The following is a 93,551-nucleotide window of genomic DNA, read 5'->3' as shown; positions in this document are numbered from 1 at the left end:
CGCCATGGTGTCACGCGGCGGCGACGCGCCGCCAGGTACGTCGCCGCCGCGTGACCCCATGGCGCGGTGTGTGGTGCTGTCCAGGCGGGTCATGCCCCGCCGACCGGTCCGGACCAGCCGGCGCCCGGCCGACCTTGGCAGCACTGGCTGGTGGTCGCCACGGTCGCGTGGGCGGTGCTGCTCGCCGGGCTGACCTGGTGGTCGGTGCGGCACGACCCGCCGACCGTCCGCGAGCAGCGCCCCCTGGACCAGGCCGGGCCGGTGGTCGACCGGGCGGTGGGCGAACTGGTGGCCGCGGTCGGCGACGGCGGGGTGCTGGCGCTCGTGCCGGACCGGATCGCGCGGGGCTGCCGGATCACCCCGATGGAGGACGGCGCCGCGCTGGAACGCGCGGTCGAGGTGCTCATCTCCGGTGACGACGTGCGCGGGCTGCTCCAACGGGTGGCCGACGGGCTGCCGGCAAACTGGCGGGCCGGGGTCCGGGTGACCGGCGACGGGCCGGTGCTGCGCGCCGACGCCGGCGAGTTCGTCGCCGTGGAGGGTCATTCCACCGGGTCGGGCCGGGTCCGGCTCACCGCCGGCACCGGCTGCCGGCCGGTCGGCGCCGGCTACCGGGCACCCACCGCCGGGAGCGGCCCGGAGGCGGCGGCACTGGCCGAGGCGCGCCGGGCGCTGGGCCTGCCGGTGGCGCCGACGCCCGGGCTCACGGCTGCCCCCTGCCCCGGCGGCGACGGTCGGACCGCGCGCACCCTGCGTACCACCGACGCCGTCCCGCCCGTGGCGCTCGGCGCCGCGCTCGCCCGGCTCGCCGCCCCGGCCGTGGTGGACACCCCGGAGGTGTACGCCTATCGGAGCGCCGGGGCCGACGTCGTCGTCCAGCGTGCGGGCGACGGGATCCGGATCACCGCCTTCGGTGGCTGCGCGACCTGACGACGCCCGGCGGCGGGACGGGGCGTACCCCGACCCGTCCGGTGCCGTCGCCCGTCAGTGACCCCGGCTGTTGTCGTGCGGGGAACGGCTGCGGCCGAGGGCGTCCACCCGGCCCCAGCGACCGGGGATGTCGAGCAGCTCCACCCGTCCCATCCCCTCGGGGACGGCCGGGTCGATGATCAGGTGCTCACCCTGGGGTTCGAGGCCGAGCATCACCCGGAGCAGCAGCAGCGGAGTGCCGGCGGACCAGGCCTGCGGACTGCACGCGGTCGGGTACTGCACCGGATAGTCGGTGAGGTCCCGCTCGTACCCGGCGAACGCCTCCGGCAGCCGGCCGTCGAAGAACCGGGACGCGCCCAGCATCGCGTTGCAGATCCGGCTGGCCTCCTCCCGGAAGCCATACTTCCACAGCCCCCAGGCGATGATCGAGTTGTCGAACGGCCAGACCGTGCCGACGTGGTAGCCGATCGGGTTGTACCGTCCCTGGTCGTCGGCGAGGGTACGCACCCCCCAGCCCGAGAAGAGGCGCGGTCCGAGCAGATGGCGGGTGACCGCCTCCGCCCGTGGCTCGTCGACGATGCCGCTCCACAGCAGGTGCCCGATGTTGGAGGAGAGGGCGTCGACGTGCCGGCCCTCGGGGTCCAGGGCCTGCGCGTAGTACTCCCGCTCCGGGATCCAGAAGTCCCGGTTGAACCGCTCCTTGAGCGCCGCCGCCTCGCGTTCCAGCCGGTCGGCGTACCCGGGGTCGTTCCAGAACTGCCGGGCCAGTCGGGCGCCGCGCAGCTTGGCGTCGTACGCGTACCCCTGGAGTTCGCAGGTGGCCCGGGGGAACTCCGGCAGCCGGCCGTCGCGGTAGGAGATCGAGTCCGGGGAGTCCTTCCAGCACTGGTTCGGCAACCCGGTCTCCGGGTTACGGGTCATGTACCAGATGTAGCCGGTGCCGAGCAGATCGCCGTACGTGTCGATCCAGTTCAGCGCCGCCCGGGTCGGGGCCTCCAGCTGCCGGACCAGGTTGGCGTCCCCGGTCCACCGCTCGTACTCGTCGAGCAGGATCACGAAGAGCGGGGTGGAGTCGGCCGAGCCGTAGTAGGGGGTGTGCGGCTGCTCCTCGAAGCCGGCCGTCTCCCCGTACCGGAGCTCGTGCAGGACCTTGCCCGGCTCCTCGTCCCGGAAGTCGTCCAGCCGGCTGCCCTGCAGGCCGGCCAGCATCAGAATGGTGGGCGGGACCAGTTCCGGCAGGAAGGGCAGCACCTGCAGCGAGGTGAAGATGCTGTCCCGCCCGAAGAGGGTCATGAACCACGGCAGGCCGGCGGCGAGCAGCCGTACGCCGAGCGCGATCGACTCGTACCGGAGCGCGGCGAGGTCGTTCAGGCTGCGCCGGTACGCCCCGGCCAGCGGCTGGCAGTCGCAGCCGAGCTTCGGCGCCCGGGCGATCAGATCGTTCTGCTCGGCATGGATCGCCGCGGCGGTGCGGTGCCCGCCCAGCGGCAGGGTGGCCCGGATGTCCTCGCCCCGGGCGCCGTAGATGACCGTCGCGATCTGCAGCTGGGTGGTCCACTCGCCGTGCGGGCCGATCCGGGTCCGGAAGGTCATGCCGGACTCGTCGATCTCGCCGGGCGCGGTCGTCCTGATCACCGCCTCCCGGTGGAACCGCTCCCGGTGGTACGCGAGCCGCAGTTCGTTCGCCGCCACCGACGGGGTGGTCCGACCCTTCTTCTGCCGCTTGTGCTTGATCTCGAACAGGTCGGCGAAGTCGGAGCCGATGTCGAGCCGCAGGGTGAACTCGACCTCCTGACCCGAGTGGTTCAGCACGGTCAGTTCCTCGTCGAAGCTGCCGCCGATCGAGCGGCTGCGGATCATCGAGACCTTGGTGTCCAGGTAGTGCGTCGGCTCGCCGGGGACCAGGAAGAACCGGGTCTGGTACGACTGCGCGTCGTCGATGGAGAGGGCGTGCAGCCGTTGCCCGTCCAGGGTCAGCAGCCAGGTGGAGATGAAGCGGGTGTCGAAGGAGAAGAGGCCGGTGGGGAAGTCGAAGGAGGGCTCGATGTCCCCCTGCCCGTCGCAGACCAGGAAGGTGTTGCCGTCGAGGATGCTGACCCGTTCCTTCATGCTGACCGTCCGACCTGCTCGCGGGCGATCATCCTGGGGTCCCGGGTGCCCGGCGGATCGGGGAAGAAGGCCCGGAAGGCGAGGAAGAGCACCACGTTGCCGCTGAACGTGGCCTCGTTGCGGAACGTAGCGGCGATGGCCTGGGCGCGGCCGGTGACCAGCCGTTCGAAGAGGTCTGCGCTGCTGCTCCAGACCGCGTCGGCCGGGCCGCGGCCTTGGGTGACCCGGGCCGAGCCGGGCTTCAGCTCGACCAGCCAGTGGTCGGTGCGGTTGCCGGTGGCCAGGTCGACCTGGAGGATTCCGCTGATCGAACCGCGCAGCACCATCCGGGCGCGCGCGGGCAGTGACGCGAAGAACTGTTCGGTCGCCTCACCCACACCCGAATCGTAGGCAGCAGTCGGACATGTCGGGCCAGTATCGGTCAGCCACCCGGAACGGACATCCGCCGGGTCGGCGCGGCGTCAGTAGACCAGCGCCTGCGCGCCCTCGGCCATCGCTTCCTCGACGAAGACCGCCGCCCCGGCGATCCGTACGCCGGGTATGACGTCACCGGGCCCGATGTCCCGGCGGGCGGCGCACTGGGTGCAGGCGGTGACCTTCCCGGTGGTCAGGATCACGTGCAGCAGCTCGGCCAGAGGCGCCGAGTGCGGCAGGTCGAAGTCCTGCGCCCGCCCGGGCAGCGCGAACCAGGTCGATTCGCCGGTCAGCCAGAGCGACACGTCCACACCGGCGGCTGCCGCCGTGGCGGCGACCGTGAATGCCTGGGCGCACCGCTCCGGGGCGTCCCCGCCGGCGGTGGCCTTGACGACAAGAGTGCGGGCCATGCCGCCAGCATAGGATGGCCGGGATGGTTACCGAGATCGGGTTCGTCAGCCTGCTGGTCGCCGGCCTGGGCGCGCTCGCCGGTGGCCTGGTCTACCTTGCCGTACGCATCTCGAGAGGTAATTGGTGAGCGCGAACCCGTCGGATGAGAACCCGCTGCAGCCGCCGTGGCTGAACGCGCCGCCGGTCGACCCGTACCCGTACGAGGAGAGCCACGACCTGCGCGTCGGCCCCAAGCTGCACCCGAGCCTGGACGGTCTGCTGCCGTATATCGGCGTGTGGCGCGGCCGTGGTCGGGGCGGTTACCCCACCATCGAGGACTTCGACTTCGCGCAGGAGATCCGGATCAGCCACGACGGCCGGCCGTTCCTGTGCTACGAGTCCCGGGCGTGGATCCTCGACGAGCAGAGCCGCCCGGTGCGCCCGGCCGGTCGTGAGGTCGGCTGGTGGCGGCCGGTGCTGGACGGCGATCGGGTGACCGACGAGCTGGAGGCTCTGATGACCGTGCCGACCGGTGTGATGGAGCTGCACATCGGCAAGCGCAAGGGCACCCAGATCGAGTTCGCGACCGACGCGGTGGTCCGCACGGCGACGGCCAAGGATGTCACCGCCGGCGCCCGCCTCTTCGGCATTGTCGACGGTGCGCTGCTCTATGCCCAGGAGATGGCCGCCCTGGGCCACCCCCTCAGCCCGCACCTCTCCGCCCGCCTCCTCCGCGTAGCCGGCTGACCCCCACCCCCACTCAAGTCGATCAAGAAGTTTGCGTCCGGAACCGGGTCCCCGGAAGGCGCAGACTTCTTGATCGACGCGCCCTCAGGGGAAGGCGAGGAGGGTGTGGAGGGTCGCGGTGTGGGGGGAGCGGGGGAGGGGGACGTGGTCGAGGGTTCGGATCTCGGCGAGGCCGCGGACGGACGAGGTGAGCCAGACGCCGTCGGCCTCCCGCAGCTGCGGTGCGGTGGTCATCCGCTCCTCGCCGGTGAGGCCCAGCTCGCCGGCGTGGTCGAGCAGCCAGCGGGCGGTCACGCCGGGCAGGATGCCGGTCGCCGCCGCCGGGACCGTGCACAGCGTCCCGCCGGCCAGCCACACCACGTTCGCGCTCGGCCCCTCCAGCACGTACCCCTCGGTGGAGAGCCAGAGCACGTCGTCCACCCCGGCCCGGGCCGCCCAGCGGCGGGCCGCGGTGCTCACGCCGTACGACGTGGATTTGATCCCGGCCGGCAGCCACCCCAGGCCGGGTCGGGCCTCGGCCGGCACCCCGAGGGGGAGGGTGGCCACGGTCACCCCGTCCCGGCGGGCCCGCTTCGCCGCCGCCGGCACCTCGCCGAGGGTGGCCCAGACGGTCGGCGGCCCGCCACCCTCCGGGCCCCGGGTGCAGACCAGTCGCAGCGCCCCCTCCGCCTCGGGCGGCCAGCCCGCGCGAACCCCGTCGAGCAGCTCGACCAGAGCGCCGTCGGGTGGCAGCGGCAGCTCGACGGCCGCCGCGCCGGCCCGGAGCCGGGCCAGGTGGGCTTCGAGGAGCCAGGGCCGCCCGTCGCGCAGGTGCATCGTCTCGAAGAGCCCGTCGCCGTGCAGCGCGCCCCGGTCGTCGCCGCGCAGCACCGGCTCCCCGGCCGGTACGACGCCCCGCCCGAGCACGGCCACCCGCGATGTCACCACGAGCGCCGAGCCTAGTGGCGTACGACATCGGCGGCCGGTCCGGCGCGGCGGCCGAACTATGATCGGACGGTGTCCGAATCCTCCCTCGCGGAACTGCTCCGCTCCCGCGGGCTGCGGCTGACGGCGCAGCGGCAGCTGGTCCTGCAGGCGGTGCTGGAGCTGGGCCACGCCACGCCGGAGCAGGTGCACACGGCGGTCCGGGAGGTCGCCGCCGGGGTCAACATCACCACCATCTACCGCACACTTGAGCTGCTGGAACGGCTCGGTCTGGTGACCCACACCCACCTCTCGCACGGCTCGCCGACGTACCATGCGGCCGGCGAGCACCAGCACGTCCACCTGGTCTGCCGGGAGTGCGGCGCGATCGACGAGATCGATCCGGAGCTGCTGCGCCCGCTCGCCGACCAGTTGGCCGCGCAGCGGGGATTCCAGGTCGACATCGGGCACGTGGCGCTCTTCGGCGTCTGCGGCCACTGCGAGGACGGGGAACAGAAATGATCGACATCGCGGGAACGGTGGCCGCCGAGGCGATCGACGAGGAGACCCGGGATCAGCCCGAGCCCGCCCACCGGGCGGCCGGCGTGCGGGGCGTCGCCGCCCACTACGGCGACCCGATGCGCGAGCAGCGCACCCTGGCCACCGCCGTCGGCCTGGTCGACCGGTCGCACCGGGGCGTCATCGCGGTGCCCGGCGCGGAGCGGACCAGCTGGCTGCACACCCTGACCAGCCAGCACCTCGCCACGCTGAGCGCCGGCCAGGGCACCGAGCTGCTGGTGCTCTCCCCGCACGGCCACGTCGAGCAGCACGCCATGGTCGCCGAGGACGGCGAGACCACCTGGCTGGACACCGAGCCGGGCGCCACCGAGGGCCTCCTGTCATACCTTGAGCGGATGCGGTTCTTCAGCAAGGTCGATCCGCGCGACGCCACCGCCGACCACGCGCTGCTCTCGCTGGTCGGGCCGGCGGCCGTCGGCGCGCTCGACACCCTCGGCGTCGCCGGGCTCGCCGAGCCCGACCTGGTCGCGGTGCCGGGCCCGAAGTTCCGCTCCGGCGAGCTGCCACCGCGGCCGACCGTCGTGTACGACGTCAAGCCCCTGCCGATCGGCGGCTGGGCCCGGCGGGTGGCGCTCGGCGTGGACCTGCTGGTGCCCCGGGACGCGATGACCCAGGTGGTGGACGAGCTGCGCGGCGCCGGGGTGCCGGTGGCGGGGCTGTGGGCGTACGAGGCGGTGCGGGTGGCCGCCCGGCGGGCCCGGGTCGGGGTGGACACCGACCACCGGACCATCCCGGCCGAGGTCGGGCTGATCGGTCCGGCCGTCCACCTGGAGAAGGGCTGCTACCGGGGGCAGGAGACGGTGGCCCGGGTGCACAACATGGGGAAGCCGCCGCGTCGCCTCGTCCTGCTGCACCTGGACGGGGTGACCACCGACCAGCCGCCGACCGCCGGCACACCGGTGACCCTGGACGGCCGGGCGGTCGGCTTCGTCGGCACCGCCGTGCACCACTACGAGCTGGGCCAGGTCGCCCTCGCGGTGGTCAAGCGCAACGTGCCCGACGACGCCAGCCTCATGATCGGTGAGACCGCCGCCGCGATCGACCCGGCCTGAGCCGGGGCCGTCCCGCCCGCCCGGCTCGGCGCGTCGACCGGGGCTGGGCTGGGCGTCTAGGATCGCCGGCATGACGACAGGGACGTTGATCACGGTTGCCCCCACCGGCGCGGAGTCGGCCAAGGCGGAGGTGCCGGCGCTGCCGGTGACCCTCGACGAGCTGCTGTTGACCGCCAAGGAATGCGAGGCGCTCGGCGCCGCCGTGATCCACGTCCACATCCGGGACGACGAGGCGAAGCCCACCCTGGACCAGGGGCGGCTCCGGGCGACGGTGGCCGCGCTGCGGGAAAGCACCGACCTGATCGTGCAGCTCTCCTCCGGCGGTGCGGTGACCGACCCGGAGGCGGCCCGGCTCGCCGTGCTGGACGCCGGGCCCGACATGGCCTCCTGCACCATGGGCACGCTCAACTTCGGTGACGACGTCTTCCTCAACCGCTGGGAGTTCATCGTCGACCTGCACACCCGGATGCAGGAGAAGGGCATCGTCCCCGAGTACGAGATCTTCGAGCTCGGCCACCTGACCGCCCTCCAGCGCCTGCTCGGCAAGTACGGCCTGCCGCACGGTGGGCACGTGCACGTCGACTTCGTGATGGGCGTGCCGGGCGGGATGCCGGGCACCACCGCGACGCTGGTCGCCGCCCAGCAGATGCTCCGTGACCTCCCGGAGGGGACCACCTTCTCGGCGGCCGGCATCGGGCGCAGCACCATCCCGGTGATGCTCGCCTCGCTGTCGGCCGGCGGGCACCTGCGGGTCGGCATGGAGGACACCGTCACGTACGCCAAGGGCCGGCCGGTGGAGTCCAACATGCAACTGGTCGCCCGGGCGGTCGGCTTCGCCCAGCTCGCCCAGCGGCCGCCGCTGACCACCGCCGAGGCCCGGCAGCTGCTCGGACTGTAAGCCCGCCCCGGCCCGGCACCCCTGTACGCCCGCGGGTGACGTCGCTGGTCACCCCGGTGCCGGGCCCGCCGGGCCCGTCGGTACCGTCCACCTCGTGGTGAAGACGTACGAGGGCGGCGCGCCGCTCGCCGAGGTGGTCCGCTCCGGTTTCGTGGAGGGGCTGCACCGCGGCTCAGTGGTGGTGCTGGACGCGACCGGTGAGGCGGTGGCCGGCGTCGGCGACCCGGTCTCCCCGGTCTTTCCGCGCTCGTCCAGCAAGCCGATGCAGGCGATCGGGATGCTCCGCGCCGGCCTGCCGCTGACCGACCCGGCCGACGTGGCGTTGGTCTCGGCCAGTCACGCCGGCGAGGAGTTCCACCTGGAACGGGTCGCCGCCCTGCTCCGTCGCGCCGGGCTCGACGAGTCGGCGCTGCACTGCCCGCCCGACCTGCCGGTGGGCGACACGGCCCGGGAGGCCGTGCTGCGGGCCGGCGGCGGGCCGACACGGATTCAGATGAACTGCTCCGGCAAGCACACCGGGATGCTGCTGACCTGCCTCGCGGCCGGCTGGCCGCTGGACGGGTACTGGCGGCCCGAGCACCCGCTGCAGCGGCGGCTGACCGCCACGATCGAGGAGTTCACCGGCGAGGAGGCGGCGGCTGTCGGGGTCGACGGCTGCGGCGCGCCGGTGCTCGCCGTCTCGCTGACCGGGCTGGCCCGGGCGTACCTGCGGCTGGTCGCGGCGGAGCCGGGCACGGTCGAGCGGACGGTGGCCGACGCGATGCGGGCGTACCCGGAACTGGTGGGCGGCACCCAGGCCGACGACACCCGGTTGATGCGCGGCGTACCCGGCATCCTGACCAAGGTCGGCGCCGAGGGCGTCATCGCGGCGGCCGTTCCCGGGGTCGGCGCGGTCGCCCTCAAGATCGACGACGGCGCCGCCCGCGCCCGGATGCCCGTGCTGGTCTCCGCGCTGCGCCGGCTCGGCGTCGACGCTCCGGTGTTGACCGAGTACGCCGAGGTGCCGTTGCTCGGTGGCGGCCTCCCGGTCGGCGAGGTCCGCGCCGTCTGGTGAGCCGTGGCGCCGGCGGACGGCCGTCCCGATCGCGCGGAACCGGCCGGGGTGGGTCAGGGCAGGAAGCCGAGCAGGGCGGCGTTGACCGGTTCGGGGCGTTCCAGCGGCAGCAGGTGCGCGGCGTCCGGGACGTCCGGCAGGCGTACCGCGCCGGGCGCCTCCGCCGCGATGCGGTCGGCCAGCCGGCTGATGTCCGGTACGTCCGCCGCGCCGGCCCCGACCAGCACCGGCATTCGCAGCTCACCCAGCCGGTCGATCGCCGGCGGGTCGAGCTCGTCGACCTCGACGGCGCTCAACGCCAGCTCGGCGGCGAGCGCCCGCTGGTCCATCTCCTCGGCGAACCGGATCAGCTCCGGGTCCACGTCCTCCGGCCTGCGGGCCGGGCCGACCACCCAGAACCGCACCTCGCCGGCGGCGGACGCGGCGAAGTCCTCCGGGTCCACCTCGCCGACCAGGGTCTCCCAGAGCTGCTCGGTCTCCTCCGACCACTCGTTGCCGGAGACCGCGGCGCCGAACAGGGCCAGCGCGGAGACCCGCTCCGGGTGGGCAAGGGCGGTGTCCACCGCGATCTTGCCGCCGAACGAGCAGCCGACCAGGGCGGCCCGGTCGATGCCGAGCGCGTCGAGCAGGGCGACCACGTCCTCGTGGTGGGCGAAGGGGGCCGGCGGCAGCTCGGAGTCGCCGTAGCCGCGTAGGTCGGGCGCGATGACCCGGTGCCGGGCGGCGAGCGCGGGGACCTGCGCCCGCCACATCCGCCGGTCGGCGATGCCGGCGTGCAGCAGCAGCACCGGCGTCCCGGTGCCGGTCTCGTCGTACGCCAGCAGTGCGCCGTTCACTTCGGTCTTGATCACGCCAGGACGGTACGTACGGGACACCGGGCGCGCAACAGTCGATCTGAGACCTTGCTAACTCTGGTTAGCGCTTTGCTTGCAGTAGCTAGCACCACGGGTTAGCGTCGAACCATGGCCACCAGCAAGGACCTTCCCGACGTCGGCGGGTTCATTCGCGATCTGCGCCGCAACGCGAAGTTCTCGCTGCGGCAGCTCGCCGAGCAGGCCGGCGTCAGCAACCCTTACCTCAGCCAGATCGAGCGCGGCCTGCGCAAGCCCAGCGCCGAGGTGCTGCAGCAACTGGCCAGCGCCCTGCGCGTCTCCACCCCGGCGATGTACCTGCGGGCCGGGCTGCTCGACGAGAAGGAGGGTCAGGGGGTGCTCGCGGCGATCGCCGTCGACCCCGAGCTGACCATGGCCCAGAAGCAGTCGCTCACCCAGATCTACGAGACGTTCCGCCGGGAGAACGCGCGGCTCGCCGAGGCGACCGCCGCCGCGAACGCCAGCGCCGAGCCGGCGGTGCCGTCCGGCACCGGGCCCGCCGAGCCACCGGAGGCTCCGGCCACCGCCACGCCGGCCGCCACCGGCCCCACGACGCCGGGCGGCACCCCGACCGAGGCGGTACTCGAGTCGGTCGCCGTCACCGAGGCGGGCCCCGCCCCCGCCCCGACCACCACCGCCCCCCAGAAGAAGACCGCACCGAAGGCCGCCGGTGCGGCCGAGGAGGAGAAGTCATGACCCAGCCGAAGACCAACCGCATCCCCGCGCCGCTCTACGCCGCCGCCGGCGCCGGCGAGCTGGCACTGCAGCAGCTGCGCAAGCTCCCCACCGTGGTCACCGACCTCGGCAACAAGGTCGTCGCCGAACTCGGCGGCAAGGCCGTCGTAACCGGCTTCGAGCTGCGCCAGAAGGCCACCGAGACGCTGAAGACCGCGAACCTGACCGCGACCGGGCTGCGCGAGAAGGCCGTCCCGGCCGACCTCGACCTGGACAAGCTCCGCGAGGCCGCCACCCGGAACGTCGCCGCCGTAATGGCCGGCGCCCAGGAGCGGGCCCTGTCCGGCGCGCAGGCCGCGCAGGTGCGGGCCCTCGCCGCGTACGCCGAGCTGGTCGCCCGCGGTGAGCGGGTCGTCGGCGCCGGCGTGCTGGAGGCCGCCGACACGGTGAACGCGGACATCGAGGCGACGGAGGCCGACGTGACCACGCCGGCCGTCGGGACCCCCGCCGCCGCCCCGGTCGACGTCCCGTCCCCGGCCGACGTGGCCGAGGTCATCGAGGCAAAGCCGGCCGCCGCGAAGACCCCGCGGACCCGCGCCACCAAGGCCACCGCCACCAAGGCTGCGACCGCCACCCCGTCGGCGAAGCTGCCGAAGGCCACCAAGCGGACCCGCCCGGCCGCCGAGTAGCCGATCCTGGACCGACGGCCCCGGAGGCGTCCTGCGGGACGTTTCCGGGGCCGTCGGCATAAGCTTGCCGACATGGCCTATGCCGCGCCGATCTTCGTGTATGACGTCCGCCTTGTGATCGAGCTGATCCTGCTCGTCTTCGCCCTGGTCATCGAGGGCGTGGCCCTGGTGCACGCCATCACCCAGCGCTCCGACGCGTTCCCTGCCATCGGCACGCTGCCCAAGGGCGGCTGGATCGCCATCCTGGCGGTGTGTCTGCTGCTGACCCTGCCGTTCTTCGGTTTCGGTGGTGTGCTCAGCATCTTCGGTCTGGTCGGGATCGCGGCGGCCCTCATCTACCTGCTGGACGTCCGGGTCGGCCTGCGCGACCTGCACGACGGCAAGGGCTTCTGGTGAGGGGTTTCCGCTGGCCCCCGCCGCCGGACGGTGGCCCGCGCACCTGGGGCCCCGGCCCCGGCGGGCCGCGCACCGGCCGACCCGCGCTGCCGGAACCGGAGACCGAGCTGGTCACCACCCCGCACGGCGTACGGCTGGAGCGGCTGGTCACCGGCACCGGTGACCCGGTGACGGTGTTCGCCCACGGGCTGGGCAACGGCATCGCCACCACCCGTCCGTTCGGCAGCGCGGTCGCCGGCCGCAAGGTCTTCTTCCAGTTCCGCGGGCACGGCCGCTCCGACTCGCCGCCCGGCCCGTGGACCTACCTGGACCTGGCCCGCGACCTGCGGGCCGTCGCCGACCTCGGGGGCGCCTCCCGGGCCTTCGGCGCCAGCCTGGGCGCCGGCGCGCTCTGCCGGCTGCTGGTGGAGAGCCCGGAACGCTTCGAGAAGCTGGTCTTCTTCCTGCCCGCCGTGCTCGACAAGCCGCGTGGCGAGGTGGCCCAGGCCCGGCTGACCGACCTGCTCGACGCGGTGGAGAACGGCGACGCCTCCGCCCTCGCCGACGTGGTGTCGACGGAACTGCCGCCGTCCGTGCGGAACACCCCGGCCGGGTGGGCGTACCTGCGGCAGCGGCTGGACCAGCTGCTCCGGGACGGGCTCGCCCCCGGGCTGGCCAGCCTGCCGGAGCAGGCGCCGCTGCGGGACGCGGGCGTGCTCGCCCAGGTCACCGCGCCGGCGCTGGTGATCGGCTGCGTCGGCGACGACCTGCATCCGGTGGCGGTCGCCGAGGAGCTGGCCGCCGCGCTGCCGCAGGCCACCCTGCACGTGTACGACCGCCCAGGGGTGTTCTGGTCGGAACGCGCCGACCTGCGGGAGCGGATCTCGGGGTTCCTCAACGGGTAACGTCGCCGGTCATGGGCGTCACACATCACGGCCGCACCCACCGACTCGACCTCGCCGACCCCACGCTGCGCGAGTGGGCGTGCACGGTGCTGGCGGCCGACCCCGAGCAGGGCATCGTGCTGGACCGGTCGGCCTTCTACCCTGGCGGCGGCGGGCAGCCGCCGGACCTCGGTGTACTGCTCTGGCAGGGCGCGCAGACCCGGATCGTCGGCACCCGCAAGGGCGACGACCTCTGGCTGATCCCGGCCGAGGGGGATCCGCTGCCGCCGCCGGGGACCGCGGTGACCGGTGCCGTGGAGGACGACCGCCGGACCATGCTGATGCGTACCCACTCGGGGCTGCACGTGCTCTGCGGGGTGGTGTTCCGCGACTTCGGCGCGCTGGTCACCGGCGGCAACATGGAACCCGGTGAGGCCCGGATGGACTTCAACCTCCCCGAGGTGCCGCCGGACTTCAAGAGCCGGATCGAGGAGCTGGTCAACGCCGAGGTGGCCGCCGACCGGTCGGTCGCCGTCCGGGTGCTGCCCCGGGCCGAGGCGCTGGCCCTGCCGGACATCATCCGTACCCAGTCGAACCTGATCCCGCCGGACGAGCAGGAGGTCCGGATCGTCGACATCGTCGGCCTGGACGTCCAGGCCGACGGCGGCACCCACGTCGCGTCGACCGCCCAGATCGGCAAGGTCCAGGTGGTCAAGGTGGAGAGCAAGGGCCGCGCCAACCGCCGGGTCCGGGTCCGCCTCGCGGACTGAGCGGGCTGGGCCGGGCGGTGTCCCCGGCACCGGTGGTCCGGTGCCGGGGACCGGTGCGTCACACCAGGTCGACGCGTTCCCGCTCGACCGGGTAGCCCGCCCGGGCGAAGACGGCGGCCATCGGGTGGTTGGTCTGGTCCGTGGCGGCCACGATCTCCGTCGCGCCGCCCTCGACCAGCAGGTGCGTGCCTTCGACCAGCAGGTCGTACGCGTAGCCGTGGCCGCGCTGCTCGGGGACCACGCCGACGAAGGCGACGATCGGATCGCGGTGGTTGCGGGCCGGCGCGATGATGCCGACCAGCGTGCCGCTCGCGGTCCGGGCCAGTCGCCACCAGTCACGGGGACTCGGCAGCCAGCGCAACAGGTCCAGTTCCTTCTGGGCCGACGCCTCCGGCCCGGAGGTGGCGATGGTGTGGCGGGTGTGGGCGTCCAGGCTGCCCTCGCCGACGCGGCGGAGGACGTCGAGGATGACGGCGTCGTCCGGTTCGGGGCGGAACTGCAGGCGGCCCGGTCGGGCCGGCAGCCCGCAGTCGGCCGTCCAGCGGTACCGGTACCGCTCGACCAGCACCGACATGCCGGCCTTCGTCGCAGCGTCGATCCGGGCCTCGCCCTGCGCCCGGACGGCCGGGTCGTCGCGCCAGCCGGGTGGCAGTGAGATGGAGTACTCCGCCGTGAACGGCGCGGTCCGCAGCAGCTCGACCGCCGCGCCGGCGTCGGTGAAGTCGAACCAGTCGAGCGCCAGCGGCGCGGTGTCGCCGGGGCCGCCCCACCAGGCGGCGCGGGCCACGACGGTGTCGTCGCGAAGGGCGACCCAGGTCCATTCGGGGCGGTACTGACCGGCGGCGGCCATGTCGAGGTAGCTCTCGCCGAAGGCGGCGCGGCCGACGAGAGCGGGGTCGGGCAGGGAGTCGAAGAGGTGTTCCTCGCCCGCGGTGATCGGGCGGATGACCAGGTCGGTCATGGGGTCCTTCCGGGTGGTGACGTGCTCCCGGTTCAGGACCTCGGCGTCCTCGCCGTCGGGTGGGAGCACATGACTGTCGTGGTGGACATCGCGCTCACCTCCCTTTCGCTGATCGAGGACGCGGCCGCAGCCTAACGGCAGGGTCGGTGCCGGGCCAAGTGGGTTTTCGGCCGTGAGCCGGAGGGCCGGGTGCTCCTCTCGGTGGCTACGGCCGGGCCAGCTCCGGCGGCAGGTGGGCGGCCCGGACGTCGAGGAGCCACCGCTCGACGGTCTCCTCGTCGGGCCGCTTCGGCAGCGGGGTGCGGATCCGGTCGAAGTCCCGCTCGGCCGCGGCGACCAGGGCCTCCGCCTCGTCCAGCGCCCCGCCGGCGACCCGTTCGCCGAACGCCCGGAACCAGTCCGGATCGGCCAGCCGGATCTCCAGCACGCCGGTCGCGTAGAGCACCCGCCCCTGGTGCAGCAGCCGGGCCAGGTGCCGGGCGTGCTTCGCCGAGCGCCGCCGGCCGCCCACCGACGAGTCCCGGGTGGTGAGCCTGCGGAACTGCTGGGTGGCGTACCCGAGGTAGGCGTCCCGGACCCGGGGTGCGCTGAGAAACGCCGACCGGACGGCGATCAGCCGGTCGCCGAACTCCGTCCGGGTCTCGTAGCAGTCGTCCGGCAGCCACATCAGCTCGGTGGCCGTCGGGTTGCCGCTCAGCGCGAGGCGGCAGTATTTGGTCGCCTCGTGCAGGGTGACGTCCGGTTCGGTGGTGACCACCGACTCCCGGGGCGGGTGCAGGCCGTGGAAGGCCACCGTCGGCGCGGCGAAGATGCCGAGCCGGTCCACGTCCGAGCCCGGGCCGGCCAGCCCGTAGGCGACCGAGCCGACGATCCCGGAGAGCAGCAGGTGCATGCCGGCCATCATGGCGGATCCGGATCACCCGGGAAACCGGACTTCGGCTGTCAGGTATTGGTGACACCGTCGACCGCATGACGACACCGCTGACAGGAAAGATCGCGCTCGTCGCCGGGGCGACCCGGGGCGCCGGCCGGCAGATCGCGGTCCAGCTCGGCGCGGCCGGGGCCACCGTCTACGTCACCGGCCGCACCACCCGCGAGCGCCGGTCCGAGATGGACCGACCGGAGACCATCGAGGAGACCGCCGAGCTGGTCACCGCCGCCGGCGGCACCGGCGTCGCGGTGGCCGTCGACCACCTCGACCCCGACCAGGTACGCCGGCTGGTCGAGCGGATCGACGCCGAGCAGGGCCGCCTCGACCTGCTGGTCAACGACATCTGGGGCGCCGACCCGCTGATCACCTGGGAGAAACCGGTCTGGGAGCAGCCCCTCGACGCGGGCTTCCGCACCCTGCGGCTGGCCGTGGACACCCACATCATCACCAGCCACTTCGCCCTGCCGCTGCTGATCCGCAACCCGGGCGGCCTGGTCGTCGAGATCGGCGACGGCACCAAGGAGTACAACGACGCTACGTACCGGCTCTCGGTCTTCTACGACCTGGCCAAGGTGTCGGTCAACCGGCTCGCCTTCACCCAGGCGCACGAGCTGGCGCCGCACGCCTGCACGGCGGTGGCGCTGACCCCCGGCTGGCTGCGTTCCGAGGCGATGCTGGAGCACTTCGGGGTCACCGAGTCCAACTGGCGCGACGGCGCGGCCAAGGACCCGCATTTCGTCATGTCGGAGACGCCGGCCTTCGTCGGTCGGGCGGTGGCCGCCCTCGCCGCCGACCCGGACCGGGCCCGCTGGAACGGCCAGTCCGTGGACAGCGGCGGGCTGGCCCAGGTGTACGGCTTCACCGACCTCGACGGCACGAGGCCGCACTGGTCGCGCTATCACGACGAGGTGGTGGCCGCCGGGAAGCCGGCCGGCGACACCGGCTACCGCTGACCGGCGTCCGGCCCGTCCGACACGTCGGCGTAGAGCGCCGCCGACCGGCGGGCCGCCTCGGCGAAGCGTGCCCGTAGCTCGGGCGGGTCGAGCACCTCCACCTCCGGACCGAGCCGGAGCAGCACGTCGTACGCCACCGGCACGGACTCGACGGGCAGTCGGGTGACCACCCAGCCCTGCCCGTCGGGTTCGCCCGCGCCGGCCACCGCCTCGTCGTACGCGAAGGGGGCCTCCGCGACGTGCCGCAACGCCCGCAGGCCGGCGGGGCTGAGCCGGACGGCGACCTCGGCCCGCAGCATGCCCCGCAGGAACGCCTCGGCCTGCTCCCGCCAGTACGCCCCCAGGTCGAAGCCGACGTCCCGGGCGAAGGTCTCCTCGCCCACCTCGACGTCGACCACCCGGTCCACCCGGTACGTCCGGTGCCCGTCGCCGACCCGGCCCACCAGGTACCAGACGCCGCTCTTCAACACCAGCCCGTACGGCTGCACCGTGCGGCTGACCTCCCGGTCGCCGCGCCGGTAGCGCAGCTCGACCACCCGGTCCCGCCACACCGCCCGGGCCAGCTCGGCCAGCCACGGCGGCGGCTCCGCCTCCCGGAACCAGCCCGGCACGTCGAGGTGGAACCGCTGGCCGGTCCGGGCGGGCGCGTCCCGCAGGCTCGGCGGCAGGGCGGCCTGCACCTTCAGCTCGGCGGCGGCCAGCGCGTCGGCGAGACCCATCTCCCCGGCCGGTCCGGGCAGCCCGGAGAGGAAGAGCGCCTCCGCCTCGTCCCGGGTCAGCCCGGTCAGCCGGGTCCGGTAGCCGCCGAGCAGCCGGTAGCCGCCGGCCCGACCCCGGTCGGCGTAGACCGGCACCCCGGCGGCGGAGAGCGCCAGCACGTCCCGGTAGACCGTCCGCTCTGAGACCTCCAGTTCCCGGGCCAGCTCGGTCGCGGTCATCGCCTCCCGCGACTGGAGCAGCAGGACCAGCGAGATCAGCCGGGACGCGCGCATCCGTCCATCCTGCCCGCGTCGCGTACCCGGGCGCGGATGCGGGGGACCGTTAGGCTCTGCGGTCGTGAACGCACCCCGCCTCGCCGCCCCGGTCACCGGCGCCGTCGGCCGGTTCTTTTCCGGTGCCGGACTGCTGCTGCGCGGCCTCGGCCTCTACGTCCGCAGCCCCGGGCTGATGCTGCTCGGCGTCATCCCGGCGCTGATCTCCGGCGCGCTCTTCATCGCCGCCTTCGCCACCCTGGTCTACTTCGTGGACGACCTCGCGGCGCTGGTCACCCCGTTCGCGGACGACTGGTCGGCGACCCCACGTGGCCTGATCCGGGTGATCTCCGGGCTGGCCTTCCTCGGGCTGGGCGGACTGCTGGCGGTGGTCACCTTCACCGCGGTCACCCTGGTCATCGGCGACCCGTTCTACGAGAAGATCTCCGAGCGGGTCGAGGAGCGGTGCGGCGGCACCCCCGGCGGGGTCGACGTGCCGTTCTGGGCGTCGCTGCGCCGAAGCGTCGTCGACTCGCTGCGGCTGGTGGCGATCTCGGCGCTGGTCGGCGTACCGCTCTTCGCGGCCGGTTTCATCCCGGTGGTGGGGCAGACCGTCGTCCCGGTGATCGGGGCGGCGGTGGGCGGCTGGTTCCTCGCCCTGGAGCTGGTCGGCGCGCCCTTCTACCGGCGCGGAATGCGGTTGCCGGACCGCCGCTCCCGGTTGAAGGCGGACCGGCCCACCGCGCTCGGCTTCGGCGTGGCGGTCTTCGTCTGCTTCCTGATTCCGCTCGGCGCGGTGCTGGTCATGCCGGCCGCCGTGGCCGGGGCAACCCTGCTCGCCCGCCGGTCGCTCGGCCAGCCCATCGAGGAGCACTGACATGGAGATCACCCTGGTGGAGGGGGACATCACCGCCCAGCGGGTCGACGCGATCGTCAACGCGGCCAACTCCTCGCTGCTCGGCGGCGGGGGAGTGGACGGGGCGATCCACCGCAAGGGCGGGCCGGCGATCCTCGCGGAGTGCCGGGCGCTGCGCGCCTCCCGGTACGGCCGTGGCCTGCCGACCGGCCAGGCGGTCGCCACCACCGCCGGCAACCTGTCGGCCCGCTGGGTGGTGCACACCGTCGGGCCGGTCTTCTCGGCCGGCGAGGACCGGTCGGCGCTGCTGCGGGACTGTTACGCCAACAGCCTGGCGGTCGCCGACGAGTGCGGCGCGGCGACGGTGGCCTTCCCGCTGATCTCGGCCGGCATCTACGGCTGGCCGGTGGACGACGCGGTACGCCAGGCGCTCACCGTGCTCCGCGCGGCGACCCCGGCGCACGTCACCGAGGCGCGCCTGGTGCTCTTCGACCCGGACACGTACGCCGCCGCCGAGCGGGTCGCCACCGCAAACTGACTCAGCGCAGCTCGCCCGGCGCGTCCTCGGGGCGGGCGGGACGGATCACCACTCGCTCATCTCCGCCCGTAGGGGCGGCGACCGCCTCGACCTCGACGAGCTGGTCGGGGTAGCCGAGCACGGTCACCCCGAGCAGCGTGCTTGGCGGGTCGTGGTCGCCGAAGGCGTCCCGGACCACCTGCCACACGGCCACCAGGTCGGCCCGGTCGGTCGTGGCGACGTACACGGTGGTCTTGACGACGTCGGAGAGCGTTGCCCCGGCGGCGGCCAGCGCGGTCTCCAAGTTGGCCATCACCTGCCGTGTCTGGGCGGCCGGATCACCCGGAGCGACGGTGCGGCCCGCGGCGTCCAGCGGGCAGGCCCCGGCGGTGAGGACCAGCCGGGCCGGCGGGGTGACCCCGGCCGCGTAGGCGTACTCGGCGACGTCGGAGAGTCCGGGGGCGCGGATGAGGGTCACGGCGGCGGTCACCGGGCGACCGTAGCTCCGGCCGCACCACATCGCGACGGGATATCGGCGGGGCCCCGTGCACCGGGGCCCGGTCCGCTCGCTCAGGCGGAGTCGCGGGCGATGAGCTCGGTCGGCAGGATGACGACCTGCTCGACGTCCTCACCGGCCGCGATCCGCAGCAACTGCCGGGTCATCGCCCGACCCAGTTCCATTATCGGCTGCCGGATGGTGGTCAGCGGCGGCTCGGTGTACGCCGCGGTCTCGATGTCGTCGAAGCCGATTACCGCCACGTCGTCCGGCACCCGCCGCCCGGCTTCCCGCAGGGTACGCATCGCGGCGTGCGCCATCAGGTCGGAGGCGGCGAAGACCGCGTCCAGATCCGGGTGCTCGGCGAGCAGCTGACGCATGGCGGCCGCGCCGGACTCCCGGGTGAAGTCGCCGAACCCGACCAGCTCCGGCAGCGCGGCTTCGGCCATCGTCTCCCGGTATCCGATGAGCCGCTCGATGCCGGCGACCATGTCCTGCGGCCCGGCGATGGTGGCGATCCGCCGCCGGCCGCTCTCGATCAGGTACCGCACCGCCCGGGTCACCCCGCCGACGTGATCCACGTCGACGTACGGCAGCTGCGCGCCGTCCAGGGGGCGACCGCTGCACACCACCGGGATGCCGAGCCGGGCCAGCCTGCCCGGCAGCGGGTCCTCGCCGTGCAGCGAGGCGAAGAGCACCCCGTCCACGTGCCGGCCGGTGGTGTAGCGCTCGACCCGCTGGTGCCCGGCCGGCGAACCGGCGAGCATCAGCACGAGCTGCTTGTCGGCCGCCTCCAGCTCCTGGCTGACGCCGCGGATGATGCCCGGGAAGACCTGGTCGTCGGAGAAGACCCGGGTGGCCTCCTCGGGCATGACCAGGGCGACCGAGTCGGTCCGCTGGGTGACCAGGCTGCGGGCGGCCAGGTTCGGCACGTACCCGAGCTCCTCGACCGCCTGGCGGACCGCCTCCCGGATCGACTCGGCGACGGTGGTGGAGCCGTTGACCACCCGCGAGACCGTGGCCCGGGACACACCGGCCCGTCGGGCCACCGCCTCCAGGGTCGGTCGTTGTGCCGTCGTCATCCCCGCTACCACCACCTCGTCACAGCCCGTTCCGGGAGATCACCTCCTGGTACCACCGGGCACTTTCCTTCGGTGTGCGCCGCTGGGTCAGGTAGTCGACGTGCACGATCCCGAACCGCTTCCGGTAGCCCTCGGCCCATTCGAAGTTGTCCAGCAACGACCATACGAGATAACCGCGCACGTCCACGCCTCGGGCGATCGCCCGGTGCGCGGCGCGCAGGTGTCCGTCGAGGTACGCCACCCGGTCGGTGTCGGCCACCCAGCCGGTCCCGTCCGGGTTCTCCGCGCCGGTCTTGTCCGGGAATGCCCCACCGTTCTCGGTGATCATCAACGGCAGCCCCGGGCGGCCGGTGCCGGGGCCGTCGGCTCACCCGACCCGCAGGCCGTCGAGCAGGCCGCGGTCGCCGGCCACCCCGAGGGTGTCGAAGCTGATCCGGCCCCAGAGGGCGAGGAGCAGATCGCTGGCGCTCGCGGTGACCTGCGCCCGGGCGTGGTGGTCGTCGTGGCCGAAGACGGTGGCGGTGTCCAGCAGCGCCACCCCCTCGCCGCGCAGCCGCAGGTACCAGTCCTGGGCGGCGTCGGTGGCGCTCAGCTGCACCACCCCGTGCCACTGGCCGGGCGTCCGCCGCCGGCCCGCCGGCAGCCAGGTGTCCAGCACCTCGCTCACCCCGTCGGCGGCGAGCTTCGCCTCGATCGGCCCGCCCGCGGCGATGGCGAGCTGCGCGTCCCAGCGGTGCACCGCCGTCTCGTGCGCCATCCGGCGCGGCCAGAATCCGGCCCGCTTCGGCTGCGGCGCCCAGTTCCAGGCCGGCGCCTCCGGGTCCAGGCTCTCGAAGAGGGTCATCAGCTGGTCGTAGCCGTGCTGCCAGAACTGGAGCGGGGTGACCCCGGCGGGCAGCTCACCGGTCGGCCGGGCGGGCTGGCTGGTCGAGCCGGAGGCGACGAAGGAGTGCACCCAGTGGTAGATGCCGGCGAGGTGGAGGGTCAGGTCGGAAACCGTCCAGCCAGGACAGGAGAGCACCGGTGTCTCCGGCGGCGCCTCGGCGACGGCGGTGGCGAAGGCGGGGCCGTCGGTCCGCAGCGCGCCGATCCAGAAGTCCTTGGTGCCGTGCAGTCTGCTCATCGCAATCCTCCCGGGGGTGACCGGGCCACCAGTGGGTGCCGCGGCTACCCCTCAGCCTAGGGTGAAGGGCGTGTCAGACGTCTACGCCGATCCGACGACCGGAGCCGACCCGACCGACCCGGCCACCCTGGCGAGATACACCACGCTCCGCCTCGGTGGCACCGCCAGCCGGTTGGAGATCGCCACCAGCGCCGATGAAATCGTACATAAGGTGCAAGAGGCGGAACAACGGGACGAGCCGATCCTCATCCTCGCCGGTGGCAGCAATGTGGTGATCGGCGACGAGGGCTTCCCCGGCACCGTGGTCCTGGTCCGCTCCCGGGGCCTCCGGGTGGTCGCGGAGGACGCCGACACGGTCACCGTACGCGTCGAGTCCGGCGAGCCCTGGGACGACCTCGTCGCCGCCACCGTCGCCAACGGCTGGTCGGGGCTGGAGTGCCTCTCCGGCATCCCCGGCTCGGCCGGCGCGACCCCGATCCAGAACGTCGGCGCGTACGGCCAGGAGGTCGCGGAAACCATCACCGGCGTCCAGGTGTACGACCGCACCGACGGCAGCGTCGGCCGCATCGACGCCGCGAACTGCGGGTTCGCGTACCGGGGGAGCATCTTCAAGTACAGCGACCGCTGGGTGGTGCTCTCGGTCGACTTCCGGCTGACCCGCTCGCCGCTCTCCGGCCCGGTGCGCTACGCCGAGCTGGCCCGGGCGCTCGGCGTCGAGGTGGCCGACCGGGTGCCGCTGGCCGACGCCCGGGCGACCGTGCTGCGGCTGCGCGCCGGCAAGGGCATGGTGCTCGACCCCGCCGACCCGGACACCTGGTCGGTCGGCTCGTTCTTCACCAACCCGGTGCTGGAGCGGGAGGCGTACGAGCTGCTCCGGGAGCGGGCCGCCTACCTCGGTGAGCCGCCCTCCTGGCCGGGCGCCGGCGACGTGGTCAAGGTCAGCGCCGCCTGGCTGATCGACAAGGCCGGCTTCGCCAAGGGCCACCCCGGCCCGGAGGGCGTCGCCATCTCCCGCAAGCACACCCTCGCCCTCACCAACCGCAGCGGCGCAGCCAGCACCGCCGCCCTGGTGGCCCTGGCACGCGAGATCCGCGACGCCGTCCACGACCGATTCGGCGTCGCCCTCCACCCCGAACCCGTCCTCATCAACTGCACGATCTGACCCTCCCGGGCCCCCGGGGTTAGTTCGGGGTTACGGCGGGCCAGGGGAGGGTTAGTTCGCCCTGGCGCCAGCGGCGGGGGCGGTCGAGGACGGGCCAGCCGGACGCGCGGACCGCCAGGACTGTCTCGACCCAGCGGTGGCGGGGGCCGAAGGGGGCGTAGCCGGCGGCGGCCTGCCAGGCGTCGTCGAGGGCGCGGATCAGGTCGTGGATCCGCTCGCCGGGGACGTTGCGGTGGATCAGCGCCTTGGGCAGGCGTTCGGCGAGCTGGGCGGGGCTCTCCAAGGTCGCCAGGCGAGCCGCCAGGGTCAGGGTGCGGGGGCCGGCCGCGTCGAGCAGCACCCAGCTGCCGAGTCGGCCCAGCTCGTCGCAGGTCCCCTCGACCAGCAGCCCGCCCGGCGCTAGCCGGTCGGTGACCGTACGCCAGGCGGCGGCGACCTCAGCCTCGTCGTACTGGCGCAGCACGTTGAACGCACGGACCAGGGCGGGGCGGAGCCCGGCCAGCTCGAACCCGCCCCGGGCGAAGGTCAACCCGGGCGGGTCGGCGGCCGGCTGGGCGGCGGCGACGCGTACCGGATCGATCTCCAACCCGACCACCCGGACGTCGGCGCGGACCCCGGCCATGAGCCGGGCCCGCAGCTCGACGGCCGTGACCGGGGTGGTGCCGTAACCGAGGTCGACCACCAGCGGGTCGGCCGCCGCGCGCAGGGCCTCGCCGCAGGTCTCGACGATCCAGTTGTCCACCCGCCGGAGCCGGTTCGGATTCGTCGTGCCCCGGGTGATCGCGCCCAGCGGCCGGCGCCGCGTCACGTCAGCCACGCCGGATCACTGCCCCCTCCGTTCGCGACTGCGGGGCCGCAGACCCGGCTCACTCCGCGCGCTTCACTGACCGACCCGGTGCACCTTGTGCTGGGCGGCCTGGGCCAGCGGGCGGACCACCAGCCGGTCCACGTTGACGTGGTGCGGGCGGGTGGCGGACCAGGCGACGCAGTCGGCGACGTCCTCGGCGACCAGCGGCTCGGCCACCCCGGCGTAGACCGCGGCGGCCTTGTCCGCGTCGCCGTCGAAGCGCACCAGGCCGAACTCGTCGGTCTTCACCATGCCGGGGTCGATCTCGATTACCCGCACCGGCCGGCCGCTGAGCTCCAGCCGGAGGGTGCCGGCGATCGCGGTCTGGGCGTGCTTCGCGGCGGCGTAGCCGCCCCCGCCCTCGTAGACGGTGAAGCCGGCGGTGGAGCTGACGATCACGATGGTGCCGGCGCCGGAGGCCTCCAGCGCGGGCAGCAGCGCCTGGGTGACCCGGAGCGTGCCGAGCACGTTCACGTCGTACATCCACTGCCAGTCGCCGACCGAGCCGGACTCCACCGGGTCCAGGCCGCGGGCCCCGCCAGCGTTGTTGACCAGCAGGGTGACCGGCCCGGGCGCGGCGGCCGCGGCGGCGGCCAGCCCGGCCACCGACTCGTCGGAGGTGACGTCGCAGGCCACCGCGGTGGCCGCCCCGCCGGCCGCCTCGACCTCGGCGACCAGGTCGGCCAGCCGGTCGGTACGCCGCGCGGCGGCGAGCACGTGGAACCCCTCGGCGGCCAGCCGGCGGGCGGTGGCCGCACCGATCCCGCTGGACGCCCCGGTGACGATCGCGACTGAGGTCATCCGGTCATTCTGCCCCCGGCCGTGGCGCCCCGCGGTGATGAGCTCCGTCACGCCGGGGACCCGGCGGCACGAATTTCCGAAGCTTGATGGGGAAGATGACATCCGGCGTGGAGGTTGACCGAGAAGCGCCGGTCGTGCGGACGGCATCAACCGTGACAGAGGGAGCGGACGTGGCGGAGTTGCACACCGGTGTCGGTCGTCAGCGAGGTGCCCTGCCGTGGCCCCGGCCCCGCCGCATCGCCACCCTCTCCGTGCACACGTCCCCCCTGGACCAGCCCGGCACGGGCGACGCGGGGGGCATGAACGTCTACATCCTGGAGGTCGCCCGCCGGCTGGCCGAGGCCGACGTCGAGGTGGAGATCTTCACCCGGGCCACCTCCGGCGACCTGCCGCCGGTGGTCGAGATGGCGCCCGGCGTGCACGTCCGGCACGTCACCTCCGGCCCCCTCGAGGGTCTCACCAAGGAGGAGTTGCCGGGGCAGCTCTGCGCGTTCACCGCCGGGGTGCTCCGCGCCGAGGCGGCCCGCCCGCCCGGCCACTACGACCTGATCCACTCGCACTACTGGCTCTCCGGGCAGGTCGGCTGGCTGGCCAAGGAGCGCTGGGGGGTGCCGCTGGTGCACACCGCGCACACCCTGGCGAAGGTGAAGAACGCCCAGCTCGCGGCCGGCGACCGGCCCGAGCCGAAGGCGCGCGTCATCGGCGAGGAGCAGGTGGTCGCGGAGGCCGACCGGCTGGTCGCCAACACCCGGGTCGAGGCCCGCGACCTGCTCGACCGGTACGACGCCGATCCGGGCCGGGTCGCCGTGGTCGAGCCCGGCGTCGACCTGGACCGGTTCCGCCCGGCCGTCGGGGACCGGGACGCGGCGCGGCTCGCCGCCCGCCGCCGGCTGGGGCTGCCCACCCAGGGGTACGTGGTGGCCTTCGTCGGTCGGATCCAGCCGCTGAAGGCGCCGGACGTGCTGATTCGGGCGGTGGCCGCGCTGCGCGACCGGGATCCCGCGATCGCCGACGAGCTGACCGTGGTGATCTGCGGCGGTCCCAGCGGCAGCGGCCTGGACCGGCCGGCCGCCCTGATCGAGCTGGCCGCCTCGCTCGGCGTCGCCGACCGGGTGTGCTTCCTGCCGCCGCAGACCGGTGCGAACCTGCCCGCCCTCTACCGGGCCGCCGACCTGGTGGCGGTGCCGTCGTACAACGAGTCGTTCGGGTTGGTCGCGCTGGAGGCGCAGGCGTGCGGTACGCCGGTGCTGGCCGCCGCCGTGGGCGGCCTGGTCACCGCGGTGCGGGACGGGGTTAGCGGGGTGCTGATCGATGGCCACGACCCGGTCGACTGGGCCCGTGTGCTCGCCCGGCTGTTGCCGGACCGGCTCTGCCGGGCCGCTCTGAGCCGGGGTGCCGAGCGGCACGCCCGCAACTTCTCCTGGCAGCGGACGGTGTCCGGCCTGCTGACGGTCTACGGCGAGGCAATGGCCGAGCACCGCGTCCGGCTCGCCGACCGGTTGGCCGCCGACCCCGCGCTCTCCTGCTCCTGGTGAGGCGTCCGGCGTCCGATGGACGGGCCGGTGCGGCCGTAGAGTGGGTCCGATGAGCAGTAGGAGCGACGTCGCCGCCCTGATCCAGTCCGTCTGCGCCGAGCGTGAGCTGGACTGGGAGTCGACCGGCGAGACGTCGTACGCGGTCACCCTGCCGGGTACGCACAAGCTCAAGACGATCTGCAACCTGATCGTCGGTGAGCACGCGCTGCGGGTCGAGGCGTTCGTGATGCGCCAGCCGGACGAGCGCCGTGAGGAGCTGTGGGCCTGGCTGCTGCAGCGCAACGCCCGGATGTACGGCGTCTCCTTCTCCATCGACACGGTCGGCGACGTCTACCTCACCGGTCGGGTCAATCTGGCCGGGGTCGACGAGGACGAGCTGGACCGGCTGCTGGGCGCGGTGCTGACCTACGCCGACGAGTCGTTCGACAGCATGCTGGAGATCGGCTTCGGCGCGGCGATCCGCCGCGAGTGGGAGTGGCGGGTCAAGCGGGGCGAGTCGACGGCGAACCTGGCCGCGTTCGCCCACCTCTTCGAGGCGTCCGGCGGTGCCGACCGGGCGCCGGCGGACAGCGTCGGCTCGACCACCGGTGGTTCGGACCCGTCCTGACGGGTATGCCGCACCGCGCGGTGCGGCACTGGGACCCACCGCGGGCCGAGGACGGACTGTCGAGGAGCGTGTGTCCCATGGCTCAGCGCAACAGCTCAGGTCGCGGCGCGACTGCGACCAAGCGGCAACCCGGCAACCAGACCCCGGGCACCCCGGGCGTCTCCGAATCCGAGATTTCCCGAATGAAGGTCGACGATATCCGCGGGCAGCTCCGCCGGCGCGGGGTGGCGGGGATTTCCGCCCTGCGCAAGCCGGAGCTGGTGAAGACGCTGGCCCGTACCCTCCGGTCGGAGGCGCGTGCCGGCGGTGCGGCGCGGCGGAGCACCGGGCCGGCGGGTCGGGCCGCCGCCACGAAGAAGTCCGCCGCCAAGAAGGCCCCGGCGAAGAAGACCTCCGCGGCCCGGGCCAAGGCGGCGCCCGCCGCGAAGGCCGCGGGGGCACGGGCGAAGGCCGCACCGGCCCGGAAGGCCACCGCGGCCCGGAAGGTGGCTCCGGTCCGGAAGGCCGCCGCGGCCCGGAAGGTGGCCCCCGCCAGGAAGGCGGCGCCGTCCCGGGCCCGCGGGACCGCCGCGAAGGCGGCAAGCGGTGCGGGTGCGCGGGCGGCGCCATCCCGGGCCGGCGGTGGTACGACGGCGGCCAAGGCTGCCGTCCGCACCGGCCGATCCTCGTCCCGTTCGGTGCGGTCGTCCCAGCAGATCACGTCGCTGGACGATCGTCCGGAGCGTCCCGGTCGGAGCCTGGTGACCGCCAACCACGAGGTGATCCAGCGCTGGGCGGGGGCCCGCAACGCCAAGCCGGCCACCATCGCCGGCACCGAGCGGGACGGCCGGCCCGGGGTGCTGACGTTCAACATTCCGGGCTACCGGGAGAGCAGCCGGATCCGGGAGATCACCTGGGACGACTGGTTCCGGACATTCGACCTACGAGGGCTGAACCTGATCCACCAGGAGCAGATGCGGGACGGCCGGCAGAGCAACTTCTTCCGTACGGAGAATCCGAACCGGGAGGACGGCTGAGGTTTACGGGAATGGCCGGCGGGAACCCGCCGTTGACACATCCAAGGCCCGGAGCACGGACAGCCGGATTTCCGACACGAGTGTTGTGACCGGCGAGACAGTGATCTGAGTTGAATCCAGAATCTGGGCGATCTAACTTTATTGCACCGCGCCACGCTTGGAATCGTTCGGGGGAGCGGCGGATCGATCAGATCCGCGCAAGCGAGGCGCGAGGAAACAGGTGGAGCACGCCGTTGGGGGACGGTGCCACCTGTGGAACCGGCGGCGCGAGCGGGCGGCGCTTACGGGGGTGAGTGTCGCCCGCCGCCGCCGGGCGTACGGTGCGGGCGTCCACCACGACGGGGGTCGAGGTGGACGCCCAGCGCCGTTTCTCGGCCCGGCTCAGTGGCCGGCGGCCACGACAGCCACCCGGCGGTCCCGGTCGCGCAGGGCGGCCACCCGGCGTTCCCGGGGCGGACCGGCCAGCAGGTGGCCGACCGCGGCCACCAGGCCCAGCCCGCCCACGACGAGCCAGTGCCGGTCGCCCAGATATTGCAGGCTGAGCCCGCCCAGCGCGGGCGCCACGAACGACGCCGCCGGGAAGGTCAGGTAGAAGACCGACTGGTAGCGGGCGCGTAGCTGCGGCGGCGCCAGGTCGGCGTTGATCTGCGCGTTCGGCGGTGCGGCGAGCATCGAGCCGACCGTCCAGACCACCGCCGCGCCCAGGTAGAACGGCAGCTCGTCGGCGACGGCCAGTGCGCCGAAGCCGAGCGCCATCAGCCCGGTGGAGACCGACAACACGGTCGCCTTCCGGTACGGCTCGATCAGCCGGGGCACGAAGAGCTGCCCGAGTACGATCAGCGCGCCGCCGAGCGCCACCACCACGCCGTACGCCGACGGGCCGAGGCCGTCCGCGCGCATCGCCAGCGGCATGATCGTCGAGGTCTGCATGGTGAGCACGGCCAGCACGAAGGTCAGCCCGACGAAGGCCAGGAAGGTCCGGTCGGTCAACGCCGTGACCAGCCCCGGCCGCCGGGCGCCCCGGCCCGTTTCGTGTGCCGCGCCCGGACCCGCCTCGGGCGCCGCCCCGGCACGTCCGGAGAGCGTCTCGGGGACCTTCCAGGCGATGATCGCGGCGGCGGCCAGGGTGGCGGTGGCGTCCACCAGGAAGAGCGCGACGAAGCTCGCCTCGGCGAGCACGCCGGCCAGCAGCGAGGCGACCGCCATGCCCAGGTTGAACGCCCAGAACTGCAGGTTGAACGCACGCGATCGGCGGTCCTCGGGCACCACGTCGACGATCGCCGCCACGAATGCGGGGCTGGGCATCGAGTGCAGCACGCCGACCAGCGCGGCGAGTGCCGCGATCACCGCCAGGTGCCGGCTGAACGCCAGCGCCACCATCAGCCCGGCGGCGCCGACGTGCGCGGCGAGCAGGGTGGCCCGCCGGCCCCAGCGGTCGGCCAGCACCCCGCCGAGCAGCACACCGACCGCCCCGCCGGCCCCGTACGCCCCGACCACCGCCCCGGTCAGCGCCTCGGACGCGCCCCGCGCCCCGGTGAGGTAGAGCGAGAGGAAGAGCATCGCGAACGCGCCGGCCCGGTTGATCAGCACGCCGGACCAGAGGTACCAGAAGGTGGCGGGCAGCCCGCCGGCCATGTCGTGCCACCAGCGCCGAAGCCCCCGCACCCGTCCTCCATGAGGTTTGTCAACCGGTCCGTACTCGACCGTATGGAGGGGCGGGCCGGGCCGCCAGGGTGACCGCGATCACCCGCGGCCGGCCGGGCGTACTCAGGAGCGGGCCGCGACGGGCGCGGCCGGCGCGGTCGCGGCGGCCTCGGCCGCCTCGGGGGCCGGGGGCTGGATGGCGGTGACCGGCCGGACCGGCGTCGCGGGCGTCCGGAACTGGGCGGCCCGCCGCTCCCGGGCCGGACCGGAGACCAGGTGGCCCACCGCCATGACCGCGCCGATCGCGGCGCAGCCGAGCCAGAGCGCGCTGTTGCCGACGTGCTCCCGGACCAGGCCGCCGAGGATCGGGGCGGCCGCCCCGGCGATCTGCCAGGAGAGCGAGAAGACGCCCTGGTAGCGCCCGCGCAGCGCGGCCGGCGACAGCTCGGCGATGAGCGTGGCGTTGGACGGCGAGTTGAGCATCTCGCCGAGCGTCCAGATCAGCACCGTGATCCCGTAGAACCAGGCCGCGTCGGCGAACGCGGTCAGGCCGAAGCCCACGCCCATCACCAGCGAGGCGAGCGCGAGGACGTGCGACCGGCTCCGCCCCTTGATCAGCCGGGGTACGAAGAGCTGCCCGGCCACGATCAGCACCCCGTTGAGCGCGATCACCGAGCCGTACGTGGCCGGGGTGAGGCCCGCGTCGCCCATCGCGATTGGCAGCATCGAGATGTGCTGGAGGAAGACCAGCGCGGCGAACAGGTTCAGGGCCACGAAACCCAGGTAGACCCGGTCGGTGAGGATGGTGCGCAGCGCCCCCGGGGGTGCGGTGTCGCCCTTGGCGACGGGCGCGGCCGGGGCGCCGCGGGTCTCCTTCACCCGGGTGAAGATGATCAGCGCGGTGATCACCGTGGTGGCCGCGTCGACCACGAAGAGCAGCAGGTAGCCGGCCTGGGCGGCGAGGCCGGCGAGCACCGCGGCGCAGGCGAACCCGAGGTTGATGGCCCAGTAGTTCAGCGAGAAGGCGCGCAGCCGTTCCTTCTCCGGCACCACGTCGATCATCATCGCGCCGAACGCCGGCCGGGCCGCCTCGGCGAAGGTGCCCAGCAGCAGCGCGCCCAGGCCGACCGCCCAGAGCGGCCGGGCCAGGCCGAGCGCGAGCATCATGGTGGCTGCGCCCAGGTGCGCGGTGAGCAGGGTGGGCCGCCGGCCCCACCGGTCGGCGAGGGTGCCGCCGACGGTGGTGCCGACCGCGCCGCCGACGCCCCAGAGGCCGAGCACCAGGCCGGCCTGCGACGCCGAGAAGCCGCGCTCCTGGGTCAGGTAGATGGCGAGGAAGACCAGGACGAAGGAGCCGAGTCGGTTGATCAGGGTGCCGGTCCAGAGGTACCAGAAGGGCCTCGGCAGTCCGCCTGTCGTGTCCCGGAACCAGCCCCGTACCGTCCGCACCCCGCCCGCCCCCGCTGTGGTAATGACCGATGTATCGCAAGCGCCTTACAACCTAGTCCCGCCCGGGAACGCCGGTCACCAGCTTTTCCACGTGGTGCTCGTCACGACTGGTCCCTGCGTGTCCGCCGACCACGTACGGCAGGATGATCGGCATGACTGCGAGCGAGGGGCCCACCGTCGGGACGCTGGTCCTGCTGCGGCACGGCGAGAGCGACTGGAACGCGAAGAACCTCTTCACCGGCTGGGTCGACGTCGACCTGACCGCCAAGGGCGAGGCGGAGGCGCGCCGCGGCGGCGAGCTGATGCGCGAGCACAGCCTGCTGCCGGACGTGGTGCACACCAGCGTGATGCGCCGGGCGACCCGCACCGCCGAGCTGGCGTTGAACGCCGCCGACCGGCACTGGATCGCGGTGCGCCGGTCGTGGCGGCTCAACGAGCGGCACTACGGCGCCCTCCAGGGCAAGAACAAGAAGCAGACCCTCGACGAGTACGGCGAGGAGCAGTTCATGCTCTGGCGCCGGTCGTACGACACGCCGCCGCCGCCGATCGACGACAACGACGAGTGGTCCCAGGTCGGCGACCCCCGCTACGCGCTCCTGCCGACCGAGCTGATGCCGCGCACCGAGTGCCTCAAGGACGTCGTCGACCGGATGCTGCCGTACTGGTACGACTCGATCGTGCCGGACATCCTGGCCGGCCGGACGGTGCTGGTGGCGGCGCACGGCAACTCGCTGCGCGCCCTGGTCAAGCACCTCGACCAGATCTCCGACGAGGCGATCGCCAAGCTGAACATCCCGACCGGGATCCCGCTGCGCTACGACCTCGACCCGCAGCTGCGCCCGCTGACGCTGGGCGGGACGTACCTCGACCCGACCGCCGCCAAGGATGCCGCCGCCGCGGTCGCCAACCAGGGCCGCTGACGAACCCGGACGGCCCCGGTCCGCCGTGCGGACCGGGGCCTTCGTCGTGCGGGGGTCAGCTCGCCGAGGGCGAGGTCTGCCCGGTGATCAGGTAGACCACATGCTCGCCGGCGTTCACCGCGTGGTCGGCGAACCGCTCGTAGAAGCGGCCGAGCAGGGTGGCGTCGATCGCCGTCTCCACCCCGTACGGCCAGTCGTCGCCGAGCAGCACGCCGAAGAGGCTCTTGTGCAGGTCGTCCATGGCGTCGTCGTCGCGGTCCAGCTCGGCGGCGAGGTCGGCGTCCGGCTTGGCCAGCACCGAGCCGATCTTCTCGGCCATCCGGTCGGCGATGGCGGCCATGTCGGTGAAGACCGGCCGCAGTTCGGCCGGCACCGCCGGGGAGGGGTGCCGGCGCAGCGCGGTCTTGGCGACGTGGTCGGCCAGGTCGCCCATCCGCTCGAGGTCGGCGGCCACATGCAGGGCGGTGATCATGGCGCGCAGGTCGGAGGCGACCGGCGCCTGCCGGGCGAGCAGGTCGCAGACCCGCTCCTCGACGTTCCGGTACAGCTCGTCGATCTCGGCGTCCCGCGCGATCACGGTCTCCGACGCCTCGCGGTCGGCGGTGAGCAGGCCGCGGGTGGCCTGGCGCATCGCGGCGCGCACCCCCTCCGCCATGTCCACCAGCAGTTGGCTGACAATCTGCAGGTCGGCCCGGAATTCGTCGCGCATCGTCACGTCCTGGGGTCGGTGGCCGCGGCCGGCCCGGGGTTCCGGTGCCGGTACGGCTTGAGCAGGTGCGCGACCCACGGTAGGCCGGGGGAGCGGACCCGAGGTGAACGCGGGTGAACGGTACGGGGCCCGCGAGTGAACTTTCCCGGAAGTGAGAGTGATTCATCCCGTTCTGGGCGATCCCCAGGTTAACAATGACCCTACGATCGCCGGGTGGAGTGGGCGGTGGCGGCCGTGGTGGCCCTGGCTCTGGTGACCGGACTGGTCGCCGGGCTGCTGCTGTCCCGATCCCTCGGGGACTGGTGGCGCCGCGCGCGGGTGTCCGGGGGCGGGGATTCCCGCTCAAGTGCAGGGAGGCCGGCGATTCCCGACGACCAGCAGGGCCGGCTCTCCGGGCTCGGCCGCAAGACGATCGATTCGCTCCGGGCCGGCGTGGTGGTCCTGGACCCGGACGACGTACCGGTCCTGGTGAACCCCGCGGCGCGGGCCATGGGGCTGCTCCGGACCGGCGCCACACCCGGCTCCATCGCCGCCCACCCGCTGATCCGTACCATCGCCGGACAGGTCCGCCGCACCGGCGTCCGGCGGGAGATCGAGCTGGACCTGCCGCGCGGCCGGGACAACGCGGGGGACAACCCGCTCGGCGTGCACCTGCGGGCGATGGGGCTCGGCGCCGGGTACATCTCGGTGGAGGCCGCCGACGTCACCGAATCGCACCGGCTGGCCCGGGTGCGCCGGGACTTCGTGGCCAACGTCAGCCACGAGCTGAAGACCCCGATCGGCGCGCTCCAGCTGCTCGCCGAGGCGCTGGTGGACGCCACCGAGCCGGCCGGCGACGGGGCGCCGGACCTCTCCGAGGACCTGATCGCCGCCCGGCGGTTCGCCGAGCGGATCCAGCACGAGTCGACCCGGCTCGGCCGGCTGGTGCAGGAGCTGCTGGAGCTGACCCGGCTCCAGGGCGCCGAGCCGCAGCCACCGGCGGAGCCGGTGTCGGTGGACTGGGTGATCGCCGAGGTGGTCGACCGGACCCGCACCGCGGCCGCGGCCGGCCGGGTGGACGTCGTGGTCGGCGGCGCGCGCGGCCTGACCGTGTACGGCAGCGACACCCAGATGGCCACCGCGGTGGCCAACCTGGTTGAGAACGCCATCAACTACTCGGGCGAGGACACCGTCGTCCGGGTCACCGCCCGGACCACCGACGAGCACGTCGAGATCGCCGTCGCCGACCAGGGCATCGGCATCGCCCCGAACGAGGTCGACCGGATCTTCGAGCGGTTCTACCGGGCGGACCAGGCCCGGTCGCGCTCCACCGGTGGCACCGGCCTCGGCCTGGCCATCGTCAAACACATCGCCAGCAACCATGGCGGTCGGGTGGAGGTGTCGAGCACTCTTGGTGGGGGGTCGACGTTCACCCTCCGGCTGCCCGCCAGCCCCCCGGACGACCTGGAGGCGACACTCTCCTCGGCTGGGATCGAGACCGACCCGGAGTTCCGGCAGGTCTGACCACAGGAAAGGAAACACCCGTTGAGCCGCGTACTGGTGGTCGAGGACGAGGAATCGTTCTCCGACGCCCTGTCCTACATGCTCCGTAAGGAGGGTTTCGAGGTCTCCGTCGCCGCGACGGGTCCCTCCGCCCTCACCGAGTTCGACCGGACCGGCGCCGACATCGTGCTGCTCGACCTGATGTTGCCGGAGATGTCGGGCACCGAGGTCTGCCGGCAGCTCCGGCAGCGTTCGCACGTGCCGATCATCATGGTCACCGCGCGGGACAGTGAGATCGACAAGGTGGTGGGCCTGGAGATCGGGGCCGACGACTACGTGACCAAGCCGTACTCGCCGCGCGAGCTGGTGGCGCGGATCCGGGCGGTGCTACGCCGGCAGATTGCCGAGGTGGCCGAGTCCGGCGCTCCCACGCTCGCCGCCGGCCCGGTCCGGATGGACATCGAGCGGCACGTGGTGACCGTCGACGGGGCCGCCGTCCAGCTGCCGCTGAAGGAGTTCGAGCTGCTGGAGCTGCTGCTGCGCAACGCCGGCCGGGTGCTCACCCGGGGCCAGCTGATCGACCGGGTCTGGGGCGCCGACTACGTGGGCGACACCAAGACGCTGGACGTGCACGTCAAGCGGCTGCGCTCCAAGGTCGAGCCGGAGCCGTCCACGCCGCGCTACATCGTCACCGTCCGCGGCCTGGGCTACAAGTTCGAGCCGTGATCGGCGTACGCGGGAACGGGCCCGCGCCTTCCGCGCGGCCCCGTTCCCGTCGGTGTCAGCGGACGATCTTGACGTTGAAGAGGCCGGTGCCGAGCTTCCCGTAGAGGCGCAGCCAGATCGGCAGCAGCATCTCGGTGCCCCGGGCGGTGGTGATGTCGCCCAGGTCGATCACGTCGGTGTGCCCGAAGCTGGTGAGCAGCTCGGTGACGACCTGCTTCGCCTCCGCGTCGTCGCCGGAGACGAAGACGCTGTGGTCGCCGTCGGCGAGCTGCCGGGGATGCGTCATCAGGTCGGCGGTGAGCGTGTTGAGCGCCTTCACCACCCGGGTGCGCGGGAAGGCCCGCTGGATCCGCTCGCCCAGCGAGTCGTCGTTGAGGACCGACAGGGTGGGCGGGAAGCCCTTGCTGAAGTCCAGCGGGTTGGCGATGTCGAGCAGGACCTTGCCCGCCAGCCGCTCCTCGCCGGCCGCGGCCAGCGCGGGCAGCGAGCCGTCGCCGCTGGTCGCGTTGACCACCAGCTCCGCGTCCGCCGTCGCGTCGGCATGGCCGGCCAGGCCGACCTCCGGGTGGGCGGCCGCCCACTCCGACCAGTCGCCGGCCCGCGTGGCCGCGACGTCGCGGGTGGCGGCGGTGACCCCGTGGCCCAGCTCGGCCGCCCGGCCGGCGATCGCCCGGCCGACCATGCCGGTGCCCAGTACTGCGATGCGCATGTCGATTCCGTCCTCCGGTGATCGCGCGACGCCGGTGCCCCGCACTCGTCGACGCCGAGACTAACAGACAGGTCTGTCTACTGCGCCGGGTGAGGCGTCCGGTGACCGTTGTCACCCTGGGCTGGACGGCCCGGACGGACCGGTCTGTAGACTTCAGCGGACCACCCGCAGGAGAGGAATGCCGATGCCCGCGCCGCGTGCCCCCGCCGGCTCCGCCCGGGAGCGCATCCTGAACACCGCGTTCCGGCTCTTCTACGCGCACGGCCCGCGCGGCGTCGGGGTGGACACGGTGATCGCCGAGTCGGGGGTCGCCAAGGCCACCCTCTACAAGCACTTCCCCCGCAAGGACGACCTCGTCCTGGCGTACCTGGACAAGGTCGACCAGGCCTGGTTCGGGTCGCTGCGGGCCGCCGCCCGGGACGCCGGTGACGACCCGCGCGAGCAGCTCGTCGGCATGTTCGACGCGCTCGCCGGCGCCTGCCGCCGGGAGGGATACCACGGTTGCGCGTTCATCAACACCGCCGCCGAGTCGCCCGCGGGCAGCCCCGTGCACGCCCGTACCGTCGAGCACAAGAACGTCGTCCGGGCCTGGGTGACCGACCTGGCCCGGCGGGCCGGGGCGGATCAGCCGGAGCTGCTCGCCCGCCAGCTCACCCTGCTGCTCGACGGCGGGCTGGCCGGCGGGGTGCTCGACGGGGACCCGGCCATCGCCGAGGCGGCCAGGCGCAGCGCCCGCGCCCTCGTCGACGCCGCCCTGGGTCAGCCCACCCAGCAGTAGCGGCGTTCCGGCCGGCCGGCCGCGCCGTAGCGCAGGCTCACCTCGGCCCGGCCGGTACCGGAGAAGTGCTCCAGGTAGCGACGGGCGCTGACCCGGGAGATGCCCACCCGGCTGGCGCACTCGGCGGCCGAGAGGGTGCCGGAGTGTTCGCGGAGCGCGCGTTCGACCAGCTCGGCGGTCTCCGTGCTGAGCCCGCGGGGCAGGGCCTGGCTGGCGACCGAGCCACTGCGGGAGAGCACCCGGTCGACGTCTGCCTGATCGCTGACCACCGTGGCGCGCGGCGCGCTGCGCCGGGCCGCGTACTGCTCCAGCCGGGTCCGCAGCTCGTCGAAGCCGAACGGCTTGAGCAGGTAGTTGACCGCGCCGTAGCGGACCGCCCGGCGGACCGCCTCGGCCTCCCGGGCGGCGCTGATCACCAGGACGTCGCAGTCGTGCCGGGCGGCCCGCAGCCGGGTCACCACGTCCAGGCCGAACATGTCCGGCAGGTAGAGGTCGAGCAGCACCAGGTCGGGGCGGAACTCGTCGACCGCGGCGATGGCCTGCTCGCCGGTGCTGGCGGTGCCCACCACCCGGAATCCCTCGATCCGCTCGACGAACCCTCGGTGGATCCGGGCCACCATGAAGTCGTCGTCGACGACGAGCACGTCGATCATCGAGCCTCCTCCAGCGCGCGGGATACCGACATCCGGGCGGTGAACATCGCCCCCTCCTCGGTGTTCGTCACCGCGATCTCACCGCCGTGACGGTTGCAGACCAGCCGGGTGAGCGCCAACCCGATGCCCCGCTCGCCGCCCTGGGCCGCCTTGGTGGTGAAGCCGTGCGTGAACACCTCCTGGGCCAGCTCCGGCGCCACGCCGGGGCCGGAGTCCCGGACGACGATCTCCACCGACGAGGCGTCCTGCCGCAGCTCGACCTCCACCCAGGCGGGCCGCTCCGACGGGCCGCCCGGGCCCGCCTCCCGGCCGCCGGCGACCGCCTCGACCGCGTTGTCGACCAGGTTGCCGAGAACCGTCGCGACGTCGACGGAGACCTCCGGCTCCAGCCGGTCGAGCCCGGTCCGCTCGGAGATCCGCAGCTCCACCCGGCGCTCCGCCGCCACCGCCGACTTCGCCATCAGCAGCGCCGCCACCGCAGTGTCGTGGATCCGGCTGGTGACCGTGAGGTCGAGCGAGGCCCGGTGCCGGCTGAGACCGTCGACGTACCGGACCACCTCGTCGTGCTCGCCGATCTGGATCAGCCCGGAGATGGTGTGCAGCTGGTTGGCGAACTCGTGGGTCTGCGCCCGGAGCAGCTCGGCGGTGCTCCGGAACGAGCCGATCTCCCGCTCCAGCCGGGCCAGCTCGGTGCGGTCCCGCAGGGTGGTCACCGAGCCGAGCCGCCGGCCGTCCTTGCGGACCGTCATCCGGTTCATCACCAGCACCCGGCCGCCCCGGACCACGACCTGGTCGCGAGCCTCGGGACCGTCGCCGGCACCGGCCAGCACGTCCCGCAGCCGCCCCGATATCCGCAGCTCGGCGAGGCTGCGGCCGAGGCAGTTTTCGGGCAGGTCGAGCAGCCGCCGGCCGACGGCGTTCACCAGCGTCACCCGCAGCTGCGGGTCCAGCGCGATCACCCCCTCGGCGATACCGTGCAGCAGCGCCTCCCGGTGCTCGGCCAGCCCGGCGATCTCCCGCGGCTCCAGGCCCAGGGTCTGCCGCTTGATCCGCCGGGCCAGCAGCCACGACCCGACCACCCCGAGGCCGCTGGCGATGCCCAGGTAGGTGAAGAGGTACGACGAGGCCCCCACCAGCCGCTCCGACAAGGTCGGCGACGCCACGCCGACCACCACGACTCCCAGGTACCGACCGAGGTTCGTCTTCTTGTCGCCGAGCACCGGCACCTGGGCGACCAGCTCCCGCGAGCCGTCGACCGCCAGCTCGCCGAACCAGCTCCGGCCCCGCGCCACCTCGGGGTCGCCGAGCACCACCGGACTGCCGACCAATGTCGGGTTCGTCGAGCTGACCACCCGGCCCCGATCGTCCGCCACGGTCACCGAGGTCACCCGGTACTGGGTCCGCGTGTTCTGCACCAGCGGGGCGATCGCCTCGGCGGGTGCCGGCTGGTTGAGCTGGTCGCGCAGCAGCGGGCTGCCGGCGAGCTGCTCGCCGAGGTCGGCGACCCGGCGCCCCTCGACGCGGTTGAAGGTGGCCGCCGACTGGGCCAGCGAGACAGCGGCGACGGCCATCAGCACCACGACGATGATCGCGAGCTGGAGGACGAGCAGCTGCCCGGCGAGCGTACGCCGCCGGGACGTGACCGCGACCACAAAGACCTCAACTTCCGCTGGTGACACAACGCAGACGGGGAGTCCGTCCAGAGGCCATCATCTTGCCGCTGGACTCATTCGAAACGGAAGAGAAACAAGATGGCAACTAGAAGAAACATGCTGGTCATGGGCGTCGCCGCCGCCACGGCGCTCGCCCTGGGTGCCTGTGGCGCCACGGCCGACAAGAGCGACGGCGGCTCCGGCGGCGACGGCAAGCCGGCCACCGGACTGCGGATCATGGTGCCGAACACCCCCGGCGGCGGGTACGACACCACCGCCCGCACCGCCGCCAAGGTGATGGAGGACGCCAAGATCGCCACCGGTGTGCAGGTCTTCAACCTCCCCGGCGCGGGCGGCACGGTCGGCCTCCAGCGGACCGTGAACGAGAAGGGCAACGGCAAGCTCGCCATGCAGATGGGGCTCGGCGTGGTCGGTGCCTCCTACACCTCGAAGTCCTCAGCGACGCTCACCCAGACCACCCCGCTGGCCAAGCTGATCGAGGAAGCCGGCGCGATCGTGGTGCCGAAGAACTCGCCGTACAAGACCATCGGTGACCTGGTCACGGCGTGGAAGGCCAACCCCAAGGGCATCGCCGTCGGCGGCGGCTCATCGCCCGGCGGCCCGGACCACCTGCTGCCGATGCAGCTCGCGAAGACCGTCGGCATCGACCCCAAGCAGGTCAACTTCGTCTCCTACGACGGCGGCGGCGAGCTGCTGCCGGCCGTGCTCGGCGGCAAGGTGGCCTTCGGCGCTAGCGGCTTCGGTGAGTTCCTCGACCAGGTGGAGGCCGGCCAGATCCGGGTCCTCGCGGTGACCAGCGAGGCGCCGATCGAGGCGCTCAAGGAGGTGCCGACGCTCAAGTCCTCCGGCATCGACCTGGTCTTCACCAACTGGCGTGGCATCGTGGCGCCGCCCGGCATCAGCGACGCCGACAAGAAGGTCTGGATCGACGTGCTGACGAAGATGCACGAGTCCGCCGAATGGAAGGCCGAGCTGACCAAGCGCGGCTGGACCGACGCCTTCGTCACCGGCGACGAGTTCGCCACCTTCCTGACCGAGCAGGACAAGTCGGTGGCGGACCTGCTCAAGCAGCTCGGGTTGGCATGACCGACATGACCAGCCGACCGGACCGGGGCGGCGAGCAGCCGTCCCGGCCCCCGGCCGTGCAGACATCCGTACCGCCGATTCCCGAACAGGCTGGCGTGCAGACATCCGCACCGTCGGTCCCGGCGCAGGCGGGCGCGGAGCGTACGCCGGATCTGCCGGAGGTGGTGCGGCCCGCGCCGGCCGACGTCCCGCCGCCGGTCGCGGATCCCGTGGCGGACGACGGCCCGGCGCCGAAGCCGGACCGGGCGCAGTACGGCGTCTGCGCGTTCCTCGCACTGGTTGGCGGCCTGGTCATCCTCGACGCGACGACGCGCATCGGGCACGCGGTGAGCAGCGCCGACCCGATCGGCCCCAAGCCGGTGCCGATCCTGCTCGGCGTGCTGCTGCTGATCGTCGCCGCGATCTACGCGGTGGACGTGGCCCGCGGCGGCACCGGCGAGCCGGAGGCCGGCGAGGACGTCGACCTGAGCAGCCCGATCGACTGGCGGACCGTGCTGCTGCTGATCGGCGCGTTCCTGGTCAACGCGGTGCTGATCGAGCGGCTCGGCTGGGTGATCAGCGGGACGCTGCTCTTCTGGGGTTCGGCGTTCGCGCTGGGCAACCGGCACTACGTGCGCAACCTGCTGATCGCCGTAGCGCTGTCGTTGATCACGTTCTACGCCTTCGCCATCGGGCTCGGCGTGAACCTGCCCGCCGGCGTACTGCAAGGGATCCTGTAATGGACAACCTGAACAATCTGCTCGACGGGTTCGCCAACGTGCTGACCCCGATGAATCTGCTGTTCGCGCTGCTCGGCGTGACCATCGGCACCGCCGTCGGTGTGCTGCCCGGCATCGGACCGGCGATGACGGTGGCGCTGCTGCTGCCGGTCACCTACGGGATGGAGCCGGCCCAGGCTTTCATCATGTTCGCCGGCATCTTCTACGGCGGCATGTACGGCGGCTCGACCACCTCGATCCTGCTGAACACCCCCGGCGAGTCCTCGTCGGTGGTGACCGCGATCGAGGGCAACAAGATGGCCAAGTCGGGTCGGGCGGCGCAGGCGCTGGCCACCGCCGCGATCGGCTCGTTCGTCGCCGGCACCATCGCCACGGTGCTGCTGGTGGTGGTCATCTCGCCCATGGTGTCGTTCGCGATCAGCCTCGGCTCCCCCGACTACTTCGCGCTGATGCTGCTCGCGTTCGTGGCGGTCACCGCGGTGCTCGGCGCGTCCCGGGTACGTGGCTTCGCCTCGCTGCTGCTCGGCCTGATCATCGGCGTGATCGGGGTCGACCAGACCGGCCAGCAACGGCTCACCCTCGGGATCCCGCAGCTCGTCGACGGCATCGACGTGGTCGTGGTGGCGGTCGCCATCTTCGCCGTCGGCGAGGCGCTCTGGATCGCCGCCCACCTGCGCAGGCGGGCCGCGGAGGTGATCCCGGTGGGCCGGCCGTGGATGGGGAAGCAGGACTGGAAGCGGTCCTGGAAGCCCTGGCTGCGCGGCACCGCGTACGGGTTCCCGTTCGGCGCGGTGCCGGCAGGCGGGGCGGAGATCCCGACCTTCCTGTCGTACGTCACCGAGAAGAAGCTGTCGAAGCATCCGGAGGAGTTCGGCCGGGGCGCGATCGAGGGCGTCGCGGGCCCGGAGGCGGCGAACAACGCCTCCGCCGCCGGCACGTTGGTGCCGATGCTGGCGCTCGGCCTGCCGACCAACGCCACCGCCGCTGTGATGCTGGCCGCCTTCCAGCAGTACGGCATCCAGCCCGGCCCGCTGCTCTTCACCCGGGAGTCCAGCCTGGTCTGGACGCTGATCGCCAGCCTCTTCATCGGCAATCTGCTGCTGCTGGTGCTCAACCTGCCGCTCGCCCCGGCCTGGGCGCGGCTGTTGCGCATCCCCCGTCCGTACCTCTACGCCGGCATCATCTTCTTCGCCTCGATGGGCGCGTACGCGGTCAACGCCCAGCCGTTCGACCTGTTCCTGCTGCTCACCCTGGGCCTGCTCGGCTTCGGGATGCGGCGCTTCGGGCTGCCGATCCTGCCGCTGATCGTCGGGGTCATCCTCGGACCGCTCGCCGAACTGCACGGCCGGCGGTCGTTGCAGCTCTCCGGCGGCGAGCTGCACGGCCTGATCGGTGGCTGGGTGTCCTGGCTGATCTACGCCGCGATCCTGGTGGTGCTCGTCTGGCCGCTGATCGGCCGGTTCGTGGTCCGTCCGCTGCGAGGAAGGTTGGTGACCGGATGACCGTGCTGGTGGGGTACGTGCCCTCGCCGCTCGGCGAGGCGGCCCTGGCGGCCGCCGTGGAGCAGGCCCGGTTTCGCGACGAGCCGGTGCTGGTGGTGAACACCTCGCGCGGCGACGCGTACGTCGACCCGCGGCTCGCCCAGGAGCCCGACCTGGACCGGGTGGTCCGCGAGCTGACCGCCGCCGGGGTGCCGCACACGGTCCGGCAGCTCGTCCGGGGCCGGGACGCCGCCGAGGAGATCGTCGAGATCGTCGAGGCGGAGAACGTGTCGCTGGTGGTGATCGGCATCCGGCACCGGACCCCGGTCGGCAAGCTGATCATGGGCTCGACGGCGCAGGAGATCCTGCTCCGGGTGCCCTGCCCGGTCCTCGCCGTGAAGGCCGACTGAGTGCGGCGTTGCGCGCCGTCGCCGGGGACCCCCTCCTGAGGGTGGGGGTCCCGGTGCGTACCCGGACCGCCGTGCGGGGGCCACCGGTCACCCACCACCCGCAACCGAATGAGAGAGGAATGACCCATGCTGATCCCGACCGCCGACCTCTACGACCGGTACGACGACACGCTCGGCTCCTGCGACATCCAGCTGCGCCAGCACGGCGGCGTCGCCGCCTTCGCCGGGCCCGCGGTCACCGTGCGCTGCTTCGAGGACAACGCCCTGGTGAAGGCGGTCCTCGCCGAACCGGGAGAGGGCCGGGTGCTGGTGGTGGACGGCGGCGGTTCGGTGCACACGGCCCTGATGGGCGACCTCATCGCCGGCTCGGCCGTGGCCAACGGCTGGGCCGGGGTGGTCATCAACGGCGCGGTCCGTGACGTGGCCGCCCTGCGCGCCCTCCCGCTCGGCGTCAAGGCGCTCGGCACGAACCCCCGCAAGAGCGCCAAGACGGGCGTCGGCGAGCGGGACGTGCCGCTGTCGTTCGGCAACTGCGTCTTCCACCCGGGCGCCGAGGTGCACTGCGACGACGACGGCGTCGTCGTCCTGCCGCCCAGGGAACGGCCGTAGCGTCGGCCGCGCCCGGTCAGCCCTCGCTGGCCGGGTGCGGGGCCACCTGGCCCTGCCGCAGCCGGGCCGCGCACAGCTCGGCCAGCTTCGCGTACGCGGGAGCGCCGATCAGCGCGGTCAGCTCCGGGCCGTACGAGACGTACATCGGTTCGGTGCCCACGTGTGCGTCGGTGGAGGAGGTGCACCACCAGTCCAGGTCGTGCCCGCCCGCACCCCAGCCCCGCCGGTCGAACTCCGACAGCGTCGACACCAGCACCTTGGTGTTGTCCGGCCGCTTGCTCCAGTCCTGGTCGCGGCGGATCGGCAGCTGCCAGCAGACGTCCGGCTTGTACTCCAGCGGGTGCACCCCGTCGCGCAGCGCCTGGGCGTGCAGCGCGCAGCCGCCCCCGCCCGCGAAGTCAGCGTCGTTGAGGAAGACGCACGGCGCGTCGACGTCGCGGGTGGCGGTGCGCCGGGCGGGCGTCTTGCCGTCGACGGTGTCGTCCTCGGTCCAGTTCTTGAAGCCCCGGCGGAAGTGCTGCCAGGTCTGCGGGGTGAGCCGCTTGACCGCGGTGCGGACCCGCTTCTCGTCGTCCGAGTCGGTGAAGAACGCGCCGTGCGAGCAGCAGCCGTCGGCGGCCCGGCCGGCGATGATGCCGTGGCAGCCCTTGCCGAAGATGCACGTCCAGCGGGAGAGCAACCAGGTCAGGTCGGCCCGGACCAGGTGCTTCTCGTCCGCCGGGTCGACGAACTCGATCCACTCCCGAGGGAAGTCGAGCCCCACCTCCCGGCTGCGCGGGTCGTCCGGGTCGTCCACGAGTACCTGCAGCTCGATCTGGCCTGTCACCCGGACCAGCGTACGCGCGGCGCCTCGAACCGGCTGGTGAGCCGGGAAAACGTGTGGGGGCCTAGGGTCATCAGCATGCGACTGGGTGTCCTCGACGTCGGTTCGAACACGGTGCACCTCCTGGTGGTCGACGCCCACCACGGGGCGCACCCCTGGCCGGCGCATTCCGAGAAGGTGGTGCTCCGGCTGGCCGAGCAGATCGGCCCGGGCGGCGCGCTCACCGATGCGGGCGCGGACGGGCTGGTCAAGGCCGTCGGCATGGCCCGGGCGGCGGCGGCCGGGCTGGAGGCCGACGACCTGCTCGCCTTCGCCACCTCCGCCGTCCGGGACGCCACCAACGCCGCCGAGGTGCTGGCCCGGGTCCGTGACGAGGCCGGCGTACGGCTGGAGGTGCTCTCCGGCGCGGACGAGGCGCGGATGACCTTCCTCGCGGTCCGGCGGTGGTTCGGCTGGTCGGCCGGCCGGCTGCTGGCCCTCGACATCGGCGGCGGCTCGCTGGAGCTGGCGGCCGGGATCGACGAGGACCCGGACGTCGCGATCTCGCTGCCGCTCGGCGCCGGCCGGTTGAGCCGGGAGCGGCTGCGGGTCGACCCGTCGGGCACCCTGCCGCCGTCCGCCGAGGCCGTGGAGGAGCTGCGGGAGTACGTCGACGAGCTGCTCGACCCGGTGGTGGAGAAGCTGGCGGCGGTGGGCTGGGAACGCCCGGTCGCCACCTCCAAGACGTTCCGGACGCTGGCCCGGCTGGCCGGCGCCGCGCCCTCCGGCGCCGGGCTCTGGGCCCGGCGCAGCCTCACCCGCACCGGGCTGCGGCAGGTGCTGGGCTTCATCCGGCACATCCCGCCGGCGCAGCTGCTCGAGCTGGAGGGGGTGAGCGCCGGCCGGGCCCACCAGCTGCTCGCCGGTGCGGTGGTGGCCGAGGCGGTGCTGCGCCGACTCGACATCGACGCGCTCGACATCTGCCCGTGGGCGCTGCGCGAGGGGGTCATCCTCCGGCGGCTGGATCAGCTCACGCCGATGTGATCCCGGTCGTTCGGTCTGGGCGCTTTGTGGATGCTCGTCCCGATGCCGCGCGACGGGCCGGGCTACCCTGAGGGGCGTGACTTCCCGCGTCCCGGTGCTCCTCTCCAGTTCCTCGGTCTTCCCTGAGCGGACCGCGGCGGCGTTCCAGCTCGCCGCCGCGCTCGGCTACGACGGCGTCGAGGTGATGGTCTGGACCGACGTCGTCAGCCAGGACCCGGGCGCGCTGCGCGGGCTCGCCGACCACTACGGCGTGCCGGTGCTCTCGGTGCACGCGCCCTGCCTGCTGGTCACCCAGCGGGTGTGGAGCGCCGACCCGTGGGAGCGGCTGCGCCGGGCCGCCGAGCTGGCCGAGACGTTGGGGGCGCCGACCGTCGTGGTGCACCCGCCGTTCACCTGGCAGCGGGACTACGCCCGGAACTTCGCCGACGGCCTCGACAAGATCGCCGGGCAGTTCGGCGGGTTGCGCTTCGCGGTGGAGAACATGTACCCGGTCCGGATGGCCGGCCGGCAGTTCGTCCCGTACGTCCCAGGGTGGGACCCGACCGACACCGGCTACGCCTCGTACACCCTGGACCTGTCGCACTGCGCCGCCTCGCACACCGACGCGCTGGAGATGGCGGACCGGATGGGCGCCGGCCTCGCGCACGTCCACCTCGGCGACGGCACCGGCGAGGGGCGCGACGAGCACCTGGTGCCCGGGCGGGGCAGCCAGCCCTGCGCCGAGCTGCTCCGCTCGCTCGCCGGGCGCGGCTTCGCCGGCTCGGTCGCGGTCGAGGTGACCACCCGGGGCGCGAAGAGCCGCGCCGTGCGCGAGGCCGACCTGCGCGAGTCGCTGGAGTTCGCCCGCGCCAACCTCACCGCCCCCTCCCCGCTCAACGCCTGAGCGGGGTGGGCGCTGCCGGTCAGCTGACCGGGGTGAGGGTCTCCGCCTGGGCCGGCACGGTGAGCTGGTCGCCGACCGCCGCCCGCTTGCGGGCCCGGTGGGCCGCCACGTGCGAGCGGGTGGCGCAGCGCTCCGAGCAGAACCGCCGGCAGCAGTTCGACGAGGTGTCCAGGTAGACGTTGCCGCAGCGCTCGTCCGCGCAGACGCCGAACCGGGCGCTGCCGTACTCGCAGAGCCAGACCGACAGGCCCCACACCGCGCCGGCCAGGTACTCCTGGCTGACCGAGGCACCCCGGCTGGTCACGTGCATGTGCCAGTCGCTGGAGTCGTGGCCGGAGATGCGCGGCTGCACCGGGAACGCCTCCAGCAGCGCGTTCAGCTCGGCCACCGCCTGGCCGTCCCGACCCGAGGTGCCGTACTCGAAGACGTCGCGCAGTCGCTTCTGCGCCCGCCGGAAGATCGCCAGGTCCCGCTCCGCGGCCTCGTCGCGCATCCACGCGTTGTCGTCCGGGAAGAGGGCCCGCAGGTCGTCGAGGTCGTCCAGGCGGGCGTTGACGAGGTCAACGCCGGTCCGGGCGTACGCGTCGAAGTTCACGACACCAACGGTAGACGACTCACGGGGTGCGCGGCGCGTCGATGTAGTGCGGCACGAACCGCGCGTAACCGTCCGTGATGAGGCTCTCGCTCTCGCGTACGCACGCGCCGGCGGACTCGCCGTCGACGATCCAGCTGCCCAGCACCATCCGGCTCCCCGCGAACTCGGGCAGCGCCCGGAACTGCTGGTAGCAGAACCCCTCCTCGCCGTAGATCCCCGGATTGGTGATCTCAGTGCCGCCGGTGACGATCCGCACCGAGCCGCCCTCCCGACCGAGCAGCGGCTTCGCCACGTACTCGGTCATCCCGCGCGGCGAGTCCAGGTACGCCGGGAGCAGGTACTCGTGGTCCGGGTACAGCTCCCAGAGCACGGCGAGCAGCGCCTTGTTGGACAGCAGCAGCTTCCAGGCCGGCTCGATCCAGGTGGTCGGGGTGCCCGGGTCCAACGCCAGCGGCCCGTACGGCTCGGCGAGCATCCACTCCCACGGGTAGAGCTTGAAGCAGGTGGTGACCGGGCGATCGGCGGCGTCGACGAAGCGCCGGCCGTCCCAGCCGACGTGCTGGATCGGCAGCAGCTCGACCTCCAGCCCGGCCTGCCGGGCGGTCTCCGCCAGGTAGCCGGCGGTGATCTGGTCCTCCCCGGACTCCTCCTCGTTCGACCAGACCACGTGCACCCGCCGGTCGTGCAGGTCCGCGCCGATCTTCGCCCACGCCCCGACCAGCCGCTCGTGCAGGCTGTTCCACTGGTCCGCCTCCGGGCGGGTGTGCTCCAGCCAGTACCACTGGATGATGCTGGCCTCGACCAGCGCGGTCGGGGTGTCGGCGTTGTACTCCAGCAGCTTCGGCGGCCAGGAGCCGTCGTACCAGAGGTCGAAGCGGCCGTAGAGGGTCGGCGGCGCCTCGCGCAGCGACCGGGCGACCGCCTCGGCGGCCCAGGCCGGGATGCCGAACTCGGCGTACCGGTTGCGGGCCACGACGTGCTCGGCGGCGGCCACCGACATCCGGTGCAGCTCCTCGGTCGCCTCCTCCAGCCGGAGCACCTCGTCCAGCTCGAAGGCGTACGCGGCGGTCTCGTCCCAGTACGACATGATCCCGCCGCCGGGCAGCTCGGTGTCGACGTACACCAGGCCCTGGGAGCGGATGGTGGCGTCCCAGTCGGCGCGCGGAGTGCTCGCCTCGCGCCGCACCTCAGCCGCCGCAGGAGGCGAGGTGGGTGCCGAAGCCGCCGCGCTCGGGCACCGCCGCGGCGATCGGCTCCGGGGCGGTCCGGGCGGCCGTTGGCGCGGGAACCCGCAGCGCCAGCGCCACCGTGTCGCCACCACCACCGCCGGCCGGGCCGAGCGCGCAGTCGTCATCGTCGTCGTCGGTCAGGTTGCAGCCGGAGAGGGCGAGCGCCAGGGCGGTCAGCGCGCCGAGCTGCACGGTGGCCGACCGGAGCCGGCGTCGGGGGCGTGGGTCCACGTGAACGTTGTAGCCGATCACCGCCACGTTGTCCGCCCCGGCGGCCCCCTCGGAACGGTGCGTGACGTACGCCGCCGCCCCCCGGCGCGGCCCCGCCCGCGGGCGTTACGCTCGGCTCATGCTCCGTTCCGTCATCCTCGCCGCCTCCCGGTCATCCCAGGTCGAGCGGCTCGTCGCGACGGCCCCGTTCACCCGGGACGTCGTCCGCCGGTTCGTCGCCGGCGCCGGTACCGACGACGCGTTGCGCGCGACCCGCGAACTCGTCGCCGACGGCCTCGCGGTGACCCTCGACAATCTCGGTGAGGACACCGTCACCCCCGAGCAGGCGACCGCCACCCGGGACGAATACCTCAAGCTGCTGCGGCTGCTCTCCGCCGCCGGGCTCACCCCCGCCGCCGAAGTGAGCGTGAAGCTCTCCGCGCTCGGCCAGATGTTCGACGAGCAGCTCGCCTACGACAACGCGCGGGCGATCTGCGCGGCGGCCGACGCCGCGGGCACCACGGTCACCCTGGACATGGAGGACCACACCACCACCGACTCGACGCTGGACGTCCTGGCCAAGCTGCGCAAGGACTACCCGTCGACCGGGGCGGTGCTCCAGGCGTACCTGCGGCGCACCGAGTCGGACTGCCGGGAGCTGGCCGGCGCCGGTTCGCGGGTGCGGCTCTGCAAGGGCGCGTACAAGGAGCCGGAGTCGGTGGCGTACCAGTCGGCCCGCGAGGTGGACAAGTCGTACGTCCGCTGCCTGAACGTGCTGATGTCCGGCGACGGGTACCCGATGCTGGCCACCCACGACCCACGCCTGATCTCCATCGGCGAGGACCGGGCCCGCTGGTTCGACCGCGGCCCGGACCGCTTCGAGTTCCAGATGCTGTACGGCATCCGCCCCGAGGAGCAGGCCCGCCTGGTCGGCGAGGGCTACCAGGTCCGCACCTACCTGCCCTACGGCGAGGACTGGTACGGCTACCTGATGCGCCGCCTCGCCGAGCGCCCGGCCAACCTGATGTTCTTCGGCCGGGCCCTGATCTCCAAGAAGTGACTCCCCCGTTCGATCAGGCCCGGGTGCCCAGCACCAGGCGGTAGCCGTCCGGGTCGGCGAACGTCACCCCCCAGCGGTCCCAGTACGGGCCGGCGGAGACCCGCGTCCCGCCGGCCCGTTCCAGTCGGTCGGCCAGGTCGTCGTCGACGGGCCCGTCGACCAGTTCCAGGTGCCAGCCCCCTTGACGACTAAAGCTAATGGGATTAGCTTTATGGCTATGACAATTAGCCAGGTGGCGCGGGACGGCGGAACCATCGCGTACGAGGTGCACGGGGATGGGCCGCTGGTCGTCCTCTCGCACGGCATGGGGGAGAACCGGCGGTCCTTCCGCCACCTCATTCCCCTGCTGGTCCGGGCCGGTTACCGGGTGGCCTCGGTGGACGTCCGCGGGCACGGCGACTCCAGCCCGCACTGGCCGACGTACGCCCCGGCCGAGGTCGGCGCGGACCTGCTGGCCGTGGTCCGGGCCCTCGGCGGCGGCCCGGCCACCCTGGTCGGCAGCTCGTCCAGCGCGGCCGCCGTGATCGTCGCCGCCGCCGACGCACCCGACCTGGTCAACGGCGTGGTGCAGCTCAGCCCGTTCGTCGCCGAGCTGAAGCCGAACCTGGTCATGCGGGCCGCTCAGGCGGCGGTGCTGCGCAGCCCCCGGCTGTTCGGCATGTTCCACAAGACGCTCTTCCCCGCCGCGCGGCCCGCCGACGACGCCGCGTACCGGAAGGAGATGGTCGCCAAGCTGCGCGGCCGGATGGACGCGGTGCGCGGGGTGGTCGCGCCGGTCGCGCCCCACTGGACGGCCCGCGCGCGGGAGGTCCGTCAGCCGGTCCTGGTGCTGATGGGTACGAAGGACCCCGACTTCAAGGATCCGGGCGCGGAGGCGCGGGCCGCCCGACGGCTCTTCGCCACCGCCGAGGCGCGCATGATCGACGACTCCGGGCACTACCCGCCCGCCGACCAGCCCGAGGCCACCGCCGCCCAGCTCGTCGAGTTCCTGGCGGTGACGTCCGGTGCCTAGGGCCGGCCTCACCCAGCGGACCGTCGTCCAGGAGGCCGCCCGGCTCGCCGACGAGGTCGGCTACGAACGGCTCACCCTGGCGGCGCTCGCCGGCCGGCTCGGCGTCGCCCTGCCCAGCCTCTACAAGCACGTCCGGGGCGCGGACGCGCTCAACCAGAAGCTGGGCGCGCTCGCCACCGCCGAACTGGCCGACGAGATGACCTCGGCCGCCGCCGGTTGCGCCGGTCGCGATGCGCTGCGCGCGGTCGCCGCCGCCTGGCGGGACTACGCCCGCCGGCACCCCGGCCGCTACCCGGCGGCCCAGCAGGTGCCCGACGCGAACGACCCCGACCACGTCGCGGCCGGTCGGCGGGCCCTCGACGCGGTCTACGCGATCCTGCGGGGCTACGGCCTGAGCGGCGACGACGCGGTCGACGCGGCCCGCATCTTCCGCAGCGCCGTGCACGGCTTCGTGACCCTGGAGGCGGCGGGCGGGTTCGGCTTGCCACGCGGCGTCGACCGTTCCTACGAGCAACTGGTGGCCGCCCTCGACATCGCGTTCCGGGACTGGAGGTCCTGATGAAGGCCGTGCTGCTGACCCTCGCCTTCCTGCTGGAGCTGGCCATGCTCGCCGCCGCCGGCTGGTGGGGCTTCACCCTCGACGCGGGGTGGCCCGTCCGCATCGTCGCCGGGCTCGGCGCGCCACTGCTGATCGCGGTCGTCTGGGGTGCCTTCTGCTCGCCGAAGGCCGCCGTGCCGCTGCCCGCGCCCGCCAAGCTCGCCGCCCAGGCCGGCTGCTTCGTGACCGGCGGCGCGCTGCTCGCGCTGGCCGGCCGCCCCGTGCCGGGGATCCTCCTGGTCGCGCTCTGGGCGGCGAACACGGCACTCCTCCGCCTGGTCGGCGACCCCGCCTGACCCACCCCCCGCCTCCGCCCGCGCGTCGCGGTCGCGGTTCTCTCGCGCAACTTCCCGGAAGCTGTTCGGCAGGGGAAGCGGCCGACCCCGCGGACGCGGGGCGGCTCTGGCCGGATCGCCCGATTGGTCGTACCCTTCGCCGGTGACCGACGGCGACCCGCAGCCCGGCGAGGCAGCCGCGGACCGCGGGTCGCCCGCGGGCGCTGCGCCGTCCGACCCCGACGAACTGACCGAGCGGTCCGAGCCCGACGGGCAGGTGGGAAGCGGTCCGGCGACCGCGGGCCGCCAGCCGGTCGATGGCAATCAGCCGCAGGCCCACACCCCGGCCCCGGCCGCCGCACTGGCGGAGGCGTCAGCACTGGCGGAGGCGCCGGCATCAGCACAGCCGCCGGCAGCGCCGGTGCCGGCGCAGGCGCGCCGACGCGGGCCGTTGTGGGCGGTGCTCGCCGTGGTGGTCGTACTGCTGACCTGTGCCCTGCCCTCGGTGCTGCTGGTCGGGCTGGTCGGTGGCGCGGCCGGGCGGACCGCGACGGGCGACGACGCGGCCCGGCGCCTCGCCGCGCGGATGACCGGCCAGCTCGATCGTCAGGCCGCCGCGCTGCTCGGCGGCGACCGGAACGGCTTCCTCGCCATCGCGGAGCCCGGCGCCCGCGCCGGCCTCACCCGCCGGTACGCCGCGTTGCGGGCGCTCCGGGTGACCGTCTGGCGGCCGACGCCGGACGGCGTGCCCAGCGCGGTCGCCGGCCGGCCGGGCGAGTGGCAGCTCAGCGTCAGGGTCGGGTACTGCTTCGTCGTGCCGGGCTGCGCGCCGGCCTCGGTGCTGATCGGCACCCGCTGGCGGGATGTCGGGGAGCAGCTCCGGCTGGTCGCGGTCGAGGAGTCCCGGTCGACCCCGGCCGGCGCCCGGCCCTGGGAGGTCAGCGACCTGGCGGTGGCGGTGGGGAAGCGGGCCGTCGTCGCGACCACGCCCGCGCTGCGGGCCAAGCTGCCCGGCCTGCTCGCCCAGGCCGAGGCGGCGGCGAAGGTCGCTGACCTGTACGCGGTCGGTGCCGCACCCCCCGGCCGCTATCTGGTCTTCTACGCCGGTCGCGCCGAGTGGCGACGCTGGTACGGCGGCGGCCGTCCCCGGTGGACGGCCGGCTACGCGGTCGGCGTCGGCGGCGGCCACCACGACGTGGTGCTCAACGCGGAGAGCCTGTCGCCCGAGGGGGTCGACGACCTGCTCCGGCACGAGCTGACCCACGCCGCGTCGCTGCCCGACCAGGGCTACTCGGACAGGGCCACCTGGTGGCTGGTCGAGGGCCTCGCCGAGTACGCCGGCGCGGACGGCCAGCCGGTGGGCCGCTACGAGGGGCTGTCCGAGGTGCGGAAACTCGTCCGGGGTGGCTGGACCGGCCGGCTGGACGGGCTGGCTCCGGCCGACGACGCGACCGACGACCGGGTCGGCGGCAGCTACGGGATCGGATACCTGGCCGTCCGACACCTGGTGGACCGGTACGGGGAGCAGCGGGTGCTCGACTTCTTCCGCGCGGTGATCCATGATCGGCGATCCGTCGACGAGGCGTCCGACCAGGTCTTCGGCGAGCAGTGGTCCACCCTGCACGACGACTGCGTCGCGTACGTCCGGGCCGTGGCCGGCTGACCGGCGGCCGTCAGGTCGATCCTCGTCGACGGGTCGTAGCATGGGCCGGGTGGCCAGCACCCACTCGCCGCGGCCCCCGATCGCCACGCGGCCCCGCCTGCTCACCGCCCTCCTCGCCGTCGTCGCCCTCACCGGCACCACCGCCGCCTCCTGCGGCGACAAGAAGTCCCCCGTCGCGCTCGCCCCGGTCGGCCGATCCGCCATCACCGAGGTGATCGACGCCCCGGCCACGGTGACCGCCCGGGCCGCCGCGACCCTCACCGCGCCCGCCGACGGCACGCTCGCCAGCCTGCGCGTCCAGCCCGGGCAGCGGGTCCGTCGCGGCCAGGTGCTCGCCGTCATCAGCTCACCGTCCGCCCAGGACCGGCTCCGGCAGGCTCGCGAGGCGCTGCGCGCGGCGAAGCGCGCCGGCCGCGGCGTCGGCGTCGGCGACCTGGGCGGCAGCCGGCGCGGCACCGACCAGGCCGCCGCCGAGGCGTTCGACGCGGCGCGGACCGCCGCCGGGAAGATCGCGGAACCGCAGGTGCGGTCCGCGCTGCTGCTCCAGGTGGAGTCCGCGCAGCGGCAGTACGAGTCGGCCGCTCGCGCAGCCGACCGGGCCGTCACCGCGCTGCAGCGCGGCGTGGCCGGGCTGAACTCCGCGGTCGGCGCGCTCTCCAGCGCCCAACGACTCCAGGCCCAGCAGGCGTACGACCTGGCGAAGGCGACGGTCGACGCGCTCACCCTGCGCGCGCCGGTCGACGGGGTGGTGCAGCCCGGTGGCACCCGGTCCGCGAGCGGGTCGGCCGACCTGGCCGGGCTGCTCGGGGCGGCCGGCGCGGGCGGCGCGACGGGACTCGACCCGTCGGTGTCCGCGCCCGCCCAGGGCGGCCCGCCGCCCGGTGTCGACGTCGCCGTGCCGGCCGGCGGGCGGGTCACCGCCGGGACCCCGGTGCTCACCGTGGTGGACACCGGCGCGCTGGGACTGCTCGCCGAGGTCGACGAGACGGACGTGCTGCTGGTCCGGGCCGGCCTGGCCGCCTCGGTCGAGCTGGACGCGGTCACCGGGGCGACGTACGACGCCCGGGTCCGCTCGGTCGACGTGCTGCCCAGCACCTCCGCCCGGGGCGGGGTGACCTACCGGGTACGGCTGGCGCTGGGCGCGGGTCGCCTCGGTGAGGGGGAGGCCGCACCGGCGCCCCGTCCCGGCATGAACGCCGTGGTCCACCTCCGGGTACGCGAGGCGGCCGACGCCGTCGCCGTGCCCGCCTCGGCGGTCTTCTCCGCCGACGGGCGGGACGCGGTCTGGGTGCTGCGGGACGGGAAGGCCGAGCAGGTGCCGGTCACCGTGGGTGTGCAGGGGCAGGACCTGGTGCAGATCGTCAGCGGTGTGCAGGCCGGCGACCAGGTGGTGGTGCGGGGCGCCGATCAGGTCCGCGACGGCCAGGAACTGAAATGACGCCGCCGGCCGGAGTGCCGGCGGTCGAGGCGGTCGACGTGTCCCGGACGTACCAGCTGGACGGAGTCTCGGTGCCGGCGCTGCGCGGGGTGTCGCTGACCATCGCGCCCGGCGACTACGTCGCGGTGATCGGGCCGTCCGGCTCCGGCAAGTCCACCCTGATGCACCTGCTCGGCGCGCTGGACCGGCCCACCGGCGGTCGGCTGGTGATCGGCGGCCGGGACGTGGCGACGCTCTCCGCCCCGGAACTGGCGACGCTGCGCAACGAGACCATCGGCTTCGTCTTCCAGTCCTTCCATCTGCTGCCGCGGACGTCCGCGGTGGACAACGTCGCGCTGCCACTGGTCTACCGGGGGATCGGCGCTCGGCAGCGGCGGGAACGGGCGGCGGCGATGCTCGGCCGGGTGGGGTTGGGACACCGGCTGCACCACCGGCCCAACCAGCTCTCCGGCGGCGAGCAGCAGCGGGTGGCGATCGCCCGCGCGCTGGTCACCGAACCGGCGGTGCTGCTCGCCGACGAGCCGACCGGCAACCTGGACACCGCGACCGGCGAGGCGGTGCTGGAGCTGCTGGAACGGTTGAACGCCGAGTCCGGGGCGGCCCTGGTGATGGTCACCCACGACCAGGAGGTGGCCGCGCGGGCCCGCCGGCGGATCGCCGTCCGGGACGGCCTCATCCGCTCCGACACGGTCACGGCGGGCGGCGGGCCGCCCCATGATCGACCGCTGACCGACCGCGACCGTCGACCTGAGACACTGGACGCCGCTCCCAGCGCGGAGCCCCGGTCCGCGTCCGGAAGCGGCCCGGGGCACCCGTCCGGTGGCTCCGGCGGCGCCGCCGGAGCCACCGGCCTTCCGCGCCACGAGGATCGCACCGGGGGTGCCTCGTGAGAGTGGCCGAGGCCTGGCGGGTGGCGCTGGACGCGCTGCGGGCCAACCGGATGCGCAGCGCGCTGACCATGCTCGGCGTGATCATCGGGGTGGCCTCCGTGGTGGTGCTGGTGGCGATCGGCACCGGCACCAAGCAGAAGGTGGAACAGCAGGTCGAGGGGCTCGGCTCCAACCTGCTCCTGGTGGTGCCCGGCAAGCTCGACGTGGGCACCGCCCCGGTCGTCTCCCCGCTCACGCTCAAGGACGTCGACGCGGTCTCCCGGGTGGTCGGCGACCCGGGCCGGGTGGCGGTCACCGTCGCCTCCGGGGCCACCGCGCGGGCCGGCAACCGGTCGGACTTCACCACCGTCCAGGGCGTGCTGGAGACCACCCCGACGGTCTTCACCCGGTCGCTGGCCCGGGGTCGCTACCTCACCGGGGCCGACGTGGACACCAGCCGTCGGGTGGCAGTGCTCGGCGCGTCCGTCGCGAAGGCGCTCTTTCCCGATCGGGATCCGCTCGGCCAGCAGGTCGCGCTGGCCGGGGTCCGGTTCCGGGTGATCGGGGTGTTCGCCCCGCTCGGGCAGAGCCTCGGGGTGGACCGGGACGACGAGGTGCACGTCCCGGTCACCGCGGCTCAGCGGCTCTGGGGCACCCAGCGGGTCGACGGCATCGCGGTGAAGGCGCCGGACCGGGAGCGGATCGGCGAACTGGGTGACCGGATCGTCGCCGAGCTCTCCCGCCGCCATCCGGACACCGAGTTCAGCGCGGTCACCCAGCAGCAGATCCTCGGCGTGCTCGGCGACATCCTCGGCGTGCTGACCGGCGTGCTGGCCGCCATCGCCGGCATCTCGCTGCTCGTCGGCGGGGTCGGCGTCTCCAACATCATGCTGGTTTCGGTTCGCGAGCGGACCCGGGAGATCGGCCTGCGCAAGGCGGTCGGGGCCCGCCCCCGGGACATCGGGGTGCAGTTCCTGCTGGAGGCGGTGCTGCTCACCGCCATCGGCGGGCTGATCGGGATGGCGCTGGGTGTGGGCACCGCGCTGCTGGTCGACGCGGTCTCGCCGATCCCGGCGGCGATCACCTGGTGGTCGCTGGCGCTCGCCTTCGGGGTCTCCGCCCTCGTCGGCATCGTCTTCGGGGTGGTACCGGCCCAGCGGGCCGGCCGCCTCGACCCGGTGGTCGCGCTGCGGGCGGAGTGACCCGCGGAGGGTGCATCCGTCCGCCAACGGGACGAGGTGCGCATCGGGGAGGAAAACGCCAGGTCAACGCGGCGGAACGGCGCCTCGTCCATGATCAGTTGCAGGAAGGGATCGCGCCGGTCACAGCCGTCCCGTTACCGTACTGGTAACACGCGCGTTGCCCGTCCTGGCGGGAGCTCCCGTCCGGTGGCACGCGCCGGGCATGGGAATGGGTCGGTGAGCCATGGCCGGGTCGCAGTCCGACGGTCGACTGTCGGATGTCAGGTTCCTGACCGTCGCCGAGGTGGCGGCGGTCATGCGGGTGTCCAAGATGACGGTCTACCGTCTGGTGCACAGCGGTGAGCTGACCGCGGTACGGGTGGGCCGGTCGTTCCGGGTGCCCGAGCACGCGGTGCACGAGTACCTCCGAGGCGCGTTTCAGGAAACCGCCTGACGCACCGCCGAGTGCGACGTAACGGGCATCGACGGGGGCGCGTTGGTCCTGCTGACGCACTCCGGCTACCCTGGACCCCGACCGTGATCGCACCCTGGTGCGCCCTGCCCACCACGCTGGTCCGGTCCGTTGTCCGCATGCGGTCGCCGACACCACGCACGGTGGTGTCTCCCGGTCCGCCCCGCACGTTGCATCGAAAGGCTGTCGTATGGGCTCGGTGGTCAAGAAGCGCCGCAAGCGCATGGCTAAGAAGAAGCACCGCAAGCTGCTGCGCAAGACCCGCGTCCAGCGTCGCCGTCTCGGCAAGTGACCGGTGCCGGGCCTCGGCCCGGCATCCGGCCCCACTTGCCAACTGTCGACTCTCGGAGGCTCAGGTGATCAGGCCGCGGATGTCCCGGCTCGATCCCGCCTGCCAAGCAAGGCGCACGACATGACCCCCGGTGGCACCCCAGGTGCTCCGGGGGTCGTCGTCGTGACCGGGGTCGGCCGCTACCTCGGCGCGCACGTCGCCGCGCGGCTCGCCGCCGACCCCCGGATCGAACGGGTCATCGGCGTCGACCCGGCCACCCCCGGCCCCGAGGTCATCGACCTGCTCGACCGGGTGGAACGTATCCGCCTCGACCTCGACTCCCTCGGCGGCCTCCTCGCCGACCTCGAGGTCGACGCCGTCGTGCACCTGGCGCTGGTCAGCGCCCCCGATCCGCAGCACGGCGCCCGGGCGGCGATGAAGGAACAGAACGTCATCGGCACCATGCAGCTGCTCGCCGCCTGCCAGCGGGCGCCCCGGCTGCGCAAGCTGGTGGTCCGCTCGTCGACCGCCGCGTACGGCGCGTCGTTCCGCGACCCGGCGGTGTTCACCGAGGAGACCGAGCCGCGCGAGGTGCCGCGCGGCGGTTTCGGCCGCGACATCCTCGACATCGAGGGGTACGTCCGCGGGTTCCGCCGGCGCCGCCCCGACGTCACCGGCACCGTGCTGCGCTTCGCGCCGTTCATCGGCTCCACCGCGGACACCACGCTGACCCGCTACTTCTCCCAGCCGGTGGTGCCCACCGTCTTCGGCCGCGATCCGCGGCTGCAGTTCGTCCACTTCGACGACGCGCTCGAGGTGCTGCACCGGTCGATCGCCGAGGACCACCCGGGGACGTACAACGTCGCCGGTCCGGGTGTGCTCTCCCTCTCCCAGGCCATCCGGCGGGCCGGTCGGGTGGCCATGCCGGTGCTGGAGCCCGGCCTCTCCGGCGCCGCGTCGATCGCCCGCAACCTCGGCTTCGGCCGCTACGGTTTGGACCAGGTCGACCTCTTCGTGCACGGTCGGGTGGTGGACACCAGCCGACTGGAGCGGGAGTACGGCTTCACGCCCCGCTCCACCGCCGCCGCGTTCGAGGACTTCATCCGCGCCCACCACGGTGGCGTGGTGGTGAGCCGGGATCAGCTCGCCGCCGCCGAGCAGCTGGTGCTGGAAGGCATCCGCCAGGTCCGCTCGGCCGTGCGGGAGCGGCCGTGACCGGCCCGGACGAGCGGCGCGACGGCCGGTACGACGTACCGCTGACGGTGGCCGGACCGGACGCGGAGGCGGCGCGGCGCAACGGGCACCGGCGGGCGACGGCGGCCGCCGACCCGGCGACGCGCGACGAGCCGGACACCGCCGCGACGGACGAGCCGTTCCTCATGGCGGACGAGCGGACCGTCGACGTCGGCCCGGCGGCGGCCGAGGATCCGGTCGGGACGACGCCGGACGACGGCGGGGGGGTGGCGTCGCCCGGGCCGGCGGTGCCGGACCGGCGGGACCACTGGGACCGCCGGGTCGCGGGCGGGCTGGCCTTCCTGCGGCGACGGCTCTCCGGCGACTACGAGGTCGACGAGTTCGGCTTCGACCCTGACCTGACCGACGCCGTGTTCCACCCGCTGGTCCGGCTGCTCTACCGGGACTGGTTCCGGACCGAGGTCGGCGGCCTGGAGAACGTGCCGGCCGACGGGCCCGCCCTGGTGGTCGGCAACCACTCCGGCACGGTGGCGCTGGACGCGCTGATCCTGTCCGCCGCCCTGCACGACCAGCACCCGGCGCGCCGCTACCTGCGGCTGCTCGGCGCCGACCTGGTCTTCCGGATGCCGGTGGTCTCCGAGATCGCGCGCAAGACCGGCGGCACGGTGGCCTGCAACCCGGACGTCGAGCGGCTGCTCGGCAAAGGCGAGCTGGTCGGCGTCTTCCCGGAGGGATTCAAGGGCGTCGGCAAGCTCTACTCCGACCGCTACAAGCTCCAGCGGTTCGGTCGGGGCGGCTTCGTCTCCGCGGCGCTGCGTACCGGCACCCCGATCGTGCCGGTGGCCATCGTCGGCGGCGAGGAGATCTATCCGATGCTCGCCGACATCAAGCCGCTCGCCCGGCTGCTCAAACTGCCCTACTTCCCGGTCACGTCGACGTTCCCGTGGCTCGGGCCGCTGGGCATGGTGCCGCTGCCGAGCAAGTGGATGATCGAGTTCTGCCCGCCGATCCCCACCGCGCACCTCACCGACTCGGCCGACGACCCGCTGGTCGTCTTCAACCTCGCCGACCAGGTCCGGGAGACCATCCAGCAGACCCTGCACCGGCTCCTCGAACGACGCCCCGACCCGTTCGGTCCCTGAGGGAAGGCGCCGTCAGGGGGTGCGGCGGCGGCGGTGCAGGGCGAGCCCGGCGGTGACCGCCCCGGCGACCAGCCCGGCGGCGGCGGTGGACGGTACGGCGATCTTGACCGCCCGGCGGCCGGTGCGGAAGTCCCGGACGTCCCAGCCGCGCTGGCGGGCCTGCCGGAGCAGGGCGGCGTCCGGGTTGATCGCCACCGGGTGCCCCACCGTGGAGAGCATCGGCAGGTCGTTGGCGGAGTCGCTGTACGCGGCGCAGCGGGTCAGGTCCAGCCCCTCGATCGCGCCGAGCTGGGTCACCGCCTCGGCCTTGGCCGGCCCGTGCATGAGGTCGCCGACCAACCGCCCGGTGTACGCCCCGTCGACCACCTCGGCCACCGTGCCGATCGCCCCGGTCAGGCCGAGCCGGGCGGCGAGCACCCGGCCGATCTCCACCGGAGCGGCGCTGACCAGCCACACCCGCTCACCCCGGTCGAGGTGGTGCTGCGCCAGCTTGCGGGTGCCGGCCCAGATCCGCGGGGCCATCAGCTCGTCGAAGATCTCCTCCGCGAGCCGTTCCACGTCCTCCACCCGCCAGCCCTCGATGAAGGCGAGCGCGGCCTCCTTGGCCTGCGACATGTCGCCGGCGTGCTCGGTGGCGAGCAGCCGGAACCTCGCCTGCTGCCAGGCGAACCGGGCCAGGTCACCGGTGGTGAAGTAGTTCCGGGCGGCGAGCCCGCGGGCGAACCAGTAGATCGAGGCGCCCTGCATCATCGTGTTGTCCACGTCGAAGAAGGCCGCCGCGGTGGAGTCGAGCGTGGGGGTGACCGGCGGCGCCTGCTCGGTCTCCGACCAACCGGCGGTGTGACCGTCGGCGTCGGTGCTGACCGTCACCTTCCGGGTGCGAGCCACGCGACCTCCCTCCGCTCGACGATCGGGACACACGTTCCACGGCGAGCGTAGCCGCACACCGGACACGGCCGGTCGTACGTACGGAGAACTGTGGCGTGGTCGGCTGCCGCGCCGGTCCGGGTCAGCGGTCGCCGGGACAGTCGACCGGGGCGGGGCCCAGCGCGTCGCTGGCGACGGGTGCGGGCAGCCCGCACGCGATCGCCGCGCGGAGCGCCTCGGAGCGCTTGCGTACGGCGTCGAGCAGGGCGAGTGAACGCCGGGTGCGGTCCCGTTCGCCGTGGTCCGTCCGGTCGAGCCCGCTGACCGCCTGCCGCTGGCCGGTGACGAAGACGTTGACCGCGTCCAGGCTGGCCGGGTCGGAGCGCTGCGCCGCGACGGTGGTGAGCAGCCGTACGCCCTGGCGGGTGTCGGCGTCCATGTCGTCGAGGACGGCACTGAACCCGATCCGGTCGCCGCGTACCGTGGCGGCCTCGTCGAGGCGGGTCTTGGCGAAGTCGAGGAAGAGCTGACCACGGCTGATGTCCGAGCTGGCCAGGGCGAGCTGGGCCCGCTCGGTGGAGCGCTTCATGCCGTAGAGCGCGTCGCCGGGCAGCGCGTTCTCGCTGGCGGCGGAGATGCCGGAGAGGGCGACGGCCCCCGCGGCGATGCCGACCAGTATCGCGCCTCGGGCGCGGGCCCGCCGGGCGGTGACCGCCGGCAGGAGCGAGCCCCGGGTGCCGGTGCTCGCCGCGGTCTCGGTCCTCGCCGCCGCCGGGGCACCGATGCCCTCCCGCTCGGCGGTGGCCACCAGCATCGCCCGGAGTCCGGTGCGGAAGTCCGCGTCGACGTCGACATCGGGTCGGTCGGCGGTGAGCCGCTGACTGACCGCGACGAGTGCGGCGAGTTCGTCGTCCACCCGGGAGCGCACGTGGTGACGTCGGCCGCCGTTGGCCTCGTCGAGGAGCTGTGCGAAGCGCTCGGCGCGCCGACGGGAGAAGAGGTCACTGTCCACCGCAGGCACCTCCTCTCGCTGGTCACGGCCGGTCGGGCCGTAGTCGTCGCCAGCGACCGGTGGCAGCGTGACGCTGACGGACGACCCGCTGGTCGACCGTGCCCGCCGGACCTGGTGGCCCGGGGGACGCCGGGACAACCACTGGTCGCACCCGGAGAAACGGTCCGCGCCGGGTGGCGGTTACGGGGACGGCGGAGGCGAAATCACGACGAGTGATCGTCGTCACGGGCGTGCGGCGCCGCCCGCCCGCCCACGGTACGGGGGCGGGCCGGCGCGAACCACGTCTCTCAGGGCTGGAAGCCGTCGGGCAGCAGCCGGGCCAGGGCCCGCACCGCCCGGTACTGCAGCGCCTTGATCGCGCCCTCGTTCTTGCCCATCGCGCGGGCGGTCTCGGCGACGGAGAAGCCCTGGAGGAAGCGGAGCACGATGCACTCCTGCTGCTCCGGGTTGAGCTGCTTGACCGCGGTGAGCAGGGCGACGTTGGTGATGTGCTCGACCACCGCCGCCTCCGGGCTGCCCTCCGGCCCGCGGTCCTCCCGGTCGGCGTCGAGCACGTCGCCGGTGGTGACCTCGAGGCGGTAGCGGCCGGACTTGAAGTGGTCGGCGACCAGGTTGCGGGCGATGGTGACCAGCCAGGCGCCGAGGTCCCGGCCCTGCCAGGTGAAGCTGCCGATCCGCTTGAGCGCCCGGAGGAAGGTGTCGGAGGTCAGGTCCTCGGCCAGTTGCCGGTTGCCGACCCGGAAGTAGACGAACCGGAAGACGGTGTCGACGTACCGGTCGTAGATGAGGCCGAAGGCCTCGGCCTCGCCGGCCTGGGCCCGCTCGACCAGGGTCCAGACCTCGGTGGCCGGGTCCGACGGGTCGGGGCGACTCGGGAAGCCGGTGGCGGTGACCGGCGCGGCGGGCACCGCGGGCAGCACGGCCGTGTCGGCGGCCGGCACCGCCGGCAGGATGGCCGTCTCGCCGGCCGACGGATCGATGGCCGGCGGATCGATGGGCGACGGATCGATGGCAGGCGGCGTCTCCGGCGCCCGGCGACCCTGCGCCGGCATGGTGGGGCGGGACGGGGCGTCGACCCGGCTCGCGTTGCCGCCCGGCAGAGCCGGGCGGGGCGGTGCCTCGTTGTGGTGCGGCCGGTTGCGCACCCGACGGGTGCCCTCGCCCCGGACGGCGAGGCCCCACGAGCCCTCCGCCGCGCCGCGCGGCGTCTGGTCCAGCCGCTCGTTGACCGGCGTCCTCGGGGTCGGACCGGTCAGGCCGGCCGGCCGCTCCGCGTAACCGAAGGTGGTCACCGGGCCTCCCCGATCCACGCGGGGCACGGCCGCACCGGATGCCGCGGCGTCGCGGCGGGACCGGGTACGCCCCGGTCGGGCAGGGCCGTTCCGGGACGTGCCGACGGGCGGCAGATCCCCTTGAGGTGCTGGTCCAATGCGCTCACAGGCACGGGGGCCTCCTCGGGCTGAGGGGTGTCGACTCACGGCAAATGGGGTGAGCCGACCCGAGTGATGATAGGGGCCAACGTCACCCGCGCGTGGCAAGTCCGTTACACAGGGCGGAAGTATTTCCCTCCCTGTCGCACGGATGGCGGACCGGTTGTCCGTCGTGTGCGGTTGACTTTGCCGGCGGAAGCTGGTCCGGAGTGGAAAGTCCTGGTCGGAGTGTTTTGCACCCGCCGTTCGGCGTGTCGCGGCGGCCGTCCCGGGCGTCCGGACGCGCGGGCATGGTCGGCCGGCCGCCGCTGTGCCAGACTCAGCCACCGTGCAGGACGCAGCCGACAGTTCCGCGCCGAACCTCGCCGACCGGCTCCGCCGGGCGGCACTCGCCCACGGGGACCGCCCCGCGTTGCACTGGCGGGACCACACGGACCACACCCTCACCTGGTCCGAGCTGGACGCCGCGGTGACCGGCGCGGCCCGGGCCCTCGCCGCCTCGGTACCGGCCGGTCCGCCCGGCGACCGGCACCCGCCCCGGGTGGCGGTGTCGTTCGGCAACACACCGGACTTCGTGGTGACCTACCTGGCGGTGCTGCGCGCCGGGCTGGTCGCGGTGCCGGTCAACCCGGCCCTCACCGCCCGGGAGTTGCGGCACGTGCTCGCCGACTCCGGCGCCGCAGTGCTGATCTGTGCCGCCGAGGTCCGTGACCGGGTCGCCGACCTCGCCGAGGCGTTGCCCGCGCTGACCGCCGTGCACACCGCCCCGCCGGTGACCGACGGCGACGCCCCGGGGGCGTTCCCGACCCGGAGCGGCGAGGATCTGGCGGTACTGCTCTACACCTCGGGCACCGAGGGCCGGCCCAAGGGCGCGATGCTGTCGCACCGGGCGCTGGCGGCCAACCACGAGCAGGTCGCCCGGATCACCCCGCCGGTGGTCGGGCCCGACGACACCGTGCTGCTCGCGCTGCCGCTCTTCCACGCGTACGGGTTGAACTCGGGGCTGGGGGCAGTCGTCCATCACGGCGCGACGGGGGTGCTCGTCGACGATCTCGGCCCGACCGGGGCGCTCGCCGAGCTCGCCCGGCACCGGGTCAGCGTGCTGATCGGCGTACCGTCGATGTTTCTGACCTGGGCCGAGGCGGACCGCGACGCGGTGGTGACGGCCCTGGCGTCGGTCCGGGTGGCGGTCTGCGGCGCGGCGCCGCTGCCGCCGGCGACCGCGGCGCGGTTCGCCGAGGTCGCCGGTCGCCCGCTGCACGTCGGGTACGGCCTGACCGAGACGGCCCCGGTCCTCACCTCCACCCTGGTGGGCGGAGTGCCGAAGGCCGGCTCGATCGGCCGGCCGCTGCCCGGCGTCGACGTGCGCCTGGTCGGGCCCGACGGGGTCGACCTGTGGCGGGACGGTGTCGCCGCGCCCGAGGACGACCCGGACGAGCCGGACCTCTCCGACGACGGGCCGGGCACCGACCCGGGCGAGATCGTGGTCCGGGGCGCGAACCTGTTCGCCGGCTACTGGCCGGACGGCCGGGGCGGCCCGGACGACGACGGCTGGTGGGCCACCGGCGACGTCGCGTACGCCGACGAGGACGGCGACCTCTTCCTGGTCGACCGGCTGGGCGAGCTGATCCTGGTGAACGGCTTCAACGTCTACCCGCACGAGGTGGAGCTGGTGCTCGAAGCGCACCCCGGGGTGGCCGAGTCGGCGGTCCTGGGGGTGCCGCACCCGCGGACCGGGGAGACTGTCCGAGCGTACGTGGTGCGGGCGCCCGGCTCCAGCGTGACGGAGGCGGACCTGCTCGCGCACTGCGACCGTAACCTGGCCCGGTTCAAGTGCCCGACCGCCGTCGAGTTCGTCGACACGCTGCCGTACTCGGCGATCGGCAAGGTACGCAAGGCCCAGCTCCGCCCGTCGGCGCCCCCGGTGCCGTCCCCGGCACCGCCGGCCGAGATCCGCACGGAGGTACCCGATGTCCACTGACGCGCGGCTGACCCTGATCACCCGGGCCGGCTGTCACCTCTGCGAGGACGCGAAGGCGGCGCTCGACCGGGTGGTGGCGGTCACCGGCGACCGGTGGCTGGAGAAGGACGTCACCGGCGACGTCGAGCTGGAACGGGAGTACGGCGACCGGCTGCCGGTGGTGCTGCTCGACGGCAAGGAGCACGGCTACTGGCGGGTCGAGGAGGAGCGGCTGCTGCGGGATCTCACCACCCCGCAGCTCTGATCCTGGCCCGGGGCTCGATTATCGTGCACCGATGACCCTTGAGCGGCGCCACCTGGTGTGGGACTGGAACGGCACCCTCCTCGACGACCTCGACCTGGTGGTGCGGGCGACCAACGTCGCCTTCGCCAGCGCGGGCCGGCCGGCGGTCACCACCGACGAGCACCGGGTGCGGTTCCGCCGGCCGATCGCCGACTACTACGCCGAGATGCTGGGCCGGGCGATCGACGACGAGGCGTTCGGCCGGCTCGACCGGATCTTCCACGACGCGTACCGGGCGGAGCTGACCAGCTGCGAGCTGGCCGCCGACGCGACCACCGCGATCGCGGCCTGGTCGGGCAGTCAGTCGCTGCTATCCATGTGGTTCCACGACGAGCTGGTGCCGACCGTGCACACCTACGGGCTGACTCCGCACTTCACCCGGGTGGACGGGCTGCGGTCGGCGGTCGGCGGCGGCTTGAAGGCGGAGTGGCTGGACAGGCACCTGGCCGAGCTGGGCCTGTCCGGCGGTGAGGTGGTGCTGATCGGCGACTCGCTCGACGACGCCGACGCGGCCACCTCGGTCGGCGCCCGTTGCGTGCTCTACACCGGCGGCCTCTCCGACCCCACCCGCCTCCGCGCCTTCACCCACCCCACCGCCGACACCCTCCCCGAAGCCGGGACCCTCGCCCACACCCTCCCCTGACCCCACCCCCCCCCCCGGCCGGGGTGATCAGGAGCTGGTCGGGCAAGTTGATCTCCCGGCACCCGTCACCCCCATGATCAAGGCGCCCGGGCCGGGGTCAGGCCCGGAGGTGGGCGAGGACGGCGAGGACGCGGCGGTGGTGGTGGGTGGCGTCCGGGGGAAGGTGGAGTTTGGTGAAGATGTTGCCCACGTGCTTCTCCACCGCGCCGTCGCTGACCACCAGGGCGCGGGCGATGGCGGTGTTGGAGCGGCCCTCGGCCATCAGGGCGAGGACCTCGCGTTCGCGCGGGGTCAGCTCCCGCAACGGGTCGTCGCGGCGGCGTCGGACCAGCAGCTGACCGACCACCTCCGGGTCGAGCACCGTGCCGCCGGCGGCCACCCGGGTCAGCGCGTCCAGGAACTCGTCGATCGCGGCCACCCGGTCCTTGAGCAGATAGCCGATTCCGCCGCCGCCGACCCCGCCGGTGGTCGCCAGCAGGTCGTCGGCGTACGACACCTCGACGTACTGGGAGAGCACCAGGACCGGCGTACGCGGCACCAGGCGGCGCGCCTCCACCGCCGCCCGCAGCCCCTCGTCGGTGTGCGAGGGCGGCATCCGGACGTCCACCACCGAGACGTCCGGCCGGTGCCGCACCACCGCCTCGACCAGCGCGTCGCCGTCACCGACGGCGGCCACCACCTCGTGTCCCGACTCGGTCAGCAGCCGGACCAGCCCCTCCCGGAGCAGCACGGCGTCGTCCGCGATCACCACCCGCATGGTTCCGGTGTCTACCACGCCGGGGCCACCCGGCCGCCCGGCACGGCTGCCGGCCGGGCCGGCGGGGTCGGCCGGGTCACCGGGGAAGCTCGGCGTGGATCTCGGTCGGGCCGCCGGTCGGGCTGACCACGTCGAGCGTGCCGCCGGTGGCCCGGACCCGGTCGGCGATGCCGGCCAGGCCGTGCCCCTTGGCCAGGTGGGCGCCGCCCACCCCGTCGTCGCGTACGCCGATCTCCAGTCGACCGACCCGGCGGGTGATCTCGACCTGGCACGAGGTGGCCTGGCTGTGCTTGGCGACGTTGGTCAGCGCCTCCGCCACCACGAAGTACGCGGTGTTCTCCACCGCCGGGTCGAGCCGCCCGGTGGGCGTGCCCAGCTCGGGGTCGATCACCAGCTCGACCGGGACCAGGGCGCGGGCGGCCAGGGCGGCCAGCGCGCTGGGCAGGCCGCGGTCCACCAGGATCGGCGGGGCGATGCCCCGGGACAGGGCGCGCAGCTCGCCGAGGGTCTCCCGGGTCTGGGTGACCGCCTCGTCCAGGGTCCGGCGGGCCGCCTCCGGGTCGGCGGCGAGTTGCTGGCGGGCCCGGCTCAGGTCCATGGCGAGCCGGACCAGGCGCTGCTGCGGGCCGTCGTGGATGTCGCGTTCCAGCCGGCGCAGGGCGGACGCCTCGGCCGAGGCGGCGGCCCGCTTCTGCTCCTCCAGGGTGGTGATCCGGTTGCGCATCTCGGCCACCCCGGTCAGCAGCGAGCGGGCGAGGCCGGCCTGGAGCAGGGCGCAGGCCCGGGCCAGCAGCGGCAGGGTGAGGAGGCAGAAGATGCCGAGCGCGGTGTTCAGGGCGATCCGCGCGCCGGCCCCGTCGCCCATCCCGAGGAGCTGGCTGAGGTCCTGGTCGTCCGGGCCGCGCGGGATGGCCCAGTCGTACCCGCCGTAGAGCGTGCCGGCGACGGCGACCGCCCACCAGACGAGCAGCAGCACGAAGGTCGGCAGCGCCACCAGCAGCTTGAGCAGGCCGTGCGCCAGGTCGAGCCAGGACTGCGCGTCGCGCATCGGCACGAAGACCCGCCGCCAGAGCTTCGCGCCCGGTTCGGGGACCAGGTACTCCGGGCGCACCCGGGGTTGGCGCAGCACGGCGGGGAGCCGCAGCCGCTCGATGTCGGCCAACCCGCGGGCCACGTAGAGGGTGCCGGCGAGGACCGGCAGGCCGACGGTGGTCACCAGCAGGCCGGCGGTGAGTGAGATCCCCGCCACCACGACCACGAAGCCGGCGATGGCCAGCGGCAGGCCGAGCAGCACGTAGCCGGAGTCGTGCAGGAGCTGACGGGTGACTCGGCTGACGGGTGCCGGGGTCGGCGCGGGGGCCAGGGGGATGGCGGTCATGGCATGAGGTTATGGGCGACGGCGGGCCGGACCCATCCCGTGCGCCGGCCTCTCCGGGGTGGGGTTCTCCCTACCTCGACGCCACGGTCGAGGGCGGCGGGCCGGGCGCCGAACGGGGTGCGGGAGTGAGACGCGACCTAGATCAACGGTGACACAGCGCGATCGAGCGCGCGCGATTGGTCAGAGAAGTCGGGATTGAGCAATAATCGCCGAGCGACGCCGATGGAGCGCGCTAGATCGATCTTGTGGAATGGAGGGCAGGTGGAGGCACGTCGCGAGCCAGCAAGATCGCGATTTGTGCACGTCTTCACAAGCGCCTACTCTGTAGTTCCGACGCGCCCTGCTAGCACAGCCGGCAATATCGGTCGCCAGCGGGAGTCCCGAAACGACCGGCCACCGACGCTGGTCGAGGATCGCACCGCACGGAGTCTCATGAGTCAGCACCGCCACCCTGGCGCGCCCGGCCGCGCCGGTGCCGTACCGGCGCTCCCGGACCTTCCCGAGGCCACCGTCGCACGGCTCCCGGAATACCTCCGTGCGCTGCACAATCTCGCCGATGTCGGTCACGACACGGTGTCCAGCGAGGGCCTGGCGAACGCCGCGGGGGTGAACTCGGCGAAGCTCCGCAAGGACCTCTCCCACCTCGGCTCGTACGGGACCCGGGGCGTCGGCTACGACGTGTCGCTGCTGATCGACCAGATCGAGTCGGTGCTCGGGCTCACCCAGTGCCGCTCGGTCGCCCTGGTCGGCGTGGGTAATCTCGGTCACGCCCTGGCCGGGTACGACGGCTTCGCCAGCCGCGGCTTCCGGATCGCCGCGCTCTTCGACGCGGACCCGTCCCGGGTCGGCGAGCAGATAAACGGGCTGGTCGTCCGGCATGTCGACGAGCTGTCCCGGGTCGCCGCCGAGGAGTTGATCTCGATCGGCGTGATCGCCACCCCCGCGCCGGCCGCCCAGGCGGTCGCCGACCAGCTCGTCGCCGTCGGCGTGACGAGCATCCTCAACTTCGCGCCGTGCGTACTCTCGGTTCCGGAGGGGGTCGACGTGCGCAAGGTCGACCTCGCGATCGAGCTGCAGATCCTGTCCTTCCACGAGCACCGCAAGGCGTCGCTGACCGCGCTCCCCGCCACCGCCGGGTCCGCCCTCACCGCTCTGCCCGGCGGGCTCGCGGCCACCGACACCCAGGAGGCGATCGGCACGTGAAACTGCTCGTCGTCGGCGCGTCCTACCGCACCGCTCCGGTCGCCACGCTGGAGCAGCTGGCGGTCGCCCCCGCCGATCTCACCCGCACCCTGGACCGCCTGGTCGCCCAGCCGTACGTCGCCGAGGCCGTGCTCGTCTCCACCTGCAACCGGGTGGAGGTCTACGCGGCCGTCTCCGGCTTCCACGGCGGCCTCGGCGACATCTGCGCGGTCCTCGCCGAGCAGGCCGGCTCCCCGCCGGCGGCGCTCGCCAACCACCTCTACGTGCACTACGACGCCGCCGCCGTCGACCACGTCTTCCGGGTCGCCGCCGGGCTGGACTCGATGGTGGTCGGCGAGGCGCAGATCCTCGGCCAACTCCGGGACGCGTACCACTGGGCCGGTGGCGCCGACTCCGCCGGCCGGCTGCTGCACGAGCTGATGCAGCAGGCACTGCGGGTGGGCAAGCGCGCGCACGCCGAGACCAACATCGACCGGGCCGGTCAGAGCGTCGTCACCGCCGCCCTGGATCTGGCGACCGGCCTCCTCGACGGCGACCTCTCCGGCCGGCCCGCCATGGTGGTCGGGGCCGGCGCGATGGGCTCGCTGGGCGTGGCGACGCTCTCCCGGCTGGGCGCCGGGCCGCTCACCGTGACCAACCGCGGCGCCGACCGGGCCGTCCGGCTGGCCGCGTCGTACGGCGCCAATGCGGTGCCGATGGCCGAGCTGGTCGACACGCTCTCCACAGTGGACATCGTAGTGGCCGCCACCGCCGCCACCGAACCGGTCCTCACCATCGACGTGGTGACCCGGGCGCTGGCCGGCCGGGACGCCGACCGGGGCCCGCTGGTCCTGCTCGACCTGGCCGTGCCGCGTGACGTCGCGGAGGGCGTCGCGGAGCTGACCGGGGTCGAGGTGATCGACATCGACCGGATGGCCGCGATCCTCGCCGACGGACCGGCCGCCACCGACGCCGCCGAGGTGACCCGGATCGTCACCGCAGAGGTCGAGGCGTTCCTGTCCTGGCTCCGCGGGGCCGACGTGGCGCCCACCGTGGCCGCCCTGCGCGGCCGCGCCGACGACGTGGTCAGCGCGGAGCTGCGCCGGCTCACCCAGCGCCGCCCCGACTTCAGCGACGACCAGCGCGCCGAGGTCGCCCGGACGGTGCACCGGGTGGTGCAGCGGCTGCTGCACCAGCCCACCGTGCGGGTCCGCCAGCTCGCCGCCGAGCCGGGCGGCGACCAGTACGCCGCCCTGCTGCGTGAGCTGTTCGACCTCGAGGTGCCGCAGACCTCCCCCGTCGACACCGTCCCCGACGTGGTGGAGACCGACGGCGCCGGCCGGCCGTCCTTCGACGCCGCCGACGTCCCGTCCACCGGAGGTGCGCGATGACCGCCCCCCTGCGCCTCGGCACCCGGGGCAGCGCCCTGGCGATGGCCCAGTCCGGCCAGATCGCCGAGGCCCTCACCGCGGCCACCGGCCGCGAGGTCGAGCTGGTCGAGGTGGTCACCGCCGGGGACCGCTCCTCGGCCCCGGTGCACCGGCTCGGCGTCGGCGTCTTCGTCTCCGCCCTGCGGGACGCGCTGACCGCCGGCACCATCGACTTCGCCGTGCACTCGTACAAGGACCTGCCGACGGCGGCGGCCCCCGGGCTGCACATCGCGGCGGTGCCGCCCCGGCAGGACCCGCGCGACGCGTTGGTCGCCAAGGGCGGCCGTACGCTCGCCGAGCTGCCGCCCGGCGCGGTGGTCGGCACCGGCGCGCTGCGCCGCATCGCGCAGCTGCACGCGCTCGGCTTGCAGCTGGAGGTCACCCCGATCCGCGGCAACGTGGACACCCGCCTCGGTCGGGTGCTCGGCCCGGACGCCGACCTCGACGCGGTGGTCCTGGCCCGCGCCGGGCTGGCCCGGCTCGGCCGGACCGACGTGATCACCGAGACGCTCGACCCGATGCTGATGCTGCCCGCGCCCGCCCAGGGCGCGCTGGCCGTGGAGTGCCGGATCGACGACCCCGACCTGGCCGAGCTGCTCGCCATGCTCGACCACGCACCGTCCCGCGCCGCGGTCATCGCGGAGCGGGCACTGCTGGCCACCCTGGAGGCCGGGTGCAGCGCACCCGTCGCCGCCTACGGCGAACTCGCCGAGGGTGACGCCGGTGAGGAGATCTACCTGCGCGGGGCGGTGGTCAGCCCGGACGGTACCCGTGACCTCCGGCTGTCCCGCACCGGAACGCCCGCCGACGCGGCGGAGATCGGCAAGGCACTCGCCGCCGAACTCCTCGAACTCGGCGCCGACTCGATCCTCGGCCAAGAAGGACACACCGGCCCGGGGACCCAGCAATTTGGGAGCACAGAATGACCCGCACCCGTAAGCCCGTAGGCCGCATCGCGTTCGTCGGCGCCGGTCCTGGCGACCCGGGTCTGCTGACCCGCCGGGCACACGACGCCCTGGTCGACGCCGACCAGGTGGTGTACGACCGGGGAGTCCCGGAGTCGCTGCTCGACGTCGTCCGCGCCCAGGCCAAGTCCGACGCCCAGTTCAGCCCCGCCGAGGGCGTACCGGGGGACGTGGCGAAGGTGCTGATCTCCGCGGCCCGCTCCGGGCTGAACGCGGTGCACCTGGTCGCCGGTGACCCGTTCGGCCACGACTCGGTGGTCAAGGAGGTGCAGGCGGTGGCGCGTACCGCCGCGCACTTCGAGGTGGTCCCGGGCGTCGGCCAGGCCGAGGGCGTGGCCACCTACGCCGGGGTGCCGCTGCCGGGGGTGCGGACCGCCGCCGACGTCGACGACGTCAGCACGCTGGACTTCGACGCGCTCGCCGCCGCCGTCGGTCGGGGCTCGCTGGCCCTGGCCGTGGACGCCGGTGACCTGGCCGCGATCCGGGACGGCCTGCTGGCCGCCGGGGTCGACGGCACCACCGGCGTCGGGGTGACCGGCGACGGCACCGGTGAGACGCAGTACACCACCACGTCGACCGTGGACTCCTTCGTCGCGGCGGCGCTCGGCTTCACCGGCCGGGTGGTGCTCACCGTCGGCGAGGGCGTCGGCCAGCGGGACAAGCTGAGCTGGTGGGAGAACCGCCCGCTGTACGGCTGGAAGGTGCTCGTCCCCCGGACCAAGGAGCAGGCCGGCGCGATGAGCGCCCGGCTGCGCGCGTACGGGGCGATCCCGTGCGAGGTGCCGACCATCGCGGTCGAGCCGCCGCGTACCCCCGCCCAGATGGAGCGGGCGGTCAAGGGCCTGGTCGACGGCCGGTACGCCTGGGTGATCTTCACCTCGGTCAACGCCGTCCGCGCGGTCTGGGAGAAGTTCGCCGAGCACGGCCTGGACGCCCGGCACTTCGGCGGCGTCAAGATCGCCTGCATCGGCGAGGCCACCGCGGACGCGGTCCGCGCCTTCGGCATCCAGCCCGAGCTGGTGCCGGCGGGGGAGCAGTCCTCCGACGGGCTGCTGGCCGAGTTCTCGCCGCACGACGAGATCCTCGACCCGGTGGGCCGGGTGCTGCTGCCGCGCGCCGACATCGCCACCGAGACCCTTGCCGCCGGGCTCACGGAGCGCGGCTGGGAGGTCGACGACGTGACCGCGTACCGGACCGTCCGCGCCGCCCCGCCGCCCGCCGAGATCCGGGACGCGATCAAGTCGGGCGGGTTCGACGCGGTGCTCTTCACCTCGTCCTCCACCGTCCGGAACCTGGTCGGCATCGCCGGGAAGCCGCACGCGCGTACCGTTGTTGCCGTCATCGGGCCCAAGACGGCGGAGACCGCGACGGAGTTCGGCCTGCGGGTCGACGTCCAGCCTCAGCACGCCTCGGTGCCCGACCTGGTGGAGGCGCTCGCCGCCTACGCCGTCGAGCTGCGCGAGAAGCTCGCCGCCATGCCGGCGAAGCAGCGCCGCGGCTCGAAGGTGCAGGGGCCGACCGCCCTGAGGTTCCGCTAGTCGCTAGGGAGGCCCTCATGCCGTACCCCGAGATCCGGCCCCGCCGGCTGCGTCGTAACGCGGCCGTGCGGCGGCTGGTCTCCGAGACCCGCGTCGACCCGGCCGAGCTGGTCGTGCCGATGTTCGTCAAGGAGGGGCTGACCGAGCCGCGGCAGATCAAGTCCCTCCCGGGGGTGCTCCAGCACTCCCGGGACTCGCTCCGCAAGGCCGCCGTCGAGGCGGCCCAGGCCGGGGTCGGCGGGATCATGCTCTTCGGGGTGCCGGCCTCGCGTGACGAGCGCGGCTCGGGCGGCATCGACCCGAACGCCATCCTCAACGTCGCCATCCGGGACGTCGTCGCCGAGGTGGGCGACGCCATCGTGGTGATGAGCGACCTCTGCCTGGACGAGTTCACCTCGCACGGGCATTGCGGCCTGCTCACCCCGGACGGCGGCGTCGACAACGACGCCACCCTGGCCGCGTACGCCGACATGGCGGTGGCCCAGGCCAACGCCGGGGTCGGCATGGTCGGGCCCTCCGGGATGATGGACGGCCAGGTCGGCGTGGTCCGCCGGGCCCTGGACGCCGCGGGCCACCAGGACGTCGCGGTGCTGGCGTACGCGGCGAAGTACGCCTCGGCCTTCTACGGCCCGTTCCGGGACGCGGTGGAGTCGGCCCTGGAGGGCGACCGGCGCACCTACCAGCAGGACCCGGCGAACCTGCGGGAGTCGCTGCGCGAGGTGGAGCTGGACGTGGCCGAGGGCGCCGACATCGTGATGGTCAAGCCGGCCCTGCCCTACCTCGACGTGGTGGCGGCGGTCCGGGCCGCGGTGGACGTCCCGGTCGCCGCCTACCAGGTCTCCGGCGAGTACGCGATGGTCGAGGCGGCCGCCGCGAACGGCTGGATCGACCGGGAGCGGGTGATGCTGGAGACGCTCACCTCGATCCGCCGCGCCGGCGCGCAGATCATCCTCACCTACTGGGCCGTCGAGGCCGCCCAGCTGCTCCGCCAGCGCTACTGAACGCTGACCGTCACCACCCGGGACACCTCGGACACGGAGTAGACCTTGCGGGCGGGCAGCGGTAGCTGTGCCCAGACCACGCGGACGGTCGTGTCGTCCACCCAGGCGGTGCCCCAGGTTCCGCCGGCCGTGAGGCCGTTGATCGCGCCGACGGTCCCGACGAACTGGTCGGCCCGGCGCTGCCCGGTGGCGGTGTCCAGGATCGCCACCCGGTAGTCCCGACTGCGGGGGTCCGCACCGTTCGTCCTGGCGTAGGGAATCGCGACCAGGTCGCCGTCCGGGGAGAGCCGGATCGACTGGGCACAGTCGCCGTTCACCCCGAGGCGGGACTGCCGTGTCCCGTCGGCCAGTCGGAGCACGTCGACCTGGCACCGGTTCATGTCGAACCCGCTGGTCACCGTTACCATCCGGCCCGCCGCCACGTCGGCGCTGCTGAGCAGCGGGCCGGCGCCGACCGTCGACGAGCGGATGAGGACCTTCTCCCGGCCGGTGGCCAGCTCGTGGGTCACGAGGCCCACGTGGTCCCGGACGAGGTAGGCGTACCGCTCGTCGGCGCCGACGAGCGTGATGGTCTGACCCTTGACCCGGGCCTCCCGGCTGCGCTGGACCCGACCGTCGGCGCCCAGCACCATCAGCCTGATCGACAGACCCGCCACGTTCGGTCCGTCCCTGCGCTGCACACCGGGCATGAGGTCCGTGAGCTCGGTGTCCGGACGACCTGTGGCCCGCACCGCGACCCGTGCCCCGCACCGCGACTGGTGGCCCTCGCCCCGACCGTAGCCCTCGTCTTCCTTTGCTCTGCTGCAGCCCACGCAACACTTGAATGCTCCCGCTGTTGTGTGGGCTGCAGCAGAGCAAAGGGGCCAGGTGGATATCCGGTGGGTGGGTGCGGCGCGCCGGGCGACATGCCCTGTCCACAGCTTTGTCCACAGGGGTTGCCGGTGGTGTGCCCCGCCGGGCAGGGTCCCGGCATGGCTTCCACGCTCGATCCACCGCCGACCGGCCCGACGATCGGTCGCGTCCCGATCGCCGGGCCGGTCCGGCAGGCCCGCCGGATCGTCGGGCTCGGCCAGCGGCAGATGGCCCGCTTCGCGAAGGTGGCGCCGTCGACCGTGGGCAGGGTCGAGGCCGGCGGGATGACGCCCAGTCTCCAGGTGCTCGAACGACTGCTGGGCGCGGCGGGCCTCTACCTCGTCGTGGTCGACCAGGACGGTCGGGTGATCCAGCCGATGGCTGACTGGGACGACACCCGCGACGGCGCGGGACGCCGGTATCCGTCCCACCTGAAACTGATCCTCGACCCCGAGCCCGGCGAGTGGTGGGCGGACATCTATGGCCTGGCCCGGCCGCCCGAGACCTTCCACCGCTGTCCGATCGACCGGGAGGCGCGCCGCCGGCGCAGCCAGTGGGAGGTGCGGGTGGCGAAGTTCCGGGGCGTGCCGCCGCCGGAGGACCCGCGGCGGTGGACGTACTGAAACGGCCCGTCGCCCAGCCGGTGAGCTGGACGACGGGCCGCCTCGGGGCAGAACCGTCAGTCGTCGTTGGTGATGGTGCCGACGGCGACCGGGTCGGCGAGCCGGAGGCCCGGTATGCCCGCGACGAGGAGGTTCAACTGCTCGTTCGCCTCGACCTTCTTGTCACCGCGCACGGTCACCGGGAAGGCGATCGACGTCCGCCCGGCCGCCAGGGTGCGGCAGCCGACGTACGGGTCATAATCGGAACCGGCCTGCGCGGTGGTGCCGTAGGTGCTCGCGCAGATCAGCGCCGACTCGGAGAGCGGCCGGGACACGGTGACCGTGAACGTCAGGGCGGTGTCGCCCTTGTCGCCCTCGACCACGGAGGCGTCCGTCACGGTCAGCGACGCGCGGGAGCGGAACCGGGCCACCTGCGGGTCGTGGTCGCTGGCGCCCCGGTCGCCGAGGCCCTCGGCGTCCGTCGGGTAGTCGGCGTTGATGTGCGCCGAGCGGATCTGCACCAGGTCGTCGTGGAGCCTGCCGTTGGTGAAGAGGTTGTCCAGCGTCTGCGCCTGCCCGCTGAAGGTGTACGAGTACGCCGCCGCCGGCACCTCCGCGACCAGGTCGTCCCAGAGGTTGGTCAGGCCGGCCCGGTACAGCGGGCCGAGCTGGTCCGACGGGGTCGGGTTCGCCCCGGTCGCGATCGGGTCGTCCGGGCGCGGGAAGACGTTCAGGTCACCGCCGTAGATGACCCGGGCGTCCGGGTCGCTCGCCTCGATGGCCTGCACCAGCGCGGCGCCGTACGCGGCCTGCTCCCGCCGCTGCCCGACCCGGGTGTCCGGGCCGGACGAGTAGTGGTTGCTCAGCGCCCACAGCGTGTAGTGCTCGGTAGAGCCGGGCCCCGCCGCCACGGTGAACTTCCCCAGCTGCGGGGCACGGGTGTAGACGTTCGCGCCGTCCACACCGGTGGACCGGTCCACGTCCGCCGGCAGCACCGCGTTGAGCGCCTTCGGGTTCTGCACGTCGGCGTTGGCCGGCAGCCCCGCCGAGCGGTAGTCCACGGCGGGCGCGGTGCCCAGCAGCGGGTCGGTGGCGGTCGCCTCGGCCAGCGTCAGCCGGTCGGTGCGGTAGAGGAACGCCGAGGTGATGCCCCGGGCGTCCGCGCCGGTCCGGTCGTACGCGGCGGCGTAGGCGGGACCGCCGTTCGCCGCGATGGTGAGCGCCAGCTCCTGGATGGTGTCCGGCGCGCCGTCGGCGTCGTTCGTGGTCCCGCAGACCAGGTTGCCGTCGGCGACCGAGCAGATGTCCTGGTCCTCGGCCTCCTGCACCATCACCAGGTCGGGGCTGTGCAGGGCGTTGATGATCTGCCGCGCCTCGACGCCCAGCCGCTCGGTGTACGCGGCCTCGCTGGCCGGCACGTAGTCGAACGGCGGGCTGACCCCGGTGCAGCCCGTGTTGCCGGCGAAGTCGCAGCCGTCGAAGGGGTCGTCCCGGTAGTCGTACAGGTTCTCCAGGTTGTAGGTGGCGACCGCGACCTCGGTGTTCCGGTCCGCCGGCTGCGGCGGGTTGTTCGCCGCCGGGTCGGCGCCACCGGTGAGGGTCAGCTGCTCGGGCTGGACGCTGTACTTGCTGAAGGCGTACGAGACGGCGCCGTAGGCGTCCTCGGTCAGGGTGTCGAAGGTGCGGGCCTCCGGCAGCAGCGCGGTGGAGTCACCGGCGGTGGCCTTCACCCCGCCCGCGCCCAGCAGGACGCGCTGGTTGTTGCCGTTGTCGAAGAGCTGGCCGGGGATGTCGTCCAGCGGGTGCGTGTCCCGGAACACCCGGCGGGCGTACGGGTCGGTCCGCTTCATGATCGGGTCCTCGCGGTCCACCAGGTAGATCTCGGAGTCGGCGGTGGAGCTGAAGATGTGCCGCGGGGCGGAGACCCCGCTGCCCGAGCGGACCTTCATCCGGGCGCCCTCGTGCCGCTCCCAGAACAGGTCGGCGCCGGTCGCGTCGGCCGGCGGCGTCGCGTCGTCGACCTGCACGGCCGTGTCGACGTCCAGGCCGGAGTCCAGCTTGCGCACCAGCGAGGCGCCGGAGAGCTGGGTCTGGCTGAAGAACTCGGACACCCGGCCACGCAGCACCACCTCGTCGCCGACGGTCGGCGCGTAGCCGCCGATCAGCGTGGTGAACGAGCCGGTGAACACGAAGATGCCGTCCGAGCTGAGCGGGTCGCCGTCCTCGGTGCCCGTGCGGCTCTGCAGGTAGAAGCCGTACTGGTCGGCCCCGGCGGAGGTGCGGGTGAGCGACTTCTGGGTGATCACGCCGCGCACGTCGTAGAGGGTGGAGCTGGTGCCGTTGCCGCTGGCCGGGGCGAGCGGCGACCGGTCGGTGCGGCCGTTCTCGTCGTCGCCGGTGCGGCCCTGCACCTCGCCGACCGACAGCACGCTGGTGGCCTGCACGGTGAGCGTGCAGGTGGCGGTGGTGCCGTCGCCGTCGGTCGAGGTCACGGTGACCGCGTACGAGCCGGCCGGGAGGCCGGTGGCGGTGACCGTGGCGGTGGCGGTGCCACCGGTGCCGGCGGCCGGGGTGACGGCGGTACGGCTGATCGAGCCGGTCGCCGGGGTCGGGCTGACGGCGGTCACCGCCAGGTCGGTGATCGTGTCGTCGGCGTCGGTGGCGGTCACCTCGCGGGTCGCGGTGGCGCCGGCCTCGACGGTCAGCGTGCCGCCGCAGTTCACGGTGGCCGGCTGGTCGACCGGGCCGCCGCCGGTGTCGACGGAGTGGCTGCCCAGGCCGTCGAAGGTGTCGGTCGCGAAGCCGGTCCACTGGACGGCCGGGTCGAAGGCGTCCGACGGGTCGGTGTCCCCGGCGGTGACCGAGGGGAGCCGGCGCAGCGTGTTGTCGGCGGTGCTGGTGAGCCCGGTGCCCCACTCGGTGCCCGGGTCGACGCCGACCTGGCCTATCGAGTCGACCACCGCGCCGCCCTTGCGCAGCACGATCGCGTCGTCGCCGTTGTACAGCGCGGAGCCGTACGTCTGGTCGGCCTGGGCGAGAATCGCCGGCGCGGCCGAGGAGGCGGCGAAGACGAACACGTCACCGGCGGCGACCGTGCCGCTCAGGGCCACGTTCGTCGACGTGGTGGCGCCGTTGAAGTAGAGCTGGAGCTGGTAGCCGGCGGCGGCCAGGTCGACCGGGGCACCGGTGCCGTTGTAGAGCTCGATGGCCTTGTTGTTGGACGAGCCCTCTACGTACTCGGAGATGAACAGGTCGGTGGGCGCGGCGCTGGCCGCGAGGGGTGCGACGCCGATGGCCGTGACGGAGACGGCGGCGGTGGTCGCGAGCGCGGCTATGGTGCGGCGCGGGCGCATGAGGCCTCCACGATGGGCGGACGGGAACTAACGCAAGTTAAGGGGCGTTCCTGTCCGCCGTCCATCCCCCGGCGGGCCGTTTGGTGAATATCTGTCAGCGCTGGGCGTCGAGGCGGTGCACCAACTCGGCGACGTCCACACCGTACTCGCACCAGTCCCGGTCGGGCCGGTAGCCCAGCTCGGCGTTCACCTTCAGCATCGCCTCGTTGGCCTGGGCGTTCCAGGTCTGCACCTCGGCCAGCTCCGGCTCGGCCGAGCGCAGCTCGAGCAGCATCCGCGCCTTGATCGCCCGGTCGATGCCGTACCCCCGGTGGTCCTGCACCACGATGGTGTCGTACTGGTCGGCCCGGGTCGGGTGCTGGGCCGGCACCACCACCTCGGTCAGCCCGGCCACCTCGCCGCTCTGCTCGTGCAGGGCGAGCACGATGTACGGCTTCATGCCGCGCCGGTGCAGCGTGTCCAGGCTGTCCCGGAGCCGCTCCGGGTCGTACGAGCTGGGGCGCAGCTCGCCGTCGTCGACGTCGCGCACCTCGGACTTCGCCCGGGCGTACGCCTCGATCAGGTCGTCCGGCGGGCCGCCCGGGCAGAACTCCAGGTGGTAGCCGGCCCCGATTCCGGTGGCCATCTCCGCCAGCGCCGGCCAGTCCACCGCGCCCAGGTCGAGCACGCTGCGGGTCTCGACGTACTCCCGGGTGAAGCTGAGCGACTCGTAGAAGGCCACCGCCGGGGTGTCCCCGACGACCTCGACGCCGATCGATCCAAAGCCCTCGTCCCGGATCCGGCGGGCGGCCAGCTTGACCAGGGTGCGGCCCAGCCCGGTGCGCCGGAGCGACGGGTGCACCAGCACCTCCAGCACCCCGATCCCGCCGAGGAGCAGCACGTTGACGTGCCCGAGGATCTGCCCAGGGGCGCCGTCCGCGGCCGGCTCGGCCTGGGCGACCCAGGAGATCCGCCGTTCACCGGGCATCACCTCGGAGAGGTATTCCCGCAGGGAACTCTCCCGCCAGGGCGGATCCTGCGGGAGGTCGGCCGCCAAGACCGCGTTCAGCGTGTCCAGCAGCGACGCGATCTCGGCGGACGACGCGGTCCTGGGGTCCCACTCGCGCACCATCACCCGTCTAGCTTGCCGTCAATGGCTGCCGGGGGGAAGTGCCCAGTTCTTCAATGTGCGCGAACGATCACCTTACGTACGGCTGAGCTGTCCGTACTCGTTCGCCCGATCGAAGACGTCCTGGGCGTACCGACGGACGTCGTTGTAGGAGAGGATGGCACCCCACCAGTCGCCGGGAATGGTCATGTTCCGGCCGCCCTTGCAGAGGTAGTTGCCGGCGGCGAGAGCGGCGTCGTCGATGTCGTGCGGGTCGCTGCGGCCGTCGTTGTCCGCGTCCGCGCCGATCTCCCGCCAGGTGCTGGGGATGAACTGCATCGGCCCGAGCGCCCGGTCGTAGGTGGGGTCCTTGTCCAGTTCGCCCCGGTCGGTGTCGAGGATCCGGGACCGGCCGCCCTGCCCGTCCAGCGGGTCGCCGATGATCTCCGGCTCGGCCCGGCCGGTCGACTTGAGGGTGGCGGCGTTGGCCGACCCGTGCCGGGACTCGACGTACCCGATCGCGGCGAGCGTGGTCCAGCTGAGCTGGCAGCTGCGGTGCGTCTCGGCCAGCACCAGCTGGGCGTAGCCGTACGCCTGCATCGCCACGGCGGGGATCTCGGTCCGCGCGCTCATCTGTTGCGCCCACGCGGCCAGCGCGTCCGCCGGCCGGCCGGTCGGCGTCGGACCGACGACCGGGCCGGTGGGCCGCGCCCCGCCGGGCAGCGGCGTCCCCGCCGGGAGGGGGGTGCCGGGCAGTCCGGTCGCGCCGGGCAGACCCGGGGGTACGGCGTCGCCGCTCGGCCCGGGCAGCGCACCCCCCGCGGGTACGCCGGTGACGCCGACGCCCGCGGTGGCGTCCACGGCCACCGGGCGGGGCGGCCGGGCCGCCTGCGGCACCAGCAGCGCGCCCGCCGCCGCGGTCGCCCCCACCAGGGCGAGCAGGAACACCCCGGGCAGGGCGACCCGCCCGCTGGGACGGCGGGACCAGGCCCGGGTGGCCCGGGCCGCCCCGACGGCGAGCTGCCGGGGCGGTGGCACCCGTACCGCGTGCGCGAACGCCATCCGCCGACGCCGCCCGCCCGTCCCGCTGTCCGGCGCCGGCTCATCGGCCGGCGAGGCCGTCCCGGCCCCGGTGTCGCCGGGCGTCGCCTCGACCGTGCCGGACCTCGGCGTGGCGTCGACGGGTTTGGTTTCCGCGCCGATGGGGGTCGGCTTCGTGGACCTCAGCCAGGGGCGTCGGGGGCGGGGGACCGGTGTGGACTCCGCGGCGGTCCCGAGGCCGTCGGGCGGTGCGGCCGGTCGCAGGGGCCGAACCGTCGATCTGTCCTCGCCGTCCACCACCCGTTGAGTATCACCCATCTCCGCCCGATCGTCAGGCCCGGTCGTACCCTGGTGGCATGCCCCGCTACGAGTTCCGCTGCCGCGCCTGCGGCGACACCTTCGAGGTCAACCGGCCGATGGCCGAGGCCGGCGAGCCCGCGTCCTGCCCGGACGGGCACGCCGACACGGTGCGACTCCTGTCCACCGTCGCGGTCACCGGTCGGGGTGGCGCCGGCCCGGTCGGTGGGGCGTCCGCACCAGCCGGCGGTGGCTGCTGCGGCGGCGGCTGCGGCTGCTGACGTCAGGCTCGGCCTCGTCCCGCCGGCCGATCCGTACCTTGCCGGTGGCGAGATCCGGTGGCACCTTGGGTCGGAATGTGCCCGACCGTTCTCACGATGCGTGACGGCGTGATCATAGGGCAGCATGAAGCCGACGTCAGGGGCGGTGGCGCTGGCCCGGGGGGACCTGGTCGCGGCGCACGAGCATCTGCTGGTGGCGCTCCGTTCCCGGATGAGCCACGGTTACCTCGGCCGGGCCTGCGACACGGTGAACGCGATCGCGGTGCGGTGTGCCCTGGGCGGTGACCCGTTGACCGCGGCCCGGCTCTTCGGGGCGGCGCAAGCGACCCGGGCGAACCTGCGGGCCACCCCGGGCATCTACGGCCCGTACTGGCTGGATCGGCAGGCGCGGCTGCGCCGGGTGCTCGGCGACGGAGCCTTCGACGCCGCGTACAGCGAGGGCGGCGAGCTGGCCCTGGAGGAGGCGGCGGCGCTGGCGCTCGGCGTGGAGCACCCCGACCTGGGGGCGGACTCGCTCCGGTTCGGCACGACCGGCGCTCCGGCTCCCCGCCGGCCCGACCAGGCCCCCGATCCCCACCCCGCCTGAGCGACCCCTCCCGGGCCTCCCGCCCAACCGGCCGCGTGATCAAGAGGTTTGCGTCCAGGACCGGCTGGATCCCGACGCAAACCTCTTGATCAACGCGAGTGGTCGGGTCAGGAGCGGGCGGCGGCGCGGCGTTCGGCGTCGGCCTTCATCCGGGCGGCGCGGTCGATGTCGGACTGCTGGACGGCGGCGACGGAGCCGAAGACGCTGACCGCCTCGTAGTAGGTCCAGGCCAGGCTGTAGCAGGCCGGCCGGACGACGATGTTGTACGTGGCGCAGACCCGCTTCAGGTCGGCGTAGAAGGCGCTGTCCAGGCGGGACTTGTTGGCGGAGAACTGGCCCATCGCCTTGTAGTTGCGGTAACCGAAGTCGTGCCGGTAGCAGGAGAGGCTGAAGTTGAAGCCGAGCGGGTTGTCCGGGCTGGAGGAGCAGTAGTCGGTCGACCAGTCGAAGGCGTACTCGGACCAGGCGGCCTTGTTCAGTCGGCCGGCGTTCCAGGCGTTGTAGCTGGTGGCGCTGGTCTGGGTCCAGCTGGAGAGCACCGAGAGCTTCTGCGCGGTGCTCACCGCGGCGGACGCGGGGGAGGCCACGCCCAGCGCGGTGAGCAGCGCGAACGTGCCGGAGATGAGAATGGTGGCGAGGCGTCTGGACACGGTTACCTCCGCGGGGTGTGCGGTACGGCGGTTACCGGCGGGTCACCGGATGTCGATCAGTGTCGATCAATCGAGGAACGTCGAGCGATGGTCGGCGCGAACTGTTGGTGACATGCGTCGAAACAGACCAATGCCGTGACCCGCGCTATCCCGGGTGGACGGTGCCTGGAGGTGCGGCTCCGCAGGCCGGCCACGGGGTGAACGGCGGGACGCCCGGGGCTCGTCGCGAGCCCCGGGCGTCCCGATCCGACGGCGGCCGGTCGGCCGCCGCGGGTTGTCAGCGTACGAAGCGCGGCGGGCTGGCCGGGCCCTCGTTCCAGACCCGGTCCAGCGCGGTCACGTGGTACGTGTAGCGCTGGCCGGCCGCGGCGGTGGTGTCCATCCAGGACTGCACGTCGCCCTCGTCGCCCCGCACGGTGGCGACCAGGTGCGACGCGTCGGCAAAGTCGCAGCGGTCCGCGATGCCGGTCCCGTCGAACCGGTAGATCGCGTACGAGGTGGCGGTGCCGAACGGGCCGCTGCCGTTCGCCGGCTGCCGCCAGCTCAGGTGCACCCCGTCGTCCTGTCGCTCGGCCCTGGTGATCACGGGGAAGAGCAGTGGCTTGGCCGGCAGGTGCGCCATGGCCGGGACCAGCGCCGGGCGGGAGTAGTGCTCGGCGGCGTAGATGTCCGTGGCTCCGAGCCGGTTCGCCTTGACCTGCACCGCGGAGAAGTGCACGTTGCCGAGCACCTCCGGGTGCGACCGGTTGAGGGTCAGGTGGTCCGACAGTTCCCGCGGGTTCTGCCAGAACGGCCCGTACACCGGCTCACCGCTCTTGTAGTCGGCCTGCCCGATGTAGAGCTGCACCCGGGTGCCGCGCACGGTCTCCGCCCACCACGGCACCAGCCGGGCGTAGTCGGCGGCCGGGTACTGGCCGATGTACCAGTAGAGCTGCGGCACCACGTAGTCGATCCACTCCTCCTTGACCCACTTGCGGGTGTCGGCGGAGATGATGTCGTACGACTGCGAGCCGGTGGTGTCCGAGCCGTTCGGGTCGGCGGAGGCGTTGCGCCAGATGCCGAACGGGCTGACGCCGAACTTCACCCACGGCTTGACCGCCTTGATCTTGGCGTTCATTTCCTGGATCAGCAGGTTGATGTTGTCCCGCCGCCAGTCGGCCTTGTTCGCGAAGCCCCGGTTGTACTGGGCGAAGGTGGCGTCGTCCGGCACCTGGTGCGTGCCGCTCGGGTACGGGTAGAAGTAGTCGTCGAAGTGCACGCCGTCGATGTCGTACCGGCTGACCGCGTCCATCATCGCGGTCTGGACGAACTCGCGGACCTCAGGGATGCCGGGGTTGTAGTAGAGCCGGCTGCCGGCGACCCCGGCCGGCGGGTAGGCGAAGACCCAGTCCGGGTGCTGCCGGGCCGGATGGTTCGGCGCGAGCTTCGCGAGGTCCGCGCCGGCCCCGCCGGGGGCCGGCATGGAGACGCGGTACGGGTTGAACCAGGCGTGGAACTCGAGGTTCCGCTTGTGCGACTCCGCCACCAGGAAGGCCAGCGGGTCCCAGCCCGGGTCCTGGCCGCGCACCCCGGTCAGGTACTCCGACCACGGCTCGTACGGCGACGGCCAGAACGCGTCGGCGGTCGGGCGGACCTGGACCACGACCGCGTTGTGGTTGAGCTTCTGGGCCAGGTCGAGCCAGCCCAGGTACTCCGCCTTCTGCTTGGCGATCTGGTCGGGCGCGGTCTGGGAGGCCTTGCTGGGCCAGTCGATGTTCGTCACCGACGCGATCCACATCGCCCGGAACTGACGCTTCGGGGTGGCCGGGTCGGTGATGCAGTTGGTCGAGGTGGGGGCGGTCGCCGCGTCGCTCTCCGCGGCGCTCGCGGGCGTGGCGGCGACGAGCGCGCCGAGCAGCGCCACGGCGAGCCCGGCGGCTCTGAACCGAGTTGCCTTCATCCGGTGCGGTCCCTTCGTTCGGCTCCCGGGGCGGGTGTCGGGTAATGACGGACGTCGGGCGTATCCGGCAAGATTCGTCGCAGAGCCTCCGTCCTTGGTAGAAAACTTTCACTATTCGCCGGGCGGCGCAAGACCTCCGGACGGATCGATGAGCAGGTGGGGCCGAACGTGTGAGGGTGAGCCGGCCCACACGCTCGATCGTGACCTTTCCGACACGGGCAGTCGCGGGTCGGCTGGGAGGAGCCTGGGTACCTTGGCCGGTCACTGGCCGCCACCGTGGTGGCCGCTCCGTGGGGAGGGGTGGTCGTTTTGTCCGTACTGCGGACCAAACCGATCAACGACGTGGTGGCCCAGGCGGATGCCGACGGCTCCGACGGGAAACTCGGGCTGCGCCGCCGGCTCGGCGCCGTCGACCTGATGGGCTTCGGCATCGGCATGGTGATCGGCACCGGCATCTTCACGCTGACCGGCATCGAGGCGAAGAACCACGCCGGAGCCGGCGTGGTCGTCTCGTTCGCCATCGCGGGCGTGGTCGCCCTGCTTGCCGCGCTCTGCTACGCCGAGCTGGCTTCCAGCGTGCCGACCGCCGGCAGCGCCTACACCTACGCGTACGCGACCATGGGCGAGATTGTCGCCTGGATCATCGGCTGGGACCTGCTGCTGGAGTTCGCGCTCGGGTCGGCGGTGGTGGCCCGCGGCTGGTCCGGCTATCTCGCCGAACTCGTCGGCCTGCCCACCACCTGGTTCGGCGAGGAGGGCAGCATCGTCAACGTCGGCGCCATGGCGATCGTGCTGATCCTCGGCGTGGTGGTCATCGTCGGCATCCGCGAGTCCGCCCGGGTGACCAACCTGCTCGTCCTGGTCAAGGTGGCGATCTGCGTCTTCATCGTGGTCGCCGGGCTCTTCTTCGTGAAGGCCGCCAACCTCAGCCCGTTCATCCCGCCGGCCGAGCCGGCGGGCGGCGCCGAGGACGGCATCCGGCAGCCGGTCACCCAGGCCATCTTCGGGATGGAGCCGTCGGTCTTCGGCTTCGCCGGGGTGCTCACCGCCGCCGCCGTGGTCTTCTTCGCGTACACCGGCTTCGAGGCGGTGGCGAACCTCGGCGAGGAGACCAGGAAGCCGCGCCGGGACCTGCCGCTGGGCCTGCTCGGCACGCTGATCATCTCGACCGTGCTGTACATCGGCGTCTCGCTGGTCCTGGTCGGCATGGTGCCCCACGCCGAGATCGACGAGGGTGCCCCGATCGCCTCGGCCTTCAAGGCGGTCGGCGCCGGCTGGGCGGCCGTCCTGGTATCCATTGCCGCCATCGCCGGCCTGACCAGCGTCATCCTGGTCGGCCTGGTGGCCATGGGGCGGATCGGCTTCGCCATCGCCCGCGACGGGCTGATCCCGCCGTCGATCGCCAAGGTGCACCCGCGCTGGGGCACCCCGTACCGGATCTCGGCGATCATGACCGTCGGCGTCGCGTTGCTCGCCGGGTTCCTGCCACTCTCCGCCCTGGCCGACCTGGTCAGCATCGGCGCGCTCTGCGCGTTCGTGCTGGTCTCCGTGGCGGTGCCGATCCTGCGCCGCAAGCGCCCCGACCTGGAGCGGCCGTTCAAGGTGCCGTTCTCCCCGGTGCTGCCGATCGTCTCGGCGCTGGCCTGCCTCTACCTGATGCTCAACCTGTCGGTGGAGACCTGGATCCGGTTCCTGGCCTGGATGCTGCTCGGCGGGATCATCTACTTCGGCTACGGCTACCGCCGTAACCGCCTCGCCCGCCACGAGGCCGCCGAGCGGACCAGCGAGCCGGCGTCCACCACGTTTTAAGCAACGTTGTGAGGGGGTGCGGTCGCAGTACAGTGCCGGCAGTACCGACACGGGAGGGTTGGCAGTGCGGCACAGGCTCAAGGACGTCGCCGAGCGGGCCGGCGTGTCGGTGAAGACCGTCTCCAATGTGGTCAACGGCTACCTGCACGTCCGGCCGGACACCCGGGCCCGGGTGGAGGAGGCGATCGCCGAGCTGAACTACCGGCCCAACCTCTCCGCGCGCAACCTGCGCAAGGGGCGGACCGGGGTGATCGCGCTGGCCGTACCGGAGCTGGACATCCCGTACTTCGCCGAGCTGGCCCGGCACGTCGTCACCGCCGCCGCCGAGCACGGCTGGACCGTGCTGATCGACCAGACCGGGGGCGGCCCGGAGCAGGAACGCAAGGTCGCCAGCGGGATCGGCGACCACATGATCGACGGCCTGATCTTCAGCCCGCTGGCGCTCAACGCCGACGACCTCGCCGGCCTCGACGGCATGCCGATGGTGCTGCTCGGCGAGCGGGTCGACCACGGCCCGGCCGACCACGTCGTGATCGACAACGTGGCCGCCGCCCGGGAGATCACCGCGCACCTGATCGGGCTCGGCCGCCGCCGGATCGCCGCCATCGGCTCGCAGCGCACCCCCGAGGGCGCCAGCGCCCGGCTCCGCCTGGCCGGCTACACCGCCGCCCTCGCAGAGGCCGGCATCGGGTACGACGAGAAGCTGGTGGCGCCCGCGCCGGCCTGGCACCGCGCGGACGGCGCCGCCGCCGTGCGCCACCTGCTCTCCTCCGGCGTACGCCCCGACGCCGTCTTCTGCTTCAACGACACCCTCGCCCTCGGCGCCCTGCGCGCCCTGCACGAGGCGGGGCTGCGGGTGCCCGAGGACGTCGCGGTGGCCGGCTTCGACGACATCGAGGACGGCCGGTTCTCCATCCCCACCCTCACCACCGTGGCCCCCGACAAGGAGTGCATCGCGCGGCTCGCGGTGGAGTTGCTGGCCGGCCGCCTCGACGGCGACCGGGGGGCGCCGCCCCGGGCGCTCACCGCCCCCCACCGGCTGGCCACCCGCGAGAGCACCACCGGCCGCGCCTGACCGGGCCGCCCGGGCCGCCCGGTCAGTCGAAGAAGCGGGCCAGGTGGCTCGGCGCGGGCGCCGGGTCGTCCGGGCCCAGCGGGGTCAGGTCGGCGAAGATGGAAGCGCCGTCGCAGTCGACGTGCAGGGGGTACCAGCGTGGGGTGCCCGGCGGGCGCTGACCGCAGATGCCCTTGAACGTCTGCACGTCCAGCAGCCGGACGTGGGTCGGGTCGGCGACCGCGTTCACGTGCCGCCACCACGGGCTCATCACGTGCAGCACGCCGCCCGGCCGGAGCGCCCGGTGGCACTCGTCCAACAACGGCAGGAAGTCGATCAGGTGCTCCAGGATGTGCACCGCGAAGAACACGTCCACCGAATCGTCGGCCAGCGGCAGCGAGCCGGAGAGGTCGGCCACCGCGTTCACCCCGGGCGCCGGGTAGATGTCCAGCCCCAGGTTGCCCGGCCACTGCTTGGTGGCCCCGCAACCCAGGTCCACCACCACCGGCGCGCGGCCGCCGACGCCCACCCGGCTCCAGACCCCGAGCACGCCGGCGAGCCGGCCCACCACGTCGCGGACCAGTCGCAGCTCGGCCGGCTCGCCCACCTCGCCGGTCAGGTGCGCGACGCCCCGGTCGAAGCGCACCTGCACCGCCAGCGGGCGGAGTCGCTCGTCGTGCCGGGCCAGATCGGCCCACGCCTCGGCGAGGAATCCATCGACCTTGCGCAGCCGCTCGGCCGACGGTGCGGACTGGGCCATCGCGACCATGAGCCACCTCCGGGCCGCCCGTTACCCGGATCCGCGCCCGATATGCCTCGATCATGAAGATCCGGGCCCGGCGCCGCCCGCCCGCACCCTGCCGCAGCGGCGGGTCAGCCGGAGATCGTCCGCCGGGCGGTCCGGCCCGCGCCGCGTATCCGCTGGCGGGGCGGCGGGACGGTCGTCCGGGGCCGCTTGAGGTGGTAGCGGTGCAGCTCGGTGAGGCCCTCGAGGGACGGGTCCTCGCTCATCGCGACCAGCTCCCAGCCCTGGTCGCCGGCCCGATTCAGGTGGGCCAGCGCGGTGTCGCCGTACGGGGTGACGTCGACCATCGAGCCGTCCGGGCCGTACCAGATGAAGACGACCTCCCACCCGATGTCGGTGGTGGCCGCCTGGCGGCGACGGACCAGCAGCGCGTACTCCCACTTGAGCATGGAGTCATTCTCACCCGGCACGCGGCCGCCGGCACGGATCAATCCTCGGCGATCCGTCCGGCGTCCACCCGCAGCCGCCGGTTGACGCTCACCGCCTCCAGCATCCGCCGGTCGTGGGTGACCAGCAGCAGGGTGCCCGGGTAGTTCGCCAGCGCCGACTCCAACTGCTCGATCGCCGGCAGGTCCAGGTGGTTGGTCGGCTCGTCCAGCACCAGCAGGTTGACCCCGCGCCCCTGAAGCAGGGCCAGCGCCGCGCGGGTCCGCTCGCCCGGCGAGAGGGTCGCCGCCGGCCGCAGCACATGCGCCGCCCGCAGGCCGAACTTGGCCAGCAGCGTCCGGGCGTCCGCCGGCGCCAGCTCGGGTACGGCGGCGCCGAAGGCGTCCAGCAGCGGCTGGTCGCCGAGGAAGAGCCCGCGGGCCTGGTCGACCTCGCCGACCACCACCCCGGGACCGAGCGCGGCGTGCCCCTCGTCGAGCGGCAGCCGGCCCAGCAGCGCCGCGAGCAGCGTGCTCTTGCCGGAGCCGTTCGCCCCGGTGATCGCCACCCGGTCCGCCCAGTCGATCTGGAGGTCCACCGGGCCGAGGGTGAAGCCGCCCCGGCGTACGACGGCGCCCCGGAGCCCGGCCACGACGGCGCCGGCGCGCGGCGCGGCGGCGATCTCCATCCGCAGCTCCCACTCCTTGCGCGGCTCCTCGACCGCATCCAGCCGTTCGATCAGCCGCTCGGTCTGCTTGGCCTTCGCCGCCTGCTTCTCCGTCGCCTCGGCGCGGAACTTGCGCCCGATCTTGTCGTTGTCGGTGGCCTTGCGCCGGGCGTTCTTCACGCCCTTCTCCATCCAGGCCCGCTGGGTGCGGGCGCGAGCCTCCAGCGCCGCCCGGGTGTCGGCGTACTCCTCGTAGCCGGCGCGGGCGTGCCGGCGGGCCACCTCCCGCTCCTCCAGGTATGCCGCGTAGCCGCCGCCGTAGTGCCGGACCTGCTGCTGGGGCAGGTCCAGCTCCAGCACCCGGGTCACCGTCCGGGTCAGGAACTCGCGGTCGTGGCTGACCAGCACGGTGCCGGCGCGCAGCCCCGTGACGAACCGCTCCAGCCGGTCCAGGCCGGCCAGGTCGAGGTCGTTGGTGGGCTCGTCGAGCAGGAAGACGTCGTACCGGCTGAGCAGCAGGGAGGCCAATCCGGCCCGGGCCGCCTGCCCGCCGGAGAGAGCGGTCATCGGGTGGTCCAGGCCCACGGTCAGCCCCAGCTCGGCGGCGACCTGCTCCGCGCGTTCCTCCAGGTCCGCGCCGCCCAGGCCGAGCCAGCGCTCCAGCGCCTCCGCGTACGCGTCATCGGCGCCGGCCGCCCCCACGGTCAGCGCCTCGGTGGCGGTGTCGAGCGCGGCCTGCGCCGCGGTGACCCCGGTGCGCCGGGCCAGGAAGTCCCGGACCGCCTCGCCGGGCCGGCGCTCCGGCTCCTGCGGCAGGTAGCCGACGGTGGCGGTGGGCGGGTTCAACGAGACGCTGCCCAGCTCCACCGGCTGGAGCCCGGCGAGGGTCCGCAGCAGCGTCGACTTGCCCGCCCCGTTCGCCCCCACCAACCCGACCACGTCCCCGGGGGCGACCACCAGTTCCAGGTCGGAGAAGAGCAGCCGGTCACCGTGCCCGGCGGCGAGGTCCTTGACGATCAACGTGGCGCTCATGAGGAGGTCGAGCCTACCGGCGCGGCGACCGGCGGCCGATCCGATGACCCGCGCTCCGCCGGTAACCGACCTGAGGGAGACTCACGGGCGTGGTGACCACTCTCGCGATCGACTGCGGCGGCGGCGGGATCAAGGCGTCCGTGCTGGACGCCGCCGGGACGATGCGCGCCCGGCCGCTGCGGGTGCCCACCCCGTACCCTTTGCCGCCGTCGCTCCTCGTCAAGACCCTGCTGGACCTGGGCGCCCGGCTGCCAGCGGCGGACCGGATGACCGTCGGCATGCCGGGCATGATCCGGCACGGCGTGGTGGTGGCGACCCCGCACTACGTGACCCGGTCCGGGCCGCGCAGCAAGGTCGACCCGGACCTGGTCGCCGAGTGGTCCGGGTACGACGCGCGCACCGCGCTCGCCGAGGCGTTCGGGATCCCGGCGCTGGTGCTCAACGACGCCGAGGTGCACGGCGCGGGCGTGGTCGCCGGGACCGGCTGCGAGCTGGTGCTGACCCTCGGCACCGGGCTGGGCAGCGCGCTCTTCGACGGCGGGCTGCTCGCCCCGCACCTGGAGCTGTCGCACGCCCCGGTGCGCTGGGGCACCACCTACGACACGTACGTGGGGGAGCCGGAGCGGCGCCGGCTCGGCGACGCGTTCTGGTCCCGCCGGATCCGGCAGGTGGTGGACGGGCTGCGCCCGGTGTTCCACTGGGACCGGCTCTACCTGGGCGGGGGGAACTCCCGATTGATCCGCCCGGAGCAGCTCGCCCGGATGGGTGACGACGTGGTGGTCGTCCCGAACACCGCCGGAATCGTCGGCGGTGTCCGAGCATGGGACCTGATGGGCGACCGGTACGACCCGACCCCCTGACGCAACTTCCGCGAACGGAACACTCGCGGGAAGGCCGGTGTTGTGCCAGCGTCGGAACAAGGGCGGCGCGACACGAGGAGGTGGGTCGAGTGGATCTTCTGGCGGAATACCGACGGGCGACCATGTTCTTCGAAGCGGGTGACCCGACCGGAGCGGCCCGGCTGCTCGAGCCGATCGTCGAGGCGGAACCCGGCAACTCCTCCGTGCGGCAGCTGCTGGCCCGGGCGTACTTCCAGTCGGCCCAGCTCAACCGGGCCGAGGAGCAGTTGCGCGAGCTGGTCGACCGGGACCCGAGCGACCACTACGCGCACCACGTGCTGGGCCGGACGCTGGAGCGGATGAACCGGCACGCCGACGCGCTGCGGCACCTGCGCATCGCGGCGGCCATGTACTCGACCAACACCGACTACACGACCGCGCTGCGTCGGGTGGAGAGTCGGGTCAGCGGCGGTCGCTGACCCGTACCAGCACGAACGGACAGGGCAGCCCGGGTGGGCTGCCCTTCGCCGTCTCCGGGGCCGGCGACCCGGCGGGCCTACGATGGGATGGTGAAGCTCAAGCTCGATCTCCACGACATCTTCAACAAGGGCCAGGACATCGACCGCGCGCTGCGCGGGATCATGGACGAGGCGGTGGCGAAGAAGGCCACCCTCGTGGAGATCATCCCTGGCAAGGGCTCCGGCCAGCTCAAGAAGCGGGTGCTGCGGTTCCTCGACCAGAAGGACGTCAAGCAGCTCTACCACCGGGTGGAGAAGGACTCCAAGAATTTCGGCCGCCTCTTCATCCACTTCCGCTGGAAGTAAGAGCCCCGGCATCCCGACCTCGCGCGCTACCGTCGAGGTGGCTCCTGAGCTGCGGAAACGCCTTCCGTCGGCTTCCGGCATCTTCCGCCGTTACTCGCGCTCGGTTGTGCCGGATCTGTGCCCGGTGATCATGAGGCTCTCGAGCTTCCGCGATAGCCGCGGTCGCGGCCCCGATCCGGTCGAGGACGCCTTGGAGGTACTCCTCCACGATTTGCCGCGCGGTGACCGCCGGGACCGGGTCCGGGTCGTGTACGCCCGCCTCGGCGAGGTCGGCGGCCGCGTCACCGACCGGCGACACCGTCCCGTCCCGGCCGATCGTGAACAGGTACACGCCGATCTCCGCGGCCGTCTCGCACGCCGTGGCCGTGGTTCGAAACCTGCCGCGCCCACCACGTACACCAGCACAAAAGGTTCCCTGGCCACGTAGCGCATGCTCTCGGTCCTGGTCTTGCCTTCGGCGGTACGGCGGGTGACGTAGCCCTTGGTGGTTCGGTGGCCGCGCATGCGGACCAGGGTGAAACGCCCAAGGCAGTTGGCCTCGACGCTCGGTCGGACAGCCCCTCCTCGGATGCTGGCGCTGGCGCATCCGCAGATCCATCGCCAGATGAGACATCCAGCCGACTGACGGCGTTGGCCGGCAAGCGGTACCGTACTGCCCGCGCTACCACCGGACATGCCCAAAGGGGAGGGACTGCCCATGACAACCGACAACCCAACGGTGGCCTCACCGGGCCTGGTCTGCCGCGTGGGCGCAGGCGTGATCGGCGGGCTCGCCGGCGGCGTGGTCTTCGGTGTCATGATGCAGGCGCTGGGCATGTTGCCGATGGTTGCCAGGCTCGTCGATGGCGAGTCGGTCCTCGTTGGCTGGGGTGTGCACCTGGCGATCTCCGCGTTCGTCGGCACCACGTACGCGCTCATCTTCGGCGCCTTGGCCGAGGTCCTCGTCGCATCGGCGGTGCTCGGTGTGCTCTACGGGGCGTTCTGGTGGGTGCTCGGCGGGCTCACGCTGATGCCGCTACGGCTGGGCCTGGGCATGTTCGTCCTGAACAGCGCGGCCTGGCAGAGCCTGGCCGGCCACCTCGCCTACGGCCTGGTCCTCGGCCTCGCGTACGCCCTGGTCATCCCGCGGCGCCTCGGGGCCCCCGACCGCCTTGGACAACTTCCTCGGGCTGCGGAGCTGGGCCGCCACCGCGACTGAGCGCGGCCTGCAGAGCGCCAGCGGCGGCGGCCGGCGCGGGCGACCGCGACCAGGTCACGGCGGAACTCCGGCGGGAGCGCTTTCGGCATGGCAGACATCCTTCCAGCGAGGAACGCATCCTCACAGGTCAGGAGTCAACCGAACCGGGGGCAGTCCCAGGTTAGGCACCTTCCAAACCGACGGTCCGTGGCTACTGGTCGTCGTCTTCGTCGTCCCGCATCAGGCGGTCGAGGTCCTCAAGGCGCATCCGCTTGATTTGGGTCTCCAGTTTGCGGCTGTACTGGCGATCGTTCGGATCCATGCCGTTACGAAATCGAGAGCTGCGGCCATACTCCTTGAGGAAGCCACCCAGCTCCCGACGTGTGCGTTCCCGCCGGCCCGAAATGGACGCCACTCTAGGATCCGAAGGGCGAGTCACGCCTTCCCATAACCGCTGTGGACAGCAACGGCCCGAGATCAGGACAGCCGGCGGCGACTGGGCGTGGATCGTAGCCCGAGGTCACGGACGCGGACGGACGCCGATAGACGAAGCGCGCAGTTCTTACAGACGAGAGATCAGGGGCGCCTCGGATGCGCAGCGCATCATGCCTCAGTCCTTCTGCTTCCACCAGGCCGTGAGGACGGCAAGGAGGAAGAGGCAGGTAGGGCCTCCGAAGACCACCAGAACAAACTCGACGATGGCGCCGGAATCCATCGGCCGACTGTAGATGACTCGCGAATTCTGGTCCACAACGTCGAGAGACGTCCCGGCCGCGTGGGGCACACCTGTGCGTCTTCACCCAAGCTTCCCATTCTTCTCCTTTGTTACGTCCTGCGACTGCACCCGGAGCTGCGCGAATGCGGTGGCGCCGGTCAGCACCAGCGGCGGGGTGACTAACCGGGTGAGGACCGGGAGGGTAACCGCTTCTCTGCTGGCCAGCGAGCGTCGACTTCGTGGGCGGCAGCCACGCAGGCGGCACATGCATTGGGCCGCGACGGATCGAAGTGATGCCGGTACACCGTCACCTGGTCTCGGGGAAGACCGCACAGGCTCCCGTCGCCCACGGCGTGAAGCGTGGCAGTCGGGTCCGACGAGTCTGCGGTGGCCGGGTAGCCGGCTGCCCATTGTTGGTCTATCGGGGCGTGTGGCCCATAGAAGGACTCACCGGTCTTCTCGACCTGGTAGAACTGCGCTGGGCAGTGAGAGCACGAGTGCCACCGGGTTGGCCCATGCCCATGAAGGTTGGTTACGCCGAGAAGAACCAGCTCACGTCCGCACATCTCACACGTCACCCGCGCAGGGTTCCACAAGGCTTGACCGGCCGGCACCTCTGATGGGACGGCATCAGGACGGCTCTGCTGTGGTCCAAGATCATGCCGTTTCCAGGCCGTCGAACGAGAGCCAACAGCGACCATCGTTGACCATCCATGCCAGGCGTAGCAGCAGCTCGGAGCCACAGTCGCCCGATTCGATCAACTACGCCCCCCACCTAGATCAATACCGCTGGAAGTAACGAGGTCGTGCACGATTAGGACCCGGTAGTGCTTGTATGCCGGGTTCGGTTTGGTGGTTTGCTTACCGTTCGGCGCAGCGGTCGGAGACCAGTCCGGCGATGGCGAGCGTGGTGTCTTCGAAGT

Annotated in this window: 97 protein-coding genes and 2 pseudogenes; 59 read left to right on the top strand and 40 right to left on the bottom strand. The window is 73.3% G+C overall.

The features are described from left to right. Nucleotides 1-66: 66 nt before the first annotated feature. Nucleotides 67-930, top strand: a complete 864-nt coding sequence (locus SLP03_RS10830; protein ID WP_413644497.1) for a hypothetical protein — start codon at nt 67-69, stop codon at nt 928-930. Nucleotides 931-984: 54 nt separating this feature from the next. On the opposite strand, the gene SLP03_RS10825 is transcribed toward SLP03_RS10830, so the two are convergent. The 3 genes from SLP03_RS10825 to SLP03_RS10815 form a co-directional block, all read right to left on the bottom strand. Further along, nucleotides 985-3,039: a glycogen debranching N-terminal domain-containing protein gene (locus SLP03_RS10825; RefSeq protein ID WP_319460414.1), complete on the bottom strand. Its 2,055-nt coding sequence runs from the start codon at nt 3,037-3,039 to the stop codon at nt 985-987. After that, nucleotides 3,036-3,416 carry an SCP2 sterol-binding domain-containing protein gene (locus SLP03_RS10820; RefSeq protein WP_319460413.1) on the bottom strand — a complete coding sequence of 127 codons (381 nt, stop codon included), beginning with the start codon at nt 3,414-3,416 and terminating at the stop codon, nt 3,036-3,038. The genes SLP03_RS10825 and SLP03_RS10820 overlap by 4 nt, the downstream gene beginning before the upstream one ends. Before the next feature lie 84 nt (nt 3,417-3,500). Then, nucleotides 3,501-3,863 carry a DsrE family protein gene (locus SLP03_RS10815; protein WP_319460412.1) on the bottom strand — a complete coding sequence of 121 codons (363 nt, stop codon included), beginning with the start codon at nt 3,861-3,863 and terminating at the stop codon, nt 3,501-3,503. A gap of 23 nt (nt 3,864-3,886) precedes the next feature. Here SLP03_RS10815 and mtfM point away from each other — a divergent pair, with 23 nt between their 5' ends. Beyond that, entirely contained in the window at nt 3,887-3,991 is a 105-nt protein-coding gene (mtfM, locus tag SLP03_RS10810) for a small membrane protein MtfM (protein ID WP_266320062.1), read from the top strand. After that, nucleotides 3,988-4,590, top strand: a complete 603-nt coding sequence (locus SLP03_RS10805) for an FABP family protein (RefSeq protein WP_319460411.1) — start codon at nt 3,988-3,990, stop codon at nt 4,588-4,590. Before mtfM ends, SLP03_RS10805 begins: the two co-directional genes overlap by 4 nt. An 84-nt stretch (nt 4,591-4,674) precedes the next feature. Here SLP03_RS10805 and SLP03_RS10800 read toward each other — a convergent pair whose 3' ends face one another. Then, entirely contained in the window at nt 4,675-5,517 is an 843-nt protein-coding gene (locus tag SLP03_RS10800; protein WP_319460410.1) for an aminotransferase class IV, read from the bottom strand. A 69-nt stretch (nt 5,518-5,586) separates the two neighbouring features. Between SLP03_RS10800 and SLP03_RS10795 the strand changes: the two genes are divergently transcribed. The 4 genes from SLP03_RS10795 to SLP03_RS10780 all read left to right on the top strand — a co-directional run bounded on the left by SLP03_RS10795 (nt 5,587) and on the right by SLP03_RS10780 (nt 9,076). Further along, nucleotides 5,587-6,015: a Fur family transcriptional regulator gene (locus SLP03_RS10795; protein ID WP_109799722.1), complete on the top strand. Its 429-nt coding sequence runs from the start codon at nt 5,587-5,589 to the stop codon at nt 6,013-6,015. Beyond that, the gene (locus SLP03_RS10790) at nt 6,012-7,124 is read left to right on the top strand and encodes a folate-binding protein (protein ID WP_319460409.1); all 1,113 of its coding nucleotides are present in this window, start codon (nt 6,012-6,014) and stop codon (nt 7,122-7,124) included. Before SLP03_RS10795 ends, SLP03_RS10790 begins: the two co-directional genes overlap by 4 nt. A 70-nt stretch (nt 7,125-7,194) precedes the next feature. Next, a complete protein-coding gene (locus tag SLP03_RS10785) occupies nt 7,195-8,022 on the top strand; it encodes a 3-keto-5-aminohexanoate cleavage protein (RefSeq protein ID WP_319460408.1) in 828 nt (275 codons plus the stop codon). Between the two features lie 94 nt (nt 8,023-8,116). Next, on the top strand, nt 8,117-9,076 hold the full coding sequence (locus tag SLP03_RS10780) for an asparaginase (protein ID WP_319460407.1): 960 nt from the start codon (nt 8,117-8,119) through the stop codon (nt 9,074-9,076). Between the two features lie 53 nt (nt 9,077-9,129). On the opposite strand, the gene SLP03_RS10775 is transcribed toward SLP03_RS10780, so the two are convergent. Beyond that, nucleotides 9,130-9,927 (bottom strand): alpha/beta hydrolase, encoded by a 798-nt coding sequence (locus SLP03_RS10775; protein ID WP_319460406.1) that lies wholly within the window; start codon nt 9,925-9,927, stop codon nt 9,130-9,132. Nucleotides 9,928-10,038: 111 nt separating this feature from the next. Between SLP03_RS10775 and SLP03_RS10770 the strand changes: the two genes are divergently transcribed. The 5 genes from SLP03_RS10770 (at nt 10,039) to SLP03_RS10750 (ending at nt 13,341) form a co-directional block, all read left to right on the top strand. Next, complete coding sequence (locus SLP03_RS10770) at nt 10,039-10,644, top strand: helix-turn-helix transcriptional regulator (RefSeq protein WP_319460405.1); 606 nt, start codon at nt 10,039-10,041, stop codon at nt 10,642-10,644. After that, nucleotides 10,641-11,312, top strand: a complete 672-nt coding sequence (locus SLP03_RS10765) for a hypothetical protein (protein ID WP_319460404.1) — start codon at nt 10,641-10,643, stop codon at nt 11,310-11,312. Before SLP03_RS10770 ends, SLP03_RS10765 begins: the two co-directional genes overlap by 4 nt. Nucleotides 11,313-11,384: 72 nt before the next feature. Further along, nucleotides 11,385-11,708, top strand: coding sequence for a DUF2516 family protein (locus SLP03_RS10760; protein ID WP_319460403.1), 324 nt, complete (start codon nt 11,385-11,387; stop codon nt 11,706-11,708). Next, nucleotides 11,705-12,592: an alpha/beta hydrolase gene (locus tag SLP03_RS10755; RefSeq protein WP_319460402.1), complete on the top strand. Its 888-nt coding sequence runs from the start codon at nt 11,705-11,707 to the stop codon at nt 12,590-12,592. The genes SLP03_RS10760 and SLP03_RS10755 overlap by 4 nt, the downstream gene beginning before the upstream one ends. Nucleotides 12,593-12,603: 11 nt before the next feature. After that, nucleotides 12,604-13,341 carry an alanyl-tRNA editing protein gene (locus SLP03_RS10750; protein WP_319460401.1) on the top strand — a complete coding sequence of 246 codons (738 nt, stop codon included), beginning with the start codon at nt 12,604-12,606 and terminating at the stop codon, nt 13,339-13,341. 58 nt (nt 13,342-13,399) lie between these two features. Here the strand turns inward: SLP03_RS10750 and SLP03_RS10745 are convergent, their stop codons facing one another. Beyond that, the gene (locus tag SLP03_RS10745) at nt 13,400-14,302 is read right to left on the bottom strand and encodes a GNAT family N-acetyltransferase (protein ID WP_319460400.1); all 903 of its coding nucleotides are present in this window, start codon (nt 14,300-14,302) and stop codon (nt 13,400-13,402) included. A gap of 205 nt (nt 14,303-14,507) precedes the next feature. Next, the gene (locus tag SLP03_RS10740; protein ID WP_319460421.1) at nt 14,508-15,194 is read right to left on the bottom strand and encodes a DNA polymerase beta superfamily protein; all 687 of its coding nucleotides are present in this window, start codon (nt 15,192-15,194) and stop codon (nt 14,508-14,510) included. 77 nt (nt 15,195-15,271) lie between these two features. On the opposite strand from SLP03_RS10740, the gene SLP03_RS10735 reads away from it, so the two are divergent. Next, the gene (locus tag SLP03_RS10735; RefSeq protein ID WP_319460399.1) at nt 15,272-16,186 is read left to right on the top strand and encodes an SDR family oxidoreductase; all 915 of its coding nucleotides are present in this window, start codon (nt 15,272-15,274) and stop codon (nt 16,184-16,186) included. Here the strand turns inward: SLP03_RS10735 and SLP03_RS10730 are convergent. After that, nucleotides 16,177-17,178, bottom strand: a complete 1,002-nt coding sequence (locus tag SLP03_RS10730) for a helix-turn-helix transcriptional regulator (RefSeq protein WP_319460398.1) — start codon at nt 17,176-17,178, stop codon at nt 16,177-16,179. The two genes, SLP03_RS10735 and SLP03_RS10730, sit on opposite strands and share 10 nt — an antisense overlap. 64 nt (nt 17,179-17,242) lie before the next feature. Between SLP03_RS10730 and SLP03_RS10725 the strand changes: the two genes are divergently transcribed. Together SLP03_RS10725 and SLP03_RS10720 are read left to right on the top strand one after the other, a co-directional pair. After that, entirely contained in the window at nt 17,243-18,034 is a 792-nt protein-coding gene (locus SLP03_RS10725) for an EI24 domain-containing protein (protein ID WP_319460397.1), read from the top strand. Between the two features lies 1 nt (nt 18,035). After that, nucleotides 18,036-18,551, top strand: coding sequence for an O-acetyl-ADP-ribose deacetylase (locus SLP03_RS10720; protein WP_319460396.1), 516 nt, complete (start codon nt 18,036-18,038; stop codon nt 18,549-18,551). A gap of 1 nt (nt 18,552) precedes the next feature. Here the strand turns inward: SLP03_RS10720 and SLP03_RS10715 are convergent, their stop codons facing one another. From SLP03_RS10715 to SLP03_RS10700, 4 genes and pseudogenes are all read right to left on the bottom strand, one after another. Continuing rightward, on the bottom strand, nt 18,553-19,008 hold the full coding sequence (locus tag SLP03_RS10715; protein ID WP_319460420.1) for a RidA family protein: 456 nt from the start codon (nt 19,006-19,008) through the stop codon (nt 18,553-18,555). Between the two features lie 92 nt (nt 19,009-19,100). Then, nucleotides 19,101-20,108 carry a LacI family DNA-binding transcriptional regulator gene (locus SLP03_RS10710; RefSeq protein ID WP_319460395.1) on the bottom strand — a complete coding sequence of 336 codons (1,008 nt, stop codon included), beginning with the start codon at nt 20,106-20,108 and terminating at the stop codon, nt 19,101-19,103. A gap of 19 nt (nt 20,109-20,127) precedes the next feature. Next, a pseudogene (locus SLP03_RS10705) lies at nt 20,128-20,451 on the bottom strand (family 1 glycosylhydrolase); the annotation flags it as partial. Between the two features lie 24 nt (nt 20,452-20,475). Continuing rightward, on the bottom strand, nt 20,476-21,231 hold the full coding sequence (locus tag SLP03_RS10700; protein WP_319460394.1) for a maleylpyruvate isomerase family mycothiol-dependent enzyme: 756 nt from the start codon (nt 21,229-21,231) through the stop codon (nt 20,476-20,478). A gap of 70 nt (nt 21,232-21,301) precedes the next feature. Between SLP03_RS10700 and SLP03_RS10695 the strand changes: the two genes are divergently transcribed. Further along, on the top strand, nt 21,302-22,393 hold the full coding sequence (locus SLP03_RS10695; RefSeq protein ID WP_319460393.1) for a UDP-N-acetylmuramate dehydrogenase: 1,092 nt from the start codon (nt 21,302-21,304) through the stop codon (nt 22,391-22,393). A gap of 19 nt (nt 22,394-22,412) precedes the next feature. Here the strand turns inward: SLP03_RS10695 and SLP03_RS10690 are convergent, their stop codons facing one another. Together SLP03_RS10690 and SLP03_RS10685 are read right to left on the bottom strand one after the other, a co-directional pair. Further along, on the bottom strand, nt 22,413-23,210 hold the full coding sequence (locus tag SLP03_RS10690; protein WP_319460392.1) for a class I SAM-dependent methyltransferase: 798 nt from the start codon (nt 23,208-23,210) through the stop codon (nt 22,413-22,415). A 63-nt stretch (nt 23,211-23,273) separates the two neighbouring features. Next, nucleotides 23,274-24,041 (bottom strand): SDR family oxidoreductase, encoded by a 768-nt coding sequence (locus SLP03_RS10685; protein WP_319460391.1) that lies wholly within the window; start codon nt 24,039-24,041, stop codon nt 23,274-23,276. Nucleotides 24,042-24,211: 170 nt separating this feature from the next. On the opposite strand from SLP03_RS10685, the gene mshA reads away from it, so the two are divergent. From mshA to SLP03_RS10670, 3 genes are all read left to right on the top strand, one after another. Beyond that, complete coding sequence (gene mshA, locus SLP03_RS10680; RefSeq protein ID WP_319460390.1) at nt 24,212-25,576, top strand: D-inositol-3-phosphate glycosyltransferase; 1,365 nt, start codon at nt 24,212-24,214, stop codon at nt 25,574-25,576. 49 nt (nt 25,577-25,625) lie between these two features. Further along, nucleotides 25,626-26,183 carry a YbjN domain-containing protein gene (locus SLP03_RS10675; protein WP_319460389.1) on the top strand — a complete coding sequence of 186 codons (558 nt, stop codon included), beginning with the start codon at nt 25,626-25,628 and terminating at the stop codon, nt 26,181-26,183. A 77-nt stretch (nt 26,184-26,260) separates the two neighbouring features. Next, nucleotides 26,261-27,199, top strand: coding sequence for a hypothetical protein (locus SLP03_RS10670; RefSeq protein WP_319460388.1), 939 nt, complete (start codon nt 26,261-26,263; stop codon nt 27,197-27,199). 381 nt (nt 27,200-27,580) lie between these two features. Here SLP03_RS10670 and SLP03_RS10665 read toward each other — a convergent pair whose 3' ends face one another. Both SLP03_RS10665 and SLP03_RS10660 read right to left on the bottom strand, forming a co-directional pair. After that, nucleotides 27,581-28,864, bottom strand: coding sequence for an MFS transporter (locus SLP03_RS10665; protein WP_319460387.1), 1,284 nt, complete (start codon nt 28,862-28,864; stop codon nt 27,581-27,583). Between the two features lie 102 nt (nt 28,865-28,966). Beyond that, entirely contained in the window at nt 28,967-30,292 is a 1,326-nt protein-coding gene (locus tag SLP03_RS10660; RefSeq protein WP_319460386.1) for an MFS transporter, read from the bottom strand. Between the two features lie 152 nt (nt 30,293-30,444). On the opposite strand from SLP03_RS10660, the gene SLP03_RS10655 reads away from it, so the two are divergent. Beyond that, entirely contained in the window at nt 30,445-31,212 is a 768-nt protein-coding gene (locus SLP03_RS10655) for a phosphoglyceromutase (RefSeq protein ID WP_319460385.1), read from the top strand. A 55-nt stretch (nt 31,213-31,267) separates the two neighbouring features. Here the strand turns inward: SLP03_RS10655 and phoU are convergent, their stop codons facing one another. Further along, complete coding sequence (phoU, locus tag SLP03_RS10650) at nt 31,268-31,921, bottom strand: phosphate signaling complex protein PhoU (RefSeq protein WP_319460384.1); 654 nt, start codon at nt 31,919-31,921, stop codon at nt 31,268-31,270. A 213-nt stretch (nt 31,922-32,134) separates the two neighbouring features. Between phoU and SLP03_RS10645 the strand changes: the two genes are divergently transcribed. Together SLP03_RS10645 and SLP03_RS10640 are read left to right on the top strand one after the other, a co-directional pair. Continuing rightward, entirely contained in the window at nt 32,135-33,424 is a 1,290-nt protein-coding gene (locus SLP03_RS10645; protein ID WP_319460383.1) for a sensor histidine kinase, read from the top strand. A 21-nt stretch (nt 33,425-33,445) separates the two neighbouring features. Beyond that, on the top strand, nt 33,446-34,129 hold the full coding sequence (locus SLP03_RS10640) for a response regulator transcription factor (protein WP_319460382.1): 684 nt from the start codon (nt 33,446-33,448) through the stop codon (nt 34,127-34,129). A gap of 55 nt (nt 34,130-34,184) precedes the next feature. On the opposite strand, the gene SLP03_RS10635 is transcribed toward SLP03_RS10640, so the two are convergent. Beyond that, the gene (locus SLP03_RS10635; RefSeq protein WP_319460381.1) at nt 34,185-34,838 is read right to left on the bottom strand and encodes an NADPH-dependent F420 reductase; all 654 of its coding nucleotides are present in this window, start codon (nt 34,836-34,838) and stop codon (nt 34,185-34,187) included. A gap of 184 nt (nt 34,839-35,022) precedes the next feature. Here SLP03_RS10635 and SLP03_RS10630 point away from each other — a divergent pair, with 184 nt between their 5' ends. After that, entirely contained in the window at nt 35,023-35,616 is a 594-nt protein-coding gene (locus SLP03_RS10630; protein WP_319460380.1) for a TetR/AcrR family transcriptional regulator, read from the top strand. Here SLP03_RS10630 and SLP03_RS10625 read toward each other — a convergent pair. Both SLP03_RS10625 and SLP03_RS10620 read right to left on the bottom strand, forming a co-directional pair. Then, a complete protein-coding gene (locus SLP03_RS10625; protein ID WP_319460379.1) occupies nt 35,598-36,269 on the bottom strand; it encodes a response regulator in 672 nt (223 codons plus the stop codon). The genes SLP03_RS10630 and SLP03_RS10625 overlap by 19 nt on opposite strands. Beyond that, nucleotides 36,266-37,921 (bottom strand): ATP-binding protein, encoded by a 1,656-nt coding sequence (locus SLP03_RS10620; protein WP_319460378.1) that lies wholly within the window; start codon nt 37,919-37,921, stop codon nt 36,266-36,268. The genes SLP03_RS10625 and SLP03_RS10620 overlap by 4 nt, the downstream gene beginning before the upstream one ends. 99 nt (nt 37,922-38,020) lie before the next feature. Between SLP03_RS10620 and SLP03_RS10615 the strand changes: the two genes are divergently transcribed. The 5 genes from SLP03_RS10615 to rraA all read left to right on the top strand — a co-directional run bounded on the left by SLP03_RS10615 (nt 38,021) and on the right by rraA (nt 42,247). Next, nucleotides 38,021-39,028 (top strand): tripartite tricarboxylate transporter substrate binding protein, encoded by a 1,008-nt coding sequence (locus tag SLP03_RS10615; protein WP_319460377.1) that lies wholly within the window; start codon nt 38,021-38,023, stop codon nt 39,026-39,028. A 5-nt stretch (nt 39,029-39,033) separates the two neighbouring features. Then, the gene (locus SLP03_RS10610; protein WP_319460376.1) at nt 39,034-39,747 is read left to right on the top strand and encodes a tripartite tricarboxylate transporter TctB family protein; all 714 of its coding nucleotides are present in this window, start codon (nt 39,034-39,036) and stop codon (nt 39,745-39,747) included. Next, on the top strand, nt 39,747-41,249 hold the full coding sequence (locus SLP03_RS10605) for a tripartite tricarboxylate transporter permease (RefSeq protein WP_319460375.1): 1,503 nt from the start codon (nt 39,747-39,749) through the stop codon (nt 41,247-41,249). Before SLP03_RS10610 ends, SLP03_RS10605 begins: the two co-directional genes overlap by 1 nt. Beyond that, nucleotides 41,246-41,638, top strand: a complete 393-nt coding sequence (locus SLP03_RS10600; protein WP_319460374.1) for a universal stress protein — start codon at nt 41,246-41,248, stop codon at nt 41,636-41,638. Before SLP03_RS10605 ends, SLP03_RS10600 begins: the two co-directional genes overlap by 4 nt. A gap of 126 nt (nt 41,639-41,764) precedes the next feature. Then, a complete protein-coding gene (rraA, locus tag SLP03_RS10595) occupies nt 41,765-42,247 on the top strand; it encodes a ribonuclease E activity regulator RraA (protein WP_319460373.1) in 483 nt (160 codons plus the stop codon). 16 nt (nt 42,248-42,263) lie between these two features. On the opposite strand, the gene SLP03_RS10590 is transcribed toward rraA, so the two are convergent. Then, nucleotides 42,264-43,073: a hypothetical protein gene (locus SLP03_RS10590; RefSeq protein WP_319460372.1), complete on the bottom strand. Its 810-nt coding sequence runs from the start codon at nt 43,071-43,073 to the stop codon at nt 42,264-42,266. A gap of 75 nt (nt 43,074-43,148) precedes the next feature. On the opposite strand from SLP03_RS10590, the gene SLP03_RS10585 reads away from it, so the two are divergent. Both SLP03_RS10585 and SLP03_RS10580 read left to right on the top strand, forming a co-directional pair. After that, nucleotides 43,149-44,093, top strand: a complete 945-nt coding sequence (locus SLP03_RS10585; RefSeq protein ID WP_319460371.1) for a Ppx/GppA phosphatase family protein — start codon at nt 43,149-43,151, stop codon at nt 44,091-44,093. A gap of 76 nt (nt 44,094-44,169) precedes the next feature. After that, a complete protein-coding gene (locus tag SLP03_RS10580) occupies nt 44,170-44,976 on the top strand; it encodes a sugar phosphate isomerase/epimerase (protein WP_319460370.1) in 807 nt (268 codons plus the stop codon). Between the two features lie 19 nt (nt 44,977-44,995). On the opposite strand, the gene SLP03_RS10575 is transcribed toward SLP03_RS10580, so the two are convergent. From SLP03_RS10575 to SLP03_RS10565, 3 genes are read right to left on the bottom strand one after another with little or no spacing between them, the layout of a single operon-like run. After that, nucleotides 44,996-45,571 carry a CGNR zinc finger domain-containing protein gene (locus SLP03_RS10575; protein ID WP_319460369.1) on the bottom strand — a complete coding sequence of 192 codons (576 nt, stop codon included), beginning with the start codon at nt 45,569-45,571 and terminating at the stop codon, nt 44,996-44,998. Nucleotides 45,572-45,590: 19 nt separating this feature from the next. Further along, entirely contained in the window at nt 45,591-46,757 is a 1,167-nt protein-coding gene (locus SLP03_RS10570) for a glutathionylspermidine synthase family protein (protein WP_319460368.1), read from the bottom strand. A gap of 1 nt (nt 46,758) precedes the next feature. Further along, nucleotides 46,759-47,031, bottom strand: coding sequence for a hypothetical protein (locus tag SLP03_RS10565; RefSeq protein ID WP_319460367.1), 273 nt, complete (start codon nt 47,029-47,031; stop codon nt 46,759-46,761). Between the two features lie 118 nt (nt 47,032-47,149). Here SLP03_RS10565 and SLP03_RS10560 point away from each other — a divergent pair, with 118 nt between their 5' ends. Continuing rightward, nucleotides 47,150-48,070, top strand: a complete 921-nt coding sequence (locus SLP03_RS10560; protein ID WP_319460366.1) for a proline dehydrogenase family protein — start codon at nt 47,150-47,152, stop codon at nt 48,068-48,070. A gap of 13 nt (nt 48,071-48,083) precedes the next feature. Here SLP03_RS10560 and SLP03_RS10555 read toward each other — a convergent pair whose 3' ends face one another. Continuing rightward, nucleotides 48,084-48,371, bottom strand: coding sequence for a VOC family protein (locus tag SLP03_RS10555; RefSeq protein ID WP_413644496.1), 288 nt, complete (start codon nt 48,369-48,371; stop codon nt 48,084-48,086). Nucleotides 48,372-48,374: 3 nt separating this feature from the next. On the opposite strand from SLP03_RS10555, the gene SLP03_RS10550 reads away from it, so the two are divergent. The 11 genes from SLP03_RS10550 to SLP03_RS10500 all read left to right on the top strand — a co-directional run bounded on the left by SLP03_RS10550 (nt 48,375) and on the right by SLP03_RS10500 (nt 58,185). Continuing rightward, the gene (locus SLP03_RS10550) at nt 48,375-49,082 is read left to right on the top strand and encodes an alpha/beta hydrolase (protein WP_319460365.1); all 708 of its coding nucleotides are present in this window, start codon (nt 48,375-48,377) and stop codon (nt 49,080-49,082) included. Beyond that, a complete protein-coding gene (locus SLP03_RS10545; protein WP_319460364.1) occupies nt 49,075-49,641 on the top strand; it encodes a TetR/AcrR family transcriptional regulator in 567 nt (188 codons plus the stop codon). Before SLP03_RS10550 ends, SLP03_RS10545 begins: the two co-directional genes overlap by 8 nt. After that, nucleotides 49,641-49,976, top strand: coding sequence for a YrdB family protein (locus SLP03_RS10540; RefSeq protein WP_319460363.1), 336 nt, complete (start codon nt 49,641-49,643; stop codon nt 49,974-49,976). The genes SLP03_RS10545 and SLP03_RS10540 overlap by 1 nt, the downstream gene beginning before the upstream one ends. Nucleotides 49,977-50,118: 142 nt before the next feature. Beyond that, on the top strand, nt 50,119-51,618 hold the full coding sequence (locus SLP03_RS10535; RefSeq protein ID WP_319460362.1) for a hypothetical protein: 1,500 nt from the start codon (nt 50,119-50,121) through the stop codon (nt 51,616-51,618). A gap of 40 nt (nt 51,619-51,658) precedes the next feature. Continuing rightward, entirely contained in the window at nt 51,659-53,056 is a 1,398-nt protein-coding gene (locus SLP03_RS10530; protein WP_319460361.1) for an efflux RND transporter periplasmic adaptor subunit, read from the top strand. Then, a complete protein-coding gene (locus SLP03_RS10525; protein WP_319460360.1) occupies nt 53,053-53,946 on the top strand; it encodes an ABC transporter ATP-binding protein in 894 nt (297 codons plus the stop codon). Before SLP03_RS10530 ends, SLP03_RS10525 begins: the two co-directional genes overlap by 4 nt. Then, on the top strand, nt 53,943-55,127 hold the full coding sequence (locus SLP03_RS10520; RefSeq protein ID WP_319460359.1) for an ABC transporter permease: 1,185 nt from the start codon (nt 53,943-53,945) through the stop codon (nt 55,125-55,127). The genes SLP03_RS10525 and SLP03_RS10520 overlap by 4 nt, the downstream gene beginning before the upstream one ends. 223 nt (nt 55,128-55,350) lie before the next feature. Further along, entirely contained in the window at nt 55,351-55,560 is a 210-nt protein-coding gene (locus SLP03_RS10515; RefSeq protein WP_088968591.1) for a helix-turn-helix domain-containing protein, read from the top strand. A gap of 208 nt (nt 55,561-55,768) precedes the next feature. Beyond that, a complete protein-coding gene (locus SLP03_RS10510; protein WP_007465623.1) occupies nt 55,769-55,870 on the top strand; it encodes a 30S ribosomal protein bS22 in 102 nt (33 codons plus the stop codon). A 120-nt stretch (nt 55,871-55,990) separates the two neighbouring features. Next, entirely contained in the window at nt 55,991-57,064 is a 1,074-nt protein-coding gene (locus SLP03_RS10505) for an NAD-dependent epimerase/dehydratase family protein (protein ID WP_319460358.1), read from the top strand. A 164-nt stretch (nt 57,065-57,228) separates the two neighbouring features. Next, a complete protein-coding gene (locus tag SLP03_RS10500) occupies nt 57,229-58,185 on the top strand; it encodes a lysophospholipid acyltransferase family protein (protein ID WP_413644498.1) in 957 nt (318 codons plus the stop codon). 12 nt (nt 58,186-58,197) lie between these two features. On the opposite strand, the gene SLP03_RS10495 is transcribed toward SLP03_RS10500, so the two are convergent. The 3 genes from SLP03_RS10495 to SLP03_RS10485 all read right to left on the bottom strand — a co-directional run bounded on the left by SLP03_RS10495 (nt 58,198) and on the right by SLP03_RS10485 (nt 61,356). Continuing rightward, entirely contained in the window at nt 58,198-59,106 is a 909-nt protein-coding gene (locus SLP03_RS10495) for an HAD family hydrolase (RefSeq protein ID WP_413644495.1), read from the bottom strand. An 88-nt stretch (nt 59,107-59,194) separates the two neighbouring features. After that, a complete protein-coding gene (locus SLP03_RS10490; RefSeq protein WP_319460356.1) occupies nt 59,195-60,064 on the bottom strand; it encodes a DUF5667 domain-containing protein in 870 nt (289 codons plus the stop codon). 287 nt (nt 60,065-60,351) lie between these two features. Further along, complete coding sequence (locus SLP03_RS10485; RefSeq protein WP_319460355.1) at nt 60,352-61,356, bottom strand: ECF subfamily RNA polymerase sigma factor, BldN family; 1,005 nt, start codon at nt 61,354-61,356, stop codon at nt 60,352-60,354. Between the two features lie 466 nt (nt 61,357-61,822). Between SLP03_RS10485 and SLP03_RS10480 the strand changes: the two genes are divergently transcribed. From SLP03_RS10480 to SLP03_RS10470, 3 genes are read left to right on the top strand one after another with little or no spacing between them, the layout of a single operon-like run. Further along, complete coding sequence (locus SLP03_RS10480) at nt 61,823-63,475, top strand: AMP-binding protein (protein ID WP_319460354.1); 1,653 nt, start codon at nt 61,823-61,825, stop codon at nt 63,473-63,475. Beyond that, on the top strand, nt 63,465-63,719 hold the full coding sequence (locus tag SLP03_RS10475; RefSeq protein ID WP_319460353.1) for a glutaredoxin family protein: 255 nt from the start codon (nt 63,465-63,467) through the stop codon (nt 63,717-63,719). Before SLP03_RS10480 ends, SLP03_RS10475 begins: the two co-directional genes overlap by 11 nt. A gap of 31 nt (nt 63,720-63,750) precedes the next feature. Next, complete coding sequence (locus SLP03_RS10470) at nt 63,751-64,401, top strand: HAD family hydrolase (protein WP_319460352.1); 651 nt, start codon at nt 63,751-63,753, stop codon at nt 64,399-64,401. 97 nt (nt 64,402-64,498) lie between these two features. Here the strand turns inward: SLP03_RS10470 and SLP03_RS10465 are convergent, their stop codons facing one another. Further along, complete coding sequence (locus tag SLP03_RS10465) at nt 64,499-65,158, bottom strand: response regulator transcription factor (protein ID WP_319460351.1); 660 nt, start codon at nt 65,156-65,158, stop codon at nt 64,499-64,501. A 76-nt stretch (nt 65,159-65,234) separates the two neighbouring features. Next, entirely contained in the window at nt 65,235-66,536 is a 1,302-nt protein-coding gene (locus SLP03_RS10460; protein WP_319460350.1) for a sensor histidine kinase, read from the bottom strand. Between the two features lie 432 nt (nt 66,537-66,968). On the opposite strand from SLP03_RS10460, the gene SLP03_RS10455 reads away from it, so the two are divergent. From SLP03_RS10455 to hemB, 5 genes are read left to right on the top strand one after another with little or no spacing between them, the layout of a single operon-like run. Beyond that, nucleotides 66,969-67,739, top strand: a complete 771-nt coding sequence (locus tag SLP03_RS10455) for a redox-sensing transcriptional repressor Rex (protein WP_319460349.1) — start codon at nt 66,969-66,971, stop codon at nt 67,737-67,739. After that, nucleotides 67,736-69,109 (top strand): glutamyl-tRNA reductase, encoded by a 1,374-nt coding sequence (locus SLP03_RS10450; protein ID WP_319460348.1) that lies wholly within the window; start codon nt 67,736-67,738, stop codon nt 69,107-69,109. Before SLP03_RS10455 ends, SLP03_RS10450 begins: the two co-directional genes overlap by 4 nt. Beyond that, nucleotides 69,106-70,074, top strand: coding sequence for a hydroxymethylbilane synthase (hemC, locus tag SLP03_RS10445; RefSeq protein ID WP_319460347.1), 969 nt, complete (start codon nt 69,106-69,108; stop codon nt 70,072-70,074). The genes SLP03_RS10450 and hemC overlap by 4 nt, the downstream gene beginning before the upstream one ends. Next, the gene (locus SLP03_RS10440) at nt 70,071-71,651 is read left to right on the top strand and encodes a uroporphyrinogen-III synthase (RefSeq protein ID WP_319460346.1); all 1,581 of its coding nucleotides are present in this window, start codon (nt 70,071-70,073) and stop codon (nt 71,649-71,651) included. Before hemC ends, SLP03_RS10440 begins: the two co-directional genes overlap by 4 nt. Nucleotides 71,652-71,668: 17 nt before the next feature. Continuing rightward, nucleotides 71,669-72,652, top strand: a complete 984-nt coding sequence (gene hemB, locus SLP03_RS10435; protein WP_319460345.1) for a porphobilinogen synthase — start codon at nt 71,669-71,671, stop codon at nt 72,650-72,652. On the opposite strand, the gene SLP03_RS10430 is transcribed toward hemB, so the two are convergent. Continuing rightward, the gene (locus SLP03_RS10430; RefSeq protein ID WP_319460344.1) at nt 72,646-73,308 is read right to left on the bottom strand and encodes a hypothetical protein; all 663 of its coding nucleotides are present in this window, start codon (nt 73,306-73,308) and stop codon (nt 72,646-72,648) included. The two genes, hemB and SLP03_RS10430, sit on opposite strands and share 7 nt — an antisense overlap. A gap of 315 nt (nt 73,309-73,623) precedes the next feature. Between SLP03_RS10430 and SLP03_RS10425 the strand changes: the two genes are divergently transcribed. After that, the gene (locus tag SLP03_RS10425) at nt 73,624-74,127 is read left to right on the top strand and encodes a helix-turn-helix transcriptional regulator (RefSeq protein ID WP_319460343.1); all 504 of its coding nucleotides are present in this window, start codon (nt 73,624-73,626) and stop codon (nt 74,125-74,127) included. Between the two features lie 56 nt (nt 74,128-74,183). Here the strand turns inward: SLP03_RS10425 and SLP03_RS10420 are convergent, their stop codons facing one another. The 3 genes from SLP03_RS10420 to SLP03_RS10410 all read right to left on the bottom strand — a co-directional run bounded on the left by SLP03_RS10420 (nt 74,184) and on the right by SLP03_RS10410 (nt 79,887). Continuing rightward, the gene (locus SLP03_RS10420; protein ID WP_319460342.1) at nt 74,184-77,459 is read right to left on the bottom strand and encodes a lamin tail domain-containing protein; all 3,276 of its coding nucleotides are present in this window, start codon (nt 77,457-77,459) and stop codon (nt 74,184-74,186) included. Nucleotides 77,460-77,553: 94 nt separating this feature from the next. Next, the gene (locus tag SLP03_RS10415) at nt 77,554-78,570 is read right to left on the bottom strand and encodes a GNAT family N-acetyltransferase (RefSeq protein WP_319460417.1); all 1,017 of its coding nucleotides are present in this window, start codon (nt 78,568-78,570) and stop codon (nt 77,554-77,556) included. A gap of 72 nt (nt 78,571-78,642) precedes the next feature. Then, nucleotides 78,643-79,887 (bottom strand): lytic transglycosylase domain-containing protein, encoded by a 1,245-nt coding sequence (locus tag SLP03_RS10410; protein ID WP_319460416.1) that lies wholly within the window; start codon nt 79,885-79,887, stop codon nt 78,643-78,645. 56 nt (nt 79,888-79,943) lie between these two features. Between SLP03_RS10410 and SLP03_RS10405 the strand changes: the two genes are divergently transcribed. Beyond that, complete coding sequence (locus SLP03_RS10405; protein WP_319460341.1) at nt 79,944-80,165, top strand: zinc ribbon domain-containing protein; 222 nt, start codon at nt 79,944-79,946, stop codon at nt 80,163-80,165. Between the two features lie 139 nt (nt 80,166-80,304). Further along, nucleotides 80,305-80,751: pseudogene (locus SLP03_RS10400) on the top strand (adenylate/guanylate cyclase domain-containing protein); the annotation flags it as partial. A 107-nt stretch (nt 80,752-80,858) separates the two neighbouring features. Here SLP03_RS10400 and SLP03_RS10395 read toward each other — a convergent pair. Together SLP03_RS10395 and SLP03_RS10390 are read right to left on the bottom strand one after the other, a co-directional pair. Continuing rightward, the gene (locus SLP03_RS10395) at nt 80,859-81,401 is read right to left on the bottom strand and encodes a phospholipase (protein ID WP_319460340.1); all 543 of its coding nucleotides are present in this window, start codon (nt 81,399-81,401) and stop codon (nt 80,859-80,861) included. 277 nt (nt 81,402-81,678) lie between these two features. Beyond that, nucleotides 81,679-83,340, bottom strand: a complete 1,662-nt coding sequence (locus SLP03_RS10390) for a glycoside hydrolase family 10 protein (protein ID WP_319460339.1) — start codon at nt 83,338-83,340, stop codon at nt 81,679-81,681. Nucleotides 83,341-83,649: 309 nt separating this feature from the next. On the opposite strand from SLP03_RS10390, the gene SLP03_RS10385 reads away from it, so the two are divergent. Both SLP03_RS10385 and SLP03_RS10380 read left to right on the top strand, forming a co-directional pair. Beyond that, entirely contained in the window at nt 83,650-85,149 is a 1,500-nt protein-coding gene (locus SLP03_RS10385) for an amino acid permease (protein WP_319460338.1), read from the top strand. A gap of 64 nt (nt 85,150-85,213) precedes the next feature. Further along, the gene (locus SLP03_RS10380) at nt 85,214-86,224 is read left to right on the top strand and encodes a LacI family DNA-binding transcriptional regulator (protein WP_319460337.1); all 1,011 of its coding nucleotides are present in this window, start codon (nt 85,214-85,216) and stop codon (nt 86,222-86,224) included. A 22-nt stretch (nt 86,225-86,246) separates the two neighbouring features. Here the strand turns inward: SLP03_RS10380 and SLP03_RS10375 are convergent, their stop codons facing one another. The 3 genes from SLP03_RS10375 to SLP03_RS10365 all read right to left on the bottom strand — a co-directional run bounded on the left by SLP03_RS10375 (nt 86,247) and on the right by SLP03_RS10365 (nt 89,073). After that, a complete protein-coding gene (locus SLP03_RS10375) occupies nt 86,247-86,972 on the bottom strand; it encodes a methyltransferase domain-containing protein (protein ID WP_319460336.1) in 726 nt (241 codons plus the stop codon). Between the two features lie 104 nt (nt 86,973-87,076). After that, nucleotides 87,077-87,397, bottom strand: coding sequence for a hypothetical protein (locus SLP03_RS10370; RefSeq protein WP_319460335.1), 321 nt, complete (start codon nt 87,395-87,397; stop codon nt 87,077-87,079). 38 nt (nt 87,398-87,435) lie between these two features. After that, nucleotides 87,436-89,073, bottom strand: a complete 1,638-nt coding sequence (locus SLP03_RS10365) for an ABC-F family ATP-binding cassette domain-containing protein (protein ID WP_319460334.1) — start codon at nt 89,071-89,073, stop codon at nt 87,436-87,438. Between the two features lie 89 nt (nt 89,074-89,162). On the opposite strand from SLP03_RS10365, the gene SLP03_RS10360 reads away from it, so the two are divergent. The 3 genes from SLP03_RS10360 to SLP03_RS10350 all read left to right on the top strand — a co-directional run bounded on the left by SLP03_RS10360 (nt 89,163) and on the right by SLP03_RS10350 (nt 90,736). Continuing rightward, nucleotides 89,163-89,933: an ROK family protein gene (locus tag SLP03_RS10360; protein ID WP_319460333.1), complete on the top strand. Its 771-nt coding sequence runs from the start codon at nt 89,163-89,165 to the stop codon at nt 89,931-89,933. A gap of 89 nt (nt 89,934-90,022) precedes the next feature. Further along, nucleotides 90,023-90,391 carry a tetratricopeptide repeat protein gene (locus SLP03_RS10355; protein WP_319460332.1) on the top strand — a complete coding sequence of 123 codons (369 nt, stop codon included), beginning with the start codon at nt 90,023-90,025 and terminating at the stop codon, nt 90,389-90,391. Between the two features lie 90 nt (nt 90,392-90,481). Beyond that, the gene (locus SLP03_RS10350) at nt 90,482-90,736 is read left to right on the top strand and encodes a Smr/MutS family protein (protein WP_117664998.1); all 255 of its coding nucleotides are present in this window, start codon (nt 90,482-90,484) and stop codon (nt 90,734-90,736) included. On the opposite strand, the gene SLP03_RS10345 is transcribed toward SLP03_RS10350, so the two are convergent. After that, nucleotides 90,714-91,067 carry a hypothetical protein gene (locus SLP03_RS10345; RefSeq protein ID WP_319460331.1) on the bottom strand — a complete coding sequence of 118 codons (354 nt, stop codon included), beginning with the start codon at nt 91,065-91,067 and terminating at the stop codon, nt 90,714-90,716. The genes SLP03_RS10350 and SLP03_RS10345 overlap by 23 nt on opposite strands. Before the next feature lie 366 nt (nt 91,068-91,433). Here SLP03_RS10345 and SLP03_RS10340 point away from each other — a divergent pair, with 366 nt between their 5' ends. After that, nucleotides 91,434-91,934 (top strand): hypothetical protein, encoded by a 501-nt coding sequence (locus tag SLP03_RS10340; protein WP_319460330.1) that lies wholly within the window; start codon nt 91,434-91,436, stop codon nt 91,932-91,934. Nucleotides 91,935-93,551 lie beyond the last annotated feature (1,617 nt).

The sequence above is a fragment of the Micromonospora sp. RTP1Z1 genome, assembly GCF_033804685.1.
Taxonomy (GTDB): domain Bacteria; phylum Actinomycetota; class Actinomycetes; order Mycobacteriales; family Micromonosporaceae; genus Micromonospora.
This window is presented reverse-complemented; position numbering and strand designations above follow the sequence as displayed.

Bases quoted from the DNA above. Each gene is read 5' to 3' on its own strand.
- SLP03_RS10825 (WP_319460414.1), bottom strand. From the start codon at position 3,039: ATGAAGGAACGGGTCAGCATCCTCGACGGCAACACCTTCCTGGTCTGC.
- SLP03_RS10815 (WP_319460412.1), bottom strand. From the start codon at position 3,863: ATGGCCCGCACTCTTGTCGTCAAGGCCACCGCCGGCGGGGACGCCCCG.
- mtfM (WP_266320062.1), top strand. From the start codon at position 3,887: ATGGTTACCGAGATCGGGTTCGTCAGCCTGCTGGTCGCCGGCCTGGGC.
- SLP03_RS10790 (WP_319460409.1), top strand. From the start codon at position 6,012: ATGATCGACATCGCGGGAACGGTGGCCGCCGAGGCGATCGACGAGGAG.
- SLP03_RS10785 (WP_319460408.1), top strand. From the start codon at position 7,195: ATGACGACAGGGACGTTGATCACGGTTGCCCCCACCGGCGCGGAGTCG.
- SLP03_RS10770 (WP_319460405.1), top strand. From the start codon at position 10,039: ATGGCCACCAGCAAGGACCTTCCCGACGTCGGCGGGTTCATTCGCGAT.
- SLP03_RS10765 (WP_319460404.1), top strand. From the start codon at position 10,641: ATGACCCAGCCGAAGACCAACCGCATCCCCGCGCCGCTCTACGCCGCC.
- SLP03_RS10760 (WP_319460403.1), top strand. From the start codon at position 11,385: ATGGCCTATGCCGCGCCGATCTTCGTGTATGACGTCCGCCTTGTGATC.
- SLP03_RS10750 (WP_319460401.1), top strand. From the start codon at position 12,604: ATGGGCGTCACACATCACGGCCGCACCCACCGACTCGACCTCGCCGAC.
- SLP03_RS10745 (WP_319460400.1), bottom strand. From the start codon at position 14,302: ATGACCGACCTGGTCATCCGCCCGATCACCGCGGGCGAGGAACACCTC.
- SLP03_RS10740 (WP_319460421.1), bottom strand. From the start codon at position 15,194: ATGCACCTGCTGCTCTCCGGGATCGTCGGCTCGGTCGCCTACGGGCTG.
- SLP03_RS10735 (WP_319460399.1), top strand. From the start codon at position 15,272: ATGACGACACCGCTGACAGGAAAGATCGCGCTCGTCGCCGGGGCGACC.
- SLP03_RS10730 (WP_319460398.1), bottom strand. From the start codon at position 17,178: ATGCGCGCGTCCCGGCTGATCTCGCTGGTCCTGCTGCTCCAGTCGCGG.
- SLP03_RS10720 (WP_319460396.1), top strand. From the start codon at position 18,036: ATGGAGATCACCCTGGTGGAGGGGGACATCACCGCCCAGCGGGTCGAC.
- SLP03_RS10710 (WP_319460395.1), bottom strand. From the start codon at position 20,108: ATGACGACGGCACAACGACCGACCCTGGAGGCGGTGGCCCGACGGGCC.
- SLP03_RS10700 (WP_319460394.1), bottom strand. From the start codon at position 21,231: ATGAGCAGACTGCACGGCACCAAGGACTTCTGGATCGGCGCGCTGCGG.
- SLP03_RS10685 (WP_319460391.1), bottom strand. From the start codon at position 24,041: ATGACCTCAGTCGCGATCGTCACCGGGGCGTCCAGCGGGATCGGTGCG.
- SLP03_RS10675 (WP_319460389.1), top strand. From the start codon at position 25,626: ATGAGCAGTAGGAGCGACGTCGCCGCCCTGATCCAGTCCGTCTGCGCC.
- SLP03_RS10670 (WP_319460388.1), top strand. From the start codon at position 26,261: ATGGCTCAGCGCAACAGCTCAGGTCGCGGCGCGACTGCGACCAAGCGG.
- SLP03_RS10655 (WP_319460385.1), top strand. From the start codon at position 30,445: ATGACTGCGAGCGAGGGGCCCACCGTCGGGACGCTGGTCCTGCTGCGG.
- phoU (WP_319460384.1), bottom strand. From the start codon at position 31,921: ATGCGCGACGAATTCCGGGCCGACCTGCAGATTGTCAGCCAACTGCTG.
- SLP03_RS10635 (WP_319460381.1), bottom strand. From the start codon at position 34,838: ATGCGCATCGCAGTACTGGGCACCGGCATGGTCGGCCGGGCGATCGCC.
- SLP03_RS10630 (WP_319460380.1), top strand. From the start codon at position 35,023: ATGCCCGCGCCGCGTGCCCCCGCCGGCTCCGCCCGGGAGCGCATCCTG.
- SLP03_RS10625 (WP_319460379.1), bottom strand. From the start codon at position 36,269: ATGATCGACGTGCTCGTCGTCGACGACGACTTCATGGTGGCCCGGATC.
- SLP03_RS10615 (WP_319460377.1), top strand. From the start codon at position 38,021: ATGGCAACTAGAAGAAACATGCTGGTCATGGGCGTCGCCGCCGCCACG.
- SLP03_RS10610 (WP_319460376.1), top strand. From the start codon at position 39,034: ATGACCAGCCGACCGGACCGGGGCGGCGAGCAGCCGTCCCGGCCCCCG.
- SLP03_RS10605 (WP_319460375.1), top strand. From the start codon at position 39,747: ATGGACAACCTGAACAATCTGCTCGACGGGTTCGCCAACGTGCTGACC.
- SLP03_RS10600 (WP_319460374.1), top strand. From the start codon at position 41,246: ATGACCGTGCTGGTGGGGTACGTGCCCTCGCCGCTCGGCGAGGCGGCC.
- rraA (WP_319460373.1), top strand. From the start codon at position 41,765: ATGCTGATCCCGACCGCCGACCTCTACGACCGGTACGACGACACGCTC.
- SLP03_RS10585 (WP_319460371.1), top strand. From the start codon at position 43,149: ATGCGACTGGGTGTCCTCGACGTCGGTTCGAACACGGTGCACCTCCTG.
- SLP03_RS10560 (WP_319460366.1), top strand. From the start codon at position 47,150: ATGCTCCGTTCCGTCATCCTCGCCGCCTCCCGGTCATCCCAGGTCGAG.
- SLP03_RS10550 (WP_319460365.1), top strand. From the start codon at position 48,375: ATGGGGGAGAACCGGCGGTCCTTCCGCCACCTCATTCCCCTGCTGGTC.
- SLP03_RS10540 (WP_319460363.1), top strand. From the start codon at position 49,641: ATGAAGGCCGTGCTGCTGACCCTCGCCTTCCTGCTGGAGCTGGCCATG.
- SLP03_RS10530 (WP_319460361.1), top strand. From the start codon at position 51,659: ATGGGCCGGGTGGCCAGCACCCACTCGCCGCGGCCCCCGATCGCCACG.
- SLP03_RS10525 (WP_319460360.1), top strand. From the start codon at position 53,053: ATGACGCCGCCGGCCGGAGTGCCGGCGGTCGAGGCGGTCGACGTGTCC.
- SLP03_RS10515 (WP_088968591.1), top strand. From the start codon at position 55,351: ATGGCCGGGTCGCAGTCCGACGGTCGACTGTCGGATGTCAGGTTCCTG.
- SLP03_RS10510 (WP_007465623.1), top strand. From the start codon at position 55,769: ATGGGCTCGGTGGTCAAGAAGCGCCGCAAGCGCATGGCTAAGAAGAAG.
- SLP03_RS10505 (WP_319460358.1), top strand. From the start codon at position 55,991: ATGACCCCCGGTGGCACCCCAGGTGCTCCGGGGGTCGTCGTCGTGACC.
- SLP03_RS10500 (WP_413644498.1), top strand. From the start codon at position 57,229: ATGGCGGACGAGCGGACCGTCGACGTCGGCCCGGCGGCGGCCGAGGAT.
- SLP03_RS10475 (WP_319460353.1), top strand. From the start codon at position 63,465: ATGTCCACTGACGCGCGGCTGACCCTGATCACCCGGGCCGGCTGTCAC.
- SLP03_RS10470 (WP_319460352.1), top strand. From the start codon at position 63,751: ATGACCCTTGAGCGGCGCCACCTGGTGTGGGACTGGAACGGCACCCTC.
- SLP03_RS10465 (WP_319460351.1), bottom strand. From the start codon at position 65,158: ATGCGGGTGGTGATCGCGGACGACGCCGTGCTGCTCCGGGAGGGGCTG.
- SLP03_RS10460 (WP_319460350.1), bottom strand. From the start codon at position 66,536: ATGACCGCCATCCCCCTGGCCCCCGCGCCGACCCCGGCACCCGTCAGC.
- SLP03_RS10455 (WP_319460349.1), top strand. From the start codon at position 66,969: ATGAGTCAGCACCGCCACCCTGGCGCGCCCGGCCGCGCCGGTGCCGTA.
- hemC (WP_319460347.1), top strand. From the start codon at position 69,106: ATGACCGCCCCCCTGCGCCTCGGCACCCGGGGCAGCGCCCTGGCGATG.
- SLP03_RS10440 (WP_319460346.1), top strand. From the start codon at position 70,071: ATGACCCGCACCCGTAAGCCCGTAGGCCGCATCGCGTTCGTCGGCGCC.
- hemB (WP_319460345.1), top strand. From the start codon at position 71,669: ATGCCGTACCCCGAGATCCGGCCCCGCCGGCTGCGTCGTAACGCGGCC.
- SLP03_RS10425 (WP_319460343.1), top strand. From the start codon at position 73,624: ATGGCTTCCACGCTCGATCCACCGCCGACCGGCCCGACGATCGGTCGC.
- SLP03_RS10420 (WP_319460342.1), bottom strand. From the start codon at position 77,459: ATGCGCCCGCGCCGCACCATAGCCGCGCTCGCGACCACCGCCGCCGTC.
- SLP03_RS10415 (WP_319460417.1), bottom strand. From the start codon at position 78,570: ATGGTGCGCGAGTGGGACCCCAGGACCGCGTCGTCCGCCGAGATCGCG.
- SLP03_RS10405 (WP_319460341.1), top strand. From the start codon at position 79,944: ATGCCCCGCTACGAGTTCCGCTGCCGCGCCTGCGGCGACACCTTCGAG.
- SLP03_RS10390 (WP_319460339.1), bottom strand. From the start codon at position 83,340: ATGAAGGCAACTCGGTTCAGAGCCGCCGGGCTCGCCGTGGCGCTGCTC.
- SLP03_RS10375 (WP_319460336.1), bottom strand. From the start codon at position 86,972: ATGGTCGCGATGGCCCAGTCCGCACCGTCGGCCGAGCGGCTGCGCAAG.
- SLP03_RS10370 (WP_319460335.1), bottom strand. From the start codon at position 87,397: ATGCTCAAGTGGGAGTACGCGCTGCTGGTCCGTCGCCGCCAGGCGGCC.
- SLP03_RS10365 (WP_319460334.1), bottom strand. From the start codon at position 89,073: ATGAGCGCCACGTTGATCGTCAAGGACCTCGCCGCCGGGCACGGTGAC.
- SLP03_RS10340 (WP_319460330.1), top strand. From the start codon at position 91,434: ATGACAACCGACAACCCAACGGTGGCCTCACCGGGCCTGGTCTGCCGC.